This is a genomic window from Chryseosolibacter indicum (assembly GCF_018598585.1).
In the GTDB taxonomy this organism is placed as follows: Bacteria; Bacteroidota; Bacteroidia; order Cytophagales; family Cyclobacteriaceae; genus Chryseosolibacter; species Chryseosolibacter indicus.
This window is the reverse complement of record NZ_JAHESD010000010.1, coordinates 1-112908: the sequence shown is the minus strand read 5'-3', so window position 1 is coordinate 112908 and position 112908 is coordinate 1. Positions and strand designations below refer to the sequence as shown.

Here is a 112908-nt window from a genome sequence, read left to right as displayed (position 1 = left end):
GAATAATACACGTGAAATGGAAGCTTTTACAGAAGAGATTAACTATCGGAAAGTAAACACGGCCCCGCTAGAGCGCATGCTGTTCCGACTTGAGGAAAAGGGGATAAGAGAAGTAGTGGGTAATGAAGCCTTTGCTGTTCTGGATCAGATTTTAGAAGAAGTAAATTTTACGCCCGAAGATCTTGATGATTATATCGAAAAGTTTTCGGATGTAATACCACTAAACCCAGCAAGTTTTTATCAGTCTAAGCCGAGTGAACGAGTAAATACTTACAAAGAATCTGTAAATGTTCCGGCAGCTAAACCTGAACCTCAGGTTAGCAATGTGAGTAACAAGTCGACGCTAAACGACCAGTTGACTTCATCACAACGCCCGGCGGTAATGGATAACCTGAGGAAGATCGCAAAGATAAAAGATCATCTTTCGATTAATCAAAAGTTCATGTTTACGAAGGTTCTATTCTATGGCGACTTTGACTCATTTAGTCGTGCAATAGATGAAATTGATCAACTCCCCGATATGAAAGCTGCAGTGAGATATCTTGAAAGACACTCTTTGAATTGGGATCAGGAGAGTAAAGAGTTCCATGAGTTTATGGAGCTGGTAGAGAAGCGTTTTAGTAGAGATGCTTGCTTCTCGACTCTTGATCTAGGGTGCATGATACTTGTCTAGGATCGGTTTTCCGCGCCAAGCATCAGGCAGTAAATGAAATTAAAGTCTTTGAAGCACCTGCATTCTGTGTGCATCCAATTTAACAAGAATAAACAAGAGCACGGTAAACGCCCATAGTGACGAACCTCCGTAGCTAAAGAATGGGAGCGGAATACCGATAACAGGGAAAAGACCAATAGTCATCCCGATGTTTACAGCAAAGTGAAAGAAGAAAATACAGGCAACGGCATATCCATAGGCTCTTGCAAAGCGGTGCTTCTGGCGTTCGGCCAGGAAGATAACACGAAAGATAAGTCCCATGAACAGTCCTATCGTGAACAAGCTTCCGATCCATCCGTGTTCTTCACCTATTGTACAAAAGATAAAGTCAGTACTTTGTTCCGGAACGAAGTCGAACTTAGTTTGTGTGCCTTCCAGAAATCCTTTCCCGAAAAAGCGACCACTGCCGATAGCGATTTTTGATTGCGTAACATTCCAACCGTAACCTAGGGGATCTGCGTCAGGATTTAACATTGACATAATCCTTTTCTGGTGGTGATCTTCAAGATGCTGGAAAATGAAATCAACACTGGTTATAATTAACGCAAGTGAGAACGCTCCAGCCGTTATAAAAATAAGGCGTTTCATTTTCTTTCTCCGATTCATGTAGATGGCAATTAGCCAGAGTACACCGATACATCCAAAAAGAATATAATTATTGGCTACAAGCAGGGTTAGAATAAAGATTGCGGCGGCGCCAATCCCCATCAAGATAAGGAAAGGAGACATACCTTCTCTATAATACACAATGGTGAAAACCAGGAATACCATTGCAGTTCCGTAGTCTTTCTGAAGAAGGATAAGTAGAATAGGCGCACCTATCAGGCCGAACAGTGTTAACTGGTTTTTTAAATTATCCATCCGGAAACCTATTGTGCCTACAAATTTGGCAACTGCAAGTGCTGTCGCAAATTTGGCAAATTCAGAAGGCTGCAGCCCGAATGATCCTACACCAAACCAGGATCTGTTACCACCCACTTCTTTTCCAATAAAAGGAACAAGCAGAAGTATAAATAGTACAAAGCCGTAAATAAAGTAAGCAAACGTTTCATAGAACTGTCGATCAATAATAAGGATCGCACTTACTATTACCAGGGCTCCTATGATGAACATTAGCTGCCTAAAGGAGTTTAAATTGGTGTCGAAGATTGTCTGGTTCTCTTCGTAAGTAACAGCATAGATATTCAACCACCCTAAAAACACAAGTGTTATGTATATGCCGATGGTGACCCAATCCAGCCGTTGTGTTTTAATACTATCTTCCTTCTTAAACGATGATGTCATTAGTCAAGAAATTTACCACGTAATACATACTCTTCAACCTGTGGCCTTTTAGTGCCACCATATAAATATTTTTCTATCATTAAACTGGCCATCGCAGCTGCCGCACGAGCACCCTGACCAGAGTATTCAACATAAACTGACACTGCAATTTTGGGATTTACCTTAGGAGCAAATGCAATAAATACTGAGTGGTCTGGTCTAGGTTCGTTCTGTACTGTTCCTGTTTTACCACACACTATTACATCTTTTAGTTTTGCTCTGAACTGTCCTGTTCCGGCTTCTACCACACGTTCCATCGCATCAACTGCTATGCGGAAATTAGCAGAGTCAATTGTAGTGTAGTGCTTTTCCTGGAATTGGGGTAATGGCTTGTTTGAGTCGCCTATCGATTTAACAAGGTGAGGCGTAATGTAATACCCTCTGTTTGCAACAGTTGCAGCAAAGTTGGCCATTTGCAGGGGAACAACAAGGTTCTCTCCTTCGCCGATGGCTATGGAATAAATGTTTGAGAATTTCCAAGGTCTTCCTCTGTAAGCTCTGTCATAAAACGCCGGACTAGGAACAAGGCCCTTCTTTTCATTTGGAAGGTCGATACCGAGCGGCTGGCCAAAGCCAAAGCTGGTCATGTGCTTATGCCATTCTTCTAGCCCTATGCGTGTATCGTCAAAAGGATTATCAGATTTGCCTTTATTCAGCATTCTTCTGAGTACATTATGGAAGTATGGATTACATGAGTTTGTGATGGCGCCACGAAGATCTTCATTGCTATGTGGCCCGTGGCAACCAATAATCGAGCGATCGCATCTTACCCTGGTATCAGGAGTGATAACTCCCTCTTGCAATGCAACCATTGCCTGTGCTATTTTAAAAATAGAACCAGGGCGATATTGGGCCATTAATGGGCGGTTGAATAACGGCTTGTTTGTGTCAGTACTGATAAGCTTGTAGTTAGCACTGTAGTTACGACCTGTTAACAATATTGGATCATACGAAGGGCCTGATACCATGGCAAGGATCTCTCCTGATTCTGGCTCAATGGCAATAATACTTCCTGACTTTCCTTTAAAGAGAAACTCGCCGTATTCCTGGAGGTCTTTATCTATGGTAGTAGTAAGGTCTTGTCCTGGAATAGAAAGCGTATCCTGCGCACCTTTGTCAAAGGAACCTTTATCATTACCGTCAACGTCGCGAAGTTTGTAGCGCACACCGTTTCTGCCGCGCAGATACTTTTCATAGTACGCTTCAATGCCAGTCTGGCCAATATAATCGCCTTGACGGTAGAAGTGTTCTTCGTCTTTCTCAAGTTTACTTTTAGAGATTTCACTTACATAGCCAAGCGCATTTGCCATTGCTTTAGTGGTGTAAGCACGGGTATTTCTGGGCTGAATGATGAAGCCAGGGAATTCATCAATATGATCCTGAATTTTTGCGAAATCCAATGTAGACAACTGACTGAGGAAGATGGTAGGCTTAACGGGAGAGTACTCTCTTCTTGCCCTGAGGTCTTTAAATAGTTTTCTTAGTTCTTCCGGTGTTTTTGAAAATACCTGGCAGAACTTAGCAGAGTCGAGGTTTTTAACCTCTTTTTTAATGATGAGCAGGTCAAACTCAGGTGTATTATAAACGAGAATTTTTCCATTTCTGTCTTTAATCAGACCACGAATGGCATAGTCTCTCACAGGGATAATGGCATTACTTGTTGCAAGCTCTAAATAACGTTTATCGAGCACCTGGATGGAAAAAAGCTTCACCAGGAATATGAGGGCTACAATGACAAAACCAATCTGAATGGCTTCTTTTCTTCCTTCGTTCATAACTGCATAACAAAAAAGTCCAGGAATAGGTCGTTGGTAAAACGAACCTTGAAAAAAATAATTTAGCGATTTCTAGCGATATCTTCCACTAGGAAATAAGTACTGTACGATCACTGTTACCGTGGTAGTGAAAAGCGTACTGGTAATGATTTTCCAAAGTGTAAACCAAAACATATCAAAACCACCAGCTTCAATATAAAAAAGTGCTGCGTGGTGAAGAAAAACCAAAGGGAAAGTATAAATAAGAAACCATTGTATTCCATTGGTAGCAATGGAAGGTGTGGCACTGCTGTCATATCCACCCTGCGGGGTTATAGCAGATAAATAATAGTTTCTAACATACATTACAAAAACACAGGCAAAAGCATGGAGGCCGAGGCTATCATAAAACATATCGATGCAAAAGCCCATTGCAAAGCCTATAAGCATAAGCAGGAGATTATTGGCATCTACAGGTAAGAAGAAGAGGTAAGCCACGTAGAGAAAGCAGAACGCTGTATCAAACAATACAATATTCTTCAGGATTAGTACCTGATACATCAGGTAGACAAAAAATGATATAACCTGTAATATATTTAATCTACTCATTTCTCCGCTTCCACAAAAGGTGATTGTAACGAATCGAGTTCGTCTTTTAGGTTACTTTTTACTACTTCTACATAAGAAAGCTTTCTGAAATCCTGTGAAAGCCTTACGGTGATGTCATAGAAGAGCGTTTCGTTTCTTTCTATTTCCTCTATTACTCCAATCATTACACCTTCAGGATATACAGCGTTGTAACCTGACGTTACAATGGTATCGCCTTTCGCTGCAGAAACGTGGGTTGGAATATATTTTAGTTTAATGTAACTGGCATCTTTACCATCCCACTGGGCTGTACCAAAATCGCCTGTCTTTTTAAGTAGAACAGAAACCTGTACATCGATGTGAAGTATAGAAGTAACTACACTAAAGTGTTTTGATACTGATTTAACTTTTCCTACTGCGCCAAGCGGACTGATTACAGCCATACCTGATCTAATGCTATCAACAGATCCTTTGTTGATTGTAAGGTAGTTTGTAAACCGATGAACCGTATTTGCTACTACTTTGGCACTTATAAAGTCGTACTGGGTGATAACTGCGGAATCCAGGAGCACCTGACTTGCTGTATCCTTTTTTGTATACATAGCCTGGTTACGCTGTTCCAGTTTGCTTCTCAGGTAAGCATTTTCTTCAGCCAGGGTACTGTTAATATTTCTGAGTAAGAAATACTCTCGTACACCTTGCGAAAAAGTATTGAGGCCGGCTATAATACTGTTTGAAGAGTTGAAGAAACTTGCGCCCTGGTATTGATTATTACTGATAATCATCCAGCCGCAAGCAACCTCCAAGATTAAAAAAGTAAAAAAGGCCCGGTAGTTGTAAAAAAATATAAAGAGCCGCTCCATGAAAAAATTAAGTCATCAAAACAGCGCGATATTTATCAATGTTTTTGAGTACAGAGCCAGTACCGCGAACAACCGCTCTTAGTGGATCTTCAGCTACGTGAATAGGAAGCTTTGTTTTAAGAGCAAGACGTTTATCAAGACCGCGTAGCAATGCGCCACCGCCAGTTAAGTAAATACCACGCTCATAAATATCAGCCGATAATTCTGGCGGAGAGGTTTCGAGTGCCTTTAGTACTGCTTCTTCGAGTTTAGAAACCGACTTGTCTAAAGCAAACGCTACTTCTGAATAAGAGATTTTTATTGTTTTAGGAATACCTGTCATCAGGTCTCTTCCGCGGATTTCATAATCTTCTGGTCCGTCATCTAACTCCGTAAGGGCGGAACCAACTTCAATTTTCACTTTCTCGGCAGAACGCTCTCCAATCAGCAAGTTGTGCTGACGTCTCATGTAATCCAGGATATCTCTGTTAAAAGTATCACCAGCCACGCGAATGGATTGATCGCAAACAATACCTGATAATGCTATTACCGCTATATCTGTAGTACCTCCTCCAATGTCAACGATCATATTACCTACCGGCATCTCAATGTCTATACCAGTTCCTATTGCGGCAGCAATAGGTTCATAGACCATGTAAACTTCTTTAGCTCCTGCATGCTCAGCTGAATCGCGCACCGCTCTTTTTTCTACCTCTGTAATTCCTGAAGGAATACAAATTACCATTCTGTATGATGGTGGGAACATGCGTTTGCCAGAGTCTATCAATTTGATAAGACCGCGGATCATCATCTCAGCAGCCTGGAAGTCTGCAATAACACCTTCCTTAAGCGGGCGAATAGTTTTAATATGCTCGTGAGTTTTCTCATGCATCTGCATGGCTTCACGGCCAATAGCCAGTACTTTGTTGTTTACCTTATCGAGAGCGATGATGGAAGGCTCGTCTACGACAATTTTATCCCGGTAAATGATAAGCGTGTTTGCTGTGCCGAGGTCCATAGCAATATCGCTTGTGAAGAAGTCAAAAAATCCCATTGAATGCGGAGGCTAAAAGTGAGTTTAAATTTTGAATGGCACGAAATTACATAAATATTGCTATCATTCGGCACTCTAATTAAGCTAAAAACTTACAAGATTACACCCTATTTAAACCCACTGTATCTACCTGCTATACAGGGTTGAAGGCGGCAGGATTGCGAGGGCTTAAGACCAAAAGTTAACCCTGAGTTAACTTTTGGTTGTCATGTGTTTTTTAGTGTTTGAAGTGACGTATCCCTGTGAAAACCATGGCCATATTGTGTTGATCGCAGAAGGAGACTGAATCACCATCTTTTACAGAGCCACCTGGTTGAATGACTGCTTCTATTCCGTGTTGGTGAGCAATTTCAACACAATCAGGAAAAGGAAAGAAGGCGTCAGAAGCCATAACTGCACCTTTTAAGCTAAAACCAAACGTCCCCGCTTTTTCGATAGCTTGCTTAAGTGCGTCTACTCTTGATGTTTGACCAACACCACTGGCCAATAGTTGTCCGTTTACTGCCAACACAATGGTATTGGACTTTGTATGCTTGCATATTTTGCTTGCGAACAAGAGAGCATCTACCTGTGATTGATCTGGAGCTTTCTTTGTTACAACTCTTAAATCTTCACGAGCGTCAGTCTTCAAATCCAGGTCTTGTTCAAGGACTCCGTTTAACAGACTCTTGAATTGTTTTACCTCGTTTACCTGTTGCTTTTGAACAAGTATCATCCTGTTCTTTTTTGACTTGAGAAGCTCAAGGGCAGCAGGGTCGTAAGAAGGTGCAATAAGTATCTCGAAGAATAGCTTGTTAATTTCTTCCGCTGCAGGAAGATCAATAGTCTTGTTGGTTGCAAGTATGCCACCAAAAGCAGAGACAGTATCTGCTGCAAAGGCTTTGAGATAAGCTTCTTTAACACTTGTTGCTGTAGCTACGCCGCATGCATTGGTATGTTTGATAATAACGAAAGCAGTATGTCCATCGAACTCTTTCAGTAGCGCTACTGCGGCATCAACGTCTACCAGGTTATTATAGGATAGCTCTTTACCATTTAGCTGATCAAATACTTTTTCAAGGTCACCAAAGAAGGTTCCTTTTTGGTGCGGGTTCTCTCCATAGCGGAGCGTTCGACCTGATTGAACACTCTTCTTAAAGACGGGTAACTGGAACTCCTGGTTGAAGTAATTAAAAATTGCTGTATCGTAATGAGAAGTTACATCAAACGCCATTGCAGCAAACTTCTTTCTGTCTTGAAGTTCAGAGGAACAATCCTTTGATTCTATCAAGTCGAGTAGTTGTCCGTATTGATTGCGCGAGGCAACGATCAGTACATCGTTGAAGTTTTTTGCTGCCCCACGAATGAGGGAGATTCCGCCTATGTCAATCTTTTCAATGATATCTTCCTCTGATCCGCCTTTAGCTACTGTTTCTTCAAAGGGATATAAGTCAACTATTACCAGGTCAATTGGCGCTATTTTGTATTCACTTGCCTGTTGCAGGTCGCCATTATCATCCCTTCTATAGAGGATGCCGCCGAAAATTGCAGGGTGTAAAGTTTTTACCCTGCCTCCGAAAATGGATGGGAAACCTGTAAGCTTCTCAACAGGAGTAACAGTATATCCTAGCTTTTCTATGAACTCCTGCGTGCCCCCTGTTGAAACGAATTCAACGCCGGATTTAGCAAGTTTGTGAATAATAGGTTCGAGGTTGTCTTTGTAAAAAACAGAAATAAGGGCACGTGAAATTTTACGAGTTGCCATAAAAGGTTTAGGTGAATTATTAAAACGAAAGTTAATTACCCTGCCTGGTAATCATTTTCCTCATACTGCTCGAATTCAATTGTAAACTCGTCAGCATCCATATAAGCAGGGAATCTGTCTCTAAAGGCGTCAAGTGAATTTGCATTAAGCTCTATTGTCTTAGTGGTTTCGTCGCCCTCGGTAGAGAAGATCGCTTCTCCTTTGGGGCTGATAATAGCGGAGTTGCCATTATGTTCTATGCCTGAGCCATCTATGCCAATTCGGTTAACACCCACTACATAACTTAAATTTTCTATGGCACGAGCACGAAGCAGGGTATTCCAGGCGTCTATTCTTGCAGTGGGCCAGTTGGCTACATATATACAGAGATCGTAGTTTAATTTCCGGGCGTTGAAATCCCACTTGTTACGGCTCCATACAGGGAAGCGAAGATCGTAACATACCAGCGGGCAAATTCTCCAACCCTTCCAGGTGCCGATGAGCAGGCTTTCTCCCGGAGAGTATGTTTTATGTTCATTCGCCATTCTAAACAGATGGCGTTTATCATACGTCTTGAAATTGCCGCCTGGCTCCATCCATAAAAGCCGATTGTAATACCTTTCATGAACGGTGACTATATAACTACCCAAGATGAGGGCGCCTGTCTGATCGGCCATCTGCTTCATCCATTTAAACGTGCGCATGTTCATGTGCTCGGCCAGCTTGTGTGCTGACATGGTGAAACCGGTGGTAAACATCTCAGGCAATACAATAACATCCGTGGTGTTTCCTATCCGCCAGATTTTTTCCTCAAACATTGCCAGGTTGGCTTCGATGTCCTCCCAATGCAAATCGGATTGGATAAGCGTAATTTTTAAGTCCTGCATGGCCTATGTAGTGGTTTGAACCCGCAAAGAAACGGAATGGAGGAGTAAAAAGCACGATTAAAATGGTTTTATATTCCTTTTTATATCAATAAAATAGCGGACCGCGAGCGGCATAAACTTATGCCTCAAGGTTTTAGGTTTCTTCCTGATAGGCCCTTAGCCGTTAACCGCAACATCGGATTAACTACACCTGTCATTCTATTATTCTAATTGCGGTGGTGATTTTCTAGCAAGTAGCGGTAAGCTTATGTATGGCTTGTAAATTCATGCTGCCAGCACCGTGCGTGCGGTATGCGTACAGTATGTGTACGTAAAAGGAGCCCGTTTCTCGCAGACATACCGCACGCATAGTGCCGGCAGAGCGCTGGCATCGTATATTTTGAAGCTTAAGACCTCGATATTGCTAATCGATTGGGAGGATGGCTGCTTTTGTTAAAAGGCCTATGTTAGTGAGAAAAACTGAGCACTTTCTACAGTCGGAGGAAGTAAAGGAGTTCTAATTTACAAAAAATCAGATTGATCTTAAAATAGTGGCAGCCTTTTCGAGGGTAGACTCCTTTTTTGCAAAACAAAACCTTAAAAGCTTATTATCGGTTTCGTTTTTATAAAAAACTGAAACCGGAATAGAGGCAACTTTAAATTTTTTAGTCAGTTCTTCTGCCATCTCTACATCCCCTTTTTGTGAGATGTTTTTATAGGAGAGCAATTGAAAGTAAGAACCGTAAGAAGGAAGAGGTTCAAAGGACGAGCCCTTAATCTGCTGAAGAAAGAAGTCCCTTTTTTCCTGATAAAACTTCCCGAGATGGAGATAATGACCTTCTTCGTTCATGTATTCTGCCAAAGCCATCTGTACGGGAGTATTTACACTAAATACAATGAACTGGTGTGCCCGACGTACTTCTTTTGATAAGTATGCGGGTGCTATTACATAGCCACATTTCCATCCTGTAGCATGAAATGTTTTTCCGAAAGAGAAGACTGCGAGACTATGCCCGGCCAGCGCTGGTCTGGTTAATACACTTTGGTGTTTCGTGTTATCGTAGATGAGTCTTTCGTACACCTCATCACTTATAACGAGAATGTTGTGCTCTAATACGATCTTTTCTAGTTCAATAAGGTCCGCTTCCTTTAGTACTGTTCCTGTCGGGTTATGAGGAGTGTTTATGATGATGGCACGGGTGCGCTTAGTAATCTTATTCCGAACCCGATCCCAATCAATTGAAAAGTCGGGGTAGTTAAGATCTATATGAACAGGAACACCACCATTTAATCGAATTGAGGGGTCATATGAATCATAAGCAGTATCAAAAACAATAACTTCGTCTCCTGAGCCTACAAATGCTGCAATAACCGAAAACAATCCTTCTGTTGCACCTGCTGTTACTGTTACATCTGTTTCCAGGTCAACTTTAACTTTATATGTTTTAAAGATCACGCTAGCTATTCTCTCCCGTAATGAAGGTGAACCAGGCATAGGGGCGTACTGGTTGTTTCCCTGCAACATGTATTTATTAACAAGTTGTATTATTTTCTCGTCGATGCTAAAATCAGGAAAACCTTGAGAAAGATTTATGGCTCCGTGTTCAAGAGCCATTTTAGACATTACGGAGAATATGGAAGTACCTACGTCTGGTAAGCGAGATTGAACTGACACCATACAATACAGGTATTACTATCGCTTAACGGGGGCTATAATACGATATTCTGTATCTACCTTGCCTTTTGAGATGTCGGCTAGTTTACTTTTTAACAAGCGCTTTTTAAGCGGCGTGAGGTAATCAACAAACATTTTTCCTTCTATGTGGTCGTACTCGTGTTGGATAATACGCGCCTGCATTCCGTCAAAAGTATCCTCATGAAGATTCCAATCCTCATCGTAGTAACGGATCTTTAATTTCTCTTTACGGCTGATCTTCTCGCGAATATTCGGGATGCTCAAACATCCTTCTTCAAAATCCCATGGTGTACCTGTTTCTTCCAGGATTTGCGGATTAATAAATGCTTTCTTGAAGTTTTCCATTCCTGGTTCTTCTTCCAGGCTGGATCCATCAACAACAAATAAGCGAATACCCTTGCCAATCTGAGGAGCTGCAAGGCCAATTCCATTGGCGGCATGCATTGTTTCCATCATATCGGCAATAAGTTGTTTAATATCAGTTCCCTGTTCGATATCTTTTCCCCGTTGTCTAAGAACAGGGTCACCATACATAACTATCGGATAAATCATTTCGCAAATTTATAAGTTATAGGCAATCCTTAAATATCAGGCCTATTATTAAGGTTATCTTATGTTTTCGTTAGCGCTTTTAAACCAATAACAATACGACGGGGAGGAATAGTTTTGCGTCTTTAGAAATTGGCAATTTATGGTTTGAAAGCACTCATAAAGGATTGAAGAATAATGGCGGCGCTAACTTTATCTACGTTACCTTTTACCTGCCTGTCTTTCTTCTTCATACCACCATCAATAAGTGCGCGTTGTGCCATTGAGCTTGTAAACCGCTCGTCAGCAAGGTTAACGGGCTTATCAGGAAAGGTGGCTTTTAGTTGTTCAACAAATTTTCTTACAAGTGGGGCTATTTCAGAATCTTCATTCTTTAATGTTTTAGGCATTCCCACTACAAATTCATCTACCTGTTCCTTTGTTAGGTAAGCTTTAAGATAGGTAAGCAAGTTGTCGCTGGGAACAGTTTCAAGAGGTGAGGCTATGATACGCAGCGGATCAGTAACGGCAATTCCGGTTCTTTTAATTCCGTAGTCAATTGCCAGAATGCGGCCCATTAAATAGTAAAGAGATTAGTTGAATTTAGATTTCTCAAAGAAGGCCGCTCTAACTTTATTTTCGATTGCCATTGCTTTCGGGAAAAGGACCTCGTTTTCGATGCGGGCATGTGTGATAAGGCTTTGTTCGAAACCTTTTAACTCGTTATACATGACCTTAACATGCAGGGGTGTATTGGTGGCAACCTTATAATCTTTTGTGATCTTGCGAATACCCTCCATTTCATCGTCATGTACTTCGTGGTCCATCGCGAATTTCCTGATGGAGTTCTTTTCCATCAGATAAAATAATTTTCCTGGTGAAAACTCGCCTTTTGAGGCCTTTTCAAGTGCCTGAATGTAATGGAATAGGGTATCTTCCTCTTCGTAGATGTGTTCAATGAAATCTTCAACAAAAAGAGGAAACACGAGTTTGAGATCTCGTTCTATAATTAAGTAATCTTCGTGGTTCGCCTTAAAGCTTTCCACCAACCTCGCTATATAAGGTAGCTTATGTTTAATAAAAAGGAAATGCGAGTGCTTAAGATATTGTATTATAAGATCGACAGGGTAGCTTACCAGCGGCAGTTCAGCCTCTTTAAGGTAGGTAGGGGATTCAAGTTCTTTAATAACCTGTTCTGTTTTTAATCCCTTTTGCTTGCAAACCTGCTCTAGTGTTAATTCGAAGTATTCGTAGAATCGTATCCCAAAATAAAAAAGAACATAGCCATTAACGTAGTTTTGATCTACCAGCTCCGCAATTCTTGTATCTTTTAAGGAAACTCTACTCATTCTTGTAAATATAAAAATTACCTTTTGGAAAATGTCAATAAAATCGTCTAAAGAATTGTTACTACTTGAGATAATTTTGTGTTAGGTAATCAGAACAACCGCAACAAAGTATAGGTTTAGGAATCTAAATGAATTTTCTTAAAAATGCGATCCAACAATTAATTTTAAAGTTCGTTTAAATCTTTTATTTCATATTTTTTTATGAGTCAAAATCAGAGTAAGTACCAGGTGAAACTTCCAATAGTTTTATGCTTAGGTCTTGCTGCCGGTATTTTCGTAGGTGCAACATTTAGTACCGGCAAAAGATCTACAGATGTTAATAAGGACATTCAAAAATTCAGGGAGGTTTTAACTCAAATAAATGAAGAGTACGTTGATACAGTTAATACAACCAGACTTGTTGATGATGCCATCCAGCACATCTTGCACAAATTAGATCCGCACTCATCCTATATTTCTGCGGCTGATCGCAATGTTGCCAATGAAGATTTAAGAGGCAATTTTGATGGTATCGGTATTGAATTCAATATTTTTAACGATACCATTGTAGTAGTGACACCGTTAAGCGGCGGTCCATCGGAAGCCTTGGGAATTATTTCGGGGGATAAAATTGTAAAGGTAGACGACAAGAACGTGGCGGGTATCGGCATTACCACAACTGCTGTAACCAAAGCGCTGAAAGGCCCTAGAGGAACTGAGGTGAAGGTAACGATCCTTCGAGGAGACAAAGAAGTTGATTACAACATTGTGCGTGATAAGATACCCCAATATTCAGTAGATGTAGCGTACATGGTGGATAAAGAAACCGGCTATATTAAGGTGAATCGGTTTTCTGCTACTACTTATGAAGAGTTTAAAGCTTCTTTAAATGAGTTAAAAGGCAAAGGTATGCAACGTCTGATTCTAGACTTGCAGGGAAATCCCGGAGGATACATGAACATGGCCATTGAAATGGCAGATGAGTTTCTATCTGCCGGTAAAAAGATTGTATCCCAAAAAGGAAAGGAACGGAAATATAATGCTGAGGCCTCTTCTACTAGCAAAGGCGATTTTGAAAAGGGAGATATTATTGTGCTTGTAAATGAGGGTAGTGCTTCTGCTTCTGAAATTTTAGCAGGTGCCCTTCAGGATAACGACCGGGCTTTGATTGTTGGTCGCAGAAGTTTTGGTAAGGGGTTGGTTCAATCTCCTTTTGACCTAAGCGACGGCTCTGAGCTACGACTGACGATTTCAAGGTACTACACCCCAAGCGGTAGATCAATTCAAAAACCTTACGAAGATGGTGAGGAATATTCAAGAGATATCATAAGCCGGTATAATCATGGAGAGTTCTTCCATGCCGATAGCATCAAGTTTAACGATTCGCTGAAGTATATTACACTCAACGGACGTACTGTTTACGGCGGCGGAGGAATTATGCCAGATTATTTTGTCCCGCTCGATACCACATTAAACAGCCATTATTTAAATGAGCTTTATACATCCACGTCTATCCAGGAGTATTCATTTAATTATGCCGAAACAAATAAAAGCGAATTGGAAGCGAAAGGCTTTGATGAGTTCTTTGAAAAGTTTGTTGTAAATGACGCTATGTTGACTGCCTTAGCAAAGGTTGGTGAAAAGAATAAAGTAAAAGCAGACTACCAGGAGTTAAAAGAGAAGAAGAAGTTATTCCAGATTCATGTCAAATCGCAAATAGCGAGAAGACTTTGGGGTAACAAAGGTTTCTATCCTGTTTTTAATGAAACCAATGAGGTTTTCCTGAATGCGACAAAGCTCTTCGACCGTGTTCCGGAAACCAACAGAAACAAAATGTAATACATAAAACCCGAGGTTGATCTTCGGGTTTTTTATTATAGAAATGGTTCAGAAAACGAATGCATAAAGAGTTTTCTTATTTTTGGTAAGACTAAACAATCCATTTATGTACTACCATAGGCTTGGAAAGATACCACCAAAAAGACATACACAATTCAGGCAACCTGACGGGTCTCTATATAAAGAAGAGGTAGTAAGCTCCGAAGGCTTTTCTGGCATTTATTCTATTTTATATCATATCAATCCTCCTACAAGGATTAAAATGCTTAAAGACCCGGTGAAATATGGTCCTAAAAAAATAGAGGACTATGGTTTAAGACAGACCCACTTAAATACTTCAAAAGTGCTGACTACAGGAGAAGATTACCTGGACGCCCGTAAAGTATTATTGATGAATAATGATTGCGCCATCTCTATTTGTTCTCCCAAGCAGCGTAAGATGAACTACTTCTATAAAAATGCTGAGGGTGATGAAGTATTATTTATACATGACGGAGAAGGCGTGCTTATTTCTCAATTTGGTAAGCTGGAGATCAAGAAAGGTGATTATGTAGTTATTCCACGCACTGTTGTATATAAGCTTGAGTTCTCTGAAGGCCCTCTTCGCCTTATGATCATTGAATCGGCTTCACCGGTTGAAACAGTTAAAAGATACCGAAATCAGCTCGGCCAATTGCTTGAGCATTCTCCTTATTGTGAAAGAGATATTCGACCACCACAAGAGTTGTTTACCGATGAAACAAAAGGAGAGTTTTTGGTTAAGATTAAAAAACAAGGCTACCTTCATCAGTATGTATATGATTACAGCCCTCTGGATCTAGTAGGATGGGATGGCTTTTTGTGGCCGTATGCTTTTTCAATAAATGATTTCGAGCCTATTACAGGTAGAATACATCAGCCACCGCCAGTGCATCAAACATTCCAGGGACACAATTTTGTTATTTGTTCATTTGTACCCAGGTTGTTTGATTACCACCCTCTTTCAATACCCGCACCTTACAATCACAGTAATATAGATAGTGATGAACTGTTGTATTATGCAGAAGGTAATTTTATGAGTCGCCGGGGTATTGAGCGAGGATCGTTTACGTTGCATCCTGGCGGATTACCACATGGGCCACATCCTGGTACGGTCGAAAAGAGTATTGGAGCAAAAGAAACGCATGAACTTGCTGTAATGGTTGATACCTTTAGGCCTTTGTATCTTACAACAGATGCGTTAGACTTTGTTGACAATAATTATCCTATGAGCTGGACCGATAACGGACATGCGCAGTTTAATGAAATACAAACTCCATAGTGAGATTGGTTGTAGGACGAATTAGTGTACCGCTTAATTATGTAAGGAATTATCAACTTTAGAGAAAGTTTGCTTACAATTGCCCAGCGTAAAAAATTACTATGAGCATAATTTCTGAGTCTATACAAATTCGTTGGGCTGATATTGATGCAAACCGGCATCTCCGTCATTCCGTTTACTATGATTACGGTGCATCAATGCGCCTTAAGGTTCTTAGTGAAAGGGGACTTACCACACATAAATTGGAAGAGTTTATGATAGGTCCTGTGTTGTTTCGTGAAGAAGCCGTGTTCAGAAGAGAAATTCTTTTTGAAGATCAGATTGTTTTGACTGTTGAGCTGGTAAAAGCCAGCGAGGATTTCGGAAGGTGGAGTCTTCGCCATCACTTCATGAAAAATGGTGATACGGTAGCGGCAATTGTAAATGTGGACGGTGCATGGATTGACCTCAAGCAAAGAAAACTTGCAAAGCCTAATGACTTTATAAAAAATATTTTTGATGGCTTTCCGAAAGCCCAGGATTTTCAATGGGTAAGGCCTGAACAAAAGGCTTAATAGTAGCAGCACTACAAATGATAGTTAATAAAAGACTTGATTATTTATCAATATTCAAGTCTTTGACCTGCTATTCCATAATCCACTTTTCAATTACTTTGGGATAGTACTCGTATTCCAATTTATGAACACATTCGGCAATGGCTTGAGGTGTATAATTAGTCTCTACAGAACATCTTGCCTGAAACAGAATTTTACCTTCATCATAGTGTTCATTCACTAAGTGAATTGTTATACCTGTTTCTACATCACCTGAAATCTTTACAGCTTCGTGTACTCTCATTCCATACATGCCTTTGCCACCATGTTTGGGTAAAAGTGCAGGGTGTATGTTAATGATTTTATTGGGGAAGTGCTTGATAAGATTATCGGGTATTAGCCAGAGAAATCCTGCCAAAACAATGTGTGTTACGTCATATTGCTTGAGCCATTCTAGCACAACAGAATCTTTAAACTCAGCTTTGGTAAATGCTCTGTGAGTAATGCCGTGTTTTTTGGCCCTTTCTAAAACAAAAGCATTTACATTATTACTTAAAACTAAGATCACTTCAATTGAAGCGTGGTTGCGGAAATATTTTATAATTTCTTCTGCATTTGTTCCATTACCAGAAGCCAGAATTGCAATACGTGATTTCTTCATTGGAGTTGGTAGCCGCTTTAAAATTCCTGCAAAAGAACACAAAGAATTTTACATTCTCACAAAGGCGAGACTGAGAATGCCAAGTAACATAATAACCTTACAAAAGCTGCTAAGCCATGCAAAGTCTTTTTTGGTATCGGCCTTAACGAGCCTTATTACGAGAAATACTAATGGAGGAAAAAGGAAGGTGAGGAAGTAGTATTCAGGGAGCTTACTTAAGAATAAGCTTAAAAGGAAAGCTATGAGAGAGAAGACTACGATAATTCCGTAAATCATTTGCTTGGTCTTTCTCAACCCCCAAACTATAGGAAGCGTTTTGCAGCCAAATGTATGGTCACCTTTCAGATCTTCCATATCCTTGATAATCTCCCTTACCAGCGTAATAAAGAAAGCAAAGGTGGCGTAGATAATGATTAGAATATTACCTGTTTGATAAATGGCGTCAACGATAATAATAGAAATGCCTGTCATAAGTGCTACTACTACGTTTCCAATAAATGGTTGGCGTTTTAAATCATTGGAGTACCACCAGAGAAGAAAAGCAGAAGCAAAATTGATGGCTCCGATTCGCCAGTTTAACACAAGACCTAACAAAACACCGATAACGGACAAAAGTGTATGTAGCAGAATTGCATACCTCCTTGTAATACCTTTTCCAATTATAACGCGGTCTGGCTTATTAACAAGATCGATCTTTATATCGTAATAATCATTGATAATGTACCCTGCTGCAGCAATGAGCACGGTTGACAAGCTGAGAACAAACAGGCGCCAATCCCAAATTGCTTGGTTATCAACAAGTGTGGCAGCTATAAAGTATTGAGATAAAGCGATAATAAGCAGATTCCAGACCCTTGTAAGACGGATCAGGGATGTAATAAAGCGCTTTGTGCGGTAAGAGGTGCTCATTATTCTTTCGAAGGTAAAAATAACGAGCACTTCTAATTAAATTGTGAGGATGAGATTAAGTTTTAGAATTTCTTTCTGCTAAACGGATAATTAACCTAAAACCTAAGGGTTAGCATTCCCATAATATTACGGCCCGCCTGTGGGTAGTAATAATTTTCTCTATATGTGGTAGCACCCGCCTGGTAGCCCCAGGTATATCCGTTAGACTCATACATGTTATCAAGAACGTTGTTGATCAAAAAGCTGAAATTTATCTCTTTCATGAAAGAGGGCTTCCAGCTATAACTTAAACGTATATCATTAATGAAATAGGCGTCAATAGCGCGATTTTCATTTTGTGTGTTGTCCAGGTATTGTTTACCAACATATTTACTTAATAGCGCTATTTCTGCCCCGCGAAACGGAAGATATTTCAATTGTGATCCCGCTATGATAGCAGGAGAAAAGGAAATATCTGTGCTCTTATAGGTATTTCTAATAAGATTGTATTCATCAAAATTATTACCATAGTCTTCAATAACTTCAGTGTAGCTTTGGATCTTATTTCTGCTCAGGGTAAAGTTAAAGTTCCATTGTAATTGATTTGTAAGTCTTAGTGCTGATTCTACCTCTACGCCCATTCGGTAGCTTTCACCCGCGTTTGTTCTGATGTTTGCTCCTACATCATTAAGCTGGCCAGTGAGTACAAGCTGATCTTTATAATTCATCAGGTAGTAGTTCAGGTTAAGGCCATAATTCTTACCCGTTCTGCGATAGCCGACTTCTAGGTTTTGGAGTTTCTCAGGTTTTGGATTGTTTCCTGGAAAGTCGACAAAATCATTTCGAACCGGTTCCCGATTGCTCATGCCAAAGAAACCATATAATTGCTGATGGTCAGATATCGTTACAGTGATTCCGGCTTTTGGATTAAAGAAATTGAAGTCAGCATCTACATCTACTGGCTCTTGCTCATTCTCGATTCCTTTTGCCTTATATGTTACTCTTCGATACTGAAGATCAATAAACGCATTTACTTTATTAGACAGCTGAATATTTGTTTTAAGATATGAGTTGAAATCGCGCTTGTCTCCGTTATTAAAATAATATCTGTATTCATGAGGGAATTGAGCGTATTCAGCCCAGAGTAGTTCGCCATAATGATCTCCATCGTAGCGGTTCCAACCTCCTCCCAATACAATGTTCCAAATGTTTTTATCGTAGTTTAGAGAATACGTAAAACCGTAGAAGTCGTTATTGAGCCATCTTCTCCTGATCATGTCCATTGTTTTAATGGTGTCATTATCCGTGGTACTTCCATCATCATCTATTATGATGTTATTCAAGCCGTAGCTTTCAATCTTATCATCATATCTGTACTCTTCATAATAGCCTTTGCCCGGCGTGTAATGCAAACTTGTGTTCCAAGTGAAGGCCTCTGTAAATTGGTGTGAGAAGTGAAGTTGATAATTGTCCTGCTGATAATTATCAACCTGGTTTTTGTATTGATATGGGTTGAACGTCCTGCTGTTAGATTGGAGCAGGTTTTCTGTTTGGATGTCATTCCAGCCTTCATTCATGGCTGTGATTAACATAGCCTCATTGTCGTTATTAAGCCTTGATTCCGGTACGCCGTACCAGGCCTGATAAGTTCTTTCTTTACCTCCAAACATTACAGCCTTTACCAGCGTTTTTTCAGTTTGATAACCACCCGAGAAATAGTAAGAGCTCAGATCAGAAAAGGCTCTGTCAATAAAGCCATCAGAAGCAATTTTGGAAAGCCTTCCCTCAAAACTCCAGTGATCGTTGAGTAAACCCGATCCAAAATTAAAAGTATGTCTTCTGGTATTGAAGGAGCCGAAAGCATTGACAAAATCCGCGTAAGCGTGATCATTTCTGGTATTTGTTTGCAGATTTAAGGTTGCACCAAAGGCACCGGCTCCGTTGGTAGAAGTTCCTACTCCCCGTTGAATCTGTATGCTTTGAGAAGATGAGGCAATATCAGAAATGTTGACCCAGAATGAGCCCAACGATTCTGCATCGTTATATGGAATACCATTGATAGTAACATTGATACGAGTTTGATCGCTTCCGCGGATTCTAATACCCGTATATCCTACACCTGCGCCTGCATCGCTTGTAGTAACGATGGAAGGCGTCCAGTTTAGAAGAAATGGTAAGTCCTGACCGAAGTTCTGTTGTTGGATATCCTGTTTTTCTATTGTTGTATGAGTAGCAGGAGTTTTGTCTGTTGCGCGTGTTGCGCTTACAACAACAGCTTCAGAAATTACCGGGGCTTCTTCAAGCGCTAGCTGTACTTCTGTATTTTTAGATACAACTATTGTTTCTTCCTTTTTTCTGAATCCAATAAAAGTGATAACCAGGGTTTGGTTCCCGGAAGGCACCCTTTCAAATTTAAATTGACCAAACTGGTCCGTAACTGATTGTTGTTTAAGGTCTGAAATTGAAACGCTCGCACCTGGAAGCGGACGGCTTCGTGCATCGCGAACAACGCCACTTACAATGTACTGACTGTAGCAGTACGAAGACAACAGCATAAAGACTGTTACACAAAATGTTTTTAACATGATTTAACTTGGTTTAAACTGCAGCACACAGGGGAATGTGCCACGTTGTTTAAACAAGACTGTTTAAATGATGTCGGAGAGCTTGTCTTACCAACCTTTTCTAAAATGTTAAAGCGATCTCATTCTTTAAGTTCACCAAATTGATTTATGGTGAAGTGTAAAGTTAGAGAATTCGCTGAGAAAGATTGAATAATGAAGAGCTAATCAGCAACACATTGTCAACAGCCTTTGCCTTCCCTTCGGCCGCATTACCGGCATCAGGTTCAATGGGTATAATCTCAGCCCGTTCTGTTAAGGCACCCCTTGTTATTACTATTACATACGCCAAGGCATTACTGCCTTTTGGACAGCACAAAGTTAAACGTGAATTTTATTAATAATCAAATTTATTTTAGGAGTTGCTGGGTGCAAAGGTGGTTCGCTTCAACATCAGGGCTTTTTAATCCGAAAACGTTACCCAAATCCATTATAATTTGCACTTTTGTCATAGAACCACTTAATAACAGAGATTCATGGTGCAGGCTTCAGTAAATAAGAATGTTTTTGAGATTCAGCTCGAAGAAAACGGGTTCAAAGTAAACAATGAGTTTGTTTCATGGGATGTTCAAAAACTTGACAACAATGCTTTTCATATCATCCTTAACAATAAAAGTTATACAGCAGAGATTGTTAAAATTGATAGGGGAGGTAAGTCCTGCATCATAAAGATCAATGGAAAGCATTATCCGGTTGAATTGAAGGACCAATTTGACCTTCTGCTGGAAAAAATGGGTATGAACGCAGCTGCTTCTTCTAAAGTTAATAACGTTAAGGCCCCTATGCCAGGATTAATCATCGATTTGAAGGTTAAAGATGGAGATCAGGTGAAGGCCGGTGATACACTGCTTATTTTAGAAGCCATGAAAATGGAAAATATTATTAAATCGCCGGGAGAAGGTGTTGTAAAGGCTGTAAAGATAAAGAAAGGCGAAAGCGTTGAAAAAAATCAGATACTGATAGAGTTTTAGTCCTCCGTATTTTTATTACTTCCCTATATTTGCACGGTTTGTTGAAAATAAATCGGTAGGAAGTTATTCGTTACAGGCCGGAAAGGTAATTCTGGCGGAAGCTTTACGAATAGAGTAAGGAATAAGAGAAAAGACAAATCAATTAACAATTGAATAACGAATAACTCAATATATAACTGGTAAAAGATGAAATACAAACGTATTCTCCTGAAATTGAGTGGTGAAGCACTTCAGGGATCCTCGAAAAGTACCAATATTAACCCCGCTGTTTTAGAGCAGTATTGCGACGAGATTAAAGCAGTAGTAGAAAAAGGGGTACAGGTAGCAATAGTAATAGGAGGAGGAAATATTTTCAGGGGAGGCCAGGCTGAAGCCCTTGGTATTGACCGGGTACAGGGTGATTATATGGGCATGCTAGCTACCGTTATCAACGCAATGGCATTACAGAGCTCGCTTGAGCGTCACGGGATGTATACCCGTCTTATGGCTGGTATTAAAATGGAGCAGGTATGCGAGCCATTCATTAGAAGAAGGGCTATCAGGCACCTTGAAAAAGGCAGAATTGTAATTTTTGGGGCAGGTATTGGTAATCCTTATTTTACAACAGACTCAACAGCCAGTTTAAGAGCCATTGAAACTCAATGCAATGTAGTATTAAAAGGAACACGTGTTGATGGCGTTTATACTGCTGATCCGGAAAAGGTACCAGATGCTAAACGTTACACAACCCTTTCTTTTCAGGAAGCATACGAAAAAGGTTTGAATATCATGGATATGACTGCCTTTACTCTTTGTATGGAGAACAAGCTTCCTATTATAGTGTTCGATATGAACAGAAAAGGAAATTTACTTAAGATTGTAAACGGCGAGGAGGCAGGTACTTTAATAAGCTAACACCAGGTTTAATTTCAAACTTCAGATTCTTATGGACGAACTTCAGTTATACCTAGACGAAGCAAAAGAACTTATGAACAAAGCCCTTGCTCACGTAGGGCATGAGTTAACAAAAATCAGAGCTGGTAAAGCCAATCCATCCATGCTTGATGGAATTATGGTTTCTTACTATGGTGCGATGTCGCCATTAAACCAGGTTTCGTCAATGACTACCCCTGATGCCCGTACAATATTTATTAAGCCTTGGGAAAGAGGCCTTATCCATGAGATTGAGAAGGCTATTATGAATGCCAACCTTGGTCTTACACCGCAGAACGACGGTCAGCAGGTAATCATCAATATTCCTATGCTTACAGAAGAACGTAGAAGGCAATTGGTGAAGCAGGTTGCGCAGGAATGCGAGCATGGCAAGGTAAGCGTGAGAACCATCCGTAAGGAAACAAATGAAGAGTTGAAGAAAGTAAAAGGTGTTTCTGAAGACGATGTTAAAAATGCTGAGGAAAAGGTGCAGAAGCTTACCGATGAATTTATCACAAAGATCGATGCTTTGATGAAGAAGAAAGAAGCAGAGATTATGACCGTTTAATTCTGATGAGAAAATATTATAGCCGGGGCTTCCCGGCTTTTTTGTTTTTAAGCGGTTAGGTTAATTTGAATATGGTTTCTTATTTTCGAAACACCTTATATTCATGGAGAATCAAAGTTTTGGAGTTCGGGCTAAGTCGACAGCTAAAAAAGTACTGAGGGTATTTCTTATTACCCTGGTGGTTGTAGGTATAGCAGTGTTTAGCTTTTACTACTGGGGTGTTTATGACGAAGGTGTAAGAGCAGGAATGGTTCTTCGATTAAGCAAGAAGGGCATGATCTTCAAGACGTATGAGGGGCAATTAAATCTTCAGACATTTGGTGCGCTAAGGGGAGCAAATCCCATCATGGAATCTTTTGATTTTTCTGTAGAGAAGAGCAATGAGCAAGTGATTAAGGATCTTGAAGAGGCAGCTCTTACAGGTGAGCGGGTAAACCTGCATTACGTAAAGCGATATGCAACATTTCCCTGGCGCGGGGATACAAAATATTTTATTACTAAAGTAGAGCGTTTGGACAAGTAAACTTTATCTGACACCCGATCGTTGAAGTTGAATTGAACTTACGCCAGGACAAATAAATTATACATGGTAAAATTTTCTTCTGATGTTGAAGCAGCTGATGCACTTGCAGCTTCTTATAAAAATTTAAAAGCAGAAATTTCTAAAGTTGTAATAGGACAGGATGAGGTTGTAAGACAGGTACTTACTGCTATATTTTGTCAGGGCCATACACTGCTTATTGGTGTGCCAGGGTTGGCTAAAACACTACTGGTTCATACTATTGCCACCTCACTGGATCTTATTTTCAAGCGGGTTCAATTTACACCTGACCTTATGCCTTCAGATATTGTTGGTGCAGAAACAATGGATAAGGAGAGAAACTTTAAGTTTGTGAAGGGACCTATTTTCGCGAACATTGTATTAGCTGATGAAATTAACCGTACACCTCCTAAAACTCAGGCTGCTTTGCTGGAATCAATGCAGGAGTATGCTGTAACGATCTCGGGGCAACGATATGAACTTCCCAGGCCTTTCTTTGTATTGGCAACCCAAAATCCAATAGAACAGGAAGGTACTTACCCGCTTCCTGAAGCACAGCTCGACCGTTTCATGTTTAATATAATGCTTACCTATCCTTCATTTAAGGATGAGGTGGAGGTTGTTAAAACAACAACAACCGATGAGCCAAAAACCGTAGGCAAAATCCTTACAGGAGATGAAATACAGGCCTACCAGCATCTTGTAAGACGAGTTCCAATTGCTGATAACGTGGTTGAATATGCGGTGATGCTTGCCAATAAAACAAGACCAGGCATTGAAGGTGCTTCTTCAATCGCTAAAGATTACCTCGAATGGGGAGCAGGCCCTCGCGCATCACAATATCTGGTAATTGGCGCTAAATGTAATGCCCTGCTTAACGGTAAATATTCTCCGGATATAGAAGACGTTCAGGCTATTGCCAAACCGGTTTTGCGTCATAGAATTGTGAGAAATTTTAAAGCAGAGGCAGAAGGCATAAGCGTAGATGATCTGATAGACAGACTCGTTCGGTAACCTTTCAGTTGTACATAGTTGCTATTGTTATAGCGTACCTACGAATACGTTAAGTCGCTATACCAGGAGGAACTCTTTTGCCAGACAAGGCATTTATACCATGTATATCGATGTGACAAAAGCCGCTTGTTTGAATTGCTATGGCATTATTGAAAACAAGCATTATCTAACCCTGCTTAACTTTATTCCAGTCAAACTGTTATGTTAAATACCCGAAGACCACGTAGAAATAGAAAAAGTGAAGCTATACGTGCAATGGTAGAGGAAACCCGTGTAACTACCGATGATCTTATTTTCCCATTGTTTCTTGTTGATGGTACGAATAAAAAAATTGAAGTAGCATCTATGCCCGGTATCTACCGGCTCTCTACCGATCTTATGCTCAAGGAAATAGAAGAGTGTTTAAAATTGGGCATTCGCAGTTTTGATGTTTTCCCTGCTGTGGAAGATCAATACAAAGACAAGGTTGCAAGTAAAAGTTATGATTCTAATTTCTTTTACTTAAAAGCACTTCGTGAAATAAAAAAACAATTTCCTGAAGCGTGTATTATGACTGATGTAGCAATGGACCCTTACAGCTCTGATGGACACGATGGTTACGTGAAGGATGGAAAAATCCTTAACGACGAAACATTAGAGATACTTGGCAAGATGGCTCTTGCCCAGGCAGAAACTGGAATAGATATACTCGGACCTTCAGATATGATGGATGGAAGGGTTGGATATCTTCGAAACCTGTTGGATAAAAATGGTTTTGCGGAAGTTTCGATTATGAGTTATACAGCAAAGTATGCCAGCGGATTTTATAATCCATTCAGGGACGCGTTGGATTCTGCTCCTAAATTTGGAGACAAGAAAACTTATCAAATGAATCCGGCAAACAGAACGGAAGCATTGATAGAAGCGGAACTTGATACAGAAGAGGGTGCTGATTTTCTCATGGTAAAGCCAGCGCTTGCCTACCTTGATATCATCAGGTTGTTAAAAGATAATTCAGCTTTACCTGTTACTGCGTACAACGTAAGCGGTGAATACTCTATGGTAAAAGCTGCTGCGTTAAAGGGTTGGCTTGATGGAGATCGTGTAATGAAAGAAACATTGCTTAGTATAAAACGTGCTGGCGCTGATATTATTCTTACCTACTTTGCCAAGGAATTTGCTCAGACATTGAAATAAAAAAACACAGATCACCTTTATATGCAACTAGGTTTAAAGGTGATCTGTGTTAAAAAGGTTACTTCGCGTTAATTCACTATCCTTTTGCTACCTGCACGATCGCTCATTGATAGAAGAGCCATAGAAAATGGCATTCATTAACATCTTATTTGGCCCAAACCAAAAAGCTCTAAATGCAAGATTATCAGTAAAGCCTATAACTCTACCTCTTCCCAGGGCAGACACACTTACAACACTTGCGTTCTTTATAAGATTATAATTCTGTTTAGAAATGTATCCACTAATTAGCGGAGACGCAGTAAACGTAATCGGATTTGCATACGGATTTTTAGATGGCTCTAGACAAAGGTTGTTGGATTTAAATACAGGCATAGTCGTGTTGTAATAACCATATAGTAGTGGATGCGTGATGTCTGCATTAGCTTCGAAAATTGCTCCGCTTGTTTCCTGTGCTCCTTCATACTCGTCAATAAACTCATAAGGCCGTGCTTTTACTTGCTTTTGGTCTTCGTTCTTCTTCATCTCAAACTTTCCGAAGGCATTTGCATGAAGCCAATGAAGTGCGTTTTCAAATCCTATTACAACTCCTCCATTTTGTATCCATAGTCTCAGGCGATCCTTTGCGTTCTCGTTAATTGCGTTATATGTTCCAGGAGGAAATATAATCGTATTGTATTTGTTAAGATTTGCTGTGTTAAATACAGATGTCGGAATCTTTGTTAACGGAATATTATAACGCGTGTCAAGAAGATGCCAAATTTCACCTGCATCATTTGCTACAACACCCACATCTACAAGCATAGCGATCTGAGGTTTTTGAAGTGTAATAAAAGAATTACTGCCGAGGCTTGTGCCCTTATAGTCTAGTCCTGTTGCAAATGAATAGATATCTATGCCGTCATTCTTTGTAATGTCATCAAGAATAAAATCAATAAAGTCTAAGGATTTCTCCTGACCTTCCAATGGAATAATAACAGACCCTCTTTCAAACACCTTGCCCGAAGGATGATTAAATGCAGCATTAGCTACTTTGATGCGTATGTTGTGCTGAAGCAATTTATTAATAGCGCGGGGTGTGAAATATTCGTAAGGCTCGAAAGCATAGGCATAAGTACTCTTTCCATTTACAAATCTGCCTTCGTATTTTTCGAATGAGGTTACTTTTGTGCCTAACGAGGGCGTTGTTTTCAATTCTTCAACTTCAAGTCCGCTTGCTAAAGAGAGTGTCCATGACGAGATATCGTAAAAGAGACTATCTTCAAATTTGGTACGTTTTTCAAACATACCTTTAATAAGCCTGTATTGCGCTTGGTTCATCGGTACGATAAAACTAGACGTCGCATCAAATTCTTTTCCATTTATCTGTTGAGAAGATGCAGGCTTATAAATGGCAATGTCCTGACGTGATACAATTTCTGCGAGCAGATGCGCTCTCGTTTTGTCTTTTGAAGATCCGAAGATGATTGCCTTAACAGGATCTTTAGTAGCGTCGCTTACTGCGTCTTTAAAGAACTGGCGTTGGTAGCTTAGCAAATCAACCCTTAATGCATTAACAGCAGTTAGACTACTTAGACCAGTAACGAATTGATTTCTTATGGTAAAAGAAAAATTCAGAATGCCGTTAACACTTTCTTGCGCATGGCCTCGCGAACTGGCCTGTTCAAATAAAATTCCTATAGCACCTTGTGCATCTGGGAAGGTAGAACCTTTACCATAGTAAAAGTCGTCATAGCCTTCTTGAGTAAAGTATAAAGAACCTATTGCATCAAGTGCTTTAGCATGAAACTCTCCGATCTTCATAGTAAGTTCATGATTCTTTTGTGGTGTTAATGGATGTTTTCGGGAAGGAACTCCAGGTTGAAAGAAGAAGGTTGAATTCGTTCCCATTTCATGATGATCAGTGAGCAGGTTAGGTTTCCATTGTTGAAACTTCTTTATTCTTGCCTGTGATTCGGGTTGTTGTGCTACCAGCCAATCGCGGTTGAGATCAAACCAGTAATGATTTGTTCTTCCTCCTGGCCACGATTCGTTGTGTTCCATGTCGTACGAATCTGCAGATACTACTTTCCCCTTTCGGGAATTAACCCATGTTGAGAATCGCTGAAGACCATCAGGATTAAAGCTTGGATCAAAAAGTATAATTGTATTTTTTAACATTGATTCAATTTCCGGCCCTTGAGCAGCGGCAAGATGATAAGCAAGCAACAGACCAGCATTGCTACCGCTCGGCTCATTACCGTGAATGCTACAGCCTAAATAAAATACAGCCGGCATGTTTGCTGTGTTTAATGCAGATGATTTTGCAGGATCTGCAAGTTGTACGTGTTCCTGTCTTAGTTGCTCAATATTCTGATGATTCGCTGGTGCTGTGATGGTGAGTAGCAATAGTGGTCTTGCCTCATGGGTATATCCTGTTACTTCCAATGCAATCCTATCAGACGCCTGATCGAGCGCATACATGTAGCTGACGAGGCGATCATGTGTGACATGAAATTCTCCCACTTCGTGACCAATTATAGATTTTGGTGTAGGTATTTTAGGATCGTAAGAGACTTTGTCCGGGAGGAAATAGGAGAGGTCTGATTGCGCAAACGCTTGCGATTTTAGGAGCATTAGAAATGCAAAATAACAGAGCAGGATTTTCTTCATAAAAGGTTTAAGGATTTCGTATTTCTAATAGAGAAAATAAAGACATATCAATCAAATAATTAGAATGATATTATATGAGTGGTGGTCGAAGCGATGTTAAATTAACATGAACAAAATGTATAAAGATTTAAAGCATGAATAAAGGTAATCTCTTTCTAAAGGAATAATTTTGTGACCTGAATACCCTTTAATCTAAACCTTAAACTATTTTATGAGAAGAATTCTACTAGTAACAGCCATTGTGTTTACGGCTCTGGCAGGGGCATTTGCGCAAGGGGTTACAACCGCTAGTATTAGCGGTACAGTAACAAATCAAGAGGGAGAAACACTGCCTGGAGCAAATATTATTGCAGTTCATGTTTCGTCAGGAACAGAATATGGCACTTCTACTCGTACAGATGGTAAATTTAATTTGCCCAATGTTCGCGTAGGTTCTTACAATATCACCGTTAGTTTTGTTGGCTTTCAAAGCCAGAAGAAAGAAAATGTAAATCTTTCGTTAGGTCAAAATTACACTATTGATTTTAAGCTAGGTGAAGAAGCTACAACGTTGTCTGAAGTACAAATTGTAGGACAGGAAGACCCTGTTTTAAATGCTGAGAGAACCGGAGCGGCAACGAATGTAAGAAGAGAACAATTCGAAACGCTGCCAACAATTTCTAGAAACTTCCAAGATCTTACTGCACTTGATCCGCGGGCAGGTAGTAGTAATCTTTCTTTTGGAGGAAGAAGTAACCTTTATAATAACTTGACCATTGATGGTTCTACTTCTAATAACGTTTTTGGATTAAGTGCTACTCCTGGTGGACAAACTAACACACAACCTATAAGTGTTGATGCAATTGAAGACATGCAGGTGTCAATTGCGCCTTATGATGTTCGCCAAGGTGCTTTTACAGGGGCGGGAGTTAATCTTGTAACAAGAAGCGGTACTAACGAATTCACGGGCTCAGTATACGGGTTTTATAGAAATCAGGACTTTGTTGGAAAGAAAATAGAAGGAAACAAAATAGAACCAAGCGAATTTAATTACAAAAACTATGGTATCCGTTTAGGAGGCCCTATCCTTAAAAATAAACTTTTCTTTTTTGTTAATGCAGAACTTGAAGAACATATAACACCAGCTGTTACATTTCCTGTAAATACATCAGGTAATCAAGCTACTGCTATAACTAACGTTAATGATCCCAACTACAACTCGCCAACAAATTTGGAGAGACTAAGGACGTTTCTACTTGACCCAGCAAAAGGTTGGACATTCGATCCGGGGAGTTATGAAAACTTTGATGCTACCGTACATAGCACTAAGTTCCTGGCTAAAGTAGATTGGAACATTAATACCAAGCATAAGTTAACGGTTAGATATAATCAATTGGATTCTTACCGTGACATTCCTCCAAGCAATTCAGGAGGTATAGGATCGGCGCCTCAGGGAGGAAGACAAAACAGTGTTAATGCGATACCGTTTTCTAAGTCCTTTTATAGACAGAATAATAATCTTAAGTCTATAATAGCAGAGCTTAATAGTAACTTCAGTAGCAAATATTCAAACACTTTTACAATTGGTTACTCAGCTTTTAGAGATTTCCGTGAGCAAGGCGGAGGCGGAACTCCTCCAAATTTCCCTACTGTAGACATACTTGGACCAAATGGAAGTACCTTAACTACTTTTGGGCCGGATCCATTTACACCCAATAATAAGTTAGATCAGACTATTATTCAGGTAAATGACAACTTCAGTATTTTCTTAAATAAGCACATAGTAACGGTGGGTACAGCAAATGAGTTTTTTAAATTCAATAACGTGTTTACCCAACAGATCAATGGCGTATATCTATATAGTAGCATAGATAATTTTATAAATAACGTAACGGCTCCTACCACTATCCCTTCGAGCAATAGCAATGCCCCTTCTCAATACCTACTTCAATATTCAGCTATAGAAGGTAACCCAGCACCCGGTGCAGAATGGAATGCAGCGCAGTTAGGATTTTATGCGCAAGATGAATATAGTGGTTTCAAAAATTTAACCCTAACCTTAGGGTTTAGAGTTGATGTACCAATATTTAGTACTGATCTTCCGCAAAACCCTGTTAGCGATGAAATGACGTTTGTTAACGGACAAAGAATTCGCGTTGGCAGACTTCCAAAAACTTCTCCTCTGTATTCGCCGCGTATTGGCGTGAACTGGGATGTATTAGGAGATAAGACTTTGCAGGTTAGAGGAGGAACAGGTGTGTTCACAGGACGCGTACCGTTTGTATGGATTTCGAATCAGGTCGGAAATAATGGGTTGTTATTCGGTTCCATTATTGCCAGTAATCAGGATGCAGGTGCTAGTTATCCGTTTAATCCCGTGCCTCTTACTTCCAGCGGAACTGCTCCTCAGTTTGCCATTAATGCTGCCGTCGAGGAATTTAAATTTCCACAAGTATGGCGTACTAACATAGCAGTAGATAAAGCGTTGCCGTTCGGAATTGTAGGAACGCTTGAAGGTATTTATACAAAAGATATAAATGCAGTATACATTAAGGATGCCAATCTGAATAATCCTTATTCTACTATAGAGGGTGATGGAAGACCCTTGTTCCCTGCTACATTAGCTCCTAATCCTACAAATCCGGCACTACCAGGAAGAAGGGTGAATCAGAATATAACGCAAGCACTCTTGCTAGATAACTCCGATAAAGGATATCAATGGTCATTAACAGGCCAATTGCAGAAAACTTTTGCTAAAGGATTATATGCATCTGTGGCATATACGTTTACTGAGGCTCAGGATGTAAATAGCCAGACAGCGTCAACGGCAAGTAGTATCTTTACCGGGTATCCTATTGTTGAAAGCCCTAACAAACCTGTTCTTTCATACTCTAGTAATTTAACGCGACATAGAATCGTTGCAAGCGCATCTTATAGAAAGGAGTATGCTAAGTACTTTGGGTCTTCTTTATCGTTAATTTATACTGGCTATTCAGGAAATACTTTTTCGTACACCTACTCAGGTGATTTGAATAACGACGGTTTGAGTAATGATCTTATTTATATTCCGAGATCAAAAGACGAAATTCTCTTAACCACATCAGATGCAAGAGATACACGTACACCCGATCAAATTTGGGAGCAACTAGATAACTATATCAAACAAGATAAGTACCTTAGCGAACACCGGGGTGAATATGCAGAAAGGAATGGCGCATCTGCACCTTGGGTTCACAATGTTAATCTCAGATTCTTACAGGACTTCTTTATTGAAACAGGAAAGGGTAAAAGGAATACGTTGCAATTGTCAGTGGAATTAATCAATGCATTGAATCTCTTTAATTCCGATTGGGGATTATTTAAAACTCCAGCAAGATCATCTTTACTCACTTTTGTTGGATATGAAAACCCTGCCGCAACATCAGCGAATACTAATAGTAACAATCCGCTCCTTCCGAACAATTCTTATATGAATAGTCCAGCTTCCGGAAGACCAATATTTTCTTTTGCAACAAACAGCAATGGTACACCACTCACAGAGTCGTTTGTTAATAGTACTGGATTAAATCAGTCAACGTTCAATTCTCGCTGGCAGTTACAATTTGGTATACGTTACATTTTTAATTAATAAGTAATGAAAAAAATTATGCAACTAAGATATAACTTATACATTGTTAATGTACTTGCAGTTATAGTGTTTACAGCTATTGGTTGCCAGGATACTGAGTATCCTGAACCAAAGCCTGCTGAAGGTTCATCAGCTAGTACTGCAAATATTTTTGCAATTCATGCGTCTCCTGATGCACCAGCTTTGACTTTTCTAGTCAATAATATTCAAATAGGTACTCCACTTAATTTTGGTTCTTCTTTTTCGAACTATGTAAGCACGCCTGTTGGGCAAGCACAGGTAAAAGCCAGTGCTCAAACCGGAACTATTGGTGGTACGATTGGAAGCGGAAGCATTCTTTATCGGGGAGGTGCTACTAACCAGAATAATTTCACTTTTGCTAATGGTAGTTTTTATACCGTATTTGTTATTGACACATTAAACCGTCCTAAACCAACAACCGTTAACGCGACGAATCCTGGCGGCCCTCAATTTTTAGGACCTGTAAGAGATAACTTAAGCGTACCCCCAACTGGTAGTGCAAAAGTAAGATTTTTGAATCTTGCGCCTGGCGCCCCTGACGTATCATTAAGTGCAGGAAGCGTTACACTGGCAGGAAGAGGCTATAGCCGAACTGCAAGTTCAGGTACGCCATCAGTTGACTATGTTGCATTCTCTAATATCCCTTCCGGTAACTATACTTTAAATGTTTCTGGAACAGGAGTATCAGTCACCAATGATTTTACTTTTCAGGAAGGAAAAATTTATACCGTTTATCTAACAGGTCAAGCTGTTAAATCGGGTAATACAACAATTGTAAAAAAACCATTTGCTGTAAAGGTTGTGCAGCACAATTAAAAGCTAAACTTCTTTATTGAAAGTACGGCTCTGAAATCTGTTTTCAGGGCCATACTTTTTTATGGTTTCATTTTTTAGCAAACTATTAGTAAATTGCTTCTTATGCTTGCTAAGAAGCCGGTAAATTTCGTACTGATTTGGTGCCTGTGGATGCTTGCTTCCTGTGTACCATCACACCCTAAAGAAGAATTCTCTACTGAACCCGAAGTTTTGATCGATCTGGATCAGATTAAAAAACGTGGTTATATCAACGCTCTGGTAGATAATAATTCCATTAGCTATTTTATCTACAAAGGTCAATCCATGGGTTATGAGTATGAGCTTTTGAATGATCTGGCCAAACATCTTGGCGTTGGTTTAAAAATCACAATAACTACAGGGGTCGATCGCGCCATTGATCAGCTTAATCGTGGTGAAGGTGACATTCTTGCTTTCTCTCTTGCAGTTACAAAAGAAAGAAGTAAGTTTATTGCGTTTGGTAATCCTCACTTTCATACACACCAGGTTCTTGTTCAGCGAAAGCCTGACAGCTGGCGAAAGATGCCGGTTGACGAAATCAATTCCAAGCTCATTCGAAATCCTATTGAGTTAATTGGTAAAGAAGTTTACGTTCTTCCGGGTACGAGTTATGAAACACGTCTCCATCATCTTTCTGAGGAAATTGGAGGAGATATTATTATAAGAAAGGATACAACGATAGCAGAAAGCGAGTCGCTGATGCGAAAAGTAGCCTTTGGTGAAATAGATTATACGGTAGCGGATCATCTCATTGCTAACGTTAATGCTTACTATTATCCAAATTTAGATGTTGCTACACCTTTAAGCGTTTCACAACGCATTGCCTGGGCAACGCGGATTAATAGTCCTGATCTTTTGGCTGCAATGAATGAGTGGATGGTAAAGGTGAAGAAAGAAGCTACGTTTATGGTGATCTTCAATCGCTATTATAAAAGTCCTCGTACTTCTCTCATTCGTTTAAAAAGCGATTATTCCTCGTTGGGAGGTAACAAGCTTTCTCCTTTTGATACTCTTATCAAAGAAGGGGCGCAAAAGCTGGGGTGGGATTGGCGTTTGCTTGCATCGCTGGTGTACCAGGAGTCACACTTTCTGCCTCAAGGTGAATCGTGGGCAGGGGCAAGGGGTTTGATGCAACTGATGCCTGCTACAGCACAACGCTTCGGTGCCGTTGATCTTGATGATCCCAGGCAGAGCCTTAGGGCTGGCGTTGGATATATCAGGTACCTTGACCGGTTTTGGTTGAAGAAAGTACCCGATCAGAAAGAAAGAATTAAATTTATCCTTGCGTCTTATAATGCCGGACTTTCACACATTGTCGATGCGTGGCAGCTTGCTAAGAAACACGGTAAAGACTCAAGACGCTGGGATGGACAAGTAGAGTATATTCTTTTGAAGAAATCAGATCCTAAGTTTTACCGCGACCCAGTTGTTACTGCAGGTTATTGCAAATGTGAAGAGCCCGTAAACTACGTTCGCGATGTTTTAGATCGTTTTGAAGAGTACAGGCTTCATATTGCCTCTTAAATTTTTACTCCTGCTGCTGACTTTTAGCATTATCTTTTCAATGGTTTTTTAAGCAAGAACTATTGTTCTAAACTGTTGTTATTAATCTGGGTTTGCTTAGAGCCTGGTTATTATATGAATACAGATTTTGCTTTTCTGGATGCAATGCGTAGAACCGGCGATGTTGGGGCTGATGAATTGGTAAGTTCTACATTTGAAAAGAACGAACAAAAAATTCTGTACAATCTGTTAGGTACAAATGATGCTACGGTTAGTCAGACAGCCGACCATCCTGTAAAACATTTTCTCCTCCAGCAAAAACCGACACCACAATGGTTTGATGAAAAGCGTATCCTTAACGGACAACAGTTTTTCAAAAAGTATGCACTTGACATCATGACTTTGCTTGGAGCTAAATCATTGCCATATTGTTATGCAGCTTCTCCGGGAAACAAGGCGATTTATTTGACAGAGAAGATGCGAAGCAACCCGGGCAAGCGTTTGGTGGAGACGGCGCATTTTATCATCACTGTAATGCAGCCTGGTAGTTTTAGTGACGCTCGCTTGGGGATAATCCAGATAAATAAGACCAGGTTAATTCATGCCTTGGTTAGATATCACTTACGTAGAAAATCATGGAATAATGCTTGGGGTCTTCCGGTTAATCAGGAGGACATGGCGGGTACTAACCTTGCGTTTTCGTACATCATTCTTTTAGGCTTGCAGCAAGCCGGGTTTTTAATGCGGGAGGAAGAACTGGAAGACTTTCTTTTTGTGTGGCGGTACATCGGCTATCAATTAAACATAAATGAAGAATTATTGCCTTCTTCTGTAGGTGAAGCCTCTCTGTTAGAGCTAGCTATCAAGCAACGACATTTTAAAAGGTCGGAGGAAGGTATTCGTCTTACCGAAGAGTTACTAAAACATTATAAGGCATCTTTTCCCCTTATCCCCGGGTACCTGGTAGACGCACAAATTAAATATTTTGTTGGAGACGAGTTGTCAACTCTTTTAGGGCTTCAGTCATCCCCTTTTAAAGATCGATTTATAAAGCTGATAAATAGACTAAGGATAAAAGTAAACAAGTACTACGTGGATAAATCCAGTTATGAGAAAATGATACGGAACCACTACATGCTTAAAGAGAAATATCTTGGTGCTGTTTAATTAAGGTTTTAACGCTCCAGCTGACTAACGATTTCTTTAAAGTTTAGCTGTTGCCACGTCGCATTGATTTCTGGCGTTGTCAGAATCTTATCCATGATCATTTGCTGTTTTCGTCCCATGGCAAGCGCTTCCGAGTAACGAATGCTGTCATTGAAGGTCACCATTGAATAGAGTGGTATCCATTTGTCAGGATAAAGTTCATGCAGTTTAGCTTCTATTTTTTTTCTTAATAGGAACTTCGGATCTGCCACAAGATCTCGCATCTCAATAAAATTGCTTAAAGCTAATTCAGCTATTGCGTCGGTATCTGGTTTTCTTATTGTTTGAAATTCCTCAAGAACAATTGGCCAATTATCATTGTGCTTTGATAAGAGGTTATTCAGTATTCGGCAATCTTCAAAGCCTGCGTTCATTCCTTGTCCATAGAAAGGAACAATTGCATGAGCAGCATCACCGATTACAAGTGTTTTATTTTTTACCCACGGAAAGCATTTAATCATTACCAGAGAGGAGGTTGGGTTTGTATGATATTGGTTAATTAAACCAGGTATCAGTTTTACAGCATCCGGGAAATTGCGGGTAAGAAACGTGCTAATGTCCTCGCTGGTGGTGAGTGAATTGAAAGAGTTGCTGCCTTGGTTAGCAAGAAATAATGTACAGGTAAAACTTCCATCAGGATTAGGAAGTGCAATCATCATAAAGCTTTCACGTGGCCAAATGTGTAAGGCATTTTTCTCTAACAGGTGTTTGTTGTTCTCTCCTGCGGGAATATGTAGTTCTTTATAACTATGTTCGATATAGTGCTGGGCATAATTGAAACGATCTGTGATTTGCATTGCAGACCGAATAGCGGAAAAAGCTCCATCAGCGCCAATAATCAGATCAAATTCTTTGGTTACATTTTGTTTACTATTAAGGTCGTGAAGTGTTAAACTGGTTTGTTCAAAATCAACGGCTAAACATTTGTTGTTAAAATGGAATGTAACGTTGTGCTTCTCGGCTTCATTCATCAACACTTCGTTAAGGCCACTTCTTGAGATCGAATTGATGTACTGGCCTTCTCTTCCATAAGGTAAAAATGAAAGGTTTCCTTGCAGGTCGTGCATCATTCTTCCATGCATAGGAATGGCTACACTCTTTAGTACATCCGCCAGGCCTACTTCTTCCAGGGCTTTTATACCTCTTGTGCTTAATGCAAGGTTAATAGAGCGACCTGCTTCAGTGTTGCTAACACGCATATCGGCCCTGCGTTCAAAAACTGAAACTTTGTACCCTCTCTTAGCAAGGTAAATAGAGAGCAGTGAGCCAATTAGTCCGGCTCCTATAACCGCTATATGATTTCTGCTATTCATGTAGGATGCTTATAGTTTTAAAGTTTTACACCTAAAGCCTTCCTGAATATCTCACCGAAAAGGTAGACCTCTTCAAATGTATTATAAAGTGGTACGGGTGCGACACGAATTACATTCGGTTCGCGCCAGTCAGCAATTACGCCGGCTCTGGTAAGGTCAGAGAAAACCTTCTTTCCGTTTTTCTTCATAAAAATAGAAAGCTGGCATCCGCGCTCTTTAGGATTTGAGGGTGTTAGAATATTAAAGTATTTATGTGATGGGTCTATTTGGTTGAGGATGAACTCCAGGTACCCTGTAAGTTGTACACTCTTCTCTACCAGGTTCTTCATCCCGGCCTGCTTGAATATTTCGAGAGATGCGAGATGCGCTGCGCTTAAAAGTATAGGGTGGTTGGAAAGCTGCCATCCATCAACCCCTTTCATGGGTTTAAATCCCTTGCGCATCAGGAAACGTTCTTTTTCATTATGGCCCCACCATCCGGCAAAACGAGGTAGATCAGCTTGTGAAAATCTTTCATGAACATAACAACCGGCTATTGCACCGGGCCCTGAATTAAGGTATTTATAACTGCACCACACGGCAAAGTCGACATCATCACGATGAAGATTAAGAGGCACATTTCCTACGGCATGCGCCAGGTCAAACCCTACAATTGCTCCTGCTTCGTGGCCTGCAGCTGTTATCTTTTTAATATCGAAAAGCTGCCCGGTATAGTATTGAACTCCTCCAAAGATTACAAGTGCTATTTCATCACGGTGATCTCTAATTGCTTGAAGGATGTCTTCAGTTCTTAATGTAAATTCTCCTTCTCTGGGCTTAAGTTCAATAAGTGTATCGTCAGGATTTAAATTGTGAAACCGGATCTGGGATTCAAATGCATACTGATCAGAAGAGAAAGCACCATGTTCCGTTATAATTTTATATCGCTCTTTTGTAGGCCTGTAAAAAGAAACAAGAAGCAGGTGCAGGTTTACTGTGAGCTGATTCATGGCAACCACTTCTGCCGGTCGTGCTCCTACAATGTTAGCCAGAATTGTTTTCGAAAATTTTTGGTACGATACCCACGGTCTTCTGGAATGCACGTGTCCCTCAACGCCTAAATTGGCCCAATCTTGTAGCTCTTCGTCTATGTATTTCTTTGTTGCTTTAGGTTGTAGCCCTAGCGAATTTCCTGTAAAGTAAATAGCCGTTTTCCCCTTCACCTTGGGGATATGAAATTGGTTGCGGAACGATTTAAGGGAGTCGTTTCTATCGAGTTTTCGGGCAAACTGTAATGAATGGTTGAATTCCATGGTGTAAGACGGTTATAACGCGTAAAATAAGAGCTTTAAATGCAACCTGCATTTAAAGGCAGGGATACGGGCTGCAATCTATTCCTGCCTAAGGAATATTTAAGGGATTATCGCATTTTTTTGAAGAGTTAATCCTGTATTCTCTGAGACTTCCCTGAGACAAGCCTGAGACTTCCCTGAGACAAGCCTGAGACTTCCCTGAGACTCCTCCAAGAGTCAGTCCTTTATTTTCGGCTTGATCTCCTTTATTTATCAGATTATGGTATGAACCTATGGTTTAATGTTAATACACGAACGAAGACAGTAGCTTTGTGTGCTTTATTAAAACAGCTTTAGTTGTTCGGTAAAGGCGCCTTCATGCAGGAGTAGCCATTCTTTTTTGTCAAGACCTCCTCCATATCCGATTAAGTCTCCCTTTTTTCCAATAACACGATGGCAGGGAACGATGATGGCTATTGTATTTTGTCCATTAGCAAGACCTACAGCGCGTATGCTGTTGATGTCGCCGATACGAAGTGCCAATTCAAGGTAGGAGATGGTTTTACCATAAGGTATGGTCAGTAGTTCATTCCATACACTTAATTGAAAAGGACTACCTTGAAGCTTAAGCTCAACAGTAAAAAATTTTCTTCCGCTATAGAAATACTCCTCAAGCTCGCGCATGCATTGTTCAATTACAGGTGTTATTAACTCTTCCTGCTTTTCCTTTTTAAGGAAGTTAACGGTTGTGATTTTATTGTCCTCCGATTGAATCCATAGATCGCCAACGGGAGATGCGTAGTAAGCATTGCCAATCATTACACAAATCTAGGATCCGCCTCCATCACAGTCCCGCATTTTTTACAGGTCCTTAAATCTTTCGATCCATAGAACTCTTTAAACCTTGGCAGAAAATCTTTTTCAATGTTGGTGAGGTGGAATTTATATTCGTGCAACTTGTTATTGCAGTTCTCGCAAAACCACATCAGTCCATCTTCTTCAGAAGTATTGCGTTTGCATTCAATTACCAGTCCGATTGTATTGGCAGGCCTCATCGGCATGTGAGGAACTTTACCTGGCAATAGAAACATATCACCTTCGCGAATAGGAACATCTACGGCTTTTCCGTCTTCTTGTATTTTTACATTGATATCGCCTTCCAATTGATAATACAGCTCTTCTGTTTCGTTGTAGTGGTAGTCTTTGCGTGCATTTGGTCCGGCTACAATCATTACAATGTAATCGCCAGCCTCTGCATAAAGATTTTTGTTTCCTACAGGTGGTTTTAGAAGATCTCTGTTTTCTTCTATCCAGTTTTTAAGATTGAATGGTCTGCGAATTGCCATAAACTGTTGCTCTACGCGTTAAAGTTAATAATGGGTTTTCCATTACCAATAAAAATTAAGCTTTATTCTCGCTTTGTGCTTAATTTGCTATTGTGGTATTAAAAAATTCACACCATCTTTTATGAATCTCGACCTAAACGGAAGGCATGCTGTTGTTTGTGGGAGTACACAAGGCATAGGAAAGGCATCTGCCATAGAACTTGCTTCTCTGGGCGCTACAATTACCCTCATTGCCCGTGACGAAGCAAAGCTAAAAAATACCATACTTGGGTTACCTGCCAATAAAGGCCAGAAGCATGATTATCTGGTTGCAGACTTCAATTATCCGCAGCAATTACAGGAGAAAGTTTCTGCTTATGCGGCATCAAACACAGTTCATATTCTTGTAAATAATACAGGTGGCCCTCCTGGTGGGCCGGCTTTAAACGCTTCTTTGGACGAGTTTACCAAAGCTTTTGCAGCACATCTTCTGTGTAATCACATATTGGTACAAGCTTTTACAGCTGGTATGAAAAAAGAAATGTTTGGAAGAATAATAAACGTGATTTCAACCTCTGTAAAGATACCAATTAAAGGCCTCGGCGTATCCAATACCATTCGGGGCGCAGTTGCAAACTGGTCTAAAACCTTGTCATCAGAATTAGGTGCTTATAATATTACTGTAAATAATGTATTGCCTGGCGCCGCAATGACGGCCCGACTTGAATCGATAATCCGCGACCGTGCTCAAAAATCAGGAAAAACTATTGAAGAAGTTCAGCAAGAGATGGTGGCTGAAATCCCTTCCGGACGAATCGCTACCGCTCAGGAAATTGCTGCTGCTGTTGCTTTTCTGGCTACTCCCGCGGCCGCGTATATTAACGGTATAAACTTACCTGTTGACGGAGGTAGAACAGGAAGTTTGTAGATTGCAGGTTGTAAAATGAAAAACGTCTTTTTATTTCTTGTTCTGGCATGCTATTACACCCACGCGCAGCCGGTTATTATTCACGAAACTTTTGATAAGAACGTCTACGGTTGGTACGAAAAGGATTCTGAGCATCATAAGTTATTGATCCGCAACGGTAAATATTACCTAGAAGCACCTGAAGGTGGATGGATGACTTACTTCACGCCTTATATAGAAACCCAAAAAGATTTTTCTATACAGGCTACCTTTACGCAACTTGATGGGCTTGAAGACAATGGTATTGGCTTCGTTTGGGGATACGACGGAAAACAGTCAACAAATAGTTTTACTTTTACCAGTAATGGCAATTACAGGATATGGACAACCGATCCGCTCACAAAGTTGAAAGATGTTTGGCAGCAGACAAAACTCGTAAAGCCAAAAGGTGAGGATAATGTCCTGAAGTTGGAACAGAAGAAGGGTACGTTGTATTTCTATCTTAATGGAAAACTATTAACAACAACACCCGTGTTTCCCTGGTTTGGCAAGCACATAGGATTTGTTTGCTATACAAAGATGAAATTGCTTATTGATGATTTCATCTTTACTCATGATATTAAAATTAACAAGCCTGTCGAGTCCCTTGCTGCCTTGGAAAAGGAGAACATGGGGCATGCTATTAACACAATTTATGATGAGGTAAGTCCTAAAATCTCTGCTGATGGTAAAGTGCTTTACTTTGGTCGGAAACATAGCCCTCAAAATGTAGGTGGTGTCAACGACAAAGAAGATATATGGATGAGCGAGGCTACAGCAAATGGATGGACTAAAAGCGTAAACTTAGGACCACCACTAAATTCTCCAAGCACTAATAATTTACTTTCTGTAAGTATTGATAATAACACACTGTTATTTCACACAAGTTATGGCTTCGCATTGAAGCATCGAACTGATAATGGATGGTCGGCTCCTGAAGATCTTGGCATCAATTTTAAAAATGAGTCTCAGTTTTTGGAAGGATCGTTATCTGCTGATGGAAAAGCAATTGTTTTTGTAGCTAAACTTAAATCAAATGCTTACTACCGACAAGATAAAGATGAACGTGACATCTACGTTTGTCTGAAAAAGGAAAATGGTAAATGGACGTCTCCTATTCACACAGGAAAAATTATTAACAGCTCTGGTGACGAATATTCACCTTTCCTTTCAGCTGATGGACGAACGCTATATTTTGCAAGTAACGGAAGACCGGGTTATGGAGATGCAGATATATTTATGACAAAACGTATTTCTGATAAATGGAATCAATGGTCAGAGCCAGTTAACCTGGGATTAGGAATTAATACCGTAGGGTTTGATGCATATTATACGTTACCCGCTTCTGGTGAGTATGGATATATGGTAACGAATGTTAAGGGTTATGGCTTAGCAGATATTGTACGATTTAAAATTCCGCAGGACATAAAACCTGATCCTGTTGTATTAGTAACTGGAAGGGTATTAAATGCCAGAACGCAACTACCTTTAAGTGCACGGATCACCTTTGATGATCTTAAGACTTTAAAGGAGATTGGGGAAGCGCGATCAGATCCAAAAACCGGCGAGTATAGTATCGCATTGCCTTCAGGAAAAAGTTATGGATACCTTGCTGCTGCGGCAGGATACTTATCTGTAAACGAAAATCTTGAGTTGGTTCATCTCGAAGAGTATAGTGAATTGAAGAAAGACCTGTTGCTTGTTCCGATTGAGGTTGGCGAATCTATACAACTCAAAAATGTTTTCTTTGAAAAGAGTAAGCCCGATCTGTTACCCGAATCATTTCTTGAGTTGGATAGGTTGGTAGAGATTCTGAAAGAAAATAAAACAATGGAGATTCAGTTGGAAGGACATACTGATAGCGTTGGTGATACAGGAGCTAACTTGTTATTATCAAAACAAAGAGTTGATGCGGTAGAGAGGTACCTTGTGAAAAAAGGAATTGATGATAAAAGAATTACCGGTCAGGGATATGGAGGTTCAAGGCCGGTGGCACCCAGCGATACGGAAGAAAACCGACAACTGAACAGAAGGGTAGAGTTTAAAATTACAAGGAAGTAAAACCTTACTTAACTGCGCATGGAAAAGATTCAAAACTACATTAATGGTGAATTGGTACAATCCATATCAGGAGAATATCTTCAAAATATCAATCCTGCTACGGGTGAGGTGTATAGTCTCATACCCGATTCAAATGCTGATGATATTGCCGAGGCAACTTCCAGTGCGTTGCGCGCCTTTGCTGATTGGTCCTCCATGCCTGTTGAAAAAAGATCTGCGATCTTACTGCGAATTGCTGATCTCATAGATAGAGATATTGATAGGTTAGCACTTGCAGAAAGTATTGACAACGGAAAGCCTGTTACCCTCGCAAAAGCTGTTGATATTCCGCGTGCGTCTGCAAACATGCGCTTTTATGCTACGGGTGCAATACATGTCTCTACCGAGGCACACATCACAGGTATAGAAGCGATCAATTACACTTCTAAAACTCCAATAGGTGTAGCGGGGTGTATATCTCCCTGGAATCTTCCATTATATCTTTTTACCTGGAAAATAGCTCCGGCACTTGCCGCAGGTTGCACTGTGGTAGCAAAGCCATCAGAGCTTACACCTATGACTGCCTATTTATTTTCCAAGTTGTGTATAGAGGCAGGCCTTCCTCAAGGTGTTCTTAATATAGTACATGGTTTAGGGTCAAAGGCAGGTCAGGCAATTATTGAGCATCCTGATATTCATGCAATATCTTTTACAGGAGGAACAGTAACAGGAAAAAAGATTGCTGCAACTGCTGCGCCGATGTTTAAAAAGTTGTCGTTAGAGCTTGGCGGTAAAAATCCAAATATTGTTTTTGCTGACTGTGATTTTGAACAGGCGGTGACAACTTCTATTCTCTCATCTTTCTCCAACCAGGGAGAAATTTGTTTGTGCGGCTCACGAATTTTTGTTGAAGAAAGTATCTATCAGAAGTTTACTGATGAGTTTGTTAAACGAACACGCGCATTAACAATTGGCGATCCCTTACTCGAAAGTACAAAAGTGGGAGCTTTGGTTTCTGAGGCTCATATGAATAAAGTTCTCTTATATATATCACTCGCACAACAGGAGGGAGGTAACGTTATTACCGGTGGAAGAAGACTTCATCTGGATGGACGCTGTAGTAATGGTTTCTTTGTAGAGCCTACAATCATAACAGGTCTCACATGCGAATGCAGAACCAATCAGGAAGAAATTTTTGGTCCGGTTGTTACAATTACCCCTTTTAAATCGGAAGAGGAGGTTATTAGTTTTGCCAACAGCACGGCTTATGGTTTGTCTGCTACGCTTTGGACCGAAAATTTAAAGCGCGCCCATCGTGTTTCTTCAAAGCTAAAATCAGGAATCGTCTGGGTAAATTGTTGGCTGTTTCGCGACCTGCGAACTCCATTCGGTGGTATGAAGCAGTCGGGTATGGGACGCGAAGGTGGATGGGAAGCATTAGAGTTCTTTATGGAAACAAAAAACATATGTATCAAACTTTAAACACCATAACCTCCTAATCCTGCAAACACGTACAGGTTTTCTTTATTCATGGTAAAGCAACTCTTTGATATCAATCATATCTTTTTTACAGCAATGGGATATGATATGAGTTATATTGAATTCTTCGGTGTCTTCTTCGGGCTAATTGCTGTGTGGCTCTCTGCAAGAGCACATATCCTCAGCTGGCCCGTAGGAATAGTTAATGTAATCCTGGCCTTTGTATTATACTATCAAATTCAATTATATCCGGATATGTTCCTGCAAGTCTTCTTCTTCATTACAAATATCATTGGTTGGTGGAGATGGCTTAATCCCTCGTCGGAAGAAGAGGATAAAAAGAAACAATTGAAAGTCTCCTATATGGGTTGGAAACAGTTTCTGTTAGTCTTCACGGTATGCATAGCGGGTACTTTTATATTAGGATCATTGGCAAGTCAGCTACATCATTGGTTCGCAGAAGTTTTTCCCTTGCCGAGTGCTTATCCGTATATCGATTCATTTATTACTGTAATGAGCATCGCCACAACCTTCCTTATGATAGAAAAGAAAATTGAGTCTTGGGTAATCTGGATTATTGTTGATGTAGTTGCCACTATACTTTACTACGTTAAGGGTGTTAAGTTTTATAGCTTCGAGTATCTGGTATTTACGGCACTTGCAACATACGGACTCTATAATTGGATCAGGGAATATCGTACTTATAAATTGGCATGATCAGAGGATTAATTATCGGAAAGTTTATGCCCATTCACCTGGGCCACATCGCTTTAATAAGATTTGCTGCGGCGCAATGTAATGAAGTAATTGTGTCGATGAGCTATACGGATAAGGATAGTATTAATGCCGAACTGCGATTTTCCTGGATTAAAGAGATCTTTAAAAATGATATAAACATAAAGCCCGTTCTTATTGAAGATAATTTTGATGATGAGTCATTGCCTTTAGAAGAACGTACAAAGAAATGGGCATCTGTTATTGGTTCAAGGTATCCTAAGATTCACAAGATTTTTTCTTCAGAATCTTATGGCGAATCATTTGCACGTAATCTTGGCGCTACTCATGTTGCTTTCGATTATGATCGCAAGCAAATAGCGGTTTCAGCAACCTTAGTGAGAGACCATCCCTTTCAGTACTGGAACTATATCCCGGATGTTGTTCGTCCATACTTTGTAAAGAACATTTGCTTTTATGGTCCGGAGAGCACAGGGAAATCAACGATGTCAGTACGAATGGCTCAACTATATAATACGGAGTTCGTGCCTGAAGTGGCGCGTGAGCTTATTACTTCCAATGATTTTACTGTAGATGATATTATACGTATTGGATATGCGCAAACCGAACGGGTAAAAGAAAAGCGAAAGGTTGCCAATAAGATGCTTTTTTGCGATACCGATGTGATTACAACAGAAATATATTCGTATCACTACTTACGCATTATTCCTCCCGTGCTTTTCGATCTCGAAAAGGAGGTTGCTTACGATTATTACTTTCTTTTTAATACCGATACGCCGTGGGTAGCCGACCACATGAGAGATCTTGGAGAAAAACGTGTTGAAATGTATAATGTTTTCAAAGCTGAACTCGACAAAAGGAGAATACCGTACCCACTAGTAACAGGTAATTACGAAGAGAGAGAACAGTTTTTGCAACACGCCATAAACAAAATTCTATCTGCCTGAATTTGTTGGCAATTGTCCTTGTATAACTTTTAAAGCTCCGCAACTGCAATATTCTGCCTTAAGAAACCGTTGCGATCTTCAATTTTCAGGCCATTTTATGCTTCGAGAGTGTAATAAAGGAAAGTGAAATAAATAAAAGCAGCTTTTATTCTTCAATTGCGTATGGTGTTCGAATCACACATTCATACTCATTTTCATTGAATTCAGCATCAAATGCATCTTTTTTGATTTTAAACTGCATTACATCGCTGCTTTAATCTTTTACCACGGTAAATCGATCTTATGTAATTTTCCTTTATTAATGAGGAGCCCTCAGCCGGTCTAGTACCCCTATCTTTAATATCTCGTTACTAAACCTCACATTATGCGAAGACACATTTACAAAAATGTCTTTTGGCTCACAATTAATCTCATGCTCTTTGTAGTAGGCAGCAAAGTGTATGCACAGGAAAAACCAGCGGAAAAAAAGAAGGGTGTTGACATTATGATCACCCAGTCACCAAAAATTATGGTGAAAGTTGAAGCGGTTACAAACAATACCTGTTATGGTGAATCCAAAGGTGCCATCAATATTACACCTTACGGTGGTTTCCCTCCTTATAGATATGTATGGTCCAGTGGTGATACCACACAGGACGTTGCCGCACTAAAAGCGGGTATTTACAAGGTTGTTGTATCAGATAATCTTAGTTGTAGTGATACCATGTCGGTCACTATCACAGCCCCCGAAAAAATTAACGGTACGGTAGAGTCAGTAAGAGATATCTTATGTTACGGATATGACAACGGAGAGGTTGATATATCTGTAAAAGGTGGTAAGGCTCCTTATACCTATAATTGGAGTAACGGAGCTAAAACAGAAGACCTTAAAGGTGTAACCTCAGGAAGATACTCTGTTCTTATTACCGACTCATACGGATGTCAGGAGATTGTTCCTGCGGAGGTGCAGGAAAAGCCTTTGATAGTACGATGGGTAGATGATATCAAGAATATTAAATGTAGTGGAGATAGCTCAGGAAGTATTGATATTACGGTAAGCGGTGGTGTTCCTCCTTACACTTATAAATGGAGTAGTGGCGAGACAAGCGAAGACCTTAGAAGCTTGAAAGCAGGTAACTATGAAGTTGTTGTAAAGGATTCAAAGGGATGTACTGAAGTTTCATTGGCAAAAGTTGTAGAACCTGCACCCATTGCCATCGCTTTTGATGAAGTTAGAAACATGAGATGCTTTGGTGATCAAAGCGGAACTATTAACGTAAGTATACAAGGTGGTAAACCTCCTTATAAGTATTTATGGAATACAGGTGCAACCACGCAGGATATCGCCGGAATTGGTGAAGGTGAATATGTGGTAGAAGTAACAGATAATAACGCTTGTGTTAAGTCTGCTGCTACTAAAGTAACTGGTCCTCCGCTTCTCGCTGTGGATCTTGTTTCTTTACAAAACGTTAAGTTCAACGGAGGCTCAACAGGCTCTGTCAATATTGCTGTAAAAGGTGGAGTTCCACCTTATAAATACAGATGGAGTAACGGAAGTGAAACTCCTAATATTTCGAATCTAGCTGCTGGTGGTTATTCAGTTCGTGTTACAGATGCTACTGGTTGCGCAAAGATCATGTCTGTAAGTGTTACGCAACCATCACCGCTCGTTGTTCAACTTGAAAATGTAAGAAACATCACTTGTAACGGTGAAAAAACTGGTGAAATCAATATCTCGGTCGCGGGTGGTGTTGCTCCTTATACATTTACATGGACAAACGGCGTAACAATTGAAGACCTTAATAATATTGGGGCAGGTAAATACGGCGTTACAGTTACAGATGCAAATGGATATTCACAAAAGGTAGAAGCTGAAATTACAGAGCCTCCTGCCTTAAAGGTAAAGCTTGAAAATACTACCAACATTCTTTGTAATGGATACACTACTGGTGTAATTGATGTAAAAACTGAAGGCGGTGTTCAACCTTACAGATATAGATGGAATAACGGAAGTGTTACCCAGGATTTAGTAAACATTCCTGCAGGTGAATATCTTTTGAAAGTAACTGATGCAAACTACTGTGAACAAAACATAAGCACAGTTATAACAGAACCTGAACCATTAAAGCTGGCCTTCGAAAGCATTACTCATATTAACTGTAATGGAGCAAATACAGGTCAGATAAATGTAAACGTCGCTGGGGGTATCGCACCTTACCAATACAAATGGAACAACGGCGCGGTTACCGAAGACCTTAAGGATATCAAAGCCGGAGATTACAATATCAATGTTATAGATAGCAAAGGATGTGCACAGCAAATTTCTACTGTAGTTGCCGAGCCTCCTGTACTTCTTGTTAAAGAAGATCTTGTTACTCATGTTGATTGTAATGGTAACAGCTCAGGTTCGATTAGTCTTAATGTCATTGGCGGTGTTACACCTTACCAGTTTGCCTGGAATACAGGTAGCACAACTAAGAATATCTCCAACCTTAAAGCAGGTGCATACAACATGAAAGTGACTGATGCCAAAGGTTGCGTGAGCACATTTACTCAAAATATTCGTCAACCTGAACCGCTTGTGAAGAAGGTAGAAGGAGTAAAGGATATTTTATGTTTTGGTGATGCCAAAGGTTCAATCAATATTAGTGTATCTGGTGGTGTCGTTCCTTATAAGTACCGTTGGAGCAATGGTGCCATTACACAGGATATTATTGATATCAAGGCAGGAAAGTATTCAGTGTTAATTGCTGACGCAAATGGATGTTCTGATTCCTTGAGTGCAACGGTAGTTCAAAATACACTACTTACGCCAACTGTAAGTGTTGTTAACATCAACTGTTTCGGAGAAAAAACTGGTGCTGTTAACCTTGCTGTTCAGGGTGGTGTTGCTCCTTATACTTTCAAATGGAATAACGGACAGGTAACGCAAAACATCACAGGTCTTACAGCAGGAAAATACGCTGGTATTATAACTGACTCAAAAGGATGTTTTAAGAATGTTGATGCATACATAACAGAACCTTCTAAATTCGTTGCAAGTCTTGAAAACGATAAAGGGATCAGCTGTTTCGGAGAATCTACAGGTTTTATAAATGTTCGCGTGTCTGGTGGAACAACACCTTACAAGTTTAAGTGGAACCATGGTGATTCAACACAGAATATTTCGAAACTCCCTGCAGGTACCTATGTGCTTACTGCAAAGGATGCAAAGGGATGTCAGCAGAGAGTAGAAACTACACTTACACAGCCTTCTAAAATTGAACACGCTGTTAAAGGTGTAACACATGTAATGTGTAATGGCAATAACACTGGTGCAATAGATATCGTAGTTGCAGGTGGTGTTGGCCCTTATAGTTATAAATGGAGCAATGGCGCTACTACACAGGATATCGACGGCGTACCTTCAGGTAAGTACAATGTGACATTAACAGATGCAAATGGATGTGCGAAGGCGCTTGATGCCGAGATAACGCAACCGCCGCTTCTTACAGTAAAATTGGATACAACAGTTAATATCTTGTGTAATGGAGACCGCAAAGGGTCTATTAAGCTTGATGTATCAGGTGGAGTGCTCCCTTATAAATATAGCTGGAGTAATGGTGCTGTTACAAAAGATATTTCCGATCTGCCAGCAGGCAGCTACTCAGTTCTGGTAACAGATGCAAAAGGATGTCTCAAGACAATGAGCGTTACGTTGGCTCAGCCCCCAGCATTGGTAGCTACTTTGGCAAGTGTTAAAAATATAAGCTGTAATGGAGATAAAGTAGGGGCTGTTTCAATTGATGTAGTAGGGGGTGTAAAACCTTATACTTTCAAATGGAGCAACGGAAGCACATCTCAAAATCTTACAAACATTGCTGCCGGAACATACACTGTTGAAATCGTTGATAAAAACGGATGTAGACAAAGTCTTGCTGCAACGGTTACACAACCTTCTAAGCTTGTTGTATCCGTGGCAAGCGTTAAGAATGTCTCATGCTTTAACGGAAAAGATGGGTCTATTGATATCATAGCAAACGGAGGAACAACCCCTTATCAATATGCATGGAGTAACCGTGCAACTACGCAGGATATCACAGGTGTAGAAGCAGGCACATATTCACTTACTATTAAAGATGCAAATGGATGTAGCGATTCTACAGTTTATGCTACAATCAAGCAACCTCAGTTATTGGAAGCCAGTGTCCTGAAAGTAGTTGATGTACTTAAGCATGGCGAAAAAACAGGATCAATTGATCTGAATATTGCTGGTGGTGTTGCTCCTTATACATATAGCTGGAGTAATGGCGCAGTCACACAAAACGTGAAGGCCCTTCCGGCAGGTAACTATTCGGTTATAGTTAAAGATGCGAATTCCTGCGAAAAGATAATCAGCACATTAATTAAACAACCACCTGCGCTTGCTGTTACAATAGAATCTGTTAAGGATATTAAATGTAACGGTGATAATAACGGTGCAATTACGTTAAACGTAACTGGTGGTGCTCCTCCATATAAGTATGCTTGGAGTAATGGGGATTCAACTAAAAATCTTGCGAACGTTACAGCAGGAGATTATACAGTAAAAGTTTCCGATGTCCATGGATATTACCAGACGCTTACTGCTAAAATCGTTCAGCCTTCTAAGCTTGTTGGTAAGATCGACATGATTAAGAATGTCTCTTGTTTCAGCGATAACTCAGGCGCAGTAAACATTACAATGACAGGCGGTGAAGCTCCTTATAAATTCAACTGGAACTCAGGACAAACTACCGAGGATCTTGTAAATGTTCCTGCTGCAGATTACACGCTTACAGTTACAGATGCCATCGGTTGTAAAAGCGTAATCCAGGCAAGCGTAACACAGCCTTCTGATTTTACTGCAATAGTATCTGAAGTAAAGAATATCAATTGTAAAGGCGAAGATAAGGGCGAGATTTACCTCGACGTAAAAGGTGGAGTAACGCCTTATAATTACTACTGGAGTAATGGTGCAAGAACAAAAGATATCACCAAGGCTATTGCAGGACAATATTCAGTAAAAGTTGTTGATAACAACGGTTGTACAAATACAGTAACAGCTTCTATTACTGAGCCTTCTTTACTTGTTGCAAAACTTGGTGCAGTTACAGATAACTTGTGTAATGGCGAAAGAAAAGGCTCGATCAACATAGATGTAGCTGGTGGAACTCTCCCGTACAAATACAAATGGAGTAACGGTGATAGCACAAAAAATCTTACGGCTATCCCTAAAGGTGAATACACGGTAACGGTAATTGATGCTAAACAATGTATGCAGAAACTTACCGCAGTTATTAACGAACCGCAGTTGTTGTCTGTTGTGATGAAAGACCATCAGGATGTTGCTTGTTATGATAATAAGACGGGTAGGGTAAATGTAGAAGTGAACGGTGGTACTAAGCCGTACTCATTCGCTTGGTCTAACGGTGCTAAAACACAAAACCTTTTGGATGTTGTTGCTGGTGAGTATCAGCTTACTGTAAAGGATGCGAAAGGATGTAGTAATGTTCTTGTTGCTAAAATTCAACAGCCAGAACAGTTAACAATCAGGTTGGATACCGTACGAAATATTTTGTGTAACGGCGATAGCAAAGGACTGGTAGACGTTTCAGTAACAGGTGGTGTTCTTCCTTATACTTACACCTGGAGCAACGGGGCACACACAGAAGATCTTACCAACGTACTCGCTGGTAACTACTCGATCCTTGTGAAAGATGCAAAAGGTTGTACCAAGTCGCTTACAACAGCTATTCAGGAACCTGCTAAGCTCACTGCTAAAGTTGATCCGATCACACATATTAAATGTGCTGGTGAAGAAACAGGACTGGCAACCATTACAGCACAAGGTGGTGTTGCTCCTTACAAATACTTATGGAACAACGGCGTAACATCCGCTAAGCTTGAAAATACAAAGGCAGGTGAATATATCGCTACGATTACTGATGCAAACGGCTGTAACACAACACAAGCTGTTGTAATTACTGAACCTGCTAAGTTGATTAAGACCATTGATGCGATTACAAACATTCAATGTTTTGGTGAAAACACCGGTTCAATCCAGGTAACAGTTAGAGAAGGCATAGCGCCTTACACATTCAAATGGAACAATGGTGAATCAACTGAAGATATCAGGAATCTTGTTGCTGGTAACTATAAGCTTACCATTACAGAAGGTAATGGCTGTAAAAGCGTACTCGAGGCTGTCATAGAAGAGCCAACGAAGTTTATTGCAGCTGTAGATAAAGTAACTGATGTATTGTGCTATGGTAACAAAACGGGTGCGATAGAAATATCAGTTTCTGGTGGTGTCGAGCCTCACACATTTGCATGGAGTAATGGAAGCAAAACTGAAGACCTGAGCGATATCGGTGCAGATAGTTATTCAGTGGTTGTATCGGATGGTAACGGTTGTAAGAAAACACTTTACACTGAAATCAAAGAACCTACAAATCTTGCGCTTAGAATTGACTCTGTGAAGAACGTTAAATGTTGTGGTGATAGGAGCGGTGCTATCTTTATCACAGTTGAAGGTGGTGTAAAACCTTACAGGTATAACTGGAGCCACGGTGCTACAACGGAAGACATACAAAACCTTGAGTTAGGTGTTTATACAGTAAACGTAACCGATGCTAATGGTTGTATGATCTCTTCAATTGATGATATGACCTTGTACGAACAAGTGGTATCTAAAGGTAAGTTCACAACACGCGATATCTTATTCGATGTAGGTAAAGCTACCATCAAGCCTGAATCGTTCAATACGATCAATAGAATTGCGTCGTTCATGAAAGAACATCCGGATATTACTTTCAGAATTGAAGGCCACACCGATAGCGATGGTTCAGATGATTCTAACCAGAAGCTTTCAGAAGACAGATCTATCGCTATTCGTTTAGCATTGATTAAGTTCGGTATCCGCGAAAACAGATTGCAGGCTAAAGGCTGGGGAGAAGCAAAACCTATCGCAACCAACTTAACTGCTGAAGGTAAAGCGCTTAACCGAAGAGTTGAATTCGTTTCACTTACAGGTACTAACGATGGTAACCTGATGTACAACGAGCTCAATAAAATGACAGCGAATGAATAAAGGGTAATGGGTAATAATTGGGAAGTCATATCCGAAAGGGTATGACTTTCTTTTTTTTACTGACACTTACATTCTCTAGGACTTACTTTCTGTAGTCAGTCGTCAAGCTCCAATTCCATACCAATCTTCTTGCGCACTACATTCCCTGCGTAATCAATTACTTCAATCACAACCTTATCCATCATCTCTCTAAAAACACTAAAGGTATAAGTCCATTCATCCCGTGTTGCCGTTGTCTCTTTTGTTTCCAGTACTTCGCCATTTTTCCCTAAAGCATGAACGCGAATTGCTTTATTGTCGAAATCCTTTTTATCGGCTTTAACACGAACCGTTACAAGGGATTGATCGGTACTTACCTCTGCTTCTTTGAGCTGAGGCTTACGCATGTACTCGGTAATTGCAGCGGTATAAGCATTGGGTAGGTTCATTTCCTTCGCCATTTTCCAGTAATACGCTTTTCTGTCCGCATCTAGCATCATTGCTTGGGCAAACTTAGTAGCCATCCTAAAACGCAACCGGTTATCACGTTGAAGCGCACTTTGCTTGGTCGTTGGCTTACCACGCCGGGCAACTATAGTTTTACCTCTTAACTGCTTAAAAATAAACTTGTTTCCAAATCTTCCGCTTAAACCGGAGGTAAGGTCATTTTCAATAACAAGTGCCATAGGGTTATACTTTTTTTAAATAAATGTAGGGTGGGGTTTGACAAATAGTGTCAATTTGAAAAATGTTCGACCTCACTTTGAGGTACCGTATCACCGCAACAAGCGCAGCACGAGTGGAAAATGAGTGCAGAAGGCATTAAATCACAACCTGCAAGGGTATAGTAAAACCTATAAAACAAAACAACCCTGCAGTTCGGCAGGGTTGTTCGATAATTCAGTAAAATAGTTTATTCAGCTCAGGCTTTGCCCGCCTTATAACCTTTGGTAGCAAAATAAAAGATAAACAGATAACAAGGTACCATTATCCAGTAGGCCTGTTGTGCATTCCATGCGTCAGATAAACTTCCATATAACAAGGGAAGTATAGCACCTCCCGCTATAGCCATCACCAATAACCCAGATCCTATCTTAGTAAACTTGCCAAGCCCATCCAGTGCCAATGGCCATACCGCAGGCCAGATAAGCGAATTAGATAATCCAAGCAAAGCAATGAAGGCAACTGATAATCCGCCTGATGTAACAATGGCAAGAACGGTAAAAATAGCTCCTGAAATAGCGCATAATTTTAGGGCCGTTGCCTGTGTCATGTATTTAGGGATCAGGATAATTCCAACAACATAACCAACTAACATGCAGCCAAGGGTTGCCTGCGAGAAGAAACGCGCGGTACTTAGCTCTATTCCTATAGATTTGCCATAACTGATAATAGTATCTCCTGCCATTACTTCAACACCTACATATACAAACAGGGCAATAACACCTAGAATCAAATGAGGGAATTGAAGTACGCTGCTTTTACCCATAGGTGACTTATTCCCATCCTTAGTATCATCGCCACTATCATCAATGTCCGGTAGTGATGATAACATAATGGCTATAGCCAGGAATACAAGCACTGCTGTAATGATGTAGTAAGGAACAATCACCCGGCTTGCCAATTCATTTAGTGTAGCCTCTTTTGTTGATGCATCCATCGTAAGAAGTCTTTGCTCCAATACATCTGCATCTTTCAGTGCAATATACCCGAAGATAAGACCAGCAAGTATGCCAGCAATCTTATTACAGATCCCCATAATACTAATGCGGCTTGCAGCACTTTCAATAGGGCCTATAATCGTCACATAAGGGTTAGATGCTGTTTGAAGTAACGCAAGACCTGTTCCTATAATAAACAAACCCACGAGGAACAGATTGTAATTTCTTGATTGCGCCGCCGGAACGAACAGTATCGCTCCTACTGCCATTACAATTAACCCAATCGCCATTCCTCTTTTATATCCTGTAAGATTAAGAACATAGGATGATGGAATAGCCATCACCGCATAAGCGATGAAAAAAGCGGTAGCAACTAAGTACGATTGAAAATTGGTCTCAAGCTGACAAGCAATTTTTAAGTAGGGGATCAATGTCCCGTTTACCCATGTTACAAATCCAAAGATGAAAAATAGTGCTCCGATAATGATCATCGGCACCAGGTACTGTTTTCTTGAGTCAGTCATTACTTCTCAGTGAGGTTTAGTTTATTTATGTGCGGTATACACACTGTCAATTTAATCTTATTTTTGGGCCCAATTTTATTCATTAATGTCGCGATAAACATTAAAGAATGAGCCTAAATCCCGGTTCTTTTTTAGTGTTTGCGCAAACACTTACGGAAAAATAAAGAAAAGACAATGGACACACCAAATCGCACACAAAAAAATCTGACACTTTTAGTATTAGCAGCAGGTATTGGAAGCCGTTATGGAGGTATTAAACAAATCGATGGATTCGGTCCCAACGGAGAAACAATAATGGATTATTCCCTCTTTGATGCTGTAAGAGCTGGTTTTACTAAAGTTGTCTTTATTGTTCGCGATGAAATTCTTGAGGTGGTAAAAGAAAAATTTGAGCCTAAGCTAAAGGGAAAACTTCAGGTAGAATTCGTCATTCAGTCTTTAGATAAACTCATCCCTAAAGAGTACCAAAATGCTGAAAGGGTAAAACCGTACGGAACAGGTCATGCAGTATTGTGTGCCCGTGAGGTTATCAACGAGCCTTTCGTGGTTATTAACGCAGACGACTTCTATGGAAAGGACTCATTTGCTTCTGTTGCAAACTTCTTTGCCAATGAAACATCAGGTGCTCACGCCATGGTTGGATATACTTTAAAGAATGTATTGTCAGAGCATGGTAGCGTATCAAGAGGAGTAGGTGAAAAAGATGATCAGGGATTTTTAAAATCAGTAGTGGAAAGAACAACCATTGTTAAAGAAAACGGAAAGATCATCGCCAAAGAAAAAGACGGAGACCTTGAACTTAGCCCTGATGCTCCTACTTCGATGAACTTCTGGGGCTTTCATCCTTCTATGTTCGAGTTGTCAGCAAAAATGTTTAATGAGTTCCTGAAGAATAATCACAACAACATTAAAGCTGAATTCTATATTCCGCTTATCGCGAATGAAATGATTGCAAAGAATCAGGGTAAAATCAAAGTTCTTGGCGGAGGCAATATCTGGTTCGGCGTTACTTATAAAGAAGATAAGGAAGAGGTTTCTTCAAAGATTAAAGCTTTAATAGCCAAAGGAGAATATCCTGAAAAACTCTGGGTTTAATCCTTGCGGGATTTTAGAGTAGTGTCACGCTACTGATACTGCTTTTATTTTCTATTTTGCTTTGGTGAATGGGTTTACATCTCTAAATAATATTGACATGAAGCTTCTGATTCTTATCGCTGCCGTTCTTACATCACTATCTGCCGTTGCACAGGTTAAATCTTCTGACCTCGTTGGCGCCTGGAAGTCGCAAAGCAATAATCAAACTTCCGTTGCAATATGTTCTGATAAATTCTTCTCTGTTGCAGTCTATACCAACAGTGAATTCATCGGCACTTACGGCGGAAAGTACACTGCGGCTGGCCAAAACATAACCTTGAATTTCGAGTTCCATACTTTGAACCCGGAAATGATTACTCAGCAAGTTGAAGTAGCCGCTGAAATCAAAAATGGTAAACTGGTGTTGACACAGGAAGGTACTGAATGGACCAGATTAGATGATGGAAAGCCTGGTAAACTAGCTGGTGCCTGGCTAATAACAGGGAGAATGCAGGGTAATACGATGTCTGAAATGACACCCGGTGCCAGACGCACGATGAAGATTCTTTCCGGTACAAGATTTCAATGGATCGCATACAATGTCGATACAAAGGAATTCTTTGGTACCGGAGGTGGTTCTTATACAACCGAAAAAGGAAAGTATACAGAGAATATTGAATTCTTTTCTAGAGATAACAGCAGGGTTGGTAAAAGTCTTTCTTTTGATTTCAACCTGGAAAACCAGCAGTGGCATCACAAAGGGTTAAGCAGTAAAGGTGAACCCATCAACGAAGTTTGGAGTAAGCGCGAAAACATTGGACTTTAACGTTAAGCAACGATACACTCAATTTATTAAAGAAAAAGCGAAGGAGCTCGGGTTCTCATTCTGCGGCATTGCCAAAGCCGAATTTCTTAGTGAAGAAGCACCACGTCTTGATGAATGGCTTAAACGAAATTACCAGGGGAAGATGCAATACCTGGAAAACCACTTTGATAAACGTTTAGACCCTACGTTACTTGTACCAGGAGCTAAATCAGTAGTAAGCCTCATCTACAATTACTATCCTGAAAAGGATCTCAGTCAACAGACTGAGTTAAAGGTTGCCAAGTATGCCTACGGTGAAGATTATCACTTTGTGATTAAAGACAAGCTTAAAACTTTTCTTTCTCTCATCCAGCAGGAAATAGGTGAAGTAGGTGGTCGGGCGTTTGTTGACTCAGCTCCTGTAATGGAAAGGGCTTGGGCAAAAAGGTCAGGGTTAGGTTGGATTGGAAAAAACAGTTTGCTCTTGAATAAAGAACATGGCAGCTTTTTCTTTCTTGCAGAGCTAATCATAGATCTTGAGCTCGAATACGATGGTCCGGTAAAAGATTACTGCGGTACATGCACTGCCTGCATAGATGCCTGCCCTACTGATGCCATAGTCGATGCCCACGTTGTAGATGGAAGCAAATGCATCAGTTATTTTACCATCGAACTAAAGGAAGAATTACCCACTGACGTCAAAGGAAAGTTCGAGAACTGGATCTTCGGCTGCGATATCTGCCAGGATGTTTGCCCTTGGAATCGCTTCTCTAAACCACACAACGAAGACAAGTTCAATCCTAATCCCTTACTCGAAACCATGAGTAAGAATGAATGGATTGAACTGACTGAAGAAGTGTTTCAAAACATCTTCAGACACTCCGCCGTCAAAAGAACAAAGTTCGAGGGGTTGAAAAGAAATATCAGGTTTGTTATAGATCAGGGTGCTTGTGCTACCTGATCATCACAATCGCTTCATTCGCTATTTTCTGATTGTACTCAAAGGCAAGCTTTTGATAATTAACCAGGTCTACGATGGTGCCAATCAAACATAGTCCTGCAGTAAAGATGTATAGAATTCCCATCCCGATATGGTTAATAATGAAGCGGTGTACACCTGCAAGACCTACAAATCCAAGTAAGGCGGTAACAAGAATAAGCATAGGCTCTCTTCTTCTAGCCCTGTAAATTGAAGCAAAGGTTCTGGCCTTTTCCTCATCAAAATCCTTAATTAGGTGTTGAACGTAAGCCATTTCTTCACCTGTTATTTCTGGCATTACATCAATTACGCGAGCCATAAGTTTTAAAATGGTTTTTTGTTAAAATAAATATCCTGAAAATTAAAATAATCACAGCAAACATTCCTAACGGATGCATAGTAATTGACTCCTTAATCTCGCCGTGAAATAAAAGTGAAATAGATCTTCCCAACCCGCACCCCGGGCACCAATCGATGCCTGCAAATGCTAACGGACATATTGTAAAGTGAGTACCACTTGAGCAGTCATAAAACGCCAACGCCACCAAAGCAAGCACCCAGCAAAAGCCTTCCATCGGATACGACACAACTAACTTAAGAGATTTGATAGGGACCACTTTTGCTCTGAATTTATGGTAAGGTATTAAATAAAAAACCCCGAACTACGTCGGGGCTGATAATACAAATTTTTAACTCGAATTAAGCTACAGTAAAACAGCGATTCAGAATCGCTTCATAACGATCCCCAAATCTGGTATAGCACCAGTTTTTGAGTTCACTGATCTCATCGGCTATTAAAACCCGAATAGCCTTTCTTAGCTCTTTCTCAAATAAGAGAGCGTCAAAACTCACTTTGGTGAGCACAGTTTTGACATAATTTAACATAGCGGTAATCAATTGCTTTTTTGAATTAGTTTAAAAAATAAGCTAACGACTGTTAAATTAATATTTAAAATAACAATTCTGAAAAAGTCGTTTAAAAAAATTTTACAAATACCCCTTAATGCAGTATAATATAGCGGCTGTTGATTGTTTCCAGGAACTTTAAACAATTTTTTATAGTATAATTTGGTTCTGATAACGCATATTCGCCTTCGATTTATATATGAAGCAGCTTTATTTCAAAATATCTCTCGTCCTCATACTGTTCTCTTTCAACTACGCAACAGCACAGGACGTTAAGGTTACTTTAGGGCCTGATGAAGTTGGAGAAAATCAGGGTTGGACCATTACAGTTACAGTCCAAAATGAAAGACTTCGCAGCTACGACAATTTTCCCGACATCGACGGTTTTAGAAAAAGAGGTACATCAACACAAAGCACTACCAATATTGTTAACGGACAAATGTCTTCTTCCCAAAGCGTAATAATGACATATTTCCCGCTAAGGCAAGGTACGTTTACGATTCCGTCATTTTCAATGAAGGTAAACGATCAGACTATTAATGTAACGGGGAAGAAAGTTAAGGTAGGTCCAGCTGTTCAGCAGCGAGATCCCTTCAAAAGCTTCTTCGACAGTAGTCCCGCCGACGATTTCTTTGGCAGAGAAGAAACCGAATTTGTAGATGTAAAAGATGATGCTTTCCTGGCAATTACCACAAACAAAGATGAAGTGTATGTAGGAGAGGGCTTCAATACCACGCTTTCTTTCTTTGTCTCTGCAGATAACCGCGCACCGCTTCAGTTTTATGACTTAGCTAAACAGCTTACTGATATACTGAAGAAAATAAAACCAAATGATGCCTGGGAAGAGAACTTCAACATCGAAAACATTGAAGGTGAAACGGTAACAATTAATGGTAAGGAGTACACCCAGTATAAGATTTATCAGGCCACGTATTATCCGCTTAATGCAGAGCCTATTGTCTTTCCTTCTGTAGCCCTTGAAATGATTAAGTATAAAGTGGCTCGCAATCCATCCTTCTTTGGGCAAAACAGAAAGGAGGACTTCAAGAAGTTCCATTCAAAACCAAAAACAGTCATTGTAAAAGAACTTCCGCCACATCCACTTCGCGATGTTGTAGCTGTAGGCGATTACAAGCTCACAGAGTCTATGCCTTCAACAAAATTGGAAACAGGCAAGAGTGCTGCATATACATTCAGTGTATATGGTGAGGGAAACATCTCTGCTATTGAGAAGCCCCTGGTTCAGGATAATGATAATTTCGAGTTTTACGATCCCAACGTAAGGCAAGATATCAACCGCGATAACGGTAGGGTCACAGGAACAAAGTCTTTTAACTACTTCCTGATCCCAAATGAACCTGGCGAATTTAAATTGGGAGATCATTTTCAATGGGTATTCTTTAATACCACCAAGCGTAAGTATGATACACTTCGCTCGAAAATAACAGTACATGTATCTGGTGAAAGCAGAAAGAATGAAGCCATTCAATCAACTGACCTTGGCTCATTCTATGACAGAATAGATACTGCAAATAATACGTTGCAAGCTCTCGAAGATAAGAGCTGGATGAAGGTGGCTTTTAATGCATTTATTTTGGTTGTATTGGGTGCTTCCGCGTATCTTGTGTTCAAAAAATAATCAGTCCGATTATTTCATTAACTCAGCCAATAAATGACTTGAGATTTAAATGAAGTAGTCATTACAACAAATGAGCAATTCATACGGTACACTATTTAAAATCTCAACGTTTGGAGAGTCACATGGTCCTGCAATTGGCGTAATCATCGATGGGTGTCCTGCAGGTCTTACAATAGACGAAGCTTTTATTCAGTCAGAATTAGATAGAAGAAAGCCTGGCCAATCAAAGATTACCACCCAACGGAAAGAAGATGATACATTTAAAATTTTAAGTGGCGTTTTTGAAGGCGTATCTACCGGAACTCCTATTGCTATTGTAATCGAAAATCAGGATCAGAGAAGCAAAGATTATAGCCATATAGCAGAGGCGTTCAGGCCATCACATGCTGACTACACATACCAGGCGAAATACGGCGTACGCGATTACAGGGGAGGAGGCAGAAGTTCTGCTCGTGAAACCGCAGCCCGTGTTGCAGCAGGATCGATCGCTAAAATGTTTTTAAGAAAGTACAGTGTAGATATAAGTGCATACGTCTCTCAGGTAGGTGACATCAAAGCACCTCACTTTTCAAAACTAGACCTATCAAAAACAGAAGATAATATTGTTCGCTGCCCCGATAGCGACACCGCAGAAAAAATGATCTCCCTGATTGATCAGGTTCGTTTAGACCGTGATACCATAGGTGGTGTTGTTACATGTGTTATCAAAAATACTCCTGTAGGTCTGGGAGAACCTGTGTTTGATAAGCTTCATGCAGAACTTGGTAAAGCAATGCTTGGTATCAATGCCGTTAAAGGCTTCGAATATGGAAGTGGCTTTGAAGGAATAACATTAAGGGGTTCACAACACAATGATGAATTCTATAATGACGGCGGCAACATAAGAACAAAGACAAACCTTTCTGGTGGAGTACAAGGAGGTATCTCCAACGGAGAAGACATCTACTTTAATGTAGCTTTTAAACCTGTTGCTACCATCATGCAGGATCAGGATTCAGTAGATAAAAATGGTAATCCAGTTACTGTATCAGGAAAAGGAAGACACGATCCTTGTGTTGTCCCTAGGGCCGTTCCAATTGTTGAAGCAATGGCTGCTTTAGTATTGACAGATTTTGTTTTACGCGCTAAGTCTTCAAAAGTTTAGACAGTTTCACCTGCTTCCTGGGGAAGGCTTTCCTCATTGAACGACAGTTTATTCATTCGTTGCTGGAGTTTTCAACGGCATAACCTTTTAACTGTCTGGTTAAAAAATCAACTTATATGAAAACTTTAGGAATAATTCTGATTATAATAGGAGCACTCATGACTGTTTTCACAGGGTTCAATCTTGTTACAAAAAAAGAAGTAGCAGATATTGGTCCGGTAGAAATTAACAAGGAAGAAAAAACACCAATCTATTGGTCTCCTATTACAGGTGGTATTTTACTTGTTGCTGGTATTATCATTATGGTAAGCAGTAAGAGAGGCAGCTAGCCGACTGCTTAAATCATGTACGGCCTTAAAATCTGCAAAGATATTAAGGCTTTTTTATTCCCTTTTTAATCTCTATTATCTTAATAGAAGATTATGTTGATCATGCTTTCTCGCCTGCTGAAATTTCCTTTCTTGAAACCTCCGAGAAGATAATTATATTGCGACAATGTTCGATATGAAGGCACTGATCTGAATAGATCTTAGGCTTTTCGATTATATTCAGAGACCATGGAAATATCTAAAACTGAAGGAAAAAGTAAATTAACAACATACATCATTATTGCTCTGTTTGCAGGTATTCTCCTGGGCTATGCTTTAAATAGAAATTACCTTAATAACGAAAACGAATCCTTAATTCAGGTTGATAATAAAATAGCACAGGTAGCCCATGAATTTCTTTCAGCTCAAGACAGCCTTACAATAAAATCACTTCAGGTAAAAAAAGCGGAACTGTCGAAGGAAAGAAATGCAATCCTTGCTACGCGCGATAAAAAGGTAGAGCCTTTTTCGCTGATAGCCGATATATTTTTAAGATTAATTAAAATGATTGTTGCTCCGCTGGTGCTTTCAACGCTGATTGTAGGCGTAGCTAAACTGGGAGATATTAGTGCTGTAGGCCGTATCGGTGGTAAAACATTATTGTGGTTTTTAGCAGCATCCTTTCTCAGCCTTCTCCTGGGTCTGATGATGGTAAATTTATTTCAGCCCGGTGTGGCCATGCATTTGCCCCTTCCTGAAACCAATGAAACTGGCATTGCAAAGGTAGGATTCTCTCTTAGGGATTTCTTTTATCACATGTTCCCGACCAGCGTGGTAGAAGCGATGGCAAAAAACGAGATTCTTCAAATAGTGATATTCGCTTTGTTTTTTGGCGTTGCTACAGCTGCGGTAGGAGAACAAGGCAAAATTATCATTAAGGCCTTTGATGCACTTTCTTATATCATCTTAAAGGTAACAGGGTATGTTATGAATCTGGCCCCTCTGGCAGTTTTCGGCGCAATGACTGCTGTTATTGCTAAGCAAGGAATATCTATTTTAAAAACATACTCTCTTTTTGTTGGAGAGTTTTATTTGGGTCTTGTAATACTCTGGTTGCTGCTGATTGCAGCTGGAATCCTGGTTGTAGGTAAAAGGATTGTCAAACTTATAAAAGCTTTAAGAGAGCCAATGCTACTCGCGTTTAGTACGGCTAGCAGTGAGGCGGCGTTTCCGAAAACCATGCAGGAGTTGGAAAGATTTGGCTGCAAAGATAAGATCGTAAGCTTTGTACTTCCGCTGGGCTACTCGTTCAATCTCGACGGCAGCATGATGTACATGACGTTCGCTTCTTTGTTTATTGCCCAATCGTACGGAATAGATTTGCCGTTAGCAACTCAGTTAAGCATGCTCCTAGTATTGATGATAACCAGTAAAGGTATTGCCGGTGTTCCCCGGGCAAGCCTGGTTGTAATTGCTGGAACGCTCGTATCTTTCAACATCCCGGAGGCAGGTCTCGCGCTTCTGCTCGGTATTGACCCCTTACTTGATATGGGAAGAAGCGCAACAAACGTGGTAGGAAACAGCATTGCCACCGCTGTGGTGAGTAAATGGGAAAATGCCCTTGAGAACGGACCTGTTGATAACCAGCTTTAATTTCTGTTTTCCTGAACTTAATTTAGTTAACTTTGTTCTGTAATAAATTGATTCTATGCTACAAGCAGCTCCAAAACAAATCCATATTTATCTGGAATCAAATCCTAATCCAAATTCTTTGAAGTTTGTGGTGAATGAAATGCTTATTCCTGACGGATTGAGCTTTGATTTTCCATCTCCTGCAAGTGCTGCAAGTGCTCCTCTTGCAAAAGAACTCTTCAATTACCCTTTTGTAGATAGGGTTTTCTACATGAGTAATTTTATTACAGTAACAAAGAAGGAGGATGTAGAATGGCTTGAGATTCAGGGCCAGATAAAGGATCATATTAAAAAATTCCTTGAAAGCGGTAAGTTTATCATTGAAGTAGAAGAATCAAATGACTTCCCAGAACAGGAAGAGACTGAAACCATAAAGAAAATAAAAACTATTCTTGACGAATATATAAGACCTGCAGTAGAGCAGGATGGAGGCGCTATCACTTTTCATTCTTTTAGAGAAGGAATAGTTAAAGTAAGACTTCAGGGCTCTTGCAGTGGTTGTCCGTCTTCAACAGTAACGCTTAAAGCAGGTATCGAAAACCTGTTTAAACGAATGATGCCTGAGGAAGTATATGGTGTTGAGTCGTTATAGTTGATCTTGAGAATAAGTAATGATATAACCGGCTGAAGCCGGTTTTTTTATGCGCTTTAATGAAGCAAATTCTCAATTTTGATTCAGTAATCAGAGCTCAGAACCGGTGACATATAGTTGGATAATTAATTGCTTAACCTTTCTTTATATTTATATCTAATATTATTTGATTGCAATAAAATCATTCACTAACAACTATAAAACACGCTACTGTATTATGAGAATTGTACTAGTCTGCTTCCTTGCCTTGATGATGTTCGGATCACAAGGTCAATCGTTCAAAGTAATGACCTACAATATTCGTTATGATACTCCTAATGATAGCATAAACAGATGGAGTAACAGAAAACAGAAGGTGTTTCAATTACTGAAAAACTATTCACCGGATATCTTCGGCGTCCAGGAAGCACTGTATAACCAGGTTACTGATATCCAGAAAAATCTACCGGGCTATTCTTATGTAGGTGTGGGTCGAGATGATGGAAAACAAAAGGGAGAATTCTCAGCGCTCTTTTATAAAGCGGATAGATTTAAAGTTGTCAAACAAAATACTTTTTGGTTATCTGAAAAACCAGACAAGCCGGGAAGCAAAAGCTGGGATGCCGCTATCACACGAATTGCTACCTGGGCGCTGTTAGAAGATAAAAGTAATAGCCAAAGGTTTATAGTTATTAACACACACTTTGATCACATAGGGGAGGAAGCTCGTTTAAAAAGTGCAGAGCTTTTAAAAGCCAAAGCAATAGAGTTAGCACCGGATATTCCATTAATCATTACTGGTGATTTTAATTGTACGCGTGAAGAGGCACCTTACCACGCACTCACAAATACAGAAGTAATTGAGCTCATTGATCCTGCTCCAGAACCTGTCGGCACATTTTGCACATTTAAGGTGAACAGCAGGGAGTGCCAGGGTATCGACTATATTTTTGTTACCAATCAGTGGCGTGCCGATGGCTACAAGGTAATAAATGATAATGACGGGAAGTACTACCCTTCAGACCACTTACCAGTGGTGATTACATTATCGTACACCGACTAAGAACTAACTCATGATTAGGCATTACTTTAGGCCGAAAAATAATCAGGTAGCACGGCCGATGTAAAGCAACCCGTATCATGCCCTACAAAATCGATTTGTTTGCCATCTTTATATTGCTTGGATTTTTTCAGGCAATTTTTCTTTCTGTCTTTTTTCTTTCCAGGGAAAACAGGAAGACGCAGGTAAATTTATTTTGGGGCGTACTTCTGATCTCGCAGGGTGCATGTATCCTGGAGATCTTTCTAATGTACACTGGGTACATTGTCAACACGCTCTACCTCGTAGATTTCTCAGAGCCCCTTGGTTTAATGATTGGGCCCTCATTTTACCTAATGGCTCTTTCTGTCACCAGGCCACCGTTGTCAAAGAAATACTATTGGCACTTTGCCTTTCCGTTGCTATACTTCGTGCTGTTAATACCCTTTCTCCTTCAGCCTGATGTTGTCAAATACAATTCATGGGTAGGTGCGTATAAGGTTCCTCTTCCTTTTAAGGAGTATCACTATCATGGCAACCCGCGAGTGTTTTGGCTTACCGATCATGCTACTGAATTTATTCTGACAAGTATTGTGCTTTACACGATTCTACTATGCGTAGAAGTTTTAAGGTTCTTTAAGCAAAAAGGAATCTCATTTTGGAGGCCTGGTAGTAATGCGTTTAAGTATCTTAGAAATCACTTTCTTGTAGTTGTTAGTACAGTTCTGTTGTTGCTCATTGTAAAGGCCATCAACCAGCATGATACCGGTGATCATATCTTTGCTACGTTTATCGCAGTAAGTATATACCTCACCAGTTTCCAGGTGATGCAACATTCTCACTTTTTTAAGCAATCATCTGCTCAGGAAGCGGAGCGATATAAAAGTTCGACATTGAGTGGTGAGGGGCAACAGATGTTGTTGAAGAAACTCGATAACTTTATGATTGCTGAAAGGCCTTATCTCAGCCCTGATTTTTCTCTTCCTGAATTAGCGCAAAAACTAGGAACCTCAGTGCATATTTTATCGCAGGTAATTAATGTTGGGTTACGAAAATCCTTCTTTGAAATGACTGCTGAATATCGGGTAGAAGAAGCTAAGAAGATGTTAATCGAATATAACAATATCAAAGTCGAGGAAATTGCGGAACAAGTGGGGTATAACTCCAAGTCGTCGTTCAATACTGCTTTTAAGAAAATGACAGGAAAAACTCCTTCTGAGTATCGCAGGGAGAATGCAAAAGCTTAGTGGTGTTTAATCACTCCCTCTAGTCGCTGCCACAAATCTGCGTCAAATGAAGATGGTCCAAATGTGCTTTCACCGGTGTCGTCTCCATGTCTTACTACAACCATATGTAGACTTGGTATTACGTATATTTTTTTGTCGCCCTTACCCATCGCCGCCACCATATCGTTTGGTGCTGTAGGAGTTAAAGGTCCGTTTACAATTACCTCTCCATTTTCGGGTACGATATACGTGGCTTTCCCATTGAGCCACCAAAGGTATCCGTAACTTTGATTAAACTCGTTTGACGTATTAAGCATGGAGTTAAAATACGTGGAGTCTGAGAGTAATGGACTGCCATTCCATTTGCCTTTATTTAAAATCAGCAAGCCAAAACGTGCCATATCACGCGTGCTTAATGCAATGATATTGTTTGATGCCCAACCCCAGTATTGCATTCCAATTTTATCGGCTAACCGTGTTTTAGTATATTCATCTATGGTAACACCTGATGTTTTCTCAATAACCCTGTTAAGTAGATTATAAGAACCATTGTGATAAGCCCATCTTGTTCCTGCATCTGCTTTATACTTCAAGCATTCAGGAGTTATACATTGATCTCCTGCTTCATCTAGCCCTGCGGTCATGCTTAACTGATGTTTAAGCGTAATTATGTTCTCCTTTTCTAAAGGAGCAGAAGTCCATCCTTCTCCAAGGTACTCCGAAGTTTTTTTGTTGATATCAATCAGGCCTTCCTCCTGCGCTATCCCGGTAAGAAACGCTGTTATACTTTTTCCAGCAGAAGCTATAGGTGATTTAGTATCCTTGTTCCAATTATTCCAATACCTTTCTACAGCTATTCTTCCTTTATAGAGTATAATAAATCCGTAAGTGTTTTTCTTCTCAACAAATTCCAGCAGCTGGTTAAGGCTGTCGGCATTCCATCCCAACGACTGGATGGTAACACTTTCCCAGGTGCTGTCACTCGCAGGAGGATAATAATCTAATTTTCCGATTGAAATGGTGTCATCATCAGTTGAATCCTGAGGATCTTCAATTCCCACTTGCTCACCGGCTGGTTCTATAGGCTCTTCTTTACATGCAGTTAGCAGACATAAAAAATAAAACAGCATGAAATAAAACACTAACCTCATATGTATAAACTATTCACATGGAAGTTTACTCGGAAAATATTATTCCTGTTCAGCAGCGATTCAGCTCATGGTATATATACGTTCGTTAACAGGTTGTATTTAAGATCGTTAAAACTATCCGGTACATAAACTAAAACAAAACGGTACATTTTACAGCTGTTCAATTTTCGCACAAAACACGGCTTTGCGCCGCCTTCTTAAGCCTAACCACTGTATCAATTGGATAAACTTCATTGTCTTTTGGATGCGCCATTCTTCAACCTGTTTCGTCACTCGCATAAATATACCGCTCTTTCGGAAACTGAATCACATCACTCGGAAAGTCCTTTTTATTCCCTCTGATTTATCACGCAAGTTTGAGGCATGGATAAATATTACAACTCACCGTTCTATGGTGGAATGTGGCACAAAGGAACGGAACCCCCGCAAGACCTGGGAGAGGGTTTTTCGGAAGATGTATTGATTGATTTGGATGGATCGCGCGAGAATTTTCGTGTAGGTTGGTATGATCATGATGAACACTGTTGGTACACACATGATAAGAATCACGGTATCGAGCTTAAAAGTGAACTGATCATGTGGACGTCACTACCACTCAAGACATACTTTAAGTGACGCTTAAATTGCTTTCAAGCATAAAAAAAGGCTCCCAATAAGGAGCCCTTTTACTTTTTAAGGATTTGCAGGATCAATCCCATTCTCCAGTAGGAAGGTTGTTAGCTTCTCTTCTGGGTCGGTCAGCATTTTCTCTTGAACAACTCCTATAATGTCAGCCTGATCGGCTTGAGCCTGATCGCAAACGGGAGGCAAGTAAGTTGTTCCTGATGCTTCCAGAACATCAAAAATTGCCTTAGATGATTTCATCCAGCATACTCTGATAATCATAGTTAAACGGGGGTTAATTGGTTAGAATTATTTAATTAGAAGTTATTGCAAATAGGTAGTTGTTGTTAAGTACATACATTTTTTGCCGGGCAGTTACAGGTGATCCATCACTTACTCCTAATACAAATCCTGTTGGAGCTTCATACGTGCCAGATGGAGCCGCGTTAGTGCCACTTATATTCACCGTTATCACCGTTCCTAGTGCTGAGAATTTGGCCCTGTTTGAATAAAGCTTATCTATAGTACCATCAACATTTGATTGTGACATGCCATTATTATGGACTGCCATTGATGAAGGTACAAAGCTGTTATCCCCGAACGGGAAGATCATATTAAGACTATCACCCGCAACATTAAAGACATGAACTGACCCTGGTGGAAAGTCAATCTTATCCATATTAACCATTGTTGATAACAATGGGCATCCATTTAATGTAATGCTGTTAGTGATTACGTTTTTCGCAGAATCAGCATTGAAGTATACGGAGTGTAGGCTTGGACAATTTTGGAAGTTTACATCCTGAAGGCTGGTAGTGGCCGTCCTAGTCCTGTAATCTAAAATTGTTTGTGCAGAGAAATTTCCAGCAACATAGGCATTAGGTATGGTTGTTAAATCGACATTTAAAGCAGTGTTATTATAGATTAATTGATTAAGTGTTGTTGCTTGATTTGCTAGGTTGTTAATTGTGTGCATATCCGCGTTGCCTCTCACGTCAAGACTGTTAAGTCCCCCAGAGGCGCGTAGTGTTATTTCCTCAATCTTATTTGAAGCCAGTGAGACAGATAATAAAGCAGAAAATAAAGTAAGATCTACATGCGTCATTCCTAGCCCAACAGTTGTATCCTGAGCGTCTAAACCTAGATACTGTAAGTAACTAGCATGAGCTAATATTTGATTCCAAAAATCGGAAGTGCTAAGCTTGCACCCATTTGCATATATGGAAAATAATGTTCCTGGAGCGGGCAGTATCAGATTTACTGTTAAGCAGTAATTAAGACTTAATGTTTGCAGCCCTGTGGCTCCTGAAAGATTAACAGTATTGTGTACATTTTTAAAAGTCGAACCCGAAGCACTGAAGGAATGGAATATAACTAGATTTGGTTTTGGATCAGTTATAGTAACATCGCCAGTTATACTACATGCACTTATTGAAAAATACCTTAACTCATTAGAAACGTCTGTATTTCCTATTGGACGAGACCAACTCAAATCCCTACCAAAGAACGAGAAAGTAGTTAGGTTAGAACATGTTAATGCGTGATTTATATATGTGCGTAATGTACTTACAGGAATTGTATTGCCTATGTTTTGAAGAACAAACTCGTAGTAGTTATTCAGTGGAATTATAAGTCCTGTTAGTGCGCCTACATATTGCAGCCGTTCTAATTGCGTATTACTTAAATCCAATGCTCCGATGGATCCTGTCGCAAAATTTATCATGCTAGCACCAGATCTTCCTCCTGTGATATTGTTATTAAAGCCTCCATTCAGAAAAGCTTTTAGGTATCTAGATTTTTGCAGTTTAGCAGCCAAAGTCGAAAATCCTCCATACAGAGAGTTAATAACAAACCTCTCGATCAGGGCCGGTAAATCAACTAAGTTGACGTTAGCGTTTACAAAAATGTTTTTTACAGAATTCGGTAATTTTAGTAATCCAACTCCCGTGTTTACCGTTCCACTAACCTCAAATGATTCGAGCGTCTTAAATACTGAAAAATCTATCGAAGATAGACCAGTCGAATCGATACCACTATTAACCATTGAGAGCATATAAACCATGTCTGTATTGTAGAAAGTGGTTCTTACTTTTCTCGTTGGAGGTACAAACGGAGCAGTTGAGCCAAGCTGATTTCCGCCTAGAGCTGTACCGGCAATCGCGATTGCATTTTCATACGGCTTATTTCGAGCTTGAAAAGCTAGTGAATAGGGCACATTATTTTCTTGACCCGTTCCTGACATTGTTATGCCTGCCAGACCCTGGTTGTCAACATCAACGTTAATTTTTACAGCCTTCGGTGTTGTTCGTCTCATACATACGATTACACGCATGATTCGATTCCCGCTATTTATCTGGCCCGCAGTTACGAATTCTATTGATCTTATTGGCTTATGACGTCCGAACATAATAAATTTAGTTGGGTATCCAGTTAGGTGCCTCAAATAAGTCTAGCCGTCCTGCTGAACTACACAATGCTGTAATGATGTCCTTCGAATATGTTTTTCCATTAAGCGCATAGGTAGTTAACACAGGAGGAATTTCATTTTGATACTCGTATCTACCAGCGGTCCAAGAAATGGTTTTCTCTGTGGTGTCCTTCTTAAAAATGAAAGTGTACGCTTTGCCTACAACCTCATTACTAAAATTGAAATTTGTCACATTACCAGTTAAGGTTAGTATGAAGACCCTTCCAGTTGACAAATCAATAGTTACAGAACCGGAAATATTTGCTGTAACAACCTTCCCGTTTTCATCCTGAACAAATTCAGTTGTAGCAAGTTGTTGTGTTTTTGTTCCGAGTGCCGCAGTTGGTGCAGTAGGCGTACCCGTAAGCGCAGGGCTTGTCAACGGTGCCTTTAATGCGATCGCAGCGCTCAACGCATCTATCAAATCTTTCAGAACTTTACCCTGTCTTGCATCTAAAACCTTCCCCGCTAAGACTTGATCGAGTGCGTTGTATACATCTGTTATGTTTACCTTGCCGGAAAGCAATGAATTAATATCACTCTCATGCTCTTTGATATAATCAACAATCTCCTGTATTGTGTCAAGGTCAACATCATCGCTTGTTAGAAGCGTATGAATAGCGTTGATCTTAACAGCAAGCTTCTTCAACGTGTTGTCATCTTCATCTGCACCGTCAAGTAACTGATTGATCACGCTTTCATCTCCTGCCTCACGTGCCGCCTTCGTGTCTGCATCCTGGGCGCCAACAGGATCAGCGAGGTTAACAATGTTTTGACCTCCTGCATCATTACCTACTTCTAGAACTGAGTTTAAGTCACTCGCAATAGGTGGAAGATGTTCCTCTGGTACTTTGCCATCAGCGCCAAGCGGAGCATAACCATTCGCAGTACCCTTCTCGTCTTTATTTTCTTTAGCAAGATTGAGCGCTTCAATGGTGTCACTGGAAACAAAACTATTAAGGGCGTTGGTGAGCCCTTGAATGCTGCTCATAGGAATATCAGTCGCATCCCTATGATAGAATGAATCTAGCCAGTCTGCGAACTGAGATTCAAGGGGTTTTAAGCCTTTTTTGAACCAGTTTTTAAGTGTGTTAAGCGATTGCTTTGCCATGATTGATCATCTCATTAAGAGTTTCCTAAAAGCCAACTATTCCAGCTTGAACCATTATTTCCTCTTACATAAATATCGCCGGCTCCCGTGCCACTTATTTGCACCGCTACTTGAGAAGTTGCTGCTGTAATACAAATGAAGTTTGCGCCTGCAGCTGGAAAGTTATTACCCTGACCTGCCATAATACTATATGATGAATTAAGAGGAACGGCATTCGGATCACTACCAGCAACGCCAGCGTTTACCTTTGCATCTAATTGGCTTTTATTCACCGCGTGGCCTGACTGCGTGCCTGAAGGTATCACCAAAGGGCCCGTCATCGTATCACCTGTCTTCAACACTCTGTTGTTAGCGCTAGCAGCTGCGTCAGTCGCTATCTCTTCCGCACTGTTAGCACTATTCTGAGCATTAGTTATGTTCTGCTTCATCTGCTTTAATGTATCCAGTCGAACAAATGAACTGAACGCATTACCACCTGAATTGGCAAGCTTTGCTACACGTGTATAATAAACAACTTTCTCATTCCCATCCTCAAAGAGATTTGTGTTAGTTGTTTCTTCTATGATGATGTTGCTTGCAACAAGTCCTCCAACAAAAGGCAGAAGCTCACCGTTTATTGCTACCCATCCATTTGTATAATTCCCTCCCGATAGCTGTACACCAGACACAATAACAAGATCACCGAGAAGCCCTGCCATCGCTGAAACTGCTTCACGGTAACTACTCTGCATAAATTCAAAATCGTCCTGCGTTAACCCGAAACCTTCAAGCTGTGTGAAATCAATTCTCTTATACATTTTAAAAAGTCGTTATCGTGAAAAATTTACTTGCGAGTTTGTAATATGAAATTAAAGCGCGCATTTCCCGCTCATTGTATGGGACACTAGCAGGCACACAAACAACAAAATCGTATGTGAATTGTCCTACCTCTCCCTTGCGGTAAATGTTAACGCGCGGCTTTGATGCCTCACCCTTTGTATATACAAAAAGTGGCTGTAGCTCCGCTTTTCTAAAGATGAATGTTGGCAAGTATTCGTTACCGTCTCTTATATAAATCCTACGCTCAACCACATCATAACGATCATTTAACATCTTCTCAAGGAAACAAACTTGCGATGTGATGTTGAGCTTGTAAGTAACCTGATCGCGGAACGGTAGCAGATTATTATATAATGAAACCAACGGGCTTACTAACACATTTACATAGGCAATAACATCGTCGAACCTAAATTCCATCGGTATTCGTTCTGTTACAAACTTGCTGTAGTTGATTATATATCGCTTTACATTAACCGCCATTTTCTATACAAGTTTTTCCTGTGCAATAAAAGTTATCGTTAAGTCTGTATCGTTCTCAAATCGTAAGTACCCTGCATCTGGCAAGTACATAACGTCAACACTTGAAAAGCCAAACGCAGCGTATGCAGTTTCGCACGAAACGATGTGTGGTATTACTACACCGTCGACTTGCTGTAAAGTATCCGTGAGATAAGCAAGCACGAAGTAGCCGTTGAAAGGCAAGCTTTTAAGATAGTTCTTTACAGCGCTTTGAACTGGTTGACTATTTGCGCCATCAATACGGCTTCCGTTTGAATCGAGAATAAGCGGATCATAATAAACCTTTAATTCAAGTTTAATCCTGTCAGCCTGATTGCTTTCGATGTTGAGCTTTACACCAGCATCTTTTATACGTGCCATGTATTCGCTAAAAGATTGAAGTTCTTCTGCGGCTAACGGCGCAAGGTCAGCACCATCATTCTTAGCGCACTTAATGCGAAGCCTTTTGTCATTGCCTTCGGTAACCGCTACATAAGAAACGATTTTGCTTTCGTCAATCTGTTCTTCAGTAAAGCTTGCATTGTTGTAAACATCGCTATCAAGCGGAAGATCAAACCCATACTGAAAATCCTTAGCCTTGTTGGCATACCATCGCAGCGTATGCGGCTTCAGATTAGCAATTGTCTCGTTTACCTCTGCCTTATGTGTATCAAAAAGAACTTCAACAGTCCATGCGCAGGCTGCAACAATACGGGTGAACAATCGAAAGATTGCCACTTTACTTGTACTCGTTGCCACGGGTGAAAGCACTGGATCAGCCGTAATGGCATCAAGCATACTTTGTTGAATTTCATCTATCGTTCTTGCCATATTAACTCACTATAAAATCAAGTTCTATTGCCCAATATTCTATACCTTCTGGTGCAGGATCGCCGACTTTGTAATACATGCTTGAGGGTTTCAAAGGACGCAACACATTTACTATGTTTTGCTTGTCCTGTTCAACACGCATTGCCTGAATAACCCTGCCTGCTTCAACTTCTTCTGTGATACTTGCATCATTCAAATCGCACAACTCAAACAATCTGCTTTCGTCACCGACTTCTTGCATCGCAAGGTCTATCCATGTTTGCCCGGCAACTGCCTGCGCTGTTCTTTGCTTTACAGCCTTTGGTAACGTTTCGTCATTAAGCCGCGCGGGCTGCTGATCAGGTATGCTAAGCGTAACACCTGGAACAAGTACTTCAGTAATGCCAATACCGTTAAGGTCTGCGGCCTCAAACAACTGATCTTCACTTACGAGATCAGAAAGCACATTGCCATATAGAACCTTAATAGTCTGCATCAACCTTTAACTTGCCATCTTCAATCAATACTTTATTTACAGTCATCCCGTCTGCGGTGAATTGCGATCGCACTTCACGCAGCAGCCCAGACACATCTTCACTTTCAAGATAGTTTGCAGCGCCAACACAAGTGGCCGGAAACTCTTTGAAGCTTGCCTTCTCACTTACGATAAGCAAATGCTTGTTCTGATTATCGCTTTCACCTGTTCGTATGTCACCATTTTCGAACAGTCTTTTATTCTCAAAATCGAGTAAGAAATCTTTCATTAGTGCTTCACTTTGGTGTCTTCCAGGTCGTCAAAATTTGGCACTTGAATACTGCTTAAAGTACTGTTAAGCGCAGCCTGAAACGCGCTCGGAGAACCGTTGCCCGGTTCATTTATTGGAGTACTCAGCACATTTTGCAACCCCGTTATCAATTGCTTTACTAAGTCAAGTTGTACTTTGGCATCAGGCCAGTTTACAAGCCCGCCTTTTTCCCCGCCATTTATTTCAATTGTATCACAACTCAGTTTAAACTTTTCAAACTCACCGCAGGCAATGATCATCCAGTCTTCAGAATCTTCCAGACGAACAGCGAGAACCCAACTATTAATCTTTGGCACAAGTGTTAAGCTCTGCTTTCCATCTATAACAGGACGAAGGCGCACATCGTAGAAGTCAAGACCACTTTCATCATCGTACAGCTCACAGGTCATTGCATCTTCATCAACGCTTTTTACCTGGGCAATCATGGTTGTGTCAGGACCAACTTCAGAGGCCATTTGTTTAAGTCGTTCTCTTATCTCTGCTTCTTTCATGCGCTTAGTGAATAACCAATTTTTATTTTTTGTCTTCCCCCACTTTTGCTAAGGCTACCCCTAACACCGAGGCCGAAGTACTTCCCTTTTCGCGCCTCATACTGAGGGTCAGAAATTTCAACTGTCATCCCTGGTTCAAAGTGTGGTTTTAAAAAAGCTGTGATAACGCCTTCATAACCTTGTCCGATAAACTTCTTCCTTTGTTGCTCGGCTATTGTTGCCTGTGTGGCAGAATCAGTAATAAGCGTTCTTAGTTTCTTCTCGCCGCTGATCACCTTTGGTGCGGCGCTTTTACTTTTTGTCTTACCGTCCTTGTCGCGCCTGCCTACCGTTATCTTTACCTCTGCAAACTCCTTTTCATTGAACTTCAACTGATCGTCTTTCACCACGTTCCAGCCAAGCCGAAACCTTACCGTTTTACTTGGTGGCAACATCAACCCGCCGACATATAATTCATCGTAATTGAAGATTACAGATAGCAAGCATTTTTCTTTAAGCCATTCAAGCACTTGAAGCCCCGTGCAGTTCTTGAATAAAACCTTATCAAGTGGAATGTTGGGAATGGCATTATGAAGTTTTATATCCGTTCCCTTCAATACTTCCGTAAGCAATTTCTTAACAGTGATATTCTGCGCACTGTAATTGAAACCTTGCTTCTTTCTTAACTGGTACGAATAACCTTCGCATTCAATTTCAACAGGCACAGTGAAATTCACACGCCTGATAAAGCCTTTGAACTGAAGATCATTGTCATTGTCATACCCTGCATAAATCTCAACCCGGTCACCCTCTTTAAACTGCGTTCCTGTCTGTACGTGTTGATAGGTTGACAGCAAGGCTCTGTTAGGCAATTTCACTTTTGCCCAATCGCTAAAATTTTCAACGGAGCGTTCCCATTCCAATTCAGAAGGGCGCACATCTTTAAAGCCTGAAAACTTAACGCTTGATGTAAGTTTAAAAGCCATTTAATCAACGATAAGATTATATATGTTATCACTAACTAACTCCATTGTAAAAGGCCGCACGTGTATTCTTCCCCCCGTTACTTCGTGCAACGTGAGCTTTTTCACTACAACCAGGTTGCCTATATCAATAAGAAAAATATCAGTTAACGCATTGTTGAAAGAAACGGCTACGCCGCTTTCTTTAATGTGCCGCAAATAGTTTATCTGATCTTCTGGCCATAGCCTGTTTGCTTCATCTATAAGGAATCCCTTTACACTGATGTTGTAATCACCAGTATTGTATAGTTCTTTTACCGTTCCTGCGCGTCCATTAAGAGGCGTCTCTATCCAATTGTTCGAGCCTTCAATAGATACCGTTGCATACGGAAGCTTCAATGAACTAAAGCCAAATACACGTTCACCATTTTCGTTTGTAATTCTGCCTAACTCTGAGAACTCGCACGGCAACCATACTTCTTTACCGTTGTATTGCTCTTTTAATGCTGATGCCCTGTTTGTTCTTACATCTTCAGAAGGCTTAGAATTAATCACATACGGCTTACTGTAAAAAGTCTGCTCGTAAAGACGTTGTAAATCCGTTACTATCCAGCTCATTGTACTGCGGCCCCGCTGTTTAAGATTCTCAATAAATACTCGTCAAATATTGCCTTGATCTCGTCGGCACTTTCGCGCACTGTGACAGCATGTATTTCAATCTTATCCGTGAACTTTACACCGTTGATGTTGATCACTCGCGGCCCGCCTGATGTTACACCTTTTACAGCTTCATCACCATTTGCCCCGCCTGACTTAAGTGCGCCGTATGCGCCTGCAACTGTAGTACCTTTTATATCGGAAGTTGAAGCACTGCCGGATTTTGCTTTTGAGCCATGAAACGCAGCAACGCCTTTGTCGTAGCCTTTAGAGAAAGATTCTCCAATACTTGAAGCTGAAGATTTAAGTTGCTGAACACCTTCCATCAGTAATGCAGGATCGAAGGTCATTGCGCCAATTAATATTTTGCCAAGGCCAACAAACATTTGCCCGACCATCTTAGCAACTTCCCAAACGCCATACAGCACGCCTCTAAAGCCTTCGAACTTGTTCCAGGCATAAATAACGCCAGCGATCAGCGCAGCTATAGCCGCGACCACAAGGCCGATGGGGTTTGCAGTCAAGGCTGCGTTAAGTGCCCATTGTGCTATAGTTAGTTGCCCTGTTAGTATCGCCCAAACTGTTTTTGCCGCACTTACGGCCCAGACAGCTGCGGCATATCCATAGTAGCCAACAGCACCTGCGGCTAATACGGTAGTCAAAAAAGTAATCAGTTCAATGTTGTTGCTTATTAGGGACGCAAGTGGTGAAAGGAAATTGGTAATAAGGCTTCCTAAAATTGGAGCGAGAACGCCGCCTACTTGCGTGCTTAATGCATCAAGTTGTCCTTGAAAAGCCTGCCATTTTCCGAAATCAGTTTCAGCAATTTTGTTCGTCATGTTATAGAACATGCCGCCTTCGCTTGTAGCGTTCTTAAAAGCCTGCTCAACCATTTGGAAACTTATCGCACCTTCAGAAACTTTTTCCTTCAACACTGCGAGGCTTATACCAGTGTCCTTACTAATCTGCTGAAGCGGATTGAATCCGGCATTGACAAATTGTAATAAGTCCTGACCGGTAAGCTTGCCCGCTGCGGATACCTGACTGAACGCAAGCGTAAGTGAACCTAGCCGCTGAGCGTTACCCATCGCCACATCGCCAAGCATCTTAGTATTTGCCATCACATCTTTCGATGCAATGCCAAAGCCCAACATGGTCTGCGCATTCTGGAAAACTTCGTTTCCATAAATGGAATCCTGGGCAAACTTTGTTAAGTCCTTATTGAGCGCTGTGCCTTGTTCCTTCCCTGCAATAACTTCGAAAGATGCCTGACGTGCCTGGGCCTGAAGGCCGTTTTGTAATGCACCGCCTCCTAACGCCAATGCACCTGCAACGCTTATCGCAGGAATAAGGCTTCGAAGTAAACCGCCTCCTGAACCGGAGGCTGAAAGATTTCCAGGAGCGCGGGAGGCCATGCGCTGAAGCTGCTCAAGCTCCCGCCGGGCCTCGCGTATCTGTTTGATAGATGTGCTTTTGCTGATTACACCTTCAAGCTCGTTTATCTTCCGCTTGATTGTGTCGTAAGACTGGCTTAAAGTATCATTAGTGCCCTTAATAGCGTTTGAAGTCTTCCTGGCGGTGTCGGCAATTTTTGCCAACCCGCCAGAGACCATTTCGCGCAGTTTTATAAAGAACTCTAAGTTCATCCGAGCAGACTTTTAAATTGATTCTCTTTAGCTTCTAGTTTCCTGATGCGCTTAATGTGCGCAAACTTCATCACCAGGGCGCTTTCGTCAAGCTTGGAAGCATCGCGCCCCGTGTAGTACTCAACTACAGTTTCGAGATAGCCGTAAATATCAAATTCGGCCTTCTTGTCTGCTTCCTCTATCGCTTTAGCAATGCTGCCTTTTTGCCTTCAAGGATTTTGTTGAATTGCATTGCAGCAGGAATGAAGTAAGTATCATCCTCAAGGATTTTTGCGTCACCATCGATGAAGCATTCACGCATTGCAACTTCAAGAAATTCGTACAGACCTTCATCCTGAATTTTTGTAGAGGCGTAAGAAAGAATGCTCCTGGTGATCGGACGCATAATCGCTATTGCTTCTATAGTCTCGCCACTTTCATCCATCACAGGCAAATACCACAATCCTTGGTTTTCAACGCTCCATTTCTTCATTTGTGTTTCAGTGAAGCGATCGTTGGCAAGTTGCTCGCACTGCGCGCGTAGTGCTTCCTCTTTCTCTTTGCGTTCGCGTTCGCGTATCTGCTTTACGCTATCTCCCTTTTTTGTTTCAGTTTTGATCATTGGTTGTGTGGTTTATAAAAAGTCTATTACTAATTAAGTCCAGTTGCTTTTTGAAATCGGAATGATGCGCATGGCAAGAAATGGTAAGTCTACCTCCATGTACTTAGCGTTCTGCTCACCTTTGTAATCCATTTCCGTGAAGGCCATGCCAACACCGGTGATGATTTCGTTTGTACTTGTTACGGTCTTCTTGTATTCAACAATAGCTGAAATAGCTGTATGAGGAACTTCAGTGATGTCGACAAATCCAGCTTTCTGAGCAGCTCTGTTTAACAGATCAAGTTCATACTTAAGCATCTTAAGATTGCCTTCGTATTTCTTGTTACCTTCCTGGATATCTACAGGCTCCTGGCCAGCCGCGTACACGTGCTCTTTTTCTATTGACTTCTTGAAGCTAAAGCCGCGAAGCCCGGTAATCTTTCTGCCTAAAAGCGTAAGTGTGATATTGTGCCATGCACAGTCTTTTGTATTAAAATCCATTTTCCTAAGCGATTGCGGTTGTTAGTCCAAGTTCTACATCAATAAATGAGCTGTAGCCTAAAGGCTGCACACGAATTTTAATTGTTAGCTTGTTCGTGTTAATGATATTCTGGTCAGGGTTGATTACTACCTTTACGCCTGATATTTGTGATCCCATCGCAACATTTATCTGTTGCTCAATCACTGTTTCAAGATCACTTACAACATGCGTTGCAATCTTACCTGTGCCATCTACTTCAATTTCGCTTTCAATCTGCTCAGTATACACCGCAGCAGCGATCACCGCAGCTTTATCCACTACGCGACCATAAGCGAGCAGGCGGTAATCATCCGTTGAGCACATACGATCAATACCGAAGAAGAACCCCGCTTTTTGAGGGTGCGTCATGAAGGTTATGAACCCATTGCCATGAAGCGTATCCAGGTTAGCAACATCTTTCAGAAGCTTGTCACCGAGATAAACCTGATTTATTGTCAAAGGGCCATTTGCCACTTTACCTATTTTGATATGCGCACCGTATCTAGAGGCGCGGCCAAGTACAAGACCTACACTTGCTGAACCATCGTTGCGCGATCCACCAAGAACGACACCTGCATAACCGTTACTAAGTGTATTAGGTGTAAGTGTATTTGCCGCAGCAGGGGTTTGAACCCTTCCTTCAACCAGGATGCGCAGCGGTACAAGTTCACTTAAACGAGCTTCAGCAAAAACCTTTGAATTAGTAATCGCGGCTGAAACATCGCTATCAATAAAGTTCGATCCTCCATTGTACCCTGATGCAGGTTTACGGTAGATGCCCAGCATACGCACTTTGCCCTGAGCTGCATTGATCAGCTTTTTAGCTCCGCTTGCGTTTGTGTTGTCAACCATTTGAGCAAGTGTCATGGTGTCGGGAACGACCATTACGTGCAGCTCCTGGTTGCCACCAACCTCAGAATAGAATTCCTGAAGGTGTCGGTACATTTCCGGTTCTGCTGCGAGGGTAAAACCCTTCTCAATTGCATCATCAAGATTGTAGACCACCATAGGCGTTCCTAATAATCCGACCGAAGCACCAGTTCCGCAGATTGCAACGATGCCATCTGCTGCGGCAATGTCTTGTAACAGATTACCGTTTTCGTATATGAGCGTTACCTTAGGAGTATTTGCCATTCAAGTATCGTTTAAGCTTTTTTGCTTTTCTTTTTAGTTTCAGGTGCTGTTACTACTTCAGCCGATGCGATTGCCTCAAGAACAACTTCCTGTACTACTTCCTTCACTTCTTCTTTTTGCTTTTCGCTTTCTGCGTTGTGCTTTGCTTCCGCTTCTTCCTTGGCTTTCTGTTCAGCTTCCGATTTTGCGAGTGCTTCTGCTTCCTCCTGTGCCTTCTGTTCAGCTTCAGCCTTGGCTTCTGCTTCTTCTTGTTCTTTCAGCTTTTCAGCGTTTTCATTAACCATTTTCTGAAGTGTGTCACGCAGATTAAGCGCTCTTTCAGCAGCGGAGGCTCCCCAGCCTGTAACTTCTGCCCTTGTATAAGCCTTAACATCTTTATCCCGTAGGGTTGCTGCATGTGCCTTCGCATCATCTTCACGGTGAAACAAAAATTCGTCAGATGTTTCGAAGCATTCGTTGCTTTCAGTATAGGTCTTGAAGTAGTGATTTACCTTTTCCATAATCAGAAAAATTTCAGGGGTTTAAGTTTATTGATCAGTACCAGTAGAATGAAGAATAGAACAAGACCTGTAAACGTCCTGCAAAAAATATCTATCCCTCGTGTTCTATATATCAGTTGGGTTTTAACAACCTCTTTATTGCGCTCTTTTTGTTCGTGTTTGTAATGGCGAATTTCTTTATCCATCGCTGTCACCACAGCTTGCAGGCTGTCGCAGCCTCCTGTAGCAGTTGCACTGCCATCTTCTTTTATTTCAACCTCAACACTTGCCAACTTCCCTTTTGCTTTAAAGCTTTTCGCTTTTGGCTTGTTCGTCACTGAATCGCATTCGATTAACTCAGTAACAACAATCTTTTCACCTGGAACAAGTACAGTATCAATGCGCGGAACCTCTTTGATGATAATGCTATCATGCACTATTGTTTTCGTTTCCGTTGTCGTAGAGGGTACAACCCGAGAGCTGCACCCTACCACTACAACCAGGATCACTAAACCTAAAGCATTGAAGATTCCGCGCATTTTAATATCTATTTAATCGCTTCTTAATTGTGTCTTAAATCCACCGGCTAACCTTGTATGCAGTTCGCTTCAGTCTCCGCTTCTCATAGAAGCCGTCACCGTTTCTGCTTGTGCCGTTATTTGTATTTCCCTCTAAGCTTATGAAGTAGTCCCCATCTCGCGGCCATCGTTTTACGACACCTGCATGGGCAATACGATTAAGGTTATTGTAGTATACACCAAAGACGTCTGCTGGCTCCGGTATTTTTTGCTTTAGATTGATGCAATGACTTGCAGGGAATAGAGCTGGCGACCATGCGGTTCGTGGGTTACAGATTCCGTTTTCAGTCAATCCCCAGGACACATAAGCCGCACAGTAATAAGCAGGTGAATTGATTCCTACAGATTTTAGGATTACCCTAATCTCTTTACTGTCATTGGCTCCAAGATTCTCTTTCTTGCCGATCATACTTTCGTATGTGGCAATTGCTTTTTCCTGAAGGGCTTTCTTTACTTCGGCAGATCGTTCGATCTTAGGGCACGTTTCTACAGCACGTGCATGCAGGCTATCAACCCCAATAAGTATAAGGCTAACAGCGAAAAGGCTAAATAAAGCTTTACGCATTTTTCGTTATTGTTAAGTTGTGAAAAGTCACGGTCAAAATCTTTCGTGAGGTACTTGAATGCTGACGGCCACGTGAGCTTAAGGCATAACCAGGTACTGAACACACATGCTGCAAATGCAACATGTCCGAAGATGATCTTCTGAACAGCGTCCGTAGTATAAACCACGGCTTCAGGATCGATCGCTTTTATAAGAGGGTTACTGAAGATGAACAGCACTAACCCCAGAGGGCCAAGCCATAGCTCATTGTAGCGTTTAAAGAACTTTATCATTTGTGTAACCACTTTAAAAGTTTGTTTGTGTAAAACCCGATCACTGCACCAATCACAGCCAGGATAGCAGTTTCAGCAACACCGCCTATCGAAATAAAACCTAGTATGCTTCCAAGTACGGTGCCGCATGCACCTCCTACGGTGCCACTTACATTGTCAGCCAATTGATTGTGCATTTAAGAGTTTATAGAATTTTAGCTAAGGGCGCAGCCTTACGGGGCTACGCCCTGGGGTTGGGGGTGTTTATATCTTTAGGAAGCAGTATCTTGAATCATTGCAATTACGCCTGCATCATCAGCACGTCTTCTTCTTCCACCAGCACGCAGCAATGCACTGTACATGTCACCGTAGTACTCAGGGTCGTCCTTTCTTTCGAAGAACTTCTTTTCACCAATCGCGCGAGTAACAGAATCCTTTTGCCAGAACATGCTTACTACGTTATCTGTTGCATCAACTGATGCACCTAGTGCTTCAATAGCATTAGCAGATGTAGCAATAGCTACGTTAGTTCGTTCAAGGAAGGTGAAACCGAAGAGCTTACCTACAATACCTTCTTTTGCATCGTAATACTCGGAGAATTGCTTTTCTTGATTTACTGTTAGGCCGTCAGTAAACTCATCCATATGATTGCTTTCAAGCATTGCGTAACGGTCAGTTTTAAGAACTTTCATCAAGTTCATCTTGGTCTGTGCGCGTTTGGCATCAAGAACAGAAAAAGCTTTCCTGTTACCTGTTTGACCTGTAACCTTAGAAGCAGTTGCTGCGCCAGTGGTTCTCAATATGTTCCCAGCACCGATACCAGAAAGCCATTTGATAATCATATCATCTGCGATCGTCTCAACTAACGTTCCAGCGTGATCACCAAAAACGGAAGAAATTTTGTCATAAGTTATCTCTAACAGATCAGCTGCCTCTATGTGCGTAGGATCAGAAGTATACCGATCAAGCGCATAAAGAATGTCTGTGTCGGTTCTCTGAACCGCCGCAGCAGGATATGTATTGCGGTTCTTTACGATATTAGGCTTTGAACCAGGTTGTGGTATGTGAACTATTTTTCCACCAACTACATATTGGTCGTCGCTGAAGGCATACTGTAAAAATGTATTATCCTTCCATAAGCGGTTCATGATGTACCGCACCCAGATTTCAGTTTGTACTGCCATTGGTATTTTAGCTAAAGGGTTTACAAAAATTATTTTTCAAGTTCTTTTACCTTCGCTGCCCACACTTCGGGTGCAAGCTTTTGAAGTTCTGCACTTTCACCTGTGCTCATTAAATCATCAAAGCTCTTTGCGGACAGGTCAGCGATACGCTTTGCTTTTCCATCGGCACTGTCTTTTAAAGAATCAACTACTGGTTTGTAGGCCGGCATAGCATCTACAAGATTCTTCAATCCATCGGGATTGTTCTTGTAGTCAATTTCAAGCTTATCACTTAGCTCTTTTGTGATCTTATTAGCAGCTAAGGCAGCGCTTAAGATGCCCTTAACCTTGTCTGTGCTTACCTGAGCGTGCAGGTCGTTAAGTTGCTTTTGCAAGCCATCCGCTTTCGCTGCCTTAGCCACTAAGTCATTAAATGCCGTAGCCACTTCGGTTTCATTCGCCTCAGCTCTCAGATTCATCGCTGATAGCTGCGTACCGGTGAAAAAGATTTTGTTCATGTTGTCGTTTTGAAATTTAGTCTTTGAGAAGTCTGAAAGATTATTGATAAGCTGGTCGTCTGAATCGTACAATTGTTTAAGTGCATTGTAGTTGCCAGGAACATCAACCAAGCTGCATTCACGGTTATACCACTTTGTGATTGTTGGCCCCGTTTGGCCGTCTAACTTTAACGAAGCTTCTTCTGATGTTTCGAGTACTACGATATGCCCAACAGATGCGGCATTCAAAAAGCCATTTTCAATTTCATCAACAGTGCGTTGCCCGTGAATGTGACTTAAGTTGATGACAGGTTTTGCATACACCGTATCACCTTCAAGCCTTAAATCTTCCCATCTCACAAGTACACCATCGTCACGCTTATGCATTGCATAACCAATAGGATTCTTTTTGTACTCGTCAATCAGATAACCTGATGTAAGAAGTCTGAATCCGTAGCAATTCACACTGCTATCAGTTAGTACAAATTCTTTATCGATCTTTTTAAACTTGCTCAACGTGTTTTTGCTTTTCGTTGGCACAAATTTGTAGCGTGATAGAAGCGTTTACAAATCGCTTTTTCACCACACTGTCATAACTGTAGTATCATGCTTTCATAGCTGTAGCATCATGCTTTTTCGATTAGCAAAAGCACCCCTCTATACGCCATTTTTGTGGCATGGCAAACGACAAACTTTCCATTGAAGACAAGCGATATTTAGCTGAAATACTTTTTACCCGAGAACAACTAGATCAAAAGGTTGTCGCTAAACGCGTTGGCGTTAGTGAAAAGACAATGAGTAAATGGGTAAATGATTACCAGTGGAAGAAAATGAGGAACCGCTTACTCATGAGTAAAGAAAACTTGATGGGTACTTACTACGAGCATCTTGAAAACCTCAACAAAAAAATTGAAGAAGCTAAGCAGGGACACGGTGACAGCAAGCAGGCTGATATAATCATAAAGTACACCGCAGCCATACGCAACCTCGAAACTGATCTTGCCATACAAGACCTGGTTGAATCCGGTATACGCTTCATAAAGCATTTACAGAAAGTCGGAACAATGGATCAGGTACTTGAAATATCTGACCTGTGGAATAGCTTCATTCAAGCCTCTATTAAGCGATGATCCAGAAGACCGAAAAACAAGCGTTACTCGATTGGGAAGAATTTCTTGAGGGCATCAGGAATAGCACGCCCGTTGATATTAATGAGACGGAAGAAGAAAAGGCAAAGCGTATTGCATTTCTTGAAAAAGAAGGCAATGAAGAAGAATGGTTTAAATACTACTTCCCGAAGTATTCATTTGCCAAGCCCGCAAAGTTCCATGTTGAAAGCGCTAAACGCTTCATCTATACAAAGCGTATTGCGCAAAGTCGGAAGTGGGCACGCGGTCTGTCTAAGTCAACGCGCAGAATGTTCGAAGTCTTTTACCTGACGTTCGCGAAGAAGTTCAAAACAAACATGCTTCTGATCAGTAAGTCAGAAGACAATGCCGTGCGATTGCTTTCACCTTACAAGGGTAACCTTGAAGCAAATCAGCGTTTGATCAATGACTACGGTGTTCAGGAAAAGCCCGGCAGTTGGTCAGAATATGAATTTGTAACACGTGGTAAGTGTGCGTTCCGTGCTGTCGGCGCTGATCAAAACCCACGCGGCTCAAGACTTGATGAATTGCGGGTGACCATCATTGTATTTGACGATGTTGATGATGATGAAGTTTGCCGCAATCCCGAACGCGTTGATCAGCGATTCACCTGGATTCAAAAAGCCGTTCTTCCTACTGTTGACATTTCGGGTGATTACCGCATTGCATTTGACAACAACGTTATTGCTGAGAACTGTTGTACACTTCGCTTTGCTCAATACGCAAATGATGATGAAACCGTAAACATTCGCGATGAGTATGGTAAAAGCGTGTGGCGTGAAAAGAACAGCGAAGCCGATATTGATGATATGCTCAGGCTGTTAAGTTATGAAGCTGCTCAGGGCGAATACTTTAATAACCCGATCAGCAAAGGCAAGGTGTTTACCGAAATGACTTACGGCAAATGCCCTCCAATGGAAGACTTGCCGTTCGTTATCATATATGCCGACCCCAGCCCCTCAAACAAGGATAAACCATCGCTCAAAAGTAAGGCAAAGAACAGTTGCAAGGCGGTCAGCATTATCGGGCCGCTCAACTTAAAGTATTATCTGTACAAATGCTTTGTTGATGTAACAACGAATTACACATTCATTGAATGGCTTTACGCTGCGCGCGACTATGTAGTGCAACAATCTAAGGGCAAAGTTCAGGTATATGTGTACATCGAGAACAACACCCTGCAAGACCCTTTTTATCAACAGGTATTACTTCCTCTAATTTTTGAGATAGGCAAAGAGCGCCGGGACGTGCTAGGTGTTACACCTGATGATCGGGATAAGCCTGATAAGTACTTCAGGATTGAAGGTACACTTGAACCCTTGAATCGCTTAGGTCAGTTTATTATGAACATCGAGGAAAAAGATGACCCGCACATGAAGCGTATGGAAACGCAATTCCTTTCTGTTTCACCCCAGTCGAAAACAATGGACGGCCCGGATAGTGTTGAAGGCGGGGTACACATTGCAAAGAACAAGGTGTTTATTACTGATGAACCCGGTAACGGTATTATGATGGTAAAGCGTAAGACAAGCTCAAAGCGATATTGATTTATGACAGTGCTGATTATTTACCTGATACTGCAAGTCGTGTCTTCGTCCATTGATTTTTTTAAACGTGTAATTATTTAAACTATGCCATTTCTGGTAAAAGACGATCTTAAAACACACCTCTATCCTGAGATAGTTGAAGAAATAACCCGTGCAGATGACACCATTGTTGAGCGGGCAATAAGTTCTGCAATAGCAGAGGTTAAAAGCTACCTAAACCGTTACGATCTGTTCAAACTTTTCGGTGATGCTGAAACAGAACCGGAAGTGTTTAGTGAACACCTGCGAAACCTATGTATTGATGTCGCGAGCTGGCATCTTGTTAAACTCGCAAATCCTAACATCAATTTAGAATTGATGCGGTCAGTCTATTCAGACGCGATAAAATTTCTTGAGAAAGTAATGAAGGGTCAAGCTGATCCAGAAGGATGGCCTTACAAGCCTGACGACCCTACAACGCCGGAAGACGAGAACACTTCTGTACAATGGTCAAGTAATCGTAAACGTTCAAATCATTTTTAAATGGCAAAGAGACAAACAAAGAAAGGTGCAGTAACCAAAACAGTAGAACCAACGCCTACTAACCTAATTGTTCAGGAATTGAACGTAATGAGCGCCGATCGCTCACGTAAAGACATAGGAGATATTAAGCAATCGCTTATCTCTGCCGAAAGTATTCACTATCCAAACCGCACACGCCTCTATGACATGTACGAAGATGTTGTATTGGACGGTCAGGTAACTGGCGTTATCGAAAAGAGATATGAAGCCATCCTAAACAAAAATCTATACTTCGAAGATGCTTCCGGAAAACGTGTTGAGGCAATGGATGATGTAATAGAAAGCGCAGCGTTTCGTGATGTAATTAAAAAGATCATGGAGGCCCAGGCGTGGGGATTAAGTGGCATGGAATTCATTCCTGGTGAAGAACTACGGTTTAAAGAAATTCCGCGCAAACACATTAAGCCCGAAACTAAAATCATAGCCTATGAACAGAACGACAATGCTGTTGGCATAAGCTACGAGGGTGTATCAAATCTTTGGGTTGTTGGCAACGAAAAGGATTTGGGCTATCTGCTGAAGTGCTCATTTTATGCCGTTTACAAACGTGGCACGCTTGGCGATTATGCGCAGTATATTGAAATCTTTGGTCAGCCAGTTCGTATTATCTACTACGACGCTTATGACACCAAAACCCGTTCTGAATTAAGAAAGGTTCTTGACGAAAGCGGTGCTAGCCTCACGATGATGATTCCAAAACAGGCGCAGTTTGAAATGAAGGACGGTAAGTCAACAAACGCGAACGGTGACTTGCAGTTAAAGTTTCTTAACTACCTGGATGAAGAAATAGCAATCATTGTGCTTGGCAATACTGAAACTACCCGCTCAAGCAGTAGTTCAGGATATGCACAAAGTAAAGAGCATAGCAATCAGCAAGTTCAGAAGACAAAGAGCGATTTGAAGTATGTTAAAAGCTTACTTAACAGTAAGCAGTTTCTTGCTATTCTTAAAAGCTACGGGCTACCTGTTGAAGGCGGGAAATTCAAGTTTGAAAAAGAAATCAATGCAGCCGAAGTAAAGACGAAAGCTGAAACGGTCGAAATAGTTGTTCGCGCTAATCCAAACCTGCCTATTGACGACGACTGGTTTTACAAGACTTTTGATATTGAAAAGCCTAAGAACTACGACGAATTAAAGGCCAAGAAGGAAGCCGAACGTCAGGCTGCGCTAAACCCGCCAGCTCCTGATCAGGACGAGCCACAACAAAAGCGGGATCCGGCTAAAGGCCAACCCCCAAAGGCTAAGAGCCAGCTTCGCCAAAAGCTTAACGCCTGGGACAACCTGCTTGCTTACATAGCTGATTTTTTCGACCAGGCCCGCTAAAAGTTGAACGTAACTTAAGCGGGCTTCCAGGACTTCCCTTGCCCGATCTGACCGCACAGCTTGATTCGCTCTATGCGCATGATTGCTGTAGTCATGTCCATTTACCTGATCTAGCGGATGATGATGACCTTGACAGGCTCATTGAAGCAATGGTGCGTCAGGTATGGAAAGACAAAGGCATAACGCCTGGAACGGTTAACCAGGACGTAACAGAAGCCGTTGCCCGGAAGCTGTGGGCTGGTGTACTTCAAGGGTATGGTAAAAACCCGTTAGACTTGGATTATGAAACGCCAGACTTCAATATGCTTGCCGCCCTTCAGAAGAACGTTTGGCAATTCAGCGCAGCGAAGAACCACACACAGCTTCGCCAGCTTACTGATGCCCTGCTTGACAGTGAAGGCAAGTTGAGAACCTTTGAGCAGTTCAAGGAAGCTGCTTTCAGAATCAATCAGGATCACATGGTGCGTTACCTGAAGGCTGAATATGAACTTGCTGTTGCAGGTGCCCAGATGGCCGGAAAATGGGTTGATATTGAAGCCAACAAGAAGACGTTGCCTTTACTTCAGTTCGATGCAGTAATGGACACGCAAACAACCGCCCTTTGCAAGTCATTAGATGGAACCATTCTACCCGTAGGCCATCCTTTTTGGAATAGATTCTACCCGCCTAACCATTGGGGATGCCGTAGCACGGTAAGACAATTGGCAAGCGGAGTAGTAACACCGGAAAGCAAAATTCCTTCGGCTGATATACCCGACATGTTCAAAACGAACCTGGGCAAGAAGGGGCTTATCTTCCCGAAAGATCACCCGTACTTCATCGGCTTACCGGAAGAAGTCATTCAGCCTGCGGCACGAAATGCAACAATTCCTGAAACGTTCCAAAAGGTTTACGGTAAGGACTTCAAAAATAACCCGCTGCCAAAAGAGTTTTGGGAACTGGTACCGGAAAATCAGTACTATGGTCGTTCAGCTTCTTCAGGGCGCGTCTATGCAGGTGATGCATACTTTATGCCGTCCACAGGTGATATTATCATCAAGAAGGGCGACAGATGGAAGTCTTCTGATCTGTTTAAACGAAGGGTTGTAGTGCATGAATCAGCACATGCTATTCATTTTAAGCGTAAGCTGATCACAATTGATTACATCGTTCCGAACATTGAACGAAGAATGAAAGACCTGTTAGAGTCACTTGAGAATGACGGTGATATTGCGTTGCTGGCTGATAAATTCCGCATGTCGAAACACAGGGATAATATTTTTGAACTTGCCGCATTAGAAAAGTTCAATTCTTACCAACCGCACGAATTAAGTGAACTGCTTGTTTCAGCACTTGATGCAATCAACGGTATTACCATCAAAGGAGGTGCTAGAAGGGTGTTTGGATATGGGCATGCTCCTACATACATGGCGCGTAACAATAACGCTTACACCGAAATTTTCGCAAGTATTTTTGAAAACAAGTTTGTAGGCAATCCGGTATGGGAACATTATTTTCCAACCCTGTACAGGGATTCTATAAAGCTTGCTGATGACATTATCAATAACGAACTAAAGAAATAACGCATGGACTTCTTTAATCAAATGGAAGAACTTGAAAGACTTGCAGCCGAGTATGACAGCAAGCACGGAGCAGGCAAAGCCGATGAAATCATTGGTTCTCTGATGATCTCGCATTCAACCGCAGATCAAATTAAAATCTTCAAAAAGGCCAATGGTAGGGAAATCATCATTGAGGTTGATGATAATCTTATTGACAGCATTGTAATTAAATACAAATGACACCTGAAGAAGGCATAAGATTACTTCAAGGCAGATTTAAAGGCGTAATGACACGCTTGCCTGTACTGATCGGCAACGTGGCTGTAAACTTCTCGCTCGACAACTTCAGGCGGCAAGGCTTCTTGAGTAACACACTCGAACGCTGGCCTGCACGCAGAAGGGGTTGGAGAAAAGACAACAGGCCAAACCGGAACATCCTGATCAATACAGGCAGGCTGCGCAGATCAATTCGCATAATCCGTGTAACGCCTTCAATGGTGGTGGTTGGCTCAGATGTGAAGTATGCCAGGGTACACAATGAAGGCATGCGTATAGGGCAAATACAAAGCGTTAAAGGCCATACACGCAAGAACGGATCAACGGTAAAGCCACACACGCGCCGGATAGATCAGAACATTCCACGCCGCCGGTTTATGGGCAATAGCCCTTATCTCAATGCGATGATCAGCCGCACTGTTTCGGCTGAGTTTATGAAAGCACTTAAATAACATTTTTATGAATAACTATTTCGGTCAACTATACCTCGACCTTTGTGAGTATCTCAAAACCGTAGTGCCGGAACTGCGCTGGATAGATCAGGATTTCGGCCAGCTCGAACACTTCGAAGTGCGTCCAGAAGTTTCCTTCCCTTGCTGCCTTATTGATTTCGTGTCAGCCTCTTATTCCGGACTTAGCAACCTCGCACAAATCGGTGAAGTAGTTGTTAATATCCGTTTAGGCTTTGCGCCATTTTCGCAGAGTTACCATGCTGCACCAATGAATGTAAAAGAAAAGGCTTTGGAGTTTTACGATGTTGAGCAGAAGGTTTATGAAGCATTACAGGGCTGGTCACCCGTAAAGGATAATGACAACTACACGCAGCCTTTCTACAGGCAGAGCGCAATGACAGAGCAGCGAGACGGTGACAGGATCGGGCTAAGAGTAAGGGTCTTGAGCTTCGGTACTCAGTTTGAAGATAACACCGCCAAAGGGATTTATAGGAAAGTGGCTAAACCGCCATTGCAGTTCGATGAAACTCAAATTCAATAACACAATTTTTTAAAAACCCGCATTAGACAATGGAAAGAAACAAATCAAAAGACAACGACGGCTACGGCCCTATTGCTAGATTCAATAAGATAAAAAAAGTAATCAACGCGAAAGTTGAAAAAGGGATACCACTACAGAAGAAAAAGTAATTGCATAAAAAAAGCCCCGAACTCCCTCGGGACTTTTTGCCACTAGTAAACGGTGCTTAATCCCGTTTTAATACTGCAAAGTATTCACACTTTAAGTTCTTTTGAAAAAGTAAATCGGCAAAGCGGTATAATTACCACACAAGGTGCGACCACTTCTTCTGAAAATATGCCTTTTGTGGGTTCTGTTGTTTTAAAGCTAGAAGTTTGTGGTAGTTCTCATCTATGCGCTCCTGGATGGTAAACTGAGCAATAAAGAATTCGCGGCTAAGGATTTCGAGAACTGCGGTGTAGCGCTTATCTGTAAAGTTGATATAGTAAAAGTAGCGATCTAAAAGGCATTCGTTGCGCAGAGTGTGAAGCTCTGCTGATCTGCCTTGTTTTGATACGGTCATTACCGCTACAGGCTGATGTTGTGGGGTTATAATGTCTTCAAAAAGCTTTAAGCTTCCGCGCATACACAAAATAAGCGAAACAGCCGGAAAATCTACCCACAAAAGCAAATAAAAAAAGCCCTCAATTGAGGGCCTTCCTGGATGGGCTGTAAAATGTACCGTTTCGTTTTTTATTTAATGACCCAATAGTTCTTATAACTTTTTCGGAAGTTAATGCGTGAATACCATCCTTCTTCTTTTGGCTTATAATCGCGCGCATAGTCTCCTCCATTGTTGGCTATAACTTCAAGGTTTGCTGACGTGTTGAAGTACTTTTTCCATATTGGGAATATATCAAGGTAACGCCCGCTCAACTCTTTAAAATTATACATTAGATAACCAGACCGTTCAAGGGAAACATTTCCACCTTCTTTAGTCTTGAAAAATAGTACAGTTATTGTATCTGCACTGTTCACTTTCCCAAGTTTAAACCCGATCAGATCACGCTGGCTATAAGAAGTATCAATCTTTGCTAACTTATATTTTGTAATTGCAGCTATCGAATCAACCACAGTGTATAGTTCCTCTATGCTTTTAGTCCTGACAGGAACGACTTGCGATTGAGATACTATAAAACTACATATAAGCACTATAAATATTGGGAATACCTTTCCGATAAAATAATAATTCATATTAATAGAAGTTTTTTGATACGAGAAAGTTACTAAAAATAATTCTATTTGGTTTTGTTTATCCTTCTGCCTAGTCCTGTAAGTGGTGAAAGGCCATAAACCTGACGTAGTTTTTCTTTTTCCCAGATCGCCTTCATTTTACGGTTTGCCTTTTCCCTTGATTCCTTTATATGCCCGTTCCTTTTCATGTTGTCAGATTTACTGATCAAGTACAGGTTTTCGATTGAGCAGTCAAGACTATCGTTGTTTTTGAAAGCAACCAGGAAGCCATCTGGAATAGTACCATTTATCTGCTCCCAAACAAAGCGTTGATACAAAACCCACACACCTTTTGCAACCTTAATGTATTTGTAATTACGCCCTGTCTTATCCCGCCTAATGGTTATTGCGCCATCATTCTTAGTGTTGTGTGGTACCACCCCTTTTTTAAACTCTGACTTTGGACTAAGCCTTATACTTTTTCCTTTGTTCCAAACTGAGTGATCTTTATGGAAACGGGTGTCACGTCCTGATTTAATCCCGTAACGTTTCAAGGTGCCTTCCAGCGCTTTGAGAGGTACGCCTAATTCCTTCGCCAATTGCTTCGCAGGTTTTGTTTTAAAGTTTTCCCTGAGCCAGTTAAGCTCTGCCATTGTCCATTTCTTCATTTCAAACTCCCTTTAAATAGCTTTTATAAACTTCTTCAAATTGACTTACAAGCTTTGGTAATTCACTATAGGTGTAATCATCTAGCTTCTTTTTCAGATACCCTTTAGAAATACACCAATTGTTCACATGTTCAATGTCTAAGGCGTGAACACCGTTTCCAGTTACCTTAGTCCAGTTCATTTCATGCGCCATTGCTAAAATCTTATTGCGCATTTTACTGATACTGTTTTCCTCCGGGTCGAGGCTTACGAGGTGCCCGATCAACGCAGCTGCTTCATTAAAACTCATTCTGCTCACTTTGGTTGTCTTTCCTGCGCTGAACGATAAAACAATACTATCCTTTTGATCACGCAATCCATGCTTACCAAGCAAGGTGTAAATCTTCTTTATTTGCGCCGTAGTACTCATCATTTTACTTTTTCTCTGTGAGGACAAAACCAGCAAGGCTTCGCCCCTGGTTTTGTCAAATTTCTGCCGCAAAGGCATTCAGTAGGTTTATCCGGTTTAGCCATTATTCACACTTTTGACCTGACCTGATATAATCCTTCCAATACTTCCAACCTGATGGTGTATGAAAGCCCCATTGTCTTTTCCTTCTGAATGTTATGACAAGCGTTGTGGCTGGCTGAAATACTTCAAGTTTATGAACAGATGGTGCCTTCCTGAATAAAATACTGCCTGCTCCATACAATGTCTTCTTAACGGGCATTAAAGCAGGATTCATTTCACTATTAAAAAACCAACCTGCATGTGATTCCCAATGGGCCTTGTAGTCTGGTCGATGCTCAACATATCCACCTTTTAAAATGATACTTATGAAGCTCCAAGGATGATCATGCATACAATCATCATCACTTAACATGATCTTATGAAGCTTGATGGCAAACCAGGGGCATGTTAACAACGAGTAACGGATCAGGTAGATTGGATTTTCTTTACCATCACGAATCCGTAATACTGTTTTCTTAAACAGATACCAGAAACGCTTTCTTTCTTCGTCTTCTTTCATAGTTTATACTTTTGCACTGGTGACAATTTCATTAATAGTATTTGCGAATAGAGGCGATTGAACACGCTCCTGAACCATATTAAGCTTTGTTTTAGCTACGCTTATATTATCCTTCAGTTCAGTTTCACGCTTCTCAAGTGCGTAGTAGTTATCGCTACGCTGGCCGTCTTTTACATCAATTATCGCCTGATCAACGATCTCCTTTTGTACTTGCTGAAGCTCAGCTTCCCAAGTCTTTAAGTTTTGCTCAAGCGCAGTTTTAAAGTCAGTGTCTGCTGCCTCCTGTTCAGGAGCAATGCGAACTGCAAGGGGATTAGGGCCAGCACCGTAAACAAGACCTTTGTTGAAATCTCTTATAGAGTGATCAACTACAGTTTCAAGCTGGCGTTTCATTTCGCGCACATCCCAAAGTGACTTCGTTAGCTCAACGTTCGCATACTTGTCAACTTGTTCTTTAAGTTCGCTTTCTCTGATCTGCGCCATTCTCATTTGTTCAACCTGGAACATGAATGATTTTAACTCTAAATGCATATCCATAAATTTGGGGTTAGTTATTACTGATTAAAAAACTGTAAAGCCTTACATCAGCCACATTGCCAAGGAAGTGACCGAACTGGTAAACCGGCCCGATGTGCCCGATTGTTAGTACTTGTATCTCCAATGTTCTCATGACACTACTGTTTTGTTTACAATTCGGTCTTCAGAAAGTCTTACAATCATTTGCATTGAAGTTTCACAGTTTAAGTGCATGTTGTGAACCATTGCTTTATAGAGTTGTCGAGCCGTATGCGAAATATTTGTATCTGGATGACGATATCCGATCACTTCTAATGCATGCATTGCATGGGAATACCAATGTTGCGGCAGGTGTCCAAATTCCGAAGGTTTAAAAGGATCAGGCGGTGTACTCATCATAAATGCACCTTCTTCAATATCAACTTCGCGTGGATCAGCAGGAACCATAAAGCACCATCTAATAAATGCAGTCAATCTTCTTCCTGGTGAGTAAGCAACTCCTGTTCTTGTCCAAATTTTTGGTTCATCATCGCAGCCTCTTACACAGGTTAGCAATGTGCCTTGTTCTCTTAAGGGTAATTCCATTACCCATTCTTGTAATACAGATTGCATATTTTTTTATTTTGTTAATTGTTAGTTTTTATTTCCATTCACTTTCCCAATACCGCTGTCGTAAGTAGGTATCGGGGTCGGCTTTGTTCTTCCAGGTATTCAATGCAAGATGCCGTTCATAATTGCCCATCTTGAAGTAAGCGTTTACCTGATCGGCTTCGCTCATCTTGTTCCAAAGCGCAATACAACGCGCCTTGTTATGCTTGATGTTGTAACGGTTCCACCACTGTTCGAAAGAAACTGTGTAACCTTCTTCAACTACTGAAAGCTTGCTGTTGCCAAACGCTTCAATAAAGTTGTCTTTGAAGATTGCAGGCAGTTTGCTTTTGAAGTAGTCGGTTTGTTCTTCGTTTAAGTCGCACTTAAGGAAGTCGATAAACAACAGCCTGCCATCAAGGCCGTACAGCACATTGATTTCGCCTGTGAAACGGGGTGAGGTTAGGATGTACTTTCTCATATTCCTTCTTCTAGTTTATGTGCGTGTCCTGATCCTACATTAAGCAGGTTTGTTACCCAATTGCGGTAATACTGTTTCGCTTTCTCGCTGAACCTGTTGTTCTCCCAAAACCAGTTGTCCGGATTCTTCCAATGGCTTATTCTCGTGTATGGGTGTTTTTTCATTTTTAGCTTTTTTAGTGGTGGTGGTTTTCTTTTCTTTTTCTGGTTCTATTCCGCTTATAATGCTTCTGAATTTTTTACCCCAATATTTCTTTGCTCCATCTTCCCAGATTACGTAAGGAACATTCCCGCCATATCTGCTCGTGACAAACGCCACGTACCCTTCAATGCGCACCTTTATTCCTGAATCGTATCTGATCTTATCTGCTGTTCTCCCGTCAGGAAGTTTACCGCTTGCATGGCTGATGAAAATGAAGGTTTTCTTTTTGAACTTCTCCTTAAGGCGTTTATAATCTTCGTAAGTGATATTCCAGTATTGAACAGAATCAATAACTATGAACTTTGGAGACTTCTTTTTACTAAGCTTCCTGTCAAGCTCTTCATAGTTCATTTCATGGTCTGCAAACTCAATCTTCCCATTGTGTTCATTTTCGCTCAACTGACGTAAAGCGGTTAGTTGCGTAGTAGCTTCAAAACCTTCTTCAAGGGCTACATAAAGCACCTTTCCAAAAGGCATGATTGCTTTTAGAAATTGCATCATGAAATTACTCTTACCGTTACCGCTCATTCCCCATACAATCATCACGAAGTTGTCAACCAGTTTGCCGAAGCTTCTGGTTATCTCATCCGGTAAGCCTTCAAGGAAGGTGTATTTTTTTTGCAATAGCTGTCGCAAGCCAAGTACCTTAGCCATTATTCTCGTTGTTTAAAATGGGATTTTGATTTATTGTTTTCCGTAGCTCAAGCGTTCTTCAAATGCTTCGAGCTTTTCTCTGAATTCACGAACAATTGCCGCGCAGGCTGTGAAATCTCCTTTTTCATACAGTGCTTTAGCTTCCAGCATGCGTTCACGTGGAAACCCTAACTTTAATCTGATTACAGGACGCTGATACCCGAACAGACTGAATTGGTGTACTACTTTATTAGTCTTCATCGGGGCCGATATAATCAGGGTCAAATACATCGTCGTCATCTTGAACCTCTTTTTCACTTAGGTCAAAATATGATTCACCACCGCATCTAGGGCATACCATAGACACGAAAACGAAGTTTTTCTTACGCTTCTCTATTCGTTCGGAAAATTTATGTTTATTCCTACAGCGAGTGCATTGCACTTCTTTGTCCTGTATAAGATTAGCCATGCTGCACCTCCATTTCTTCAAGCAGTTCTTCAGGTGCTTCATACCTCCAAATACCTAGCTGACCACGGCACTTTATAGGGTTTGAAAGCATTTTATGATCTTTTCCAATCCATGCAAAGCGATTTGGTAGGTAGTTACCAAAGGCACGTTCTTGAGGGCTCAACCAAAGCTTATCTTTTGAATTACTGGCTTCTTTATAGTTAGTTATAAAGCGCTCAGTTGCCACTGAATCAGTAATTGTAAATTTTCCAATAATAGCGCCTTGAACAAGTAATGATCTGTCACTGATACAGCGCTTAAAATGGTCGTTGATATTGATTAGCTCTAGATCGTGAAAGTCTACCTTCTGGCTTGCATGTATGTATATCTCGCCGCGATAGTTGGTATTGAAGCTTCTTGTCTCATTCAGTTTGAAGCCTTTTGCAAGCAAATACGCGAAGGGCTGTTTTATCGACACAACGCGCATTGTAATAAGCTTAGCCATGTTGCCCCTCCTTTCTGTCAATGTTAAGAACTGACCAAGTCCACGAGGCCATCAATGAAAGCAGATACCCAAACATATAACGTGTGCCTGCTGGCAGGAAATACGAAATGATAACGCCTGCAAGAAAGTACAGGAGAAGAAACACATATTTGAAAACGCGCTTAGTCATTGTTCACCTCCTTACTTCCTTCTTCCAGCTTCTTTGTAAATGTTTCATTCCAGTTCTTAACTGCTATCAGATTTTCTTCGATAGCAACGAGTAAATCATAGTGTTCATGAAGCATTATCGCTTCTCGGCCTTCTTTGCTCACGTGATGCCTTGCACCGCGCACAAACTCGATTTGCTGCTCGATTGTGGGTTTTGAGGCGTTAAGTAGTTGAGACATAGTTCTTTTTGTTTAATTGTTATCTTGTTAAAAAGGGCAAAACCCCCTTACTTATTCTGATTACTCGGGTCAGAACACCCTGCCTTTTCAGGCACGTTTAGGAGAAAAACCCGGTTTGCTTTGAACTCCGGGAAAGTCAGTGCCGGATTCCCGATCCGGCGGCGTTTGCCCATTTACAGAAGATTCCTGCCTTACATTAGTTACCAGACTTTGCTCAGGTTTATACATGTTGATTTACTTTCAATACTCTACACCTAGCAGGGTAGGAAGGGGTTTTTAAATCAATTAGCATCTTCTGCCGCGCAGCCCCCGACAAGGGGATGATAATGTCACAAAGTCTCCCTTCTTATATTTCTTCTACCTTGTGCTTCAACACAATGGTTTCTTCATTTTTCAGATCAATGCCGTAAGTGTCGATCTTGCTTTTCTTGCGCTCATCACCATTAGTGAACAGCTTCTTAAGCGGAGCGATTTTGAATTTCACATCAACGTATTGCGCAAACTTTTTCATGAACTTCACAAGGTCGAATTCTGGCGTCGTTACTACCTTTGTTTCGGTTTTTACATGCAGGTAATAGCCATTGTCAAGCTCCCAATGTCCTTTCACATCGAACATTGTATTCCTGTTTCTTTGTCCGATCTCAAGTAGTTCTTTTTGCGCAGCGTCCAGCGATGCTTGGACAGGCTCAAGCTTGCCTTCAAACAGTTTTTCGATAGGTGCTATATTCTTTTCATATTCATCCTTGTAAGGACTTAGCTTATCACGATACTGAAGGTTTATGTTAGATTGCTCATGTTCCAGATCAGCGATTACCTGTACAAGTTCAGCAGCGCGTTTTTTATCCTTCTCAATTTGTTCGCGCTTTAAGTCAGCTTTAGTTTTTTGTTTTGCGGTTACAGATTTCATATTTCAGTTTTGTTTTAAAAGTTCTCGTTCAATTTTTTTCAGCTTGTGGGCAGCTTCCTCTTTTGTGAATATCATGCTGTTCATTCTTTCTATCTGCTCAACCACTGTGCTGTGATCCTTATTCAGTGCTAAACCGATGCTCATAAAGCTTTCACCACACTGATGTCTCATTATATATGAGTACACACACCGCGCATCGCTGAAAGTCTTTTTTTTTACTGACCCCTTAATCTCAGCTACACTACACCCGAAAGCATCAGCCACCATGTTCAATACCCTCACTCTTATCGCTTCAATGTCTTTTCTCATACAACCTCCTTTCTTAATAGTGAATGAATCATCTCGCTGTAACTTTCTTCAAGCACTACACTTTGCGGATGCAGATTTTGAGCGAGTTGCTTACCATCATTATAATTCAGATAGAGCTGAAGTAACATTTCCTTATCTTGTATTGGGTACTTGCCAGACAAGGCAATAAACTTTTCGTCGCGGTTTATGAAATGGTTCTTCCACCAGTTCCAGAATACCCGACTGCTTGAAAGCATCTTTTGTCCATCTGCATCATCAGGAAGGAAGTATTTTAGGTACTTCAAACCCTCGTTGTACACGAGTTCCGCATACTGATCCTGAGTGCAATTCAGGATTTCGCAAATACAGCCCTTTAGGCGCGTTGCGCGCTCATTCCGGGCCTTCGATACGGTTTTTTTAAGATTTTTCATTTTGAGCGATTTTAAGCGGGTTTTGAGCGCGGTATTTAAGCCGCCTTCTTTAGTTTTCGCACTTTGGCCTTATGTACACCTCTTTCCACCCTTCTGAGGTCTCCTTCGTACTCATTATATATAGAGTGTATTATCTGCGCATCTGACACTCCATTTGCTTTGCAGATTTCCGCTACTTCTTCTTTGGTTGTTCCTCTTACAGATATGAATTTTCGACCTATTCGGCTGAATATTTCAGCATAGCCCTTCTTGTTCATCCTGCGTCCGCGCATGATGCGCTTGTTTAGAAATTCAGTAGCCATCATCACAATGCCACACTTTCCATAAAGCTTGTTGTAGATTGTTATGAAGAAGTAAAGAACAGGATCGGGCAGCTTATCAACTTCATCAAGAATGAGAAGTGGGTTCTCTTGTCTCATTAATATAGAAACAATCATTTCCATCATTTCTGATACATTCAGCCCAACGTTCTCTTTTCCCATTGCCTCAAGTATCTTGCGTAAGAACTCCTTGCGGTTAAAGTATTCAGAACATTCAATATGATAGACATTCTGCCTGTTTGCCTGAAACCATCTCGCGGTAAATGTCTTTCCACCACCACTAGGTACGATCATGGCAAACACGTTGCTGTATTCCTGTGCATCTTCCATGTAATGCACGATAGTTTTAAAGTCAACGGTCTCAACCATCTTCCAGGTGCCTTTTGCTGAAAAGCCTATCTGCTTACCTACATTTCGCCACATATCATCACTGATACTTTCCCAGATACCCTTCCGTATGTTTATAACCGTTGCTTCACTTACATTTTTAAGCGACGCAATAGCTTTAGATTGTGATGGATACTGCTCAATGTAGGTCTTGAGCAACATTTGAATTTCTTTTTTCTGTGAATCTGTCATAGCTTTGTAGTGTTGATTGTTATCTAGCCCTGGGCCGTTGCTGCGGCTCGGGGCGCTTTTTTTATTTTACATTTGATCGTACAAGTCGTCGTCGTTTACCGGGCCGTCAATTAGCTGCGATAGTACTTTTTGCTCTGCATCACGTTTCAACTGCTTCACCATTACGCCATCATTAAGCAGGCTTTCAGCGTCAATCCCGGAAAGCGCAAGTGTCTTTTTACGCCTCTCAGATTTTTCAGCTATCTGATTAACAGTGTTCTGTTTCTCTGCTAGGAGTGCATTTAGGTAGGTGCGACTTCCTTCAACATGATCATGCAACGCACGTGGTGAGCGTTGAGCATCAACACCAATTAATCGCACTTGTTCTTTGTCGGTTATCAGTACCCTGCTCAGATCGTAAGGATCGTAGTATACATGTACCTTTTTGTTAAGGTGTTCTAGTGGCGTACCGCCAAGAATATCATAGCTGTATCTTTGATTCCCGATCTGAATATCAAGCCCACGGTTTGTAAGGCGGGGAAGCTCACCACTTTTAGGGAGGTGGTTTATTCCGAACGTCAGCAGGAATTTTTCGTCATTCATCAATCGCTTTTGCGTATCCGGCAATGCATTCCAGGCTTCAAGCCATTGCTGATGTTTGCTTATGCCATTGCTCTGCGGCAAGTATCTAAGGCGGTGAAAGAAGTTTTCAAGTTGCGCTTCTGCTTCTGTCCCTATTAGTGGTCTTTCCTTCTTGAAAGCCTTTACCATTTCATCATTTACGCCGCGATTCTTTGCTGTGATGTTGTTACCCGTATAGTTATTTGCACCAATCTTCAGGCAACGCTTCCAGTGAGGTGAACCAAAAAAGTTTTCTATGTAACCTCTGTTCTTTGAACCTACTGGTGTCTTAACGTAGTTAGCTATAGACCGATAGTAAGGCTCAAGTGTGGCAATACCCCAATTATCAGTTTTTACTTCATGCGGAAGGAACCATGATCCTGTAATACTCCTTATATAATACATGGCATTTAGATATGCAGCATGTATAAGTGCTATTGTTCCACCATCGTCAAGTGTTCCTGCAACAGCGTAAGCATAGCCAAGAACATAGTCATTGAAGCTGTCAGTTACTACTATTGACACATAACGTTTCGTATATTTCTTGCCGTGATTTTCTTCTTCGGCATCAATGAAATACAAATCGATTACGTTATCATCACTCTCAACTAAATAGAGCGGAGCAGTTGGCCTGGTGCCCTTCACTACTCGAAGTACTTTACTCTTTAAGGCTGCGTTGCCTTCACGGAACATGATAATTTCATCTTCGCGCTTACGCCTCCAAACACCAACGGTGCTTTCGTCAATCGCTTTATAGCCGTGTTCTTTAGCCCAACGGTTATACTGCATCGTAATAAATACATCATCATACTGGTTGTGATGCGCAAGCATTTCAAGCAACACAGCTTCACTCACTTCATCTTTTATTTTCGCTGCTAGCTTGTTTCCAAAACGCCAATCGATAATAGATGCATAACCGTCGCGCAAGTACTTCTTAAGTGCGCTGTCCTGGTTCACGACAAGCCGGCGATAAGAAGTAGGAAGATCAATCTTTTCTTTCAGGTAAATGTTTTTCAAGTGTGCAAGTTGGTTCTGGAGAATTCCAACTTCCGACGCCCCTGCAACTTCTAACTTGGCTTTTACTTCGTCTAATTGATCGAGTATATCCTTCGCTTTAATGATCTCAATAACCTTATCATAGAACTGCTCGATTTGCAGGTTAAGAAGTTTCTTGATTTGCTTCTTGTCGTTGTTGACTTCCTTCAGCATGTTGAGCCAGTTAGCCGCAACGGTATACTTCTTCACAGTCTCAATAGGAAGCTTCTTGTTCTCATCATAGCGATAGGCTAGGAAGAATTCTTCTGCCTTATCATCCCACTTTACAAGTTTGCGGATAGGTTGCTTTGCAATAAACTCGTAAGGGTTGCCAAACCGTGCTTCAATCTTACGCTTATATTCATCCTTAAGTTTCTCAAAGCCGATAAGTACACTTCGTCTATCTTCAGGATCATCAATAAAAAGCCATGAAGGTGATTTCCTATTCCGTGCGGCATCCAGTGTACCTTTCGATATACCACTATCAATCGCCTCATGCCACTCTATATATAGTATGTTGTCTAAAAGCTTCATATTCGTGGGGGATTTGAAGTTTTATGAAAGTTGTTTATGGATTTCCGACTTAATTTGAAGCAGGGCACTATCATGGTCGTAGTTCCGTAGCAACCACATTAAGGCAACTGCCTCAGCACGCGACACATTCCATTTTTTTGCGCATGTATTGTGAGTATTAAAGTCTAGGCGACATAACATACCATGTAGCACTGAGAACTGAAGATGAATCATTACTTCTTTCTCAGTCTGAAGCTTTGACGCATTACCGTGCGTTTCGAAAAAGCTTATTAGGGCTTCGAAGATGTTCATCCTCTCGGTGTAGCCTACACCTATCGTAAACTTCCCCGACTTAGTTCTTTTTACGACCATTGTGTAGATAGTTTGCGTGCTTTACAATTGACCTTTGAAGGCTTTCAATCAACTCTCGTTCGCCTTGTGTGTAGTCTACTAGGGTCGCTGTGATCTCCTCATCTTCGCGCTCGCCATCACGAACCATTTGGACATACCGGTAAGAAACCCCGTGTATTCTGGCTACTGTGGCGGCGACATGATCCCGCTTTTTGTACCTCCTCGTAGTTTTTCCCATTGTTTTTATACCTTCGTTTTTAGTTCATTTCAAATGAACAATACAATGATCGTAAAAATTACGATTCTAATCAAAGAAACTTCGAATTAATTTTCGTGTATGTCAAACTTTGCCAGCAACCTGAAGATATTAAGAGCTAAAAAACAGCTAAAACAAGAAGAATTAGCGGTTTTGGTAGGAATTACCGCATCTACACTTTCTAATTATGAAGTCGGTAAAACCGAGCCAAGTTTAGATACACTCGTAAATTTTTCGAATGCGCTTGGCGTATCAATCGATGTTTTATTGAGTGCCGATGCAAGCCTAATCGAAAAAATTGCTGATCAAAAAAAACAGGAAAATGCAAGCCCAAATGCAAGCCCAAGTGCAAGCCTAATAGGTAAAAAGTACTATTCTGATGAAAATAAATTTCCAAGTCAGGTTAATGAGACCATGATGGCAATGGAAAGCAGAACACCTTATGTTGTTACAGTTGACCGCCAAGGGAGAGAAAACATTGCATTTGTGCCAGCAAAGGCGAAGGCAGGGTACTTAACAGGCTACCACGATCCTGAATTCATCTCAACACTTCCTACTTATAACTTCCCAGGGCTTCAAAATGCTACCTTCCGCATGTTCGAAATTGAAGGTCACAGCATGATTCCAACCTTCGACGATTCCGATATAGTGATAGGCCGATTTGTTGAGAATTTAAGCCAAATTCGTAATGATCGGGTGCATATCATCATCACAAAGCACGATGGACTATTGATTAAAAGGGTCTTAAACCGCGCTGTAAGTGATGGTAAATTGATTCTGAATTCTGATAACCAGAAAGACCCGCGCGAATACCCTCCAATTGTAATAGGCGTAGAAGAAGTGCTTGAAGTTTGGTATGCTGTAGCGAAGTTTACGCGCCAAATGCGCGCCCCAGGAGAGATGTATAATAAGCTTATTGATCTTGAGGCCCGATTAACCCTTTTGGAAGATAGCCAACGAAAAGCGGTAAGGTAATTGAACCAAAATTAACCCTGCTTGTACGTTTTGTTTTTTGGCACTTTATCAAAAACCGCCTTCCTGTGCAAAAATCGCACTTTTTTTATTGCTTACTATGTACGTTTAGTTTTAACCCCCTTATATTTGCAGATTGAAAGTTTTCAATATTGTTTCCGAGTAACAGCACAATCACGCTTCTGTAGACAGCTGATCACAATATAGGATTAATTATACCTTGTTGCCATACACTGATGCAATGGCAGCATACGCTATTCTCTCGTCTTCTTCTTCAGATAAGCCACTGATGCCAATACCTCCTATTACTTTTCCATCCTGTATAATTGGCACGCCACCACCAAAGCCTGTAATGCCAGGGTCGCCCCAGAACGCAGGTGGCCTGCTATTCTGATTCATGAATTCACCCATCTGCTTTGTTGATTTACGATCTCTCGCTGCGGTGTATGCTTTGTTCTGCGCTATAACAGCAGCAGCAGGACTTGCTCCATCCATTCGTAGAAATGCAATTAACTCTCCTTCAGGTCCGGCAACTGCAATAGCAATGTGCTTGTTAATTTTACCTGCTTCTACTATTGAATGACCGAGCATTTTAATTGCCTCCTGCGAACTAACTTTTTCTTGTAAAAACATATTCTAAAGGTTTAATACAGTAAGTTAAAAAGTAAGCGATAATAAACGATACTTTCTTGCGGCCATATTAAATTTAGTTAACGGCACGTTTTTATTATTCATCGCCTCAAACTAAAAACACCTTATAAATATGAATGTAGAAACACTTGAAAATTATACCTCACAGCTGTTTACTGTAGCCCCTGGTGTTTGGGGACGGAAAGAGATTTTTGTTAACCTTTATTTCATACAGGATCAGGCCACTGGTAATTGGGCATTGGTAGACGCGGGTTTAAAATGGTCTGCACCAAAAATAAAGGCAATGGCTAAAGAGCTCTTTGGTGAAGGCACAAAGCCTGTTGCAATTATTTTAACACACGGACATTTCGATCATATTGGAGCAGTTGCTCCTTTAATAAAAGAATGGAATGTTCCTGTATACGCACATTACCTCGAGTTTCCATATTTGAATGGAAAGTCTTCTTATCCGCCAGCAGACCCATCCGTTGGAGGAGGTATGATGTCTCTGATGTCGTGGGCGTATCCAACAGGTCCTGTAAATATTGCTGAACATCTTCATAAGCTTCCTGACAATGGCACCGTACCTGGTTTAACAGAATGGCGGTATGTGCATACACCTGGTCATTCTCCTGGTCATATCAGCTTATTCAGAGAAAGTGATAAAGTGTTGATTGCCGGAGATGCATTCGTTACAACCAAGGCTGAATCTGCTATCGAGGCGCTTTCAGGTACTAAAAACCTGTCAGGGCCGCCGAAGTATCTTACTTGTAACTGGGCCTCTGCAAAACAATCTGTAATAAAGCTGGAAGCATTAAAACCAGAAATTGCAGCAACAGGGCATGGTAAACCCATGTCTGGGGAAGAATTGAAGACTGAGTTATCAAAACTTTCAACTCATTTTGATGATCTTGCAATACCAGCAGAAGGTAGATATGTAAATGAACCTGCCGTCACAAATGAGCAAGGGGTGGTATTTCTACCTCCATCAAATACTGATAAACTATCAGCAGTAGTTAAAGTTATTGGGGTTACACTTGCAATAGCTTCTATCGCTGTTTTGATATTTCAACAGACAAAGAAAAAAGAAAAGCCACAGGAAGGAACAACAGGTAAGTTGGCGGATCTGTCAAAAACTTCAGTACAATTAACAAGCAGATGATTTTAATTTAAAAGGTGTTTGTGTACATATTACACAGACATCTTTTTTTCAACAGGTTCATCATAAGATGTGATCTTAGCGTTTCCAGCCATCAATGCGTTAAAGATCAAAGGATTTTCAGTTGTATATAGAATGGCGTCGTCCTTTAGACTTGCTTCAACAACAGCACGTACTTTTCCGGTAATAATTTTAGCTTTTCCTTTAGCAGCATAAACCGCTATTTCCTTGCAGCTCAAATCACGTAAGTCAAGTGTGCAATCATCGCTTATATTATTGATAATAATTTTCGCACACACACCTCTGAATGTAGCAGTACCTTTACCGGATATAGTCATTGTGACTGTATACTTAGGGGAGTAGATTATTCCGGAGATATTGAAAACTCCATCAATTTCTACTGAGGAATTACCATGATTCCCAATTACAACAGAGTCATGTTCATAGTTTCCAATAAACTCTAGCTTCTGAGCTCTGCCCGTATCCCTTTCCTTACTCTTTCTACGCATAAAACAATCCGTAACAATACCTTTTAAAATCTACACTTGCCAACCTTTAACAATTAAATAACGATTAAACGGAAAGAGTAATTCATTTGATAGGAGAAAATAGATGAAAGGCAAAAATGTAATGACGAAAAACTATGCACACGTGACCGGCGAGTAATTATGTAAATATATTTAATCACTTTTTAATCTAACATCCATTCCAACCTCTTGTATGTTTCTTCATGAGATTGGTTGTTATAAATATTCCCCTGTATGCTTGTTATTAATTCTGCTGATTTCTCTCTGGCATAACCAAACTTTATAGCAAAAAGATTACATAAGTTCATCTCCTCACTGTGCACTGATTTGTCGATTGACATCATGTGTACAAGGTCATAAAATTGATGGAACCGTTCCCGCCTGTCTTCAGGAAGTTTAAAACTTACCTTTGTAGGATTGCCGTGTATTTCTCTAAGCTGGGCCTCTGAAATGTTATTGCGTTTAGCAATTTTCAATAGCAAGTCGTGCTCCTTCAAATCCAAAACACCATCTATTGCTGCCATTTCAATAAGATTTTTCATATGGCTTCTTGCAGAGGCTTTTCCTTGCTTGAAAAGATTAAGAATGTCGGAAAAATTCATATGCAGATTTGTGGGTGTTTAAAGGTAGCCATTTTATGAATGGCTGAAAAGGGCGTGTAATGTTAATTGAAAATTAAAACACCTCGCATGTGCGAGGTGTTTTTTTGATATCTCTATTTTCCTTTCTCCAAATCTGGAAGTATAAAATCATCCAGCGGGCTCGGCAATTTCATAGTAGCTTCTATCTCTTCTACTTTTCTCGGGGCTGATGCTGATATGTGCTCATTTCCGTCTTTTGTAATCAGAAAATCGTCTTCTATTCTTACAGCTATGCTCCACCACTTTTTATCACATGGTGCATTTTCAGGAATATAGATACCTGGTTCTATAGTGATAACCATGTTCTCCTGAAGTTTATCATATGGCCCCCAATCATGAACGTCTAAGCCGATGTGGTGGCAACAGCCATGCGGATAATAAGTATGTTGTTCTGTTTCACTTTTAATAATACCTAAATCTTTCAGGCCTTTATTAATTACCGTTCTTGTTATCGCAGTAAGTTCGGCAAAGGAAGTACCTGGCTTACATGTTTTCATTGCTTCTTCCTGTGCTTTTAACACAAGCTCATAGATCTGCTTTTGTTCCGGAGAAAATTTACCTGATACCGGTATGGTTCGCGTAATGTCAGCAGTGTATCCGCGATACTCTGCTCCAAGGTCCATCAGGATTAGTTCTTTTGTAGTAATATTAGGTTTGTAATTATCGATGTAATGAAGAATGCATCCGTTATGACCTGCTCCAACTATTGATGGATAACCTAAATCTTCCGCCTGATATTTTTTAAATACATATTCGTGTATACCCTGAATCTCTCTCTCAGACATTCCAGGTTTCATTGCCTTCATTACTTCAACTTGTCCGGCACATGAGATTTTCACTGCCTTCTTTATCAGGTCAAGTTCTTCTTTTGCTTTAATACTTCTGAGACTTCCCATAATATCAACAAGACCTGTTGTATTAAGGTTATTCTTCTGCGGCTCGCGGTTTAGAGCAAGTCCGCTTTTTGTTGATGGGTAATTTACTTTGGCTTTAAACTGGTCAATTAAATCGTAAAGGTCGGCCGAATCATAGGGCTCATTTCTAACGTCGTTTTCAAAATCAATAAACAATATCTGATCAAACTTGCTGAAATCAACATTGTACTTTTTGAACTCCTTATTGTTAAAAGCATTTTCAAGACCCAACCTTGCTTTTACACCGCTGTCGCCAAGTCTTCTTCCAGTCCACATCTCGGCTCTCTCATTCCGTGGCTGAACGAAGATGATTTCATCATACTGTTTTCCATTGTTAGCTGTTTGCTTGTCTTTGAAAATCAGCAGAACGGAATTAGGTTCTTTATATCCTGTGAAATAAAAAAAGTTTGGGTCCTGATGATACACGTAATCAACATCGTTAGAGCGGTTACGCACGGCATTTGCAAAGAAAACGGCAACTGAGTTTGGCGGAAGTTTCTCCCGGAGTTTTTGTCTTCTTTCCTTATGGAATTCTTTCGTTAAAAAATCTTTGGGCTCATCAGCAGTTTGGGCAAAAACTGCGTGTGCAAATAAAATTGATAGAAATAGGGCTATGTTTTTCATACATTTTAAAATGTAACGTCAAGATGATAAAAAACCAGTAAAGTTTCTCGTCAATTAAGTTAGGCGGTATAAAAGTATCGTAGGCGGAAAACGTGTTTTCCGTAGTAATTTCAGCGTTCGACTTTATAAAAACGTCCGACGACCTTATCAAATCAATCTTTGTTCCAAATCTTTAAGCCGACTTTAGCCTGAAAAATTAAGTTATGGCACCAATAGGTAATTCAATTGAAAGAAGGTACGACCTCGCCTGGTTACGATTTATTGCAATTGTTATTCTCTTATTTTTTCACACAGGTATGCTCTTCAACCCTTGGAACTGGCATATTAAGAATAGTGAAACCAGTAATAGTTTTACTTACTGGATGATCTGGCTTCATTTCTGGCGCATGCCGCTGCTGCTCTTTATTTCCGGGGCAGGTACTTATATGGCTTTAGGTAAGCGAATCACAGCCCAATTTGTTAAAGAGCGGTTTACGCGGCTCTTCATTCCTTTAGCTTTTGGAATTTTTGTGATTGTACCCCCACAAATCTACTTCGAACATATTAGCGAGTATAAGAACTACACAGATTTCTATCCCACTATATTTAGATTTATTCCTTATCCTCAAGGTAGTTTCAGCTGGCATCACTTGTGGTTTGTGGCTTACCTCTTCGTATACTCTTTAATATCCATTCCGTTTTTAATTTTTCTTCGTTCAGAAAAATCATTCCGCTTTCGCGGGATTATAAGTAAGGCGCTATCAAATCCTGTAGCTATTTTATTTGTGCCGGCTATCTTTATCCTGATCACACAGATAATCCTAAGGCCTTACTTTCCTGAAGAGACTCACGCCTTGCTTGATGATTGGGGATTCTTCACCTTCTACTTCTGTTTCTTTCTCTTCGGCATGTTGTGCTATTCAAATAGCTTGCTTTGGGAAGCAATTGGCAGGCACCGGAATTATCTGTTAGTAGCAACTATTTTGAGTCTTATTCCTTTTTACATTACGTACTTTCATTTCAGGGAAATAATAACACTTCCGTGGGATAATAACACAGTAGAAACTATTTTTGATGTTACAGCAATCTTTGTAAGCTGGTTTTGTGTAATTACTGTAATTGCCTTTGGTCAGCACTACTTAAACAAGCCACATCCCTGGTTAAAACATTTTAATGAAGGCTTATATCCATTCTACATTTTGCATCAAACACTAATTATTGTCATAGGATACTATGTGTGTCAATTGCCCTGGAGTATAGGTATAAAGTTCTGGACGGTAAGTTTACTTACTTTACTAAGTTGCCTTCTTATCTATTTTGCTCTTATAAGGCCGTTTACACTGATGAGGATTTTTTTCGGAATGAAACCGCTGAAGAAAAAAGAGAGCGAACCTGTTCATCAGGCATTAGCCAACTAAATTTTACTAAAGAGAGATAAATAACGAAAGAGGATAGTCTACTTGATTATCCTCTTTCGTTACTCTCCTCACCATTCTCTGAAATTTCTTCCAAAAGAAAATCCGATCCCTTTCCGTATGATATAAGCTCTTTTAACTTATATCGCTCAAGGGTTAAAAGATCTTTAACCTTAAAATCACCATCTGCAAGTATATTTTCGACAATAAAATCATGAGTCTCACCATAATTAATAAGCCGATATTTTTTGCCCGTTCTTAATACATCAAACGAAAGTCCTGCCATTCTATAAGTCCTCTTCTCTTTCAAGCATTAAAATTGATGCCTGTGGAACGATGTAGTATTTTTCTCCTTCATAAACTACTTCAATTGCTCCCTTTTGTAAAAAAATTGCCAAATCTCCTTCCTGTGCCTGAAGCGGTAAATACTTTACTTGTTCTTCCTTACCTTTCCAGATGTCATCTTCATCGGCGGGAAGAGGCAGAGGGTATCCAGGCCCTACTTTTATAACAAAGCCGCTCTGAATTTTCTCTTTTTCCTGTACACCAGGCGGAAGATAAAGCCCACTTTCGGTCTTGTCGGATTGTTTTGTTGGCTTAATTAAAACCCTGTCTCCGACAACAATTAACTTCTTAAGCTTATTATCTGACGTTATTTTCATATAACCACAATAACAATGTAACAGCTGAATCCATTCTTTAGGGTCGCAAATTTAGAATTAAAAATTAATGCTGGTGTGCCGTATCTAATACTTTAAATTAGCTTGAAATGGAGGAAAGGCTTGGTTTAACGCCTCCTTCTGGTACCAGAGTACCTCCGGAGTAGCATCAGTATTGCTTCTGCCATTCTTCTGCGATCCTTCTGTCAACCTTCATAAAAAGGGCTTTTTTATGAAGAATCATTGAATCAACAGTCAAATTTCACACAATCAGTACTGATACTCTGATGCTACTATGATCAACGTTTATTGAAAGATTATCATTAAATTTTCAAACGATTACTGTTGACGATCAAAAAACTCAACTAGTTTTCGGCTTACGCATTAAAAAAACTTGGCTTATGAAATATCTTTTCAGTCTGTTAATCTTTGTTTTTAAGCTTGCCACCATAGCCTCTGCCGCAGATCCGCAGCCTCTTGCTATAGGTTCTCCTGCTCCTGATTTTAATTTGCGGGGCGTTGATGGAAAGTCACATAGACTTAGCGATTTTTCTAGCAGTTCGGTGCTGGTTGTAATATTTACTTGCAATCATTGTCCTACCGCTCAGGCATATGAAGAAAGAATAAAGCAACTTGTAACGGACTATAAAAGCAGAGGTGTTGCTGTTGTTGCCATTTCGCCCAACGATCCGCAGTCTATCCGTCTTGATGAACTGGGTTATACTGATTTAAGCGATGGCTTTGAAGAGATGAAGATTCGCGCTAAAGATAAGGCCTTTAATTTTCCATACTTGTATGATGGCGAAAACTCACAAGTGTCAATGAAATACGGACCCCAAGCTACGCCTCATGCCTTTGTATTTGACAAAGATCGTAAGCTCCGCTATACGGGCCGTATTGACGATGGTGAAAAACCGGGAACAGCGAAGGTGCACGATACACGAAATGCCATTGATGCACTGTTAGCAAACAAGCCTGTGACCGTTGAAAAAACAAAAACTTTCGGATGCTCCATAAAGTGGCCCAGCAAACGCGACTTTGCCAATGCCGCGACAGATGAATTTGCGAAAGAAAAGGTAAATATTGATGAATTAACACTCGACCAACTCAAAGCAATTCTTGCTAATAAAACCGTAAACTACAGGTTGATTAATGTATGGGCAACCTGGTGTGGCCCCTGTGTTGCAGAGTTTCCTGAGTTTGTGAACATGAACAGGATGTACAGAAACCGCGAGTTTGAACTAATTACTATTAGCCTGGACGATCTTCAGCGAAAGCAAAACGCATTGAATTTTCTTACGAAGAAACAGGCATCTTCTAAGAATTACATCCTTAATGGAGACCGATATGCTTTTATCGAATCACTTGATAAGAAATGGGAAGGGTCGTTACCTTACACTATGTTCATTGCTCCTGATGGTAAAATCCTTTACAGTAAACAAGGCGTAATTGAGCCCCTCGAAATAAAGAAACTAATCGCAGAGTCGCTGGGACGAATTTATTGATGTCTTAGGAATGCTGATAACGATGTAGTTGGTTCACCCTTTAGTTAAGTTTGATTTGAGTTGTAAAAGTAATTTTACTCGTCTGTAACGGAAACTTAGACAGATGAGCAAAACTACTCATCACATTCTATCCAAATAAATCGGCCTGGTCCTCAGAACGACTTAGTAATTTTGAGTCGATAGATTTGCTGGCTTTAGCTCCAAGCTTCTTCAATTCTTCAACTCTTCTTACCAGGTTACCACTTCCGATAGAGAGCTTCTTCATAGACTCCTCATAATATTTCTTTGATGAATCCATCATCTGCCCGAGTTTGATAAGGTCTTCTGTAAAGCCTACAAACTTATCGTACAAGTCACCAGCTTTGTTGGCAATATCCATAACATGTCTGTTCTGGTACTCCTGTTTCCAAACATTTTTGATGAGCTGTAATGAGGGTATAAGTAGGGTCGGGCTTACAAACACAATACGTTTCTCAAGTGCTTCTTCATACAACCCCTTTTCGGTTTGAATAGCAAGAATATATGCAGGCTCAATAGGAATAAACATGATGATAAAATCAAGTCCGTTATCGGCGGAAATATTCTTCTGGTAATTTTTATCGCCTAGGCTACGCATGTGTTGCCTGATGGAAACCAAGTGCCCCTTGAGTGCGACTGCTTTTTCTTCATCGGAAGATGCATTTACAAAAGTGTTGTAAGCAGTTAAACTCACTTTAGAGTCTATAATTACATGGCGATTTTCAGGAAGGCGGATAATTACATCGGGTCTGAATCTTCCTTCTGCAGTTGTAAAAGATTCTTGTATAAAATATTCGCGATCTCTTTCGAGTCCTGATTTCTGAAGAATACTCTCTAAGATGAATTCACCCCAAGCACCTTGTGTTTTAGAA

Annotated in this window: 116 protein-coding genes and 1 riboswitch; of the genes, 43 read left to right on the top strand and 73 right to left on the bottom strand. The window is 40.7% G+C overall.

Translation table 11 applies throughout. The features are described from left to right. The coding region (locus KK060_RS07015; RefSeq protein ID WP_496196138.1) for a DUF8457 domain-containing protein at positions 1 to 673 on the top strand (673 nt) is incomplete at its 5' end. Positions 674 to 712: 39 nt separating this feature from the next. Here KK060_RS07015 and rodA read toward each other — a convergent pair. The 11 genes from rodA to KK060_RS06960 form a co-directional block, all read right to left on the bottom strand. Beyond that, entirely contained in the window at positions 713 to 1996 is a 1284-nt protein-coding gene (rodA, locus tag KK060_RS07010; RefSeq protein WP_254152994.1) for a rod shape-determining protein RodA, read from the bottom strand. Continuing rightward, positions 1996 to 3810, bottom strand: coding sequence for a penicillin-binding protein 2 (gene mrdA / locus KK060_RS07005; protein WP_254152993.1), 1815 nt, complete (start codon positions 3808 to 3810; stop codon positions 1996 to 1998). The genes rodA and mrdA overlap by 1 nt, the downstream gene beginning before the upstream one ends. A 72-nt stretch (positions 3811 to 3882) precedes the next feature. Next, positions 3883 to 4398: a Rod shape-determining protein MreD gene (locus tag KK060_RS07000; protein WP_254152992.1), complete on the bottom strand. Its 516-nt coding sequence runs from the start codon at positions 4396 to 4398 to the stop codon at positions 3883 to 3885. Continuing rightward, positions 4395 to 5240, bottom strand: a complete 846-nt coding sequence (gene mreC / locus KK060_RS06995) for a rod shape-determining protein MreC (protein WP_302180021.1) — start codon at positions 5238 to 5240, stop codon at positions 4395 to 4397. The genes KK060_RS07000 and mreC overlap by 4 nt, the downstream gene beginning before the upstream one ends. A gap of 7 nt (positions 5241 to 5247) precedes the next feature. Beyond that, entirely contained in the window at positions 5248 to 6273 is a 1026-nt protein-coding gene (locus KK060_RS06990) for a rod shape-determining protein (RefSeq protein WP_254152990.1), read from the bottom strand. 217 nt (positions 6274 to 6490) lie between these two features. After that, positions 6491 to 8017: a bifunctional phosphoribosylaminoimidazolecarboxamide formyltransferase/IMP cyclohydrolase gene (gene purH / locus KK060_RS06985; RefSeq protein ID WP_254152989.1), complete on the bottom strand. Its 1527-nt coding sequence runs from the start codon at positions 8015 to 8017 to the stop codon at positions 6491 to 6493. Positions 8018 to 8052: 35 nt separating this feature from the next. Then, complete coding sequence (locus KK060_RS06980) at positions 8053 to 8883, bottom strand: amidohydrolase (RefSeq protein WP_254152988.1); 831 nt, start codon at positions 8881 to 8883, stop codon at positions 8053 to 8055. Positions 8884 to 9394: 511 nt separating this feature from the next. Then, positions 9395 to 10540: a methionine aminotransferase gene (locus KK060_RS06975; protein WP_254152987.1), complete on the bottom strand. Its 1146-nt coding sequence runs from the start codon at positions 10538 to 10540 to the stop codon at positions 9395 to 9397. Between the two features lie 15 nt (positions 10541 to 10555). Beyond that, positions 10556 to 11110: a peptide deformylase gene (def, locus tag KK060_RS06970; RefSeq protein WP_254152986.1), complete on the bottom strand. Its 555-nt coding sequence runs from the start codon at positions 11108 to 11110 to the stop codon at positions 10556 to 10558. A 137-nt stretch (positions 11111 to 11247) separates the two neighbouring features. Further along, positions 11248 to 11664, bottom strand: coding sequence for a Holliday junction resolvase RuvX (ruvX, locus tag KK060_RS06965; RefSeq protein ID WP_254152985.1), 417 nt, complete (start codon positions 11662 to 11664; stop codon positions 11248 to 11250). Between the two features lie 15 nt (positions 11665 to 11679). Beyond that, the gene (locus KK060_RS06960) at positions 11680 to 12435 is read right to left on the bottom strand and encodes a hemerythrin domain-containing protein (protein WP_254152984.1); all 756 of its coding nucleotides are present in this window, start codon (positions 12433 to 12435) and stop codon (positions 11680 to 11682) included. A 201-nt stretch (positions 12436 to 12636) separates the two neighbouring features. Here KK060_RS06960 and KK060_RS06955 point away from each other — a divergent pair, with 201 nt between their 5' ends. The 3 genes from KK060_RS06955 (at position 12637) to KK060_RS06945 (ending at position 16107) form a co-directional block, all read left to right on the top strand. Further along, a complete protein-coding gene (locus KK060_RS06955; protein ID WP_254152983.1) occupies positions 12637 to 14253 on the top strand; it encodes a S41 family peptidase in 1617 nt (538 codons plus the stop codon). Positions 14254 to 14359: 106 nt separating this feature from the next. Further along, the gene (locus KK060_RS06950) at positions 14360 to 15553 is read left to right on the top strand and encodes a homogentisate 1,2-dioxygenase (RefSeq protein ID WP_254152982.1); all 1194 of its coding nucleotides are present in this window, start codon (positions 14360 to 14362) and stop codon (positions 15551 to 15553) included. Positions 15554 to 15654: 101 nt separating this feature from the next. Beyond that, positions 15655 to 16107 carry an acyl-CoA thioesterase gene (locus tag KK060_RS06945; protein WP_254152981.1) on the top strand — a complete coding sequence of 151 codons (453 nt, stop codon included), beginning with the start codon at positions 15655 to 15657 and terminating at the stop codon, positions 16105 to 16107. A gap of 70 nt (positions 16108 to 16177) precedes the next feature. On the opposite strand, the gene purN is transcribed toward KK060_RS06945, so the two are convergent. The 3 genes from purN to KK060_RS06930 all read right to left on the bottom strand — a co-directional run bounded on the left by purN (position 16178) and on the right by KK060_RS06930 (position 20220). Then, entirely contained in the window at positions 16178 to 16747 is a 570-nt protein-coding gene (purN, locus tag KK060_RS06940) for a phosphoribosylglycinamide formyltransferase (RefSeq protein ID WP_254152980.1), read from the bottom strand. Positions 16748 to 16795: 48 nt separating this feature from the next. After that, the gene (locus tag KK060_RS06935) at positions 16796 to 17656 is read right to left on the bottom strand and encodes a geranylgeranylglycerol-phosphate geranylgeranyltransferase (protein WP_254152979.1); all 861 of its coding nucleotides are present in this window, start codon (positions 17654 to 17656) and stop codon (positions 16796 to 16798) included. Between the two features lie 95 nt (positions 17657 to 17751). Beyond that, complete coding sequence (locus tag KK060_RS06930; RefSeq protein ID WP_254152978.1) at positions 17752 to 20220, bottom strand: TonB-dependent receptor; 2469 nt, start codon at positions 20218 to 20220, stop codon at positions 17752 to 17754. Between the two features lie 217 nt (positions 20221 to 20437). Further along, positions 20438 to 20534, bottom strand: a riboswitch (TPP riboswitch). Positions 20535 to 20732: 198 nt separating this feature from the next. On the opposite strand from KK060_RS06930, the gene KK060_RS06925 reads away from it, so the two are divergent. From KK060_RS06925 to hemB, 6 genes are all read left to right on the top strand, one after another. After that, positions 20733 to 21227, top strand: a complete 495-nt coding sequence (locus KK060_RS06925) for an acyl-CoA carboxylase biotin carboxyl carrier protein subunit (RefSeq protein WP_254152977.1) — start codon at positions 20733 to 20735, stop codon at positions 21225 to 21227. 186 nt (positions 21228 to 21413) lie between these two features. Continuing rightward, a complete protein-coding gene (pyrH, locus tag KK060_RS06920) occupies positions 21414 to 22121 on the top strand; it encodes a UMP kinase (protein WP_254152976.1) in 708 nt (235 codons plus the stop codon). A gap of 31 nt (positions 22122 to 22152) precedes the next feature. Then, the gene (gene frr / locus KK060_RS06915; protein ID WP_254152975.1) at positions 22153 to 22707 is read left to right on the top strand and encodes a ribosome recycling factor; all 555 of its coding nucleotides are present in this window, start codon (positions 22153 to 22155) and stop codon (positions 22705 to 22707) included. Between the two features lie 103 nt (positions 22708 to 22810). Next, on the top strand, positions 22811 to 23230 hold the full coding sequence (locus tag KK060_RS06910; protein WP_254152974.1) for a DUF8785 domain-containing protein: 420 nt from the start codon (positions 22811 to 22813) through the stop codon (positions 23228 to 23230). A 63-nt stretch (positions 23231 to 23293) separates the two neighbouring features. Beyond that, positions 23294 to 24262 carry an AAA family ATPase gene (locus tag KK060_RS06905; RefSeq protein WP_254152973.1) on the top strand — a complete coding sequence of 323 codons (969 nt, stop codon included), beginning with the start codon at positions 23294 to 23296 and terminating at the stop codon, positions 24260 to 24262. A 201-nt stretch (positions 24263 to 24463) separates the two neighbouring features. Continuing rightward, entirely contained in the window at positions 24464 to 25438 is a 975-nt protein-coding gene (gene hemB / locus KK060_RS06900) for a porphobilinogen synthase (protein WP_254152972.1), read from the top strand. Between the two features lie 87 nt (positions 25439 to 25525). Here the strand turns inward: hemB and KK060_RS06895 are convergent, their stop codons facing one another. Then, positions 25526 to 28087 (bottom strand): M14 family metallopeptidase, encoded by a 2562-nt coding sequence (locus KK060_RS06895; RefSeq protein ID WP_254152971.1) that lies wholly within the window; start codon positions 28085 to 28087, stop codon positions 25526 to 25528. Positions 28088 to 28298: 211 nt separating this feature from the next. Here KK060_RS06895 and KK060_RS06890 point away from each other — a divergent pair, with 211 nt between their 5' ends. From KK060_RS06890 to KK060_RS06875, 4 genes are all read left to right on the top strand, one after another. Beyond that, positions 28299 to 31694 carry a TonB-dependent receptor gene (locus KK060_RS06890; RefSeq protein WP_254152970.1) on the top strand — a complete coding sequence of 1132 codons (3396 nt, stop codon included), beginning with the start codon at positions 28299 to 28301 and terminating at the stop codon, positions 31692 to 31694. A 6-nt stretch (positions 31695 to 31700) separates the two neighbouring features. After that, the gene (locus KK060_RS06885; protein WP_254152969.1) at positions 31701 to 32531 is read left to right on the top strand and encodes a DUF4397 domain-containing protein; all 831 of its coding nucleotides are present in this window, start codon (positions 31701 to 31703) and stop codon (positions 32529 to 32531) included. 102 nt (positions 32532 to 32633) lie between these two features. Continuing rightward, positions 32634 to 34073, top strand: a complete 1440-nt coding sequence (locus tag KK060_RS06880; protein ID WP_254152968.1) for an MltF family protein — start codon at positions 32634 to 32636, stop codon at positions 34071 to 34073. A 114-nt stretch (positions 34074 to 34187) separates the two neighbouring features. Further along, positions 34188 to 35219 (top strand): oxygenase MpaB family protein, encoded by a 1032-nt coding sequence (locus KK060_RS06875; protein ID WP_254152967.1) that lies wholly within the window; start codon positions 34188 to 34190, stop codon positions 35217 to 35219. Positions 35220 to 35227: 8 nt separating this feature from the next. On the opposite strand, the gene KK060_RS06870 is transcribed toward KK060_RS06875, so the two are convergent. From KK060_RS06870 to KK060_RS06855, 4 genes are all read right to left on the bottom strand, one after another. Further along, a complete protein-coding gene (locus tag KK060_RS06870) occupies positions 35228 to 36571 on the bottom strand; it encodes an FAD-dependent oxidoreductase (RefSeq protein ID WP_254152966.1) in 1344 nt (447 codons plus the stop codon). A 17-nt stretch (positions 36572 to 36588) separates the two neighbouring features. Next, positions 36589 to 37863 carry a kynureninase gene (gene kynU / locus KK060_RS06865; protein WP_254152965.1) on the bottom strand — a complete coding sequence of 425 codons (1275 nt, stop codon included), beginning with the start codon at positions 37861 to 37863 and terminating at the stop codon, positions 36589 to 36591. A 321-nt stretch (positions 37864 to 38184) separates the two neighbouring features. Beyond that, positions 38185 to 38661 (bottom strand): methylated-DNA--[protein]-cysteine S-methyltransferase, encoded by a 477-nt coding sequence (locus KK060_RS25005; RefSeq protein WP_302180020.1) that lies wholly within the window; start codon positions 38659 to 38661, stop codon positions 38185 to 38187. Then, positions 38661 to 39188 carry a 3-hydroxyanthranilate 3,4-dioxygenase gene (locus KK060_RS06855; RefSeq protein WP_254152964.1) on the bottom strand — a complete coding sequence of 176 codons (528 nt, stop codon included), beginning with the start codon at positions 39186 to 39188 and terminating at the stop codon, positions 38661 to 38663. Before KK060_RS06855 ends, KK060_RS25005 begins: the two co-directional genes overlap by 1 nt. A gap of 121 nt (positions 39189 to 39309) precedes the next feature. Here KK060_RS06855 and KK060_RS06850 point away from each other — a divergent pair, with 121 nt between their 5' ends. The 6 genes from KK060_RS06850 to KK060_RS06825 all read left to right on the top strand — a co-directional run bounded on the left by KK060_RS06850 (position 39310) and on the right by KK060_RS06825 (position 52383). After that, entirely contained in the window at positions 39310 to 40095 is a 786-nt protein-coding gene (locus KK060_RS06850; RefSeq protein ID WP_254152963.1) for an SDR family oxidoreductase, read from the top strand. Positions 40096 to 40110: 15 nt separating this feature from the next. Then, the gene (locus KK060_RS06845; RefSeq protein ID WP_254152962.1) at positions 40111 to 42174 is read left to right on the top strand and encodes an OmpA family protein; all 2064 of its coding nucleotides are present in this window, start codon (positions 40111 to 40113) and stop codon (positions 42172 to 42174) included. 18 nt (positions 42175 to 42192) lie between these two features. Continuing rightward, complete coding sequence (locus tag KK060_RS06840) at positions 42193 to 43635, top strand: aldehyde dehydrogenase (RefSeq protein WP_254152961.1); 1443 nt, start codon at positions 42193 to 42195, stop codon at positions 43633 to 43635. A 48-nt stretch (positions 43636 to 43683) separates the two neighbouring features. After that, on the top strand, positions 43684 to 44349 hold the full coding sequence (gene pnuC / locus KK060_RS06835) for a nicotinamide riboside transporter PnuC (protein ID WP_254152960.1): 666 nt from the start codon (positions 43684 to 43686) through the stop codon (positions 44347 to 44349). Further along, positions 44346 to 45314: an AAA family ATPase gene (locus KK060_RS06830; RefSeq protein WP_254152959.1), complete on the top strand. Its 969-nt coding sequence runs from the start codon at positions 44346 to 44348 to the stop codon at positions 45312 to 45314. The genes pnuC and KK060_RS06830 overlap by 4 nt, the downstream gene beginning before the upstream one ends. A 364-nt stretch (positions 45315 to 45678) precedes the next feature. Continuing rightward, the gene (locus tag KK060_RS06825; RefSeq protein ID WP_254152958.1) at positions 45679 to 52383 is read left to right on the top strand and encodes an OmpA family protein; all 6705 of its coding nucleotides are present in this window, start codon (positions 45679 to 45681) and stop codon (positions 52381 to 52383) included. 95 nt (positions 52384 to 52478) lie between these two features. On the opposite strand, the gene KK060_RS06820 is transcribed toward KK060_RS06825, so the two are convergent. Beyond that, complete coding sequence (locus tag KK060_RS06820; RefSeq protein WP_254152957.1) at positions 52479 to 53048, bottom strand: hypothetical protein; 570 nt, start codon at positions 53046 to 53048, stop codon at positions 52479 to 52481. 236 nt (positions 53049 to 53284) lie between these two features. Then, a complete protein-coding gene (locus KK060_RS06815) occupies positions 53285 to 54547 on the bottom strand; it encodes a sugar MFS transporter (protein WP_254152956.1) in 1263 nt (420 codons plus the stop codon). Between the two features lie 174 nt (positions 54548 to 54721). Here KK060_RS06815 and KK060_RS06810 point away from each other — a divergent pair, with 174 nt between their 5' ends. The 3 genes from KK060_RS06810 (at position 54722) to queG (ending at position 57387) form a co-directional block, all read left to right on the top strand. Continuing rightward, positions 54722 to 55642, top strand: a complete 921-nt coding sequence (locus tag KK060_RS06810; protein ID WP_254152955.1) for a nucleotidyltransferase family protein — start codon at positions 54722 to 54724, stop codon at positions 55640 to 55642. Positions 55643 to 55739: 97 nt separating this feature from the next. Beyond that, the gene (locus tag KK060_RS06805) at positions 55740 to 56447 is read left to right on the top strand and encodes a membrane or secreted protein (RefSeq protein WP_254152954.1); all 708 of its coding nucleotides are present in this window, start codon (positions 55740 to 55742) and stop codon (positions 56445 to 56447) included. After that, a complete protein-coding gene (gene queG / locus KK060_RS06800) occupies positions 56437 to 57387 on the top strand; it encodes a tRNA epoxyqueuosine(34) reductase QueG (RefSeq protein ID WP_302180022.1) in 951 nt (316 codons plus the stop codon). Before KK060_RS06805 ends, queG begins: the two co-directional genes overlap by 11 nt. Here queG and KK060_RS06795 read toward each other — a convergent pair. Continuing rightward, positions 57380 to 57724, bottom strand: a complete 345-nt coding sequence (locus tag KK060_RS06795; protein ID WP_254152952.1) for a TM2 domain-containing protein — start codon at positions 57722 to 57724, stop codon at positions 57380 to 57382. The genes queG and KK060_RS06795 overlap by 8 nt on opposite strands. Then, a complete protein-coding gene (locus tag KK060_RS06790) occupies positions 57708 to 57980 on the bottom strand; it encodes a DUF2752 domain-containing protein (RefSeq protein ID WP_254152995.1) in 273 nt (90 codons plus the stop codon). The genes KK060_RS06795 and KK060_RS06790 overlap by 17 nt, the downstream gene beginning before the upstream one ends. A 530-nt stretch (positions 57981 to 58510) precedes the next feature. Between KK060_RS06790 and KK060_RS06780 the strand changes: the two genes are divergently transcribed. The 7 genes from KK060_RS06780 to KK060_RS06750 all read left to right on the top strand — a co-directional run bounded on the left by KK060_RS06780 (position 58511) and on the right by KK060_RS06750 (position 65951). Continuing rightward, positions 58511 to 59950: a BatD family protein gene (locus KK060_RS06780; RefSeq protein WP_254152950.1), complete on the top strand. Its 1440-nt coding sequence runs from the start codon at positions 58511 to 58513 to the stop codon at positions 59948 to 59950. A gap of 70 nt (positions 59951 to 60020) precedes the next feature. After that, entirely contained in the window at positions 60021 to 61094 is a 1074-nt protein-coding gene (gene aroC / locus KK060_RS06775; RefSeq protein WP_254152949.1) for a chorismate synthase, read from the top strand. A gap of 116 nt (positions 61095 to 61210) precedes the next feature. Then, entirely contained in the window at positions 61211 to 61423 is a 213-nt protein-coding gene (locus KK060_RS06770) for a hypothetical protein (RefSeq protein WP_254152948.1), read from the top strand. Between the two features lie 228 nt (positions 61424 to 61651). Beyond that, the gene (locus tag KK060_RS06765; RefSeq protein ID WP_254152947.1) at positions 61652 to 63055 is read left to right on the top strand and encodes a dicarboxylate/amino acid:cation symporter; all 1404 of its coding nucleotides are present in this window, start codon (positions 61652 to 61654) and stop codon (positions 63053 to 63055) included. A gap of 55 nt (positions 63056 to 63110) precedes the next feature. Further along, positions 63111 to 63686 (top strand): NifU family protein, encoded by a 576-nt coding sequence (locus KK060_RS06760; RefSeq protein ID WP_254152946.1) that lies wholly within the window; start codon positions 63111 to 63113, stop codon positions 63684 to 63686. Between the two features lie 217 nt (positions 63687 to 63903). Beyond that, entirely contained in the window at positions 63904 to 64728 is an 825-nt protein-coding gene (locus tag KK060_RS06755; protein ID WP_254152945.1) for an endonuclease/exonuclease/phosphatase family protein, read from the top strand. A gap of 77 nt (positions 64729 to 64805) precedes the next feature. After that, positions 64806 to 65951 (top strand): helix-turn-helix domain-containing protein, encoded by a 1146-nt coding sequence (locus KK060_RS06750; protein WP_254152944.1) that lies wholly within the window; start codon positions 64806 to 64808, stop codon positions 65949 to 65951. Here the strand turns inward: KK060_RS06750 and KK060_RS06745 are convergent. Continuing rightward, positions 65948 to 67060 (bottom strand): serine hydrolase domain-containing protein, encoded by a 1113-nt coding sequence (locus KK060_RS06745; protein WP_254152943.1) that lies wholly within the window; start codon positions 67058 to 67060, stop codon positions 65948 to 65950. The genes KK060_RS06750 and KK060_RS06745 overlap by 4 nt on opposite strands. 384 nt (positions 67061 to 67444) lie before the next feature. Here KK060_RS06745 and KK060_RS06740 point away from each other — a divergent pair, with 384 nt between their 5' ends. Then, positions 67445 to 67696 (top strand): hypothetical protein, encoded by a 252-nt coding sequence (locus KK060_RS06740; protein WP_254152942.1) that lies wholly within the window; start codon positions 67445 to 67447, stop codon positions 67694 to 67696. A gap of 57 nt (positions 67697 to 67753) precedes the next feature. Here KK060_RS06740 and KK060_RS06735 read toward each other — a convergent pair whose 3' ends face one another. The 22 genes from KK060_RS06735 to KK060_RS06630 form a co-directional block, all read right to left on the bottom strand. Further along, a complete protein-coding gene (locus KK060_RS06735) occupies positions 67754 to 67966 on the bottom strand; it encodes a hypothetical protein (protein WP_254152941.1) in 213 nt (70 codons plus the stop codon). A 31-nt stretch (positions 67967 to 67997) separates the two neighbouring features. After that, complete coding sequence (locus tag KK060_RS06730) at positions 67998 to 69998, bottom strand: hypothetical protein (protein ID WP_254152940.1); 2001 nt, start codon at positions 69996 to 69998, stop codon at positions 67998 to 68000. Positions 69999 to 70098: 100 nt separating this feature from the next. Then, complete coding sequence (locus KK060_RS06725) at positions 70099 to 71262, bottom strand: hypothetical protein (protein WP_254152939.1); 1164 nt, start codon at positions 71260 to 71262, stop codon at positions 70099 to 70101. Between the two features lie 14 nt (positions 71263 to 71276). Beyond that, complete coding sequence (locus KK060_RS06720) at positions 71277 to 72059, bottom strand: pyocin knob domain-containing protein (RefSeq protein WP_254152938.1); 783 nt, start codon at positions 72057 to 72059, stop codon at positions 71277 to 71279. 1 nt (position 72060) lies between these two features. Beyond that, positions 72061 to 72561, bottom strand: coding sequence for a hypothetical protein (locus KK060_RS06715; RefSeq protein WP_254152937.1), 501 nt, complete (start codon positions 72559 to 72561; stop codon positions 72061 to 72063). Positions 72562 to 72564: 3 nt separating this feature from the next. Continuing rightward, complete coding sequence (locus tag KK060_RS06710) at positions 72565 to 73410, bottom strand: hypothetical protein (RefSeq protein ID WP_254152936.1); 846 nt, start codon at positions 73408 to 73410, stop codon at positions 72565 to 72567. A gap of 1 nt (position 73411) precedes the next feature. Continuing rightward, complete coding sequence (locus tag KK060_RS06705; RefSeq protein ID WP_254152935.1) at positions 73412 to 73885, bottom strand: hypothetical protein; 474 nt, start codon at positions 73883 to 73885, stop codon at positions 73412 to 73414. Next, entirely contained in the window at positions 73872 to 74153 is a 282-nt protein-coding gene (locus KK060_RS06700; RefSeq protein ID WP_254152934.1) for a hypothetical protein, read from the bottom strand. The genes KK060_RS06705 and KK060_RS06700 overlap by 14 nt, the downstream gene beginning before the upstream one ends. Further along, entirely contained in the window at positions 74153 to 74686 is a 534-nt protein-coding gene (locus KK060_RS06695; RefSeq protein WP_254152933.1) for a hypothetical protein, read from the bottom strand. The genes KK060_RS06700 and KK060_RS06695 overlap by 1 nt, the downstream gene beginning before the upstream one ends. Further along, the gene (locus tag KK060_RS06690; protein ID WP_254152932.1) at positions 74683 to 75651 is read right to left on the bottom strand and encodes a hypothetical protein; all 969 of its coding nucleotides are present in this window, start codon (positions 75649 to 75651) and stop codon (positions 74683 to 74685) included. The genes KK060_RS06695 and KK060_RS06690 overlap by 4 nt, the downstream gene beginning before the upstream one ends. Further along, complete coding sequence (locus KK060_RS06685) at positions 75652 to 76245, bottom strand: DUF6046 domain-containing protein (protein ID WP_254152931.1); 594 nt, start codon at positions 76243 to 76245, stop codon at positions 75652 to 75654. After that, a complete protein-coding gene (locus KK060_RS06680) occupies positions 76242 to 77930 on the bottom strand; it encodes a tape measure protein (protein WP_254152930.1) in 1689 nt (562 codons plus the stop codon). Before KK060_RS06680 ends, KK060_RS06685 begins: the two co-directional genes overlap by 4 nt. 178 nt (positions 77931 to 78108) lie before the next feature. After that, positions 78109 to 78531, bottom strand: a complete 423-nt coding sequence (locus KK060_RS06675) for a hypothetical protein (RefSeq protein WP_254152929.1) — start codon at positions 78529 to 78531, stop codon at positions 78109 to 78111. A gap of 33 nt (positions 78532 to 78564) precedes the next feature. Further along, complete coding sequence (locus KK060_RS06670) at positions 78565 to 79011, bottom strand: hypothetical protein (RefSeq protein WP_254152928.1); 447 nt, start codon at positions 79009 to 79011, stop codon at positions 78565 to 78567. 4 nt (positions 79012 to 79015) lie between these two features. Continuing rightward, entirely contained in the window at positions 79016 to 80164 is a 1149-nt protein-coding gene (locus tag KK060_RS06665; RefSeq protein ID WP_254152927.1) for a DUF2586 family protein, read from the bottom strand. A gap of 11 nt (positions 80165 to 80175) precedes the next feature. Next, entirely contained in the window at positions 80176 to 80664 is a 489-nt protein-coding gene (locus KK060_RS06660; RefSeq protein ID WP_254152926.1) for a hypothetical protein, read from the bottom strand. A 2-nt stretch (positions 80665 to 80666) separates the two neighbouring features. Continuing rightward, positions 80667 to 81182 (bottom strand): hypothetical protein, encoded by a 516-nt coding sequence (locus KK060_RS06655; RefSeq protein WP_254152925.1) that lies wholly within the window; start codon positions 81180 to 81182, stop codon positions 80667 to 80669. A gap of 34 nt (positions 81183 to 81216) precedes the next feature. Beyond that, entirely contained in the window at positions 81217 to 81786 is a 570-nt protein-coding gene (locus KK060_RS06650; protein WP_254152924.1) for a CHAP domain-containing protein, read from the bottom strand. Further along, positions 81708 to 82058 (bottom strand): hypothetical protein, encoded by a 351-nt coding sequence (locus KK060_RS06645; protein ID WP_254152923.1) that lies wholly within the window; start codon positions 82056 to 82058, stop codon positions 81708 to 81710. Before KK060_RS06645 ends, KK060_RS06650 begins: the two co-directional genes overlap by 79 nt. Continuing rightward, positions 82055 to 82234, bottom strand: a complete 180-nt coding sequence (locus KK060_RS06640; RefSeq protein WP_254152922.1) for a hypothetical protein — start codon at positions 82232 to 82234, stop codon at positions 82055 to 82057. The genes KK060_RS06645 and KK060_RS06640 overlap by 4 nt, the downstream gene beginning before the upstream one ends. Positions 82235 to 82309: 75 nt before the next feature. Continuing rightward, entirely contained in the window at positions 82310 to 83221 is a 912-nt protein-coding gene (locus KK060_RS06635; protein ID WP_254152921.1) for a hypothetical protein, read from the bottom strand. 29 nt (positions 83222 to 83250) lie between these two features. Next, positions 83251 to 84213 carry a phage protease gene (locus KK060_RS06630; protein ID WP_254152920.1) on the bottom strand — a complete coding sequence of 321 codons (963 nt, stop codon included), beginning with the start codon at positions 84211 to 84213 and terminating at the stop codon, positions 83251 to 83253. A 161-nt stretch (positions 84214 to 84374) separates the two neighbouring features. Here KK060_RS06630 and KK060_RS06625 point away from each other — a divergent pair, with 161 nt between their 5' ends. From KK060_RS06625 to KK060_RS06590, 8 genes are all read left to right on the top strand, one after another. After that, positions 84375 to 84827: a hypothetical protein gene (locus KK060_RS06625; protein ID WP_254152919.1), complete on the top strand. Its 453-nt coding sequence runs from the start codon at positions 84375 to 84377 to the stop codon at positions 84825 to 84827. Continuing rightward, on the top strand, positions 84824 to 86392 hold the full coding sequence (locus KK060_RS06620; RefSeq protein ID WP_254152918.1) for a hypothetical protein: 1569 nt from the start codon (positions 84824 to 84826) through the stop codon (positions 86390 to 86392). Before KK060_RS06625 ends, KK060_RS06620 begins: the two co-directional genes overlap by 4 nt. An 84-nt stretch (positions 86393 to 86476) precedes the next feature. Further along, on the top strand, positions 86477 to 86914 hold the full coding sequence (locus tag KK060_RS06615; protein ID WP_254152917.1) for a phage protein Gp36 family protein: 438 nt from the start codon (positions 86477 to 86479) through the stop codon (positions 86912 to 86914). Next, entirely contained in the window at positions 86915 to 88276 is a 1362-nt protein-coding gene (locus KK060_RS06610; protein ID WP_254152916.1) for a phage portal protein family protein, read from the top strand. Positions 88277 to 88314: 38 nt separating this feature from the next. Beyond that, on the top strand, positions 88315 to 89838 hold the full coding sequence (locus KK060_RS06605; protein WP_254152915.1) for a phage head morphogenesis protein: 1524 nt from the start codon (positions 88315 to 88317) through the stop codon (positions 89836 to 89838). A 3-nt stretch (positions 89839 to 89841) separates the two neighbouring features. Beyond that, positions 89842 to 90057, top strand: coding sequence for a hypothetical protein (locus KK060_RS06600; RefSeq protein WP_254152914.1), 216 nt, complete (start codon positions 89842 to 89844; stop codon positions 90055 to 90057). Beyond that, the gene (locus KK060_RS06595; RefSeq protein ID WP_254152913.1) at positions 90054 to 90545 is read left to right on the top strand and encodes a phage virion morphogenesis family protein; all 492 of its coding nucleotides are present in this window, start codon (positions 90054 to 90056) and stop codon (positions 90543 to 90545) included. Before KK060_RS06600 ends, KK060_RS06595 begins: the two co-directional genes overlap by 4 nt. A 7-nt stretch (positions 90546 to 90552) precedes the next feature. Continuing rightward, positions 90553 to 91086: a hypothetical protein gene (locus KK060_RS06590; protein ID WP_254152912.1), complete on the top strand. Its 534-nt coding sequence runs from the start codon at positions 90553 to 90555 to the stop codon at positions 91084 to 91086. A gap of 280 nt (positions 91087 to 91366) precedes the next feature. On the opposite strand, the gene KK060_RS06585 is transcribed toward KK060_RS06590, so the two are convergent. The 20 genes from KK060_RS06585 to KK060_RS06490 form a co-directional block, all read right to left on the bottom strand. Next, positions 91367 to 91690: a hypothetical protein gene (locus KK060_RS06585; RefSeq protein ID WP_254152911.1), complete on the bottom strand. Its 324-nt coding sequence runs from the start codon at positions 91688 to 91690 to the stop codon at positions 91367 to 91369. Positions 91691 to 91797: 107 nt separating this feature from the next. Beyond that, a complete protein-coding gene (locus tag KK060_RS06580; protein WP_254152910.1) occupies positions 91798 to 92298 on the bottom strand; it encodes a hypothetical protein in 501 nt (166 codons plus the stop codon). A gap of 44 nt (positions 92299 to 92342) precedes the next feature. Next, positions 92343 to 92945 carry an HNH endonuclease signature motif containing protein gene (locus tag KK060_RS06575; RefSeq protein ID WP_254152909.1) on the bottom strand — a complete coding sequence of 201 codons (603 nt, stop codon included), beginning with the start codon at positions 92943 to 92945 and terminating at the stop codon, positions 92343 to 92345. Position 92946: 1 nt separating this feature from the next. After that, on the bottom strand, positions 92947 to 93357 hold the full coding sequence (locus tag KK060_RS06570) for a hypothetical protein (RefSeq protein WP_254152908.1): 411 nt from the start codon (positions 93355 to 93357) through the stop codon (positions 92947 to 92949). Positions 93358 to 93457: 100 nt separating this feature from the next. Next, positions 93458 to 93955 carry a hypothetical protein gene (locus KK060_RS06565; protein WP_254152907.1) on the bottom strand — a complete coding sequence of 166 codons (498 nt, stop codon included), beginning with the start codon at positions 93953 to 93955 and terminating at the stop codon, positions 93458 to 93460. A gap of 3 nt (positions 93956 to 93958) precedes the next feature. After that, a complete protein-coding gene (locus tag KK060_RS06560) occupies positions 93959 to 94492 on the bottom strand; it encodes a hypothetical protein (RefSeq protein WP_254152906.1) in 534 nt (177 codons plus the stop codon). 129 nt (positions 94493 to 94621) lie between these two features. Continuing rightward, positions 94622 to 95083, bottom strand: coding sequence for a hypothetical protein (locus tag KK060_RS06555; RefSeq protein WP_254152905.1), 462 nt, complete (start codon positions 95081 to 95083; stop codon positions 94622 to 94624). A 28-nt stretch (positions 95084 to 95111) separates the two neighbouring features. Further along, positions 95112 to 95540, bottom strand: coding sequence for an LvrA C-terminal domain-related protein (locus tag KK060_RS06550; protein ID WP_254152904.1), 429 nt, complete (start codon positions 95538 to 95540; stop codon positions 95112 to 95114). Positions 95541 to 95579: 39 nt separating this feature from the next. Then, positions 95580 to 96395, bottom strand: a complete 816-nt coding sequence (locus tag KK060_RS06545; RefSeq protein ID WP_254152903.1) for a P-loop NTPase family protein — start codon at positions 96393 to 96395, stop codon at positions 95580 to 95582. Between the two features lie 30 nt (positions 96396 to 96425). Next, positions 96426 to 96635 carry a hypothetical protein gene (locus KK060_RS06540; protein ID WP_254152902.1) on the bottom strand — a complete coding sequence of 70 codons (210 nt, stop codon included), beginning with the start codon at positions 96633 to 96635 and terminating at the stop codon, positions 96426 to 96428. A gap of 200 nt (positions 96636 to 96835) precedes the next feature. Further along, entirely contained in the window at positions 96836 to 97327 is a 492-nt protein-coding gene (locus KK060_RS06535) for an ASCH domain-containing protein (protein ID WP_254152901.1), read from the bottom strand. Continuing rightward, positions 97320 to 97496, bottom strand: coding sequence for a hypothetical protein (locus KK060_RS06530; RefSeq protein WP_254152900.1), 177 nt, complete (start codon positions 97494 to 97496; stop codon positions 97320 to 97322). The genes KK060_RS06535 and KK060_RS06530 overlap by 8 nt, the downstream gene beginning before the upstream one ends. Continuing rightward, a complete protein-coding gene (locus KK060_RS06525; RefSeq protein WP_254152899.1) occupies positions 97489 to 97713 on the bottom strand; it encodes a hypothetical protein in 225 nt (74 codons plus the stop codon). The genes KK060_RS06530 and KK060_RS06525 overlap by 8 nt, the downstream gene beginning before the upstream one ends. Before the next feature lie 346 nt (positions 97714 to 98059). Beyond that, complete coding sequence (locus tag KK060_RS06520) at positions 98060 to 98620, bottom strand: hypothetical protein (RefSeq protein WP_254152898.1); 561 nt, start codon at positions 98618 to 98620, stop codon at positions 98060 to 98062. Between the two features lie 3 nt (positions 98621 to 98623). Next, entirely contained in the window at positions 98624 to 98929 is a 306-nt protein-coding gene (locus KK060_RS06515) for a helix-turn-helix domain-containing protein (RefSeq protein ID WP_254152897.1), read from the bottom strand. Beyond that, positions 98926 to 99339 (bottom strand): hypothetical protein, encoded by a 414-nt coding sequence (locus tag KK060_RS06510; RefSeq protein ID WP_254152896.1) that lies wholly within the window; start codon positions 99337 to 99339, stop codon positions 98926 to 98928. Before KK060_RS06510 ends, KK060_RS06515 begins: the two co-directional genes overlap by 4 nt. A gap of 35 nt (positions 99340 to 99374) precedes the next feature. Further along, positions 99375 to 100238, bottom strand: coding sequence for an AAA family ATPase (locus KK060_RS06505; RefSeq protein ID WP_254152895.1), 864 nt, complete (start codon positions 100236 to 100238; stop codon positions 99375 to 99377). Between the two features lie 66 nt (positions 100239 to 100304). Beyond that, positions 100305 to 102407 (bottom strand): Mu transposase C-terminal domain-containing protein, encoded by a 2103-nt coding sequence (locus KK060_RS06500; RefSeq protein WP_254152894.1) that lies wholly within the window; start codon positions 102405 to 102407, stop codon positions 100305 to 100307. 21 nt (positions 102408 to 102428) lie between these two features. Continuing rightward, complete coding sequence (locus KK060_RS06495) at positions 102429 to 102758, bottom strand: hypothetical protein (protein ID WP_254152893.1); 330 nt, start codon at positions 102756 to 102758, stop codon at positions 102429 to 102431. Beyond that, on the bottom strand, positions 102739 to 102975 hold the full coding sequence (locus KK060_RS06490; RefSeq protein WP_254152892.1) for a hypothetical protein: 237 nt from the start codon (positions 102973 to 102975) through the stop codon (positions 102739 to 102741). Before KK060_RS06490 ends, KK060_RS06495 begins: the two co-directional genes overlap by 20 nt. 99 nt (positions 102976 to 103074) lie before the next feature. Here KK060_RS06490 and KK060_RS06485 point away from each other — a divergent pair, with 99 nt between their 5' ends. After that, positions 103075 to 103968, top strand: coding sequence for an XRE family transcriptional regulator (locus KK060_RS06485; protein WP_254152891.1), 894 nt, complete (start codon positions 103075 to 103077; stop codon positions 103966 to 103968). 210 nt (positions 103969 to 104178) lie between these two features. Here the strand turns inward: KK060_RS06485 and KK060_RS06480 are convergent, their stop codons facing one another. Beyond that, positions 104179 to 104598 carry a GlcG/HbpS family heme-binding protein gene (locus KK060_RS06480; RefSeq protein ID WP_254152890.1) on the bottom strand — a complete coding sequence of 140 codons (420 nt, stop codon included), beginning with the start codon at positions 104596 to 104598 and terminating at the stop codon, positions 104179 to 104181. Positions 104599 to 104728: 130 nt separating this feature from the next. On the opposite strand from KK060_RS06480, the gene KK060_RS06475 reads away from it, so the two are divergent. Continuing rightward, positions 104729 to 105757 (top strand): MBL fold metallo-hydrolase, encoded by a 1029-nt coding sequence (locus KK060_RS06475; protein ID WP_254152889.1) that lies wholly within the window; start codon positions 104729 to 104731, stop codon positions 105755 to 105757. Positions 105758 to 105786: 29 nt separating this feature from the next. Here KK060_RS06475 and KK060_RS06470 read toward each other — a convergent pair whose 3' ends face one another. From KK060_RS06470 to KK060_RS06460, 3 genes are all read right to left on the bottom strand, one after another. After that, positions 105787 to 106263: a hypothetical protein gene (locus KK060_RS06470; RefSeq protein ID WP_254152888.1), complete on the bottom strand. Its 477-nt coding sequence runs from the start codon at positions 106261 to 106263 to the stop codon at positions 105787 to 105789. A 182-nt stretch (positions 106264 to 106445) separates the two neighbouring features. After that, positions 106446 to 106883 (bottom strand): hypothetical protein, encoded by a 438-nt coding sequence (locus KK060_RS06465; RefSeq protein WP_254152887.1) that lies wholly within the window; start codon positions 106881 to 106883, stop codon positions 106446 to 106448. 113 nt (positions 106884 to 106996) lie between these two features. Further along, a complete protein-coding gene (locus KK060_RS06460) occupies positions 106997 to 108460 on the bottom strand; it encodes an aminopeptidase P N-terminal domain-containing protein (RefSeq protein WP_254152886.1) in 1464 nt (487 codons plus the stop codon). A 203-nt stretch (positions 108461 to 108663) separates the two neighbouring features. Here KK060_RS06460 and KK060_RS06455 point away from each other — a divergent pair, with 203 nt between their 5' ends. Further along, positions 108664 to 109857, top strand: a complete 1194-nt coding sequence (locus KK060_RS06455; protein ID WP_254152885.1) for an acyltransferase family protein — start codon at positions 108664 to 108666, stop codon at positions 109855 to 109857. 46 nt (positions 109858 to 109903) lie between these two features. Here KK060_RS06455 and KK060_RS06450 read toward each other — a convergent pair whose 3' ends face one another. Together KK060_RS06450 and KK060_RS06445 are read right to left on the bottom strand one after the other, a co-directional pair. After that, on the bottom strand, positions 109904 to 110140 hold the full coding sequence (locus tag KK060_RS06450) for a hypothetical protein (RefSeq protein ID WP_254152884.1): 237 nt from the start codon (positions 110138 to 110140) through the stop codon (positions 109904 to 109906). Between the two features lies 1 nt (position 110141). Then, complete coding sequence (locus KK060_RS06445; protein WP_254152883.1) at positions 110142 to 110516, bottom strand: co-chaperone GroES; 375 nt, start codon at positions 110514 to 110516, stop codon at positions 110142 to 110144. Between the two features lie 398 nt (positions 110517 to 110914). On the opposite strand from KK060_RS06445, the gene KK060_RS06440 reads away from it, so the two are divergent. Next, entirely contained in the window at positions 110915 to 112018 is a 1104-nt protein-coding gene (locus KK060_RS06440) for a redoxin family protein (RefSeq protein WP_254152882.1), read from the top strand. Positions 112019 to 112145: 127 nt separating this feature from the next. Here KK060_RS06440 and KK060_RS06435 read toward each other — a convergent pair. Continuing rightward, on the bottom strand, positions 112146 to 112908 hold a 763-nt coding region (locus KK060_RS06435), incomplete at its 5' end, for a DNA recombination protein RmuC (RefSeq protein ID WP_254152881.1).

Excerpts from the sequence above, each read along its gene's own strand:
- KK060_RS06810 (WP_254152955.1), top strand. The coding sequence starts at position 54,722 with ATGGACACACCAAATCGCACACAAAAAAATCTGACACTTTTAGTATTA.
- KK060_RS06665 (WP_254152927.1), bottom strand. The coding sequence starts at position 80,164 with ATGGCAAATACTCCTAAGGTAACGCTCATATACGAAAACGGTAATCTG.
- aroC (WP_254152949.1), top strand. The coding sequence starts at position 60,021 with ATGAGCAATTCATACGGTACACTATTTAAAATCTCAACGTTTGGAGAG.
- KK060_RS06570 (WP_254152908.1), bottom strand. The coding sequence starts at position 93,357 with ATGATGAGTACTACGGCGCAAATAAAGAAGATTTACACCTTGCTTGGT.
- KK060_RS06465 (WP_254152887.1), bottom strand. The coding sequence starts at position 106,883 with ATGAATTTTTCCGACATTCTTAATCTTTTCAAGCAAGGAAAAGCCTCT.
- KK060_RS06730 (WP_254152940.1), bottom strand. The coding sequence starts at position 69,998 with ATGAGACGAACAACACCGAAGGCTGTAAAAATTAACGTTGATGTTGAC.
- KK060_RS06975 (WP_254152987.1), bottom strand. The coding sequence starts at position 10,540 with ATGGTGTCAGTTCAATCTCGCTTACCAGACGTAGGTACTTCCATATTC.
- KK060_RS06815 (WP_254152956.1), bottom strand. The coding sequence starts at position 54,547 with ATGACTGACTCAAGAAAACAGTACCTGGTGCCGATGATCATTATCGGA.
- KK060_RS06755 (WP_254152945.1), top strand. The coding sequence starts at position 63,904 with ATGAGAATTGTACTAGTCTGCTTCCTTGCCTTGATGATGTTCGGATCA.
- def (WP_254152986.1), bottom strand. The coding sequence starts at position 11,110 with ATGATTTATCCGATAGTTATGTATGGTGACCCTGTTCTTAGACAACGG.
- KK060_RS06655 (WP_254152925.1), bottom strand. The coding sequence starts at position 81,182 with ATGCGCGGAATCTTCAATGCTTTAGGTTTAGTGATCCTGGTTGTAGTG.
- KK060_RS06650 (WP_254152924.1), bottom strand. The coding sequence starts at position 81,786 with ATGCGTAAAGCTTTATTTAGCCTTTTCGCTGTTAGCCTTATACTTATT.
- KK060_RS06450 (WP_254152884.1), bottom strand. The coding sequence starts at position 110,140 with ATGGCAGGACTTTCGTTTGATGTATTAAGAACGGGCAAAAAATATCGG.
- KK060_RS06840 (WP_254152961.1), top strand. The coding sequence starts at position 42,193 with ATGGAAAAGATTCAAAACTACATTAATGGTGAATTGGTACAATCCATA.
- KK060_RS06525 (WP_254152899.1), bottom strand. The coding sequence starts at position 97,713 with ATGTCTCAACTACTTAACGCCTCAAAACCCACAATCGAGCAGCAAATC.
- KK060_RS06790 (WP_254152995.1), bottom strand. The coding sequence starts at position 57,980 with ATGGAAGGCTTTTGCTGGGTGCTTGCTTTGGTGGCGTTGGCGTTTTAT.
- KK060_RS06905 (WP_254152973.1), top strand. The coding sequence starts at position 23,294 with ATGGTAAAATTTTCTTCTGATGTTGAAGCAGCTGATGCACTTGCAGCT.
- KK060_RS06945 (WP_254152981.1), top strand. The coding sequence starts at position 15,655 with ATGAGCATAATTTCTGAGTCTATACAAATTCGTTGGGCTGATATTGAT.
- KK060_RS06490 (WP_254152892.1), bottom strand. The coding sequence starts at position 102,975 with ATGGGAAAAACTACGAGGAGGTACAAAAAGCGGGATCATGTCGCCGCC.
- KK060_RS06720 (WP_254152938.1), bottom strand. The coding sequence starts at position 72,059 with ATGTATAAGAGAATTGATTTCACACAGCTTGAAGGTTTCGGGTTAACG.
- KK060_RS06890 (WP_254152970.1), top strand. The coding sequence starts at position 28,299 with ATGAGAAGAATTCTACTAGTAACAGCCATTGTGTTTACGGCTCTGGCA.
- KK060_RS06640 (WP_254152922.1), bottom strand. The coding sequence starts at position 82,234 with ATGCACAATCAATTGGCTGACAATGTAAGTGGCACCGTAGGAGGTGCA.
- KK060_RS06960 (WP_254152984.1), bottom strand. The coding sequence starts at position 12,435 with ATGAGTAGAGTTTCCTTAAAAGATACAAGAATTGCGGAGCTGGTAGAT.
- KK060_RS06990 (WP_254152990.1), bottom strand. The coding sequence starts at position 6,273 with ATGGGATTTTTTGACTTCTTCACAAGCGATATTGCTATGGACCTCGGC.
- KK060_RS06910 (WP_254152974.1), top strand. The coding sequence starts at position 22,811 with ATGGAGAATCAAAGTTTTGGAGTTCGGGCTAAGTCGACAGCTAAAAAA.
- KK060_RS06475 (WP_254152889.1), top strand. The coding sequence starts at position 104,729 with ATGAATGTAGAAACACTTGAAAATTATACCTCACAGCTGTTTACTGTA.
- KK060_RS06590 (WP_254152912.1), top strand. The coding sequence starts at position 90,553 with ATGAATAACTATTTCGGTCAACTATACCTCGACCTTTGTGAGTATCTC.
- KK060_RS06585 (WP_254152911.1), bottom strand. The coding sequence starts at position 91,690 with ATGCGCGGAAGCTTAAAGCTTTTTGAAGACATTATAACCCCACAACAT.
- KK060_RS06885 (WP_254152969.1), top strand. The coding sequence starts at position 31,701 with ATGAAAAAAATTATGCAACTAAGATATAACTTATACATTGTTAATGTA.
- KK060_RS06600 (WP_254152914.1), top strand. The coding sequence starts at position 89,842 with ATGGACTTCTTTAATCAAATGGAAGAACTTGAAAGACTTGCAGCCGAG.
- pnuC (WP_254152960.1), top strand. The coding sequence starts at position 43,684 with ATGGTAAAGCAACTCTTTGATATCAATCATATCTTTTTTACAGCAATG.
- KK060_RS06830 (WP_254152959.1), top strand. The coding sequence starts at position 44,346 with ATGATCAGAGGATTAATTATCGGAAAGTTTATGCCCATTCACCTGGGC.
- KK060_RS06550 (WP_254152904.1), bottom strand. The coding sequence starts at position 95,540 with ATGAGAAAGTACATCCTAACCTCACCCCGTTTCACAGGCGAAATCAAT.
- KK060_RS06875 (WP_254152967.1), top strand. The coding sequence starts at position 34,188 with ATGAATACAGATTTTGCTTTTCTGGATGCAATGCGTAGAACCGGCGAT.
- purN (WP_254152980.1), bottom strand. The coding sequence starts at position 16,747 with ATGAAGAAATCACGTATTGCAATTCTGGCTTCTGGTAATGGAACAAAT.
- KK060_RS06725 (WP_254152939.1), bottom strand. The coding sequence starts at position 71,262 with ATGGCAAAGCAATCGCTTAACACACTTAAAAACTGGTTCAAAAAAGGC.
- KK060_RS07000 (WP_254152992.1), bottom strand. The coding sequence starts at position 4,398 with ATGAGTAGATTAAATATATTACAGGTTATATCATTTTTTGTCTACCTG.
- KK060_RS06555 (WP_254152905.1), bottom strand. The coding sequence starts at position 95,083 with ATGCAATCTGTATTACAAGAATGGGTAATGGAATTACCCTTAAGAGAA.
- KK060_RS06515 (WP_254152897.1), bottom strand. The coding sequence starts at position 98,929 with ATGAGAAAAGACATTGAAGCGATAAGAGTGAGGGTATTGAACATGGTG.
- KK060_RS06620 (WP_254152918.1), top strand. The coding sequence starts at position 84,824 with ATGATCCAGAAGACCGAAAAACAAGCGTTACTCGATTGGGAAGAATTT.
- KK060_RS06845 (WP_254152962.1), top strand. The coding sequence starts at position 40,111 with ATGAAAAACGTCTTTTTATTTCTTGTTCTGGCATGCTATTACACCCAC.
- KK060_RS06595 (WP_254152913.1), top strand. The coding sequence starts at position 90,054 with ATGACACCTGAAGAAGGCATAAGATTACTTCAAGGCAGATTTAAAGGC.
- KK060_RS06955 (WP_254152983.1), top strand. The coding sequence starts at position 12,637 with ATGAGTCAAAATCAGAGTAAGTACCAGGTGAAACTTCCAATAGTTTTA.
- rodA (WP_254152994.1), bottom strand. The coding sequence starts at position 1,996 with ATGACATCATCGTTTAAGAAGGAAGATAGTATTAAAACACAACGGCTG.
- KK060_RS25005 (WP_302180020.1), bottom strand. The coding sequence starts at position 38,661 with ATGATTGGCAATGCTTACTACGCATCTCCCGTTGGCGATCTATGGATT.
- KK060_RS06695 (WP_254152933.1), bottom strand. The coding sequence starts at position 74,686 with ATGAAAGAAGCAGAGATAAGAGAACGACTTAAACAAATGGCCTCTGAA.
- KK060_RS06520 (WP_254152898.1), bottom strand. The coding sequence starts at position 98,620 with ATGAAATCTGTAACCGCAAAACAAAAAACTAAAGCTGACTTAAAGCGC.
- KK060_RS06980 (WP_254152988.1), bottom strand. The coding sequence starts at position 8,883 with ATGCAGGACTTAAAAATTACGCTTATCCAATCCGATTTGCATTGGGAG.
- KK060_RS06880 (WP_254152968.1), top strand. The coding sequence starts at position 32,634 with ATGCTTGCTAAGAAGCCGGTAAATTTCGTACTGATTTGGTGCCTGTGG.
- KK060_RS06795 (WP_254152952.1), bottom strand. The coding sequence starts at position 57,724 with ATGGCTCGCGTAATTGATGTAATGCCAGAAATAACAGGTGAAGAAATG.
- KK060_RS06825 (WP_254152958.1), top strand. The coding sequence starts at position 45,679 with ATGCGAAGACACATTTACAAAAATGTCTTTTGGCTCACAATTAATCTC.
- kynU (WP_254152965.1), bottom strand. The coding sequence starts at position 37,863 with ATGGAATTCAACCATTCATTACAGTTTGCCCGAAAACTCGATAGAAAC.
- KK060_RS06505 (WP_254152895.1), bottom strand. The coding sequence starts at position 100,238 with ATGACAGATTCACAGAAAAAAGAAATTCAAATGTTGCTCAAGACCTAC.
- KK060_RS06710 (WP_254152936.1), bottom strand. The coding sequence starts at position 73,410 with ATGGCAAGAACGATAGATGAAATTCAACAAAGTATGCTTGATGCCATT.
- KK060_RS06540 (WP_254152902.1), bottom strand. The coding sequence starts at position 96,635 with ATGAAGACTAATAAAGTAGTACACCAATTCAGTCTGTTCGGGTATCAG.
- KK060_RS06545 (WP_254152903.1), bottom strand. The coding sequence starts at position 96,395 with ATGGCTAAGGTACTTGGCTTGCGACAGCTATTGCAAAAAAAATACACC.
- KK060_RS06535 (WP_254152901.1), bottom strand. The coding sequence starts at position 97,327 with ATGGCTAAGCTTATTACAATGCGCGTTGTGTCGATAAAACAGCCCTTC.
- mrdA (WP_254152993.1), bottom strand. The coding sequence starts at position 3,810 with ATGAACGAAGGAAGAAAAGAAGCCATTCAGATTGGTTTTGTCATTGTA.
- KK060_RS06635 (WP_254152921.1), bottom strand. The coding sequence starts at position 83,221 with ATGGCAGTACAAACTGAAATCTGGGTGCGGTACATCATGAACCGCTTA.
- KK060_RS06700 (WP_254152934.1), bottom strand. The coding sequence starts at position 74,153 with ATGAAAGATTTCTTACTCGATTTTGAGAATAAAAGACTGTTCGAAAAT.
- KK060_RS06850 (WP_254152963.1), top strand. The coding sequence starts at position 39,310 with ATGAATCTCGACCTAAACGGAAGGCATGCTGTTGTTTGTGGGAGTACA.
- KK060_RS06705 (WP_254152935.1), bottom strand. The coding sequence starts at position 73,885 with ATGCAGACTATTAAGGTTCTATATGGCAATGTGCTTTCTGATCTCGTA.
- KK060_RS06895 (WP_254152971.1), bottom strand. The coding sequence starts at position 28,087 with ATGAAGAAAATCCTGCTCTGTTATTTTGCATTTCTAATGCTCCTAAAA.
- KK060_RS06615 (WP_254152917.1), top strand. The coding sequence starts at position 86,477 with ATGCCATTTCTGGTAAAAGACGATCTTAAAACACACCTCTATCCTGAG.
- KK060_RS06500 (WP_254152894.1), bottom strand. The coding sequence starts at position 102,407 with ATGAAGCTTTTAGACAACATACTATATATAGAGTGGCATGAGGCGATT.
- KK060_RS06855 (WP_254152964.1), bottom strand. The coding sequence starts at position 39,188 with ATGGCAATTCGCAGACCATTCAATCTTAAAAACTGGATAGAAGAAAAC.
- KK060_RS06495 (WP_254152893.1), bottom strand. The coding sequence starts at position 102,758 with ATGGTCGTAAAAAGAACTAAGTCGGGGAAGTTTACGATAGGTGTAGGC.
- KK060_RS06770 (WP_254152948.1), top strand. The coding sequence starts at position 61,211 with ATGAAAACTTTAGGAATAATTCTGATTATAATAGGAGCACTCATGACT.
- KK060_RS06560 (WP_254152906.1), bottom strand. The coding sequence starts at position 94,492 with ATGGATATGCATTTAGAGTTAAAATCATTCATGTTCCAGGTTGAACAA.
- KK060_RS06445 (WP_254152883.1), bottom strand. The coding sequence starts at position 110,516 with ATGAAAATAACGTCAGATAATAAGCTTAAGAAGTTAATTGTTGTCGGA.
- mreC (WP_302180021.1), bottom strand. The coding sequence starts at position 5,240 with ATGGAGCGGCTCTTTATATTTTTTTACAACTACCGGGCCTTTTTTACT.
- KK060_RS06645 (WP_254152923.1), bottom strand. The coding sequence starts at position 82,058 with ATGATAAAGTTCTTTAAACGCTACAATGAGCTATGGCTTGGCCCTCTG.
- KK060_RS06580 (WP_254152910.1), bottom strand. The coding sequence starts at position 92,298 with ATGAATTATTATTTTATCGGAAAGGTATTCCCAATATTTATAGTGCTT.
- KK060_RS06575 (WP_254152909.1), bottom strand. The coding sequence starts at position 92,945 with ATGAAGAAATGGACAATGGCAGAGCTTAACTGGCTCAGGGAAAACTTT.
- KK060_RS06460 (WP_254152886.1), bottom strand. The coding sequence starts at position 108,460 with ATGAAAAACATAGCCCTATTTCTATCAATTTTATTTGCACACGCAGTT.
- KK060_RS06480 (WP_254152890.1), bottom strand. The coding sequence starts at position 104,598 with ATGTTTTTACAAGAAAAAGTTAGTTCGCAGGAGGCAATTAAAATGCTC.
- KK060_RS06670 (WP_254152928.1), bottom strand. The coding sequence starts at position 79,011 with ATGGATTTTAATACAAAAGACTGTGCATGGCACAATATCACACTTACG.
- KK060_RS06485 (WP_254152891.1), top strand. The coding sequence starts at position 103,075 with ATGTCAAACTTTGCCAGCAACCTGAAGATATTAAGAGCTAAAAAACAG.
- KK060_RS06610 (WP_254152916.1), top strand. The coding sequence starts at position 86,915 with ATGGCAAAGAGACAAACAAAGAAAGGTGCAGTAACCAAAACAGTAGAA.
- KK060_RS06470 (WP_254152888.1), bottom strand. The coding sequence starts at position 106,263 with ATGCGTAGAAAGAGTAAGGAAAGGGATACGGGCAGAGCTCAGAAGCTA.
- KK060_RS06685 (WP_254152931.1), bottom strand. The coding sequence starts at position 76,245 with ATGAGCTGGATAGTAACGGATTTACAACGTCTTTACGAGCAGACTTTT.
- frr (WP_254152975.1), top strand. The coding sequence starts at position 22,153 with ATGGACGAACTTCAGTTATACCTAGACGAAGCAAAAGAACTTATGAAC.
- KK060_RS06530 (WP_254152900.1), bottom strand. The coding sequence starts at position 97,496 with ATGACTAAGCGCGTTTTCAAATATGTGTTTCTTCTCCTGTACTTTCTT.
- KK060_RS06750 (WP_254152944.1), top strand. The coding sequence starts at position 64,806 with ATGCCCTACAAAATCGATTTGTTTGCCATCTTTATATTGCTTGGATTT.
- pyrH (WP_254152976.1), top strand. The coding sequence starts at position 21,414 with ATGAAATACAAACGTATTCTCCTGAAATTGAGTGGTGAAGCACTTCAG.
- KK060_RS06455 (WP_254152885.1), top strand. The coding sequence starts at position 108,664 with ATGGCACCAATAGGTAATTCAATTGAAAGAAGGTACGACCTCGCCTGG.
- KK060_RS06870 (WP_254152966.1), bottom strand. The coding sequence starts at position 36,571 with ATGAATAGCAGAAATCATATAGCGGTTATAGGAGCCGGACTAATTGGC.
- hemB (WP_254152972.1), top strand. The coding sequence starts at position 24,464 with ATGTTAAATACCCGAAGACCACGTAGAAATAGAAAAAGTGAAGCTATA.
- KK060_RS06565 (WP_254152907.1), bottom strand. The coding sequence starts at position 93,955 with ATGAAAGAAGACGAAGAAAGAAAGCGTTTCTGGTATCTGTTTAAGAAA.
- KK060_RS06760 (WP_254152946.1), top strand. The coding sequence starts at position 63,111 with ATGCTACAAGCAGCTCCAAAACAAATCCATATTTATCTGGAATCAAAT.
- KK060_RS06740 (WP_254152942.1), top strand. The coding sequence starts at position 67,445 with ATGGATAAATATTACAACTCACCGTTCTATGGTGGAATGTGGCACAAA.
- KK060_RS06675 (WP_254152929.1), bottom strand. The coding sequence starts at position 78,531 with ATGATCAAAACTGAAACAAAAAAGGGAGATAGCGTAAAGCAGATACGC.
- KK060_RS06765 (WP_254152947.1), top strand. The coding sequence starts at position 61,652 with ATGGAAATATCTAAAACTGAAGGAAAAAGTAAATTAACAACATACATC.
- KK060_RS06930 (WP_254152978.1), bottom strand. The coding sequence starts at position 20,220 with ATGTTAAAAACATTTTGTGTAACAGTCTTTATGCTGTTGTCTTCGTAC.
- KK060_RS06680 (WP_254152930.1), bottom strand. The coding sequence starts at position 77,930 with ATGAACTTAGAGTTCTTTATAAAACTGCGCGAAATGGTCTCTGGCGGG.
- KK060_RS06440 (WP_254152882.1), top strand. The coding sequence starts at position 110,915 with ATGAAATATCTTTTCAGTCTGTTAATCTTTGTTTTTAAGCTTGCCACC.
- KK060_RS06820 (WP_254152957.1), bottom strand. The coding sequence starts at position 53,048 with ATGGCACTTGTTATTGAAAATGACCTTACCTCCGGTTTAAGCGGAAGA.
- KK060_RS06625 (WP_254152919.1), top strand. The coding sequence starts at position 84,375 with ATGGCAAACGACAAACTTTCCATTGAAGACAAGCGATATTTAGCTGAA.
- ruvX (WP_254152985.1), bottom strand. The coding sequence starts at position 11,664 with ATGGGCCGCATTCTGGCAATTGACTACGGAATTAAAAGAACCGGAATT.
- KK060_RS06745 (WP_254152943.1), bottom strand. The coding sequence starts at position 67,060 with ATGCTGTTTTATTTTTTATGTCTGCTAACTGCATGTAAAGAAGAGCCT.
- KK060_RS06715 (WP_254152937.1), bottom strand. The coding sequence starts at position 72,561 with ATGGCGGTTAATGTAAAGCGATATATAATCAACTACAGCAAGTTTGTA.
- KK060_RS06935 (WP_254152979.1), bottom strand. The coding sequence starts at position 17,656 with ATGAGCACCTCTTACCGCACAAAGCGCTTTATTACATCCCTGATCCGT.
- KK060_RS06925 (WP_254152977.1), top strand. The coding sequence starts at position 20,733 with ATGGTGCAGGCTTCAGTAAATAAGAATGTTTTTGAGATTCAGCTCGAA.
- KK060_RS06950 (WP_254152982.1), top strand. The coding sequence starts at position 14,360 with ATGTACTACCATAGGCTTGGAAAGATACCACCAAAAAGACATACACAA.
- KK060_RS06690 (WP_254152932.1), bottom strand. The coding sequence starts at position 75,651 with ATGGCTTTTAAACTTACATCAAGCGTTAAGTTTTCAGGCTTTAAAGAT.
- KK060_RS06780 (WP_254152950.1), top strand. The coding sequence starts at position 58,511 with ATGAAGCAGCTTTATTTCAAAATATCTCTCGTCCTCATACTGTTCTCT.
- KK060_RS06805 (WP_254152954.1), top strand. The coding sequence starts at position 55,740 with ATGAAGCTTCTGATTCTTATCGCTGCCGTTCTTACATCACTATCTGCC.
- KK060_RS06660 (WP_254152926.1), bottom strand. The coding sequence starts at position 80,664 with ATGGAAAAGGTAAATCACTACTTCAAGACCTATACTGAAAGCAACGAA.
- KK060_RS06735 (WP_254152941.1), bottom strand. The coding sequence starts at position 67,966 with ATGATTATCAGAGTATGCTGGATGAAATCATCTAAGGCAATTTTTGAT.
- KK060_RS06510 (WP_254152896.1), bottom strand. The coding sequence starts at position 99,339 with ATGAAAAATCTTAAAAAAACCGTATCGAAGGCCCGGAATGAGCGCGCA.
- purH (WP_254152989.1), bottom strand. The coding sequence starts at position 8,017 with ATGGCAACTCGTAAAATTTCACGTGCCCTTATTTCTGTTTTTTACAAA.